The organism is Variovorax sp. UMC13 (genome assembly GCF_014170375.1).
GTDB lineage: Bacteria > Pseudomonadota > Gammaproteobacteria > Burkholderiales > Burkholderiaceae_C > Variovorax.
The window spans coordinates 55,618-168,310 of the sequence record NZ_LZZW01000003.1 but is presented as its reverse complement, the minus strand read 5'-3'; the positions used below and the strand labels follow the sequence as shown (position 1 = coordinate 168,310).

General features: G+C 69.9%; 102 protein-coding genes (2 of these 102 running past the window's edge). 53 read left to right on the top strand and 49 right to left on the bottom strand.

Going from position 1 to position 112,693, the window contains the following annotated elements; translation table 11 throughout:
• The 9 genes from A9977_RS01560 to A9977_RS01520 form a co-directional block, all read left to right on the top strand.
• Nucleotides 1-589: the 3' portion of a DUF3829 domain-containing protein gene (locus A9977_RS01560; protein ID WP_183023103.1), read on the top strand. The gene continues 398 nt to the left of window position 1, outside the view; only the last 589 of its 987 coding nucleotides appear in the window; its start codon lies off the left edge, out of view; its stop codon occupies nt 587-589.
• Nucleotides 590-771: 182 nt separating this feature from the next.
• Complete coding sequence (glgB, locus tag A9977_RS01555; protein ID WP_183023102.1) at nt 772-2,664, top strand: 1,4-alpha-glucan branching protein GlgB; 1,893 nt, start codon at nt 772-774, stop codon at nt 2,662-2,664.
• 97 nt (nt 2,665-2,761) lie between these two features.
• The gene (locus tag A9977_RS01550; RefSeq protein ID WP_183023351.1) at nt 2,762-4,807 is read left to right on the top strand and encodes an alpha-1,4-glucan--maltose-1-phosphate maltosyltransferase; all 2,046 of its coding nucleotides are present in this window, start codon (nt 2,762-2,764) and stop codon (nt 4,805-4,807) included.
• Between the two features lie 31 nt (nt 4,808-4,838).
• Entirely contained in the window at nt 4,839-8,183 is a 3,345-nt protein-coding gene (treS, locus tag A9977_RS01545; RefSeq protein WP_259651756.1) for a maltose alpha-D-glucosyltransferase, read from the top strand.
• A gap of 40 nt (nt 8,184-8,223) precedes the next feature.
• Entirely contained in the window at nt 8,224-8,946 is a 723-nt protein-coding gene (locus A9977_RS01540; protein WP_183023101.1) for a mechanosensitive ion channel family protein, read from the top strand.
• Between the two features lie 58 nt (nt 8,947-9,004).
• The gene (gene glgX / locus A9977_RS01535; RefSeq protein WP_183023100.1) at nt 9,005-11,143 is read left to right on the top strand and encodes a glycogen debranching protein GlgX; all 2,139 of its coding nucleotides are present in this window, start codon (nt 9,005-9,007) and stop codon (nt 11,141-11,143) included.
• Nucleotides 11,140-12,963 carry a malto-oligosyltrehalose trehalohydrolase gene (gene treZ, locus A9977_RS01530; protein ID WP_183023099.1) on the top strand — a complete coding sequence of 608 codons (1,824 nt, stop codon included), beginning with the start codon at nt 11,140-11,142 and terminating at the stop codon, nt 12,961-12,963. The genes glgX and treZ overlap by 4 nt, the downstream gene beginning before the upstream one ends.
• Nucleotides 12,956-18,085, top strand: coding sequence for a malto-oligosyltrehalose synthase (locus tag A9977_RS01525; protein ID WP_183023098.1), 5,130 nt, complete (start codon nt 12,956-12,958; stop codon nt 18,083-18,085). Before treZ ends, A9977_RS01525 begins: the two co-directional genes overlap by 8 nt.
• Before the next feature lie 119 nt (nt 18,086-18,204).
• Nucleotides 18,205-19,083, top strand: a complete 879-nt coding sequence (locus tag A9977_RS01520) for an MBL fold metallo-hydrolase (protein WP_183023097.1) — start codon at nt 18,205-18,207, stop codon at nt 19,081-19,083.
• A gap of 15 nt (nt 19,084-19,098) precedes the next feature.
• Here A9977_RS01520 and A9977_RS01515 read toward each other — a convergent pair whose 3' ends face one another.
• Complete coding sequence (locus A9977_RS01515) at nt 19,099-20,304, bottom strand: GAF domain-containing sensor histidine kinase (RefSeq protein WP_183023096.1); 1,206 nt, start codon at nt 20,302-20,304, stop codon at nt 19,099-19,101.
• A 7-nt stretch (nt 20,305-20,311) separates the two neighbouring features.
• Nucleotides 20,312-20,767, bottom strand: coding sequence for a CBS domain-containing protein (locus tag A9977_RS01510; protein ID WP_183023095.1), 456 nt, complete (start codon nt 20,765-20,767; stop codon nt 20,312-20,314).
• A 166-nt stretch (nt 20,768-20,933) separates the two neighbouring features.
• Here A9977_RS01510 and A9977_RS01505 point away from each other — a divergent pair, with 166 nt between their 5' ends.
• Together A9977_RS01505 and A9977_RS01500 are read left to right on the top strand one after the other, a co-directional pair.
• A complete protein-coding gene (locus tag A9977_RS01505; RefSeq protein WP_183023094.1) occupies nt 20,934-22,244 on the top strand; it encodes an O-acetylhomoserine aminocarboxypropyltransferase in 1,311 nt (436 codons plus the stop codon).
• Nucleotide 22,245: 1 nt separating this feature from the next.
• The gene (locus A9977_RS01500; protein ID WP_183023093.1) at nt 22,246-23,049 is read left to right on the top strand and encodes an alpha/beta fold hydrolase; all 804 of its coding nucleotides are present in this window, start codon (nt 22,246-22,248) and stop codon (nt 23,047-23,049) included.
• A 15-nt stretch (nt 23,050-23,064) separates the two neighbouring features.
• On the opposite strand, the gene A9977_RS01495 is transcribed toward A9977_RS01500, so the two are convergent.
• Both A9977_RS01495 and A9977_RS01490 read right to left on the bottom strand, forming a co-directional pair.
• A complete protein-coding gene (locus A9977_RS01495) occupies nt 23,065-24,051 on the bottom strand; it encodes a tripartite tricarboxylate transporter substrate binding protein (RefSeq protein ID WP_183023092.1) in 987 nt (328 codons plus the stop codon).
• A gap of 26 nt (nt 24,052-24,077) precedes the next feature.
• Nucleotides 24,078-25,496, bottom strand: a complete 1,419-nt coding sequence (locus A9977_RS01490; RefSeq protein WP_183023091.1) for a M20 family metallopeptidase — start codon at nt 25,494-25,496, stop codon at nt 24,078-24,080.
• A 110-nt stretch (nt 25,497-25,606) separates the two neighbouring features.
• Here A9977_RS01490 and A9977_RS01485 point away from each other — a divergent pair, with 110 nt between their 5' ends.
• Nucleotides 25,607-26,539, top strand: coding sequence for a LysR family transcriptional regulator (locus A9977_RS01485; protein WP_183023090.1), 933 nt, complete (start codon nt 25,607-25,609; stop codon nt 26,537-26,539).
• Nucleotides 26,540-26,542: 3 nt separating this feature from the next.
• On the opposite strand, the gene A9977_RS01480 is transcribed toward A9977_RS01485, so the two are convergent.
• Nucleotides 26,543-27,205, bottom strand: a complete 663-nt coding sequence (locus A9977_RS01480) for an NAD-dependent epimerase/dehydratase family protein (protein ID WP_183023089.1) — start codon at nt 27,203-27,205, stop codon at nt 26,543-26,545.
• A gap of 13 nt (nt 27,206-27,218) precedes the next feature.
• Nucleotides 27,219-27,611, bottom strand: a complete 393-nt coding sequence (locus A9977_RS01475; protein WP_183023088.1) for a co-chaperone YbbN — start codon at nt 27,609-27,611, stop codon at nt 27,219-27,221.
• A gap of 108 nt (nt 27,612-27,719) precedes the next feature.
• On the opposite strand from A9977_RS01475, the gene A9977_RS01470 reads away from it, so the two are divergent.
• Complete coding sequence (locus A9977_RS01470) at nt 27,720-28,058, top strand: DUF962 domain-containing protein (RefSeq protein WP_183023087.1); 339 nt, start codon at nt 27,720-27,722, stop codon at nt 28,056-28,058.
• Here A9977_RS01470 and A9977_RS01465 read toward each other — a convergent pair.
• Nucleotides 28,048-29,265 (bottom strand): YihY family inner membrane protein, encoded by a 1,218-nt coding sequence (locus tag A9977_RS01465; protein WP_183023086.1) that lies wholly within the window; start codon nt 29,263-29,265, stop codon nt 28,048-28,050. The genes A9977_RS01470 and A9977_RS01465 overlap by 11 nt on opposite strands.
• Before the next feature lie 101 nt (nt 29,266-29,366).
• On the opposite strand from A9977_RS01465, the gene A9977_RS01460 reads away from it, so the two are divergent.
• Genes A9977_RS01460 through A9977_RS01450 form a run of 3 tightly spaced genes read left to right on the top strand, consistent with a single transcriptional unit; the run spans nt 29,367 to nt 32,232 of the window.
• On the top strand, nt 29,367-29,795 hold the full coding sequence (locus A9977_RS01460; RefSeq protein ID WP_183023085.1) for a DUF2069 domain-containing protein: 429 nt from the start codon (nt 29,367-29,369) through the stop codon (nt 29,793-29,795).
• Nucleotides 29,792-31,213: an FAD-binding oxidoreductase gene (locus A9977_RS01455; protein ID WP_183023084.1), complete on the top strand. Its 1,422-nt coding sequence runs from the start codon at nt 29,792-29,794 to the stop codon at nt 31,211-31,213. The genes A9977_RS01460 and A9977_RS01455 overlap by 4 nt, the downstream gene beginning before the upstream one ends.
• 44 nt (nt 31,214-31,257) lie before the next feature.
• Nucleotides 31,258-32,232 carry a thymidylate synthase gene (locus A9977_RS01450; RefSeq protein ID WP_183023083.1) on the top strand — a complete coding sequence of 325 codons (975 nt, stop codon included), beginning with the start codon at nt 31,258-31,260 and terminating at the stop codon, nt 32,230-32,232.
• 33 nt (nt 32,233-32,265) lie between these two features.
• Here the strand turns inward: A9977_RS01450 and A9977_RS01445 are convergent, their stop codons facing one another.
• Complete coding sequence (locus tag A9977_RS01445; RefSeq protein WP_183023082.1) at nt 32,266-33,264, bottom strand: AraC family transcriptional regulator; 999 nt, start codon at nt 33,262-33,264, stop codon at nt 32,266-32,268.
• Between the two features lie 252 nt (nt 33,265-33,516).
• Nucleotides 33,517-34,548: an AraC family transcriptional regulator gene (locus A9977_RS01440; protein ID WP_183023081.1), complete on the bottom strand. Its 1,032-nt coding sequence runs from the start codon at nt 34,546-34,548 to the stop codon at nt 33,517-33,519.
• A gap of 541 nt (nt 34,549-35,089) precedes the next feature.
• On the opposite strand from A9977_RS01440, the gene A9977_RS01435 reads away from it, so the two are divergent.
• The gene (locus A9977_RS01435; protein ID WP_183023080.1) at nt 35,090-35,677 is read left to right on the top strand and encodes a hypothetical protein; all 588 of its coding nucleotides are present in this window, start codon (nt 35,090-35,092) and stop codon (nt 35,675-35,677) included.
• Between the two features lie 6 nt (nt 35,678-35,683).
• Here A9977_RS01435 and A9977_RS01430 read toward each other — a convergent pair whose 3' ends face one another.
• From A9977_RS01430 to A9977_RS01420, 3 genes are read right to left on the bottom strand one after another with little or no spacing between them, the layout of a single operon-like run.
• A complete protein-coding gene (locus A9977_RS01430; protein WP_183023079.1) occupies nt 35,684-37,309 on the bottom strand; it encodes a hypothetical protein in 1,626 nt (541 codons plus the stop codon).
• Nucleotides 37,310-37,337: 28 nt separating this feature from the next.
• The gene (locus A9977_RS01425) at nt 37,338-38,594 is read right to left on the bottom strand and encodes a type II secretion system F family protein (protein ID WP_183023078.1); all 1,257 of its coding nucleotides are present in this window, start codon (nt 38,592-38,594) and stop codon (nt 37,338-37,340) included.
• Nucleotides 38,591-39,469 (bottom strand): GspE/PulE family protein, encoded by an 879-nt coding sequence (locus A9977_RS01420; RefSeq protein WP_183023077.1) that lies wholly within the window; start codon nt 39,467-39,469, stop codon nt 38,591-38,593. The genes A9977_RS01425 and A9977_RS01420 overlap by 4 nt, the downstream gene beginning before the upstream one ends.
• 279 nt (nt 39,470-39,748) lie before the next feature.
• Between A9977_RS01420 and A9977_RS01415 the strand changes: the two genes are divergently transcribed.
• Together A9977_RS01415 and A9977_RS01410 are read left to right on the top strand one after the other, a co-directional pair.
• Nucleotides 39,749-40,240 carry a dihydrofolate reductase gene (locus tag A9977_RS01415; RefSeq protein WP_183023076.1) on the top strand — a complete coding sequence of 164 codons (492 nt, stop codon included), beginning with the start codon at nt 39,749-39,751 and terminating at the stop codon, nt 40,238-40,240.
• Nucleotides 40,237-41,271 (top strand): nitronate monooxygenase family protein, encoded by a 1,035-nt coding sequence (locus A9977_RS01410; protein WP_183023075.1) that lies wholly within the window; start codon nt 40,237-40,239, stop codon nt 41,269-41,271. The genes A9977_RS01415 and A9977_RS01410 overlap by 4 nt, the downstream gene beginning before the upstream one ends.
• 22 nt (nt 41,272-41,293) lie before the next feature.
• On the opposite strand, the gene A9977_RS01405 is transcribed toward A9977_RS01410, so the two are convergent.
• The 3 genes from A9977_RS01405 to A9977_RS01395 form a co-directional block, all read right to left on the bottom strand.
• Nucleotides 41,294-41,908: a hemolysin III family protein gene (locus A9977_RS01405; RefSeq protein WP_183023074.1), complete on the bottom strand. Its 615-nt coding sequence runs from the start codon at nt 41,906-41,908 to the stop codon at nt 41,294-41,296.
• A 210-nt stretch (nt 41,909-42,118) separates the two neighbouring features.
• Nucleotides 42,119-42,517, bottom strand: a complete 399-nt coding sequence (locus A9977_RS01400) for a hypothetical protein (RefSeq protein WP_183023073.1) — start codon at nt 42,515-42,517, stop codon at nt 42,119-42,121.
• A gap of 523 nt (nt 42,518-43,040) precedes the next feature.
• Complete coding sequence (locus A9977_RS01395; protein ID WP_183023072.1) at nt 43,041-45,065, bottom strand: bifunctional diguanylate cyclase/phosphodiesterase; 2,025 nt, start codon at nt 45,063-45,065, stop codon at nt 43,041-43,043.
• A gap of 271 nt (nt 45,066-45,336) precedes the next feature.
• Here A9977_RS01395 and A9977_RS01390 point away from each other — a divergent pair, with 271 nt between their 5' ends.
• The 6 genes from A9977_RS01390 to A9977_RS01365 all read left to right on the top strand — a co-directional run bounded on the left by A9977_RS01390 (nt 45,337) and on the right by A9977_RS01365 (nt 50,217).
• Nucleotides 45,337-46,164 carry an ABC transporter substrate-binding protein gene (locus A9977_RS01390; protein ID WP_183023071.1) on the top strand — a complete coding sequence of 276 codons (828 nt, stop codon included), beginning with the start codon at nt 45,337-45,339 and terminating at the stop codon, nt 46,162-46,164.
• Nucleotides 46,165-46,166: 2 nt separating this feature from the next.
• Complete coding sequence (locus A9977_RS01385; protein ID WP_183023070.1) at nt 46,167-46,994, top strand: ABC transporter substrate-binding protein; 828 nt, start codon at nt 46,167-46,169, stop codon at nt 46,992-46,994.
• Nucleotides 46,995-47,082: 88 nt separating this feature from the next.
• Nucleotides 47,083-47,778, top strand: coding sequence for an amino acid ABC transporter permease (locus tag A9977_RS01380; RefSeq protein WP_183023069.1), 696 nt, complete (start codon nt 47,083-47,085; stop codon nt 47,776-47,778).
• On the top strand, nt 47,775-48,494 hold the full coding sequence (locus A9977_RS01375; protein WP_183023068.1) for an amino acid ABC transporter permease: 720 nt from the start codon (nt 47,775-47,777) through the stop codon (nt 48,492-48,494). Before A9977_RS01380 ends, A9977_RS01375 begins: the two co-directional genes overlap by 4 nt.
• Nucleotides 48,491-49,225 (top strand): amino acid ABC transporter ATP-binding protein, encoded by a 735-nt coding sequence (locus A9977_RS01370; protein WP_183023067.1) that lies wholly within the window; start codon nt 48,491-48,493, stop codon nt 49,223-49,225. The genes A9977_RS01375 and A9977_RS01370 overlap by 4 nt, the downstream gene beginning before the upstream one ends.
• Nucleotides 49,222-50,217, top strand: a complete 996-nt coding sequence (locus A9977_RS01365) for an isopenicillin N synthase family oxygenase (protein ID WP_183023066.1) — start codon at nt 49,222-49,224, stop codon at nt 50,215-50,217. Before A9977_RS01370 ends, A9977_RS01365 begins: the two co-directional genes overlap by 4 nt.
• Before the next feature lie 13 nt (nt 50,218-50,230).
• On the opposite strand, the gene A9977_RS01360 is transcribed toward A9977_RS01365, so the two are convergent.
• The 4 genes from A9977_RS01360 to A9977_RS01345 all read right to left on the bottom strand — a co-directional run bounded on the left by A9977_RS01360 (nt 50,231) and on the right by A9977_RS01345 (nt 53,128).
• On the bottom strand, nt 50,231-50,923 hold the full coding sequence (locus tag A9977_RS01360; protein ID WP_183023065.1) for an amino acid ABC transporter permease: 693 nt from the start codon (nt 50,921-50,923) through the stop codon (nt 50,231-50,233).
• Nucleotides 50,920-51,582 (bottom strand): amino acid ABC transporter permease, encoded by a 663-nt coding sequence (locus tag A9977_RS01355; protein WP_405054664.1) that lies wholly within the window; start codon nt 51,580-51,582, stop codon nt 50,920-50,922. Before A9977_RS01355 ends, A9977_RS01360 begins: the two co-directional genes overlap by 4 nt.
• A gap of 71 nt (nt 51,583-51,653) precedes the next feature.
• Nucleotides 51,654-52,292 (bottom strand): hypothetical protein, encoded by a 639-nt coding sequence (locus A9977_RS01350; protein ID WP_183023063.1) that lies wholly within the window; start codon nt 52,290-52,292, stop codon nt 51,654-51,656.
• Between the two features lie 5 nt (nt 52,293-52,297).
• Nucleotides 52,298-53,128 carry a transporter substrate-binding domain-containing protein gene (locus tag A9977_RS01345; protein WP_183023062.1) on the bottom strand — a complete coding sequence of 277 codons (831 nt, stop codon included), beginning with the start codon at nt 53,126-53,128 and terminating at the stop codon, nt 52,298-52,300.
• Between the two features lie 200 nt (nt 53,129-53,328).
• On the opposite strand from A9977_RS01345, the gene A9977_RS01340 reads away from it, so the two are divergent.
• The 5 genes from A9977_RS01340 (at nt 53,329) to A9977_RS01320 (ending at nt 58,324) form a co-directional block, all read left to right on the top strand.
• Nucleotides 53,329-54,300: an aliphatic sulfonate ABC transporter substrate-binding protein gene (locus tag A9977_RS01340; protein WP_183023061.1), complete on the top strand. Its 972-nt coding sequence runs from the start codon at nt 53,329-53,331 to the stop codon at nt 54,298-54,300.
• Nucleotides 54,297-55,514 carry an N-methyl-L-tryptophan oxidase gene (gene solA, locus A9977_RS01335; RefSeq protein WP_183023060.1) on the top strand — a complete coding sequence of 406 codons (1,218 nt, stop codon included), beginning with the start codon at nt 54,297-54,299 and terminating at the stop codon, nt 55,512-55,514. The genes A9977_RS01340 and solA overlap by 4 nt, the downstream gene beginning before the upstream one ends.
• Before the next feature lie 69 nt (nt 55,515-55,583).
• Complete coding sequence (gene panE, locus A9977_RS01330) at nt 55,584-56,507, top strand: 2-dehydropantoate 2-reductase (protein WP_183023059.1); 924 nt, start codon at nt 55,584-55,586, stop codon at nt 56,505-56,507.
• A 24-nt stretch (nt 56,508-56,531) separates the two neighbouring features.
• Nucleotides 56,532-56,861, top strand: coding sequence for a cupin domain-containing protein (locus A9977_RS01325; protein ID WP_183023058.1), 330 nt, complete (start codon nt 56,532-56,534; stop codon nt 56,859-56,861).
• A 260-nt stretch (nt 56,862-57,121) separates the two neighbouring features.
• Nucleotides 57,122-58,324, top strand: coding sequence for an MFS transporter (locus A9977_RS01320; protein ID WP_183023057.1), 1,203 nt, complete (start codon nt 57,122-57,124; stop codon nt 58,322-58,324).
• On the opposite strand, the gene A9977_RS01315 is transcribed toward A9977_RS01320, so the two are convergent.
• Together A9977_RS01315 and A9977_RS01310 are read right to left on the bottom strand one after the other, a co-directional pair.
• A complete protein-coding gene (locus A9977_RS01315; protein ID WP_183023056.1) occupies nt 58,321-59,007 on the bottom strand; it encodes a TetR/AcrR family transcriptional regulator in 687 nt (228 codons plus the stop codon). The two genes, A9977_RS01320 and A9977_RS01315, sit on opposite strands and share 4 nt — an antisense overlap.
• An 11-nt stretch (nt 59,008-59,018) precedes the next feature.
• Nucleotides 59,019-60,254, bottom strand: a complete 1,236-nt coding sequence (locus A9977_RS01310) for a CaiB/BaiF CoA-transferase family protein (RefSeq protein WP_183023055.1) — start codon at nt 60,252-60,254, stop codon at nt 59,019-59,021.
• A gap of 103 nt (nt 60,255-60,357) precedes the next feature.
• Between A9977_RS01310 and A9977_RS01305 the strand changes: the two genes are divergently transcribed.
• From A9977_RS01305 to A9977_RS01295, 3 genes are read left to right on the top strand one after another with little or no spacing between them, the layout of a single operon-like run.
• The gene (locus A9977_RS01305; protein WP_183023054.1) at nt 60,358-61,359 is read left to right on the top strand and encodes a tripartite tricarboxylate transporter substrate binding protein; all 1,002 of its coding nucleotides are present in this window, start codon (nt 60,358-60,360) and stop codon (nt 61,357-61,359) included.
• Complete coding sequence (locus A9977_RS01300; RefSeq protein ID WP_183023053.1) at nt 61,356-62,132, top strand: enoyl-CoA hydratase/isomerase family protein; 777 nt, start codon at nt 61,356-61,358, stop codon at nt 62,130-62,132. Before A9977_RS01305 ends, A9977_RS01300 begins: the two co-directional genes overlap by 4 nt.
• Nucleotides 62,133-62,171: 39 nt before the next feature.
• A complete protein-coding gene (locus tag A9977_RS01295) occupies nt 62,172-63,338 on the top strand; it encodes an acyl-CoA dehydrogenase family protein (protein WP_183023052.1) in 1,167 nt (388 codons plus the stop codon).
• 51 nt (nt 63,339-63,389) lie between these two features.
• Here A9977_RS01295 and A9977_RS01290 read toward each other — a convergent pair whose 3' ends face one another.
• The 9 genes from A9977_RS01290 to A9977_RS01250 form a co-directional block, all read right to left on the bottom strand.
• Complete coding sequence (locus A9977_RS01290; RefSeq protein ID WP_183023051.1) at nt 63,390-63,602, bottom strand: hypothetical protein; 213 nt, start codon at nt 63,600-63,602, stop codon at nt 63,390-63,392.
• A gap of 116 nt (nt 63,603-63,718) precedes the next feature.
• On the bottom strand, nt 63,719-64,936 hold the full coding sequence (locus A9977_RS01285; RefSeq protein WP_183023050.1) for a YeeE/YedE family protein: 1,218 nt from the start codon (nt 64,934-64,936) through the stop codon (nt 63,719-63,721).
• Between the two features lie 109 nt (nt 64,937-65,045).
• Nucleotides 65,046-65,996: a sulfurtransferase gene (locus A9977_RS01280; protein WP_183023049.1), complete on the bottom strand. Its 951-nt coding sequence runs from the start codon at nt 65,994-65,996 to the stop codon at nt 65,046-65,048.
• A gap of 131 nt (nt 65,997-66,127) precedes the next feature.
• Complete coding sequence (locus A9977_RS01275) at nt 66,128-68,035, bottom strand: family 2A encapsulin nanocompartment cargo protein cysteine desulfurase (RefSeq protein WP_183023349.1); 1,908 nt, start codon at nt 68,033-68,035, stop codon at nt 66,128-66,130.
• Nucleotides 68,036-68,136: 101 nt separating this feature from the next.
• Nucleotides 68,137-69,069: a family 2A encapsulin nanocompartment shell protein gene (locus A9977_RS01270; RefSeq protein WP_183023048.1), complete on the bottom strand. Its 933-nt coding sequence runs from the start codon at nt 69,067-69,069 to the stop codon at nt 68,137-68,139.
• Nucleotides 69,070-69,136: 67 nt separating this feature from the next.
• Nucleotides 69,137-69,433 carry a helix-turn-helix domain-containing protein gene (locus A9977_RS01265; protein WP_183023047.1) on the bottom strand — a complete coding sequence of 99 codons (297 nt, stop codon included), beginning with the start codon at nt 69,431-69,433 and terminating at the stop codon, nt 69,137-69,139.
• A complete protein-coding gene (gene epsC / locus A9977_RS01260; protein WP_183023046.1) occupies nt 69,430-70,338 on the bottom strand; it encodes a serine O-acetyltransferase EpsC in 909 nt (302 codons plus the stop codon). The genes A9977_RS01265 and epsC overlap by 4 nt, the downstream gene beginning before the upstream one ends.
• Before the next feature lie 30 nt (nt 70,339-70,368).
• Nucleotides 70,369-70,851: a rhodanese-like domain-containing protein gene (locus A9977_RS01255; protein WP_183023045.1), complete on the bottom strand. Its 483-nt coding sequence runs from the start codon at nt 70,849-70,851 to the stop codon at nt 70,369-70,371.
• A gap of 128 nt (nt 70,852-70,979) precedes the next feature.
• Nucleotides 70,980-72,329, bottom strand: coding sequence for an LLM class flavin-dependent oxidoreductase (locus A9977_RS01250; protein WP_183023044.1), 1,350 nt, complete (start codon nt 72,327-72,329; stop codon nt 70,980-70,982).
• Nucleotides 72,330-72,553: 224 nt separating this feature from the next.
• Here A9977_RS01250 and A9977_RS01245 point away from each other — a divergent pair, with 224 nt between their 5' ends.
• Nucleotides 72,554-73,423 (top strand): hypothetical protein, encoded by an 870-nt coding sequence (locus A9977_RS01245; protein WP_183023043.1) that lies wholly within the window; start codon nt 72,554-72,556, stop codon nt 73,421-73,423.
• 22 nt (nt 73,424-73,445) lie between these two features.
• Here A9977_RS01245 and A9977_RS01240 read toward each other — a convergent pair whose 3' ends face one another.
• The 5 genes from A9977_RS01240 to A9977_RS01220 form a co-directional block, all read right to left on the bottom strand.
• Nucleotides 73,446-74,330: a LysR substrate-binding domain-containing protein gene (locus tag A9977_RS01240; RefSeq protein WP_183023042.1), complete on the bottom strand. Its 885-nt coding sequence runs from the start codon at nt 74,328-74,330 to the stop codon at nt 73,446-73,448.
• Between the two features lie 89 nt (nt 74,331-74,419).
• Nucleotides 74,420-76,564 carry a phosphocholine-specific phospholipase C gene (locus tag A9977_RS01235; protein WP_405054661.1) on the bottom strand — a complete coding sequence of 715 codons (2,145 nt, stop codon included), beginning with the start codon at nt 76,562-76,564 and terminating at the stop codon, nt 74,420-74,422.
• A 46-nt stretch (nt 76,565-76,610) separates the two neighbouring features.
• A complete protein-coding gene (locus A9977_RS01230; protein ID WP_183023040.1) occupies nt 76,611-76,871 on the bottom strand; it encodes a hypothetical protein in 261 nt (86 codons plus the stop codon).
• Between the two features lie 9 nt (nt 76,872-76,880).
• Nucleotides 76,881-79,115, bottom strand: coding sequence for an alkaline phosphatase family protein (locus tag A9977_RS01225; RefSeq protein WP_183023039.1), 2,235 nt, complete (start codon nt 79,113-79,115; stop codon nt 76,881-76,883).
• Between the two features lie 135 nt (nt 79,116-79,250).
• Nucleotides 79,251-80,141: a LysR substrate-binding domain-containing protein gene (locus tag A9977_RS01220; RefSeq protein WP_183023038.1), complete on the bottom strand. Its 891-nt coding sequence runs from the start codon at nt 80,139-80,141 to the stop codon at nt 79,251-79,253.
• A gap of 126 nt (nt 80,142-80,267) precedes the next feature.
• Between A9977_RS01220 and phnD the strand changes: the two genes are divergently transcribed.
• Genes phnD through phnX form a run of 5 tightly spaced genes read left to right on the top strand, consistent with a single transcriptional unit; the run spans nt 80,268 to nt 84,758 of the window.
• Nucleotides 80,268-81,137, top strand: coding sequence for a phosphonate ABC transporter substrate-binding protein (phnD, locus tag A9977_RS01215; RefSeq protein ID WP_183023037.1), 870 nt, complete (start codon nt 80,268-80,270; stop codon nt 81,135-81,137).
• Entirely contained in the window at nt 81,134-81,934 is an 801-nt protein-coding gene (phnC, locus tag A9977_RS01210) for a phosphonate ABC transporter ATP-binding protein (RefSeq protein ID WP_183023036.1), read from the top strand. Before phnD ends, phnC begins: the two co-directional genes overlap by 4 nt.
• Nucleotides 81,935-81,936: 2 nt before the next feature.
• Nucleotides 81,937-82,767, top strand: coding sequence for a phosphonate ABC transporter, permease protein PhnE (phnE, locus tag A9977_RS01205; RefSeq protein ID WP_259651755.1), 831 nt, complete (start codon nt 81,937-81,939; stop codon nt 82,765-82,767).
• A gap of 26 nt (nt 82,768-82,793) precedes the next feature.
• Nucleotides 82,794-83,885, top strand: a complete 1,092-nt coding sequence (psrA, locus tag A9977_RS01200; RefSeq protein WP_183023035.1) for an iron-containing alcohol dehydrogenase PsrA — start codon at nt 82,794-82,796, stop codon at nt 83,883-83,885.
• A gap of 33 nt (nt 83,886-83,918) precedes the next feature.
• Entirely contained in the window at nt 83,919-84,758 is an 840-nt protein-coding gene (phnX, locus tag A9977_RS01195) for a phosphonoacetaldehyde hydrolase (protein WP_183023034.1), read from the top strand.
• Between the two features lies 1 nt (nt 84,759).
• Here phnX and A9977_RS01190 read toward each other — a convergent pair whose 3' ends face one another.
• The 3 genes from A9977_RS01190 to A9977_RS01180 are packed head-to-tail and all read right to left on the bottom strand — an operon-like array spanning nt 84,760 to nt 87,820.
• Nucleotides 84,760-85,578 carry a hypothetical protein gene (locus A9977_RS01190; protein WP_183023033.1) on the bottom strand — a complete coding sequence of 273 codons (819 nt, stop codon included), beginning with the start codon at nt 85,576-85,578 and terminating at the stop codon, nt 84,760-84,762.
• Complete coding sequence (locus A9977_RS01185; RefSeq protein ID WP_183023347.1) at nt 85,575-86,933, bottom strand: LLM class flavin-dependent oxidoreductase; 1,359 nt, start codon at nt 86,931-86,933, stop codon at nt 85,575-85,577. The genes A9977_RS01190 and A9977_RS01185 overlap by 4 nt, the downstream gene beginning before the upstream one ends.
• Nucleotides 86,934-86,989: 56 nt before the next feature.
• On the bottom strand, nt 86,990-87,820 hold the full coding sequence (locus A9977_RS01180) for a MetQ/NlpA family ABC transporter substrate-binding protein (RefSeq protein ID WP_183023032.1): 831 nt from the start codon (nt 87,818-87,820) through the stop codon (nt 86,990-86,992).
• Between the two features lie 184 nt (nt 87,821-88,004).
• Here A9977_RS01180 and A9977_RS01175 point away from each other — a divergent pair, with 184 nt between their 5' ends.
• On the top strand, nt 88,005-88,574 hold the full coding sequence (locus tag A9977_RS01175) for a GNAT family N-acetyltransferase (protein WP_183023031.1): 570 nt from the start codon (nt 88,005-88,007) through the stop codon (nt 88,572-88,574).
• A 13-nt stretch (nt 88,575-88,587) separates the two neighbouring features.
• On the opposite strand, the gene A9977_RS01170 is transcribed toward A9977_RS01175, so the two are convergent.
• From A9977_RS01170 to A9977_RS01160, 3 genes are all read right to left on the bottom strand, one after another.
• Nucleotides 88,588-89,004 (bottom strand): GNAT family N-acetyltransferase, encoded by a 417-nt coding sequence (locus tag A9977_RS01170; RefSeq protein ID WP_183023030.1) that lies wholly within the window; start codon nt 89,002-89,004, stop codon nt 88,588-88,590.
• Between the two features lie 102 nt (nt 89,005-89,106).
• A complete protein-coding gene (locus tag A9977_RS01165; protein WP_405054660.1) occupies nt 89,107-90,609 on the bottom strand; it encodes an amino acid permease in 1,503 nt (500 codons plus the stop codon).
• Nucleotides 90,610-90,680: 71 nt separating this feature from the next.
• Nucleotides 90,681-91,625 carry a LysR family transcriptional regulator gene (locus A9977_RS01160; RefSeq protein WP_183023029.1) on the bottom strand — a complete coding sequence of 315 codons (945 nt, stop codon included), beginning with the start codon at nt 91,623-91,625 and terminating at the stop codon, nt 90,681-90,683.
• Nucleotides 91,626-91,705: 80 nt separating this feature from the next.
• Here A9977_RS01160 and add point away from each other — a divergent pair, with 80 nt between their 5' ends.
• The 5 genes from add to A9977_RS01135 all read left to right on the top strand — a co-directional run bounded on the left by add (nt 91,706) and on the right by A9977_RS01135 (nt 96,776).
• Nucleotides 91,706-92,785 (top strand): adenosine deaminase, encoded by a 1,080-nt coding sequence (add, locus tag A9977_RS01155; protein WP_183023028.1) that lies wholly within the window; start codon nt 91,706-91,708, stop codon nt 92,783-92,785.
• 2 nt (nt 92,786-92,787) lie between these two features.
• Nucleotides 92,788-93,771 (top strand): tripartite tricarboxylate transporter substrate binding protein, encoded by a 984-nt coding sequence (locus A9977_RS01150; protein ID WP_183023027.1) that lies wholly within the window; start codon nt 92,788-92,790, stop codon nt 93,769-93,771.
• 4 nt (nt 93,772-93,775) lie between these two features.
• On the top strand, nt 93,776-94,852 hold the full coding sequence (locus A9977_RS01145) for a nucleoside hydrolase (protein WP_183023026.1): 1,077 nt from the start codon (nt 93,776-93,778) through the stop codon (nt 94,850-94,852).
• Nucleotides 94,853-94,941: 89 nt separating this feature from the next.
• Nucleotides 94,942-95,802, top strand: coding sequence for a hypothetical protein (locus A9977_RS01140; protein WP_183023025.1), 861 nt, complete (start codon nt 94,942-94,944; stop codon nt 95,800-95,802).
• 32 nt (nt 95,803-95,834) lie between these two features.
• The gene (locus tag A9977_RS01135) at nt 95,835-96,776 is read left to right on the top strand and encodes a RibD family protein (protein WP_183023024.1); all 942 of its coding nucleotides are present in this window, start codon (nt 95,835-95,837) and stop codon (nt 96,774-96,776) included.
• Here the strand turns inward: A9977_RS01135 and A9977_RS01130 are convergent.
• The 4 genes from A9977_RS01130 to A9977_RS01115 are packed head-to-tail and all read right to left on the bottom strand — an operon-like array spanning nt 96,773 to nt 100,181.
• Complete coding sequence (locus tag A9977_RS01130; RefSeq protein ID WP_183023023.1) at nt 96,773-97,663, bottom strand: class I SAM-dependent methyltransferase; 891 nt, start codon at nt 97,661-97,663, stop codon at nt 96,773-96,775. The genes A9977_RS01135 and A9977_RS01130 overlap by 4 nt on opposite strands.
• Entirely contained in the window at nt 97,660-98,727 is a 1,068-nt protein-coding gene (locus tag A9977_RS01125; protein WP_183023022.1) for a glycosyltransferase family 4 protein, read from the bottom strand. The genes A9977_RS01130 and A9977_RS01125 overlap by 4 nt, the downstream gene beginning before the upstream one ends.
• Nucleotides 98,727-99,146: a 6-carboxytetrahydropterin synthase gene (locus tag A9977_RS01120; RefSeq protein WP_183023021.1), complete on the bottom strand. Its 420-nt coding sequence runs from the start codon at nt 99,144-99,146 to the stop codon at nt 98,727-98,729. The genes A9977_RS01125 and A9977_RS01120 overlap by 1 nt, the downstream gene beginning before the upstream one ends.
• A gap of 27 nt (nt 99,147-99,173) precedes the next feature.
• Entirely contained in the window at nt 99,174-100,181 is a 1,008-nt protein-coding gene (locus A9977_RS01115; protein WP_183023020.1) for a zinc-binding alcohol dehydrogenase, read from the bottom strand.
• A 99-nt stretch (nt 100,182-100,280) separates the two neighbouring features.
• On the opposite strand from A9977_RS01115, the gene A9977_RS01110 reads away from it, so the two are divergent.
• From A9977_RS01110 to A9977_RS01095, 4 genes are all read left to right on the top strand, one after another.
• On the top strand, nt 100,281-101,039 hold the full coding sequence (locus A9977_RS01110) for a CDP-alcohol phosphatidyltransferase family protein (RefSeq protein WP_183023019.1): 759 nt from the start codon (nt 100,281-100,283) through the stop codon (nt 101,037-101,039).
• A complete protein-coding gene (locus A9977_RS01105; RefSeq protein ID WP_183023018.1) occupies nt 101,036-101,647 on the top strand; it encodes a YceI family protein in 612 nt (203 codons plus the stop codon). Before A9977_RS01110 ends, A9977_RS01105 begins: the two co-directional genes overlap by 4 nt.
• Nucleotides 101,644-103,239 carry a sulfatase-like hydrolase/transferase gene (locus A9977_RS01100; RefSeq protein WP_183023017.1) on the top strand — a complete coding sequence of 532 codons (1,596 nt, stop codon included), beginning with the start codon at nt 101,644-101,646 and terminating at the stop codon, nt 103,237-103,239. Before A9977_RS01105 ends, A9977_RS01100 begins: the two co-directional genes overlap by 4 nt.
• Before the next feature lie 111 nt (nt 103,240-103,350).
• A complete protein-coding gene (locus A9977_RS01095) occupies nt 103,351-104,697 on the top strand; it encodes an LLM class flavin-dependent oxidoreductase (RefSeq protein ID WP_183023016.1) in 1,347 nt (448 codons plus the stop codon).
• Here A9977_RS01095 and A9977_RS01090 read toward each other — a convergent pair.
• A complete protein-coding gene (locus A9977_RS01090; protein ID WP_310936072.1) occupies nt 104,685-105,941 on the bottom strand; it encodes a TonB-dependent receptor domain-containing protein in 1,257 nt (418 codons plus the stop codon). The two genes, A9977_RS01095 and A9977_RS01090, sit on opposite strands and share 13 nt — an antisense overlap.
• 210 nt (nt 105,942-106,151) lie before the next feature.
• On the opposite strand from A9977_RS01090, the gene lepB reads away from it, so the two are divergent.
• Entirely contained in the window at nt 106,152-106,817 is a 666-nt protein-coding gene (lepB, locus tag A9977_RS01085; RefSeq protein WP_183023015.1) for a signal peptidase I, read from the top strand.
• 36 nt (nt 106,818-106,853) lie between these two features.
• Here lepB and A9977_RS01080 read toward each other — a convergent pair whose 3' ends face one another.
• From A9977_RS01080 to A9977_RS01070, 3 genes are all read right to left on the bottom strand, one after another.
• Entirely contained in the window at nt 106,854-107,276 is a 423-nt protein-coding gene (locus tag A9977_RS01080; RefSeq protein ID WP_183023014.1) for a hypothetical protein, read from the bottom strand.
• A gap of 65 nt (nt 107,277-107,341) precedes the next feature.
• Nucleotides 107,342-108,940, bottom strand: a complete 1,599-nt coding sequence (locus A9977_RS01075; RefSeq protein ID WP_183023013.1) for a rhodanese-like domain-containing protein — start codon at nt 108,938-108,940, stop codon at nt 107,342-107,344.
• Between the two features lie 7 nt (nt 108,941-108,947).
• Nucleotides 108,948-109,946, bottom strand: a complete 999-nt coding sequence (locus A9977_RS01070; protein ID WP_183023012.1) for a tripartite tricarboxylate transporter substrate binding protein — start codon at nt 109,944-109,946, stop codon at nt 108,948-108,950.
• A gap of 157 nt (nt 109,947-110,103) precedes the next feature.
• Between A9977_RS01070 and A9977_RS01065 the strand changes: the two genes are divergently transcribed.
• The 3 genes from A9977_RS01065 to A9977_RS01055 all read left to right on the top strand — a co-directional run.
• Nucleotides 110,104-111,054: a fatty acid desaturase gene (locus tag A9977_RS01065; protein ID WP_183023011.1), complete on the top strand. Its 951-nt coding sequence runs from the start codon at nt 110,104-110,106 to the stop codon at nt 111,052-111,054.
• 304 nt (nt 111,055-111,358) lie between these two features.
• Nucleotides 111,359-112,357, top strand: a complete 999-nt coding sequence (locus tag A9977_RS01060) for an ABC transporter substrate-binding protein (RefSeq protein ID WP_183023010.1) — start codon at nt 111,359-111,361, stop codon at nt 112,355-112,357.
• Nucleotide 112,358: 1 nt separating this feature from the next.
• A protein-coding gene (locus tag A9977_RS01055; protein ID WP_183023009.1) for an ABC transporter permease crosses the window boundary here: on the top strand, nt 112,359-112,693 show its 5' end (the start). 442 nt of this gene lie beyond the right edge of the window; the window shows 335 of its 777 coding nt (coding positions 1-335); it begins with the start codon at nt 112,359-112,361; its stop codon lies off the right edge, out of view.

Genomic DNA, 112,693 nt, shown 5'->3' with positions numbered 1-112,693 from the left:
GGACCAGAGCGCCGACGCGCTGATCGGCGATCTCGGCAAGCTCGTGACCCAGCTCAAGGCGCTCGAGGTCTACTACAGTTCCAAGGCCTACCAGGAGGACGACCTGGCCAAGGGCAAGGCGCAGGATGCCGAGGTGCGCACCGCCTTCGACAAGAGCACCGCCAGCATGAAGAGCTTCAGCGCCGTGCTGGGCACCGAGGAGAAGAAGCGCAGCGCCGCCATGCTGGCCAAGCTCAAATCGTCGGGCGACATGCTGGGCTACAACACCAAGCTGGGCCTGCAGCAGGCCGAGGAGGTGGTGTCGCTGTTCGACAGCGAATCCGACATCCGCGACCCGGCCAAGTACCAGGCCGCCGATGCGATCGTGGCCTCGCTCGACAAGACCCTGGCCGAACAGCGCGAGCTCTATGCCGCGGCCAAGGACAAGGAGCCCCGCCCCGATTCGGCGCACGAGAGCACCGGCTCGTCGCTGGTGTCCTTCATCGGCACCTACCGCACGATGAAGCAGGCCAAGACCGCCAAGTCCTTCAACGACATGGTCAAGAAGTACAACGACGCGGTGACCAGCGCCAACCGACTGCGCGGCTGAGGCCCAGCGCGGGTCCGCGCCCGCGGTTTTGACAATGGCATGAAAGGTGCAACATAGCTCCTGTCCGACAAGGCAAAGGGCGCTCGGCGGCCCAATCCGGGTCGGGCATACGGTTCAATGAACGTTGTCGCAAGGGCGCCGCCGGAATTCGCCGGACCCGCCCGCGCAGGAGGATTCCACCCGTGCACACCCCATCCCCACGCCTGAGCGAGCAGGACGTCTGGCTATTCCGTGAAGGCACGCATGCAGAGATGCACCGTGCCATGGGTTGCCAGCTGCAGCCCGAGGGCGGCGCGACCTTCGCGGTCTGGGCGCCCAACGCGCGCGGCGTGTCCGTGGTGGCCGACTGGAACGGCTGGAACGACACCGCGCTGCGGCTCGCGCCACGCCCCGACGGCAGCGGCATCTGGGAAGGCTTCTCGCCCGACGCGGTGCAAGGCGCGGTCTACAAGTACCGCGTGTTCGACCGCCACGGCCATTCGGTCGACAAGGCCGACCCCTTCGCCTTCTATGCCGAGCATCCGCCGGCCACCGGCTCGCGCGTCTGGTCGCTCGACGACTACGCATGGAACGACGCCGACTGGATGCAGCAGCGCGGCACGAAAAATGCGCTCGATGCACCGATGTCGGTCTACGAACTGCACCCCGGCTCCTGGCAGCGCCAGGGCGGCGAGATGCTGGGCTGGCGCGAGCTCGCCGAGCGCCTGGCGGCCTATGTGGTGGACATGGGCTTCACCCACGTCGAGCTGATGCCCGTGACCGAGCACCCCTTCTACGGATCCTGGGGCTACCAGACCACCGGCTACTTCGCGCCCACGGCGCGCTACGGCACGCCGCAGGACTTCATGGCCTTCGTCGATCACCTGCACAGCCGCGGCATCGGCGTGCTGCTCGATTGGGTGCCCTCGCACTTCCCGACCGATGCGCACGGGCTCTCGGTGTTCGACGGCACCCACCTGTTCGAACACGAAGACCCGCGCCAGGGCTTCCACCCCGAGTGGAACTCGAGCATCTTCAACTACGGCCGCAACGAGGTGCGCAGCTTCCTGATCTCCTCGGCGCTGTTCTGGCTCGATCGCTACCACCTCGACGGCCTGCGCGTCGACGCCGTGGCCTCGATGCTCTACCTCGACTACGCTCGCCAGCCCGGCGAGTGGATACCCAACAAGGATGGCGGCCGCGAGAACCTCGAGGCGGTCGCGTTCCTGCGCGACCTCAACCGCGCCGTCTACCGCGCGCATCCCGACACCGTCTCGGTGGCCGAGGAATCGACCGCCTGGCCCAACGTCTCGCGGCCCACCGACATGGGCGGCCTGGGCTTCGGCATGAAGTGGAACATGGGCTGGATGCACGACACCCTGGCCTACTTCGCCAAGGACCCGGTGCACCGCCGGCACCACCATCACCAGCTGACCTTCTCGCTGGTCTATGCCTTCAACGAGAATTTCGTGCTGCCGCTCTCGCACGACGAGGTGGTGCACGGCAAGGGCTCGCTGATCAACAAGATGCCCGGCGACAGCTGGCAGCAGTTCGCCAACCTGCGCGCGCTGTTCGGCCTGATGTGGGCGCACCCGGGCAAGAAGCTGCTGTTCATGGGCGGCGAGTTCGGCCAGCGCCGCGAGTGGACGCACGACGGCGAACTCGAATGGTGGGTCGCGGGCACCGAAGGCCACGGCGGCCTGCAGCATTTCGTGCGCGAGCTCAACCGCGTCTACAAGGCCGAGCCCGCGCTCTACGAGCTCGACTTCTCGCCCGAGGGCTTCGAGTGGGTCGAGGCCGACGATGCACAGCGCAGCGTGTTCGCCTTCCTGCGCAAGTCCAGGGACGGCGCGCCGGTGCTGGTGCTGTGCAACCTCACGCCGCTGCCGCGCACCAACTACACGGTGGGCGTGCCGCTGGCCGGCGAATGGCAGGAGCTGCTCAACAGCGACGCCCGCGACTACGGCGGCGCAGGCTGGGGCAACCTGGGCGGTGCCCGGACCTCGCCCCTGCCCGCGCACGGCCGCCACCAGTCGCTCAACCTCACGCTGCCGCCCCTGTCCACCCTGATCCTCAAGCACGTGCCCCATGCCTAAGAGTTCCCAGCCCCCCAAGACCCCGAAGTCCCTCCAACCCGCCGCCGCACCGGCCGCGCCCACCGCGGCCGACACCGCCATCCCGGCCGCGCCGCCGATGCCGCAGACCCAGGTCGCGGCTCTGCTGTCGTTGCCGCACGGCATGCCCAAGGAGGGCCGGGTGCGCGCCGTGGTCGACGCGGTGCTGCCGTCCGTCGATGGTGGCCGCTTCGCCGTCAAGCGCATCGCGGGCGAGGCCTTCGAGGTCACGGCCCACTGCTTCACCGACGGCCACGACGTGCTGCGGGTGCTGCTGCAGTGGTGGCGCGAAGGCGAGACCACGGTGCACGAGACGCCGATGACGCTGAGCAACAACGACGTCTGGCATGGCGGCTTCGTGCCGCCGGTGCCGGGGCGCTACGTCTACACGGTGCTGGCCTGGGTCGACGGCTTCGCATCCTGGCACCATGAACTGACGCGGCGCGTGGACGAGGCCGACATCCGCATCGCGGCGCAGGTCGGCGCGTTAGAGATCGCGGCGGCGGGCGCACGCGCGACCGGCGAGGACGCGCAGGCGCTGGCCCGCGCCGCTGCCGAACTGGCCAAGGCCGCGACCGACCGCGCCATCGACGGCCCGCGCCTCAAGGCGCTCGCGCTCGACCCGGCGCTCGAGACGCTGGCCGGCAAATACCCCGACCGCCGCTTCGAGGCCCGCTACGGCGCCGAGCTGTCGCTGGTGGTGGACCGCGAGCGGGCCCGCTTTAGCAGCTGGTACGAACTGTTCCCGCGCTCGGCCGGTACCGAACTGGGCCAGCACGGCACCTTCGCCGATGTCGAGGCCCGGCTGCCCGCGATCGCGCGCATGGGCTTCGACGTGCTGTATTTCCCGCCGATCCATCCGATCGGCCGGATCGATCGCAAGGGCAAGAACAACGCGCTGGTGACCGAGCCCGACGACGTCGGCAGCCCCTGGGCCATCGGCTCGGAGGAAGGCGGCCACAAGCACATCCTGCCCGCACTCGGCACGCCCGAGGACTTCCGCCACCTGGTGGCCGAGGCCGGCAAGCACGGCCTGGAGATCGCGCTCGACATCGCCTTCCAGTGCGCGCCCGACCATCCCTACGTCAAGCAGCACCCGGGCTGGTTCCGCTGGCGGCCCGACGGTACGGTGCAGTACGCCGAGAACCCGCCGAAGAAGTACCAGGATATCTACCCCTTCAACTTCGAGTGCGACGACTGGCAGGGGCTGTGGACCGAGCTCAAGAGCGTGATCGACCACTGGATCGGCGAAGGCGTTTCGATCTTCCGCGTCGACAACCCGCACACCAAGGCCTTCCCCTTCTGGGAATGGGCGATCTCAGAGATCAAGCGCGAGCACCCCGAGGTGCTGTTCCTGGCCGAGGCCTTCACCCGGCCCAAGGTGATGCACCGGCTGGCCAAGCTGGGCTTCTCGCAGTCCTACACCTACTTCACCTGGCGCAACAGCAAGGAAGAACTCACTGCCTACTTCACCGAACTGTCGAGTTCGCCGGGCCACGAGTACTTCCGGCCCAACGCCTGGCCCAACACGCCCGACATCCTGCACGAGCAGCTGCAGAGCGGCGAGGCGCCGATGTTCCGGCTGCGGCTCACATTGGCCGCCACGCTGGCCGCCAACTACGGCATCTACGGCCCGGCCTACGAGCTGCTGGAGCACCTGCCGCGCAACCCGGGCAGCGAGGAGTACCTCGATTCCGAGAAGTACCAGCTGCGCCACTGGCGCACCGAGATGCCGCACAGCCTGGCGCCCTTCATCGGGCGGCTCAACCGCATCCGGCGCGACAACCCGGCGCTGCAGACCAACGCCACGCTGCGCTTCCTGCCGGTGGAGAACAACCAGCTGCTGGCCTATGCCAAGTCCTCGGACGACGGCAGCAACGTGGTGGTCACGGTGGTCAACCTCGACCCGCATCAGACGCAGTCGGGCTGGATCGGCCTCACGCCCGAATCGATCGGCGTGCCGGCCGGCCAGTCCTTCCAGGTGCACGACCTGCTGAGCGACCAGCGCTTCCTCTGGCAGGGCGAGTGGCACTACGTGCAGCTCGACCCGCAGCACACGCCGGCCCACGTGCTGCGCGTGCGGCGCCGCACCCGCGACGAGAACGATTTCGAGTACTTCCTTTGATCTTCCCGAAGAAGAAGCAGAAAGACGCGCCATGGCACTGAACGCACCCTCGCCCACCCTGCCCGCCCTCACGCTGGAAACGCCGGAGATCGACACCAGCCATGACCCGCAGTGGTACCGCGATGCGGTCATCTACCAGCTCAACGTCAAGGCCTTCTTCGACAGCAACAACGACGGCATGGGCGACTTCAAGGGCGTGACCGCGAAGCTCGACTATGTCAAGGAGCTGGGCGTCAACACCATCTGGCTGATGCCCTTCTATCCCTCGCCGCTGCGCGACGACGGCTACGACATCTCCGAGTACGAGAACGTGCACCCGCAGTACGGCACGATCGAGGATTTCAAGGAGATGCTCGACGCCGCCCATGCGCGCGGCCTGCGCGTGATCACCGAGCTGGTGATCAACCACACCTCGAACGAGCACCCGTGGTTCAAGGCCGCGCGGCTCGCGCCGCCCGGATCGCCCGAGCGCAACTTCTACGTCTGGAGCGACACCGACCAGATCTACCAGGGCACGCGGATCATCTTCACCGACACCGAGACCTCGAACTGGACCTGGGACCCGGTGGCCAAGCAGTATTTCTGGCACCGCTTCTTCAGCCACCAGCCCGACCTCAACTTCGACAACCCGGCGGTGATGGAGGCCATCCTCAAGACGATGCGCTTCTGGCTCGACATGGGTGTCGACGGCTTCCGGCTCGATGCCATTCCCTACCTGGTCGAGCGCGACGGCACCAGCAACGAGAACCTGCCCGAGACGCACGCGGTGATCAAGCAGCTGCGCGCCGCGATCGATGCCGAGTACACCAACCGCTTCCTGCTGGCCGAGGCCAACATGTGGCCCGAGGACGTGCGCGAGTACTTCGGCAACGGCGACGAATGCCACATGGCCTACCACTTCCCGCTGATGCCGCGCATGTACATGGCGATCGCGCAGGAAGACCGCGACCCGATCATCGAGATCCTGCAGCAGACGCCCGACATCCCGGACGGCTGCCAGTGGGCCATCTTCCTGCGCAACCACGACGAGCTCACCCTCGAGATGGTGACCAGCAAGGAGCGCGACTACATGTACCGCATGTACGCCGCCGATCCGCGCGCGCGCATCAACCTGGGCATCCGCCGACGCCTCGCGCCGCTGATGGAGAACGACAACGACCGCATCAAGCTGATGAACAGCATGCTGCTGTCGATGCCGGGCTCGCCCATCATCTACTACGGCGACGAGATCGGCATGGGCGACAACGTGTTCGTGGGCGACCGCAACGGCGTGCGCACGCCCATGCAGTGGAGCCCCGACCGCAACGCCGGCTTCTCGCGCGCCGACCCGCAGAGCCTGTACCTGCAGCCCATCATGGACGCGATGTACGGCTACGAGGCGCTCAACGTCGAGACGCAGTCGCGCGAAGCCAGCTCGCTGCTCAACTGGACCAAGCGCATGCTGGCCGTGCGCAAGACCAGCCGCGCCTTCGGCCGCGGCCAGCGCCGCTTCCTCAAGCCGGGCAACCGCAAGATCCTGGCCTACCTCAGCGAGCACGAGGACGACACCATCCTCACGGTGTTCAACCTGTCGCGCACCGCGCAGCCGGTCGAGCTCGACCTGTCGGCCTTCAAGGGCCGGGTGCCAGTCGAGATGCTGGGCAAGACGCCCTTCCCGCCGATCGGCGAGCTGCCCTACCTGCTCACGCTGCCCTCGCACGGCTTCTACTGGTTCCGGCTCTCGGCCGAGGCGCCGATGCCCAGCTGGCACCAGGAAGGCACGCCGCTGCAGGACCGCGCGGTGCTGGTGCTGTTCGACGGCTGGACCAGCTTCTTCCGCGACCGCGTGATGCCCTGGCGCATCGGCATGGCCGAGCGCATGCGGCTGCAGCTCGAGACCGAGACGCTGCCGCGCCATGTCGAGACGCAGCGCTGGTACGCCTCCAAGGGCACGGCCATCCTGCGCGCGCGGATGCGCGATCAGGCGGTGTGGGAGGTCGACGGCCGCAGCTGGATGCTGCCGCTGCTCGAGCTCGACGGCCCGGCCGAGGCCGCCACCTACTTCATGCCGCTGGCGCTGGCCTGGGAGGACAGCGAGGAGGAACGGCTCAAGGCCCTGATGGCCTGCCCGGTCGCCAAGGTGCGCCAGCAGGCCAACGTGGGCGTGATGGCCGATGCCTTCTTCGACGAGAGCTTCTGCCGTTCGCTGGTCGAGGCCATGGGCCGCGGCACCGAGCTGGCGACCGCCGGCGGCAAGCTGCGCTTCAGCCACACCGCGGCCTTCGCGAGCCTGGCCGGCGACGACGTGGCGTCGCTGCCCGTCACCGCGCCGACCGCGCAGAGCAGCAACACCGTGGTCACGCTGGGCGAGAGCCTGTTCCTCAAGGGCTACCGCCGGCTGCGCGCGGGCATCAACCCCGAGCTCGAGATGGGCCGCTTCCTGACCGAGGTGGCGAAGTACCCGAACTGCGTGCCGGTGGCCGGCGCGCTGGAATACATGGCCGACGACGGCAGCACCATGACGCTGGCGATGGTCCAGGCCTTCGTGCCCAACCAGGGCGACGGCTGGGACTACACGCTGAGCTACCTCGAGCGCTACCTCGAAGCCCTGCGCACCATGGACGCGCCGCAACCGGCCGACGTGCACGGCGGCTTCCTGTCGCTGATGCACACGCTGGGCGAGCGCACCGCCGAGCTGCACCTGGCGCTGTCGAAGCGCACCGGCAACCCGGCCTTTGACCCCGAGCCGATGAGCACCGAAGACGTGATCGGCTGGCGAGAACGCGCCGCCGAAGGCGCGGGCCGCACGCTCGACCGCCTGGCCGAGCGCCTGGCCGACCTGCCGCCCGAACTGCAGGACGAGGCCAAGCGCCTGCTGGCGCGCGCCTCGGAAGTGCGGGCCCGCGTGGCCGACTTCCCGCTCGACGGCCAGACCGGCCTCAAGACCCGCTACCACGGCGACTACCACCTGGGCCAGGTGCTGGTCTCGCGCAACGACTTCCTGATCATCGACTTCGAGGGCGAGCCCGCCCGCAGCTTCGAGGAGCGCCGCCAGCGCAGCTCGGCGCTGCGCGACGTGGCCGGCATGGTGCGTTCCTTCAACTATGCGCGCTGGTCGGCGCTGCGCCGGGTGGCGCAGAGCGCCGACGAGCTGGCGCGGCTGGAGCCCGCGGCGCGCGACTGGGAGGCCGAGACGCGCGCGGCCTTCCTCGCGGCCTACACCGCCCGCATGGCGCAGGGCGGGTCCACACAGACCGCCGAGTCGGCGGCCCGCCTGCTCGCGCTGTTCGAATTCGAGAAGGCGATGTACGAACTGCGCTACGAACTCGACAACCGCCTCGACTGGGTGCAGGTGCCGTTGCAGGGCATCCTGGCACTGGTCGAACGCAAGCATTGAACTGAAGAACATCCACGCCACGGCACCGGAGAGACACACCATGGACAATTTCGGCATTCACCTGGAGCCCGTGCGGGCCATCCTGTTCCAGATCGGCGCCTTCCTGCCCCGACTCCTGATCGCCGTGGTGGTGGTGATCGGCGGCTGGCTGCTGGCCAAGGTGGCGCGCTTCGCGGTCGTCAAGGCGCTGCGCGCGATCAACTTCAACGTGCTGACCGAACGCTCGGGCCTCGACGGCTTCCTGCGCCAGGGCGGCATGGCCGGCGACACCACCACCGTCTTCGGCGTGCTGGTCTACTGGCTGGTGATCCTGGCCGCGCTGCTGATCGCCTTCAACGGCCTGGGCCTGACCTACATCACCGACCTGCTGGGCCGCGTGGTCTGGTTCGTGCCCAACGTGTTCGTGGCGCTGCTGGTGCTGGCCTTCGGCTCCTACTTCGCGCGCTTCATCGGCGACACCGTGACCACCTACTGCCGCAACGTGAAGATGCAGGACGCGCTGCTGCTGGGCAAGCTCGCGCAGTACGCGGTGCTGGCCTTCGTGGTGCTGATCGCGCTCGACCAGATCAAGGTCGGCGGTGACATCATCCGCGAGAGCTTCCTGATCCTGCTGGGCGGCGTGGTGTTCGCCATCGCGCTGGCCTTCGGCCTGGGCGGCAAGGACTGGGCGGCCGAGCGCATCGAGGAGTGGTGGCCGCGCCGCGGCCAGTCGCTCAAGGACCGCGCCGACCGCCTGGGCGACAAGCGCGACAAGCTGCCTTGAGCCGCGCACGCGGCGCCCGCGTTTCCATCGTCTTTCTCTTCCGCCAGGCACCGCTTCCATGAAATCCGTCAATCCGATCCACGTCGTGTGGCCCGGCACCGCCTACCCGCGCGGCGCCACCTGGGACGGCGAGGGCGTGAACTTCGCCCTCTTCTCCCAGCATGCGCAGAAGGTCGAGCTTTGCCTGTTCGACGACACCGGCCGCCACGAGCTGCAGCGCATCGTGATGCGCGAGCGCACCGACGACGTCTGGCACTGCTACCTGCCCGAGGCACGCCCCGGCATGGCCTACGGCTACCGCGTGCACGGCCCCTACAAGCCGGAGGAAGGCCACCGCTTTAACCCGAACAAGCTGCTGATCGACCCGTATGCCAAGGACCTGGTCGGCAAGCTGCGCTGGGGCGATGCGCTCTACGGCTACACCATCGGCAGCAAGCGCGAGGACCTGTCCTTCGACCGCCGCGACAGCGCCGCGCTGATGCCCAAGGGCCGCGTGCTCGAGACCGCCTTCACCTGGGGCGAGGACCGGCGCCCGAAGATCGCGCGCCAGGACATGGTGATCTACGAGATGCACGTGCGCGGCTTCACCATGCAGCATCCCGCGGTGCCGCCCGAGCTGCGCGGCACCTACGCGGCGCTGGCCACCGCCCCCGTGATCGACTACCTGCAGCGACTGGGCGTGACGACGGTCGAGCTGCTGCCGGTGCACAGCTACCTCAACGACCGCCACCTGGTCGAGAACGGCCTGCAGAACTACTGGGGCTACAACACGCTGGGTTTCTTCGCCCCCGAGATGCGCTACAGCGCCTCGCGCAAGGTCAAGGAATTCAAGACCATGGTGAAGACGCTGCACTCCGCGGGCATCGAGGTGATCCTCGACGTGGTCTACAACCACAGCTGCGAAGGCAACCAGCTGGGCCCCACGCTGTCGCTGCGCGGCGTGGACAACGCGTCCTACTACATCGTCAATGCGGAGAACCGGCGCTACTACGACGACTTCACCGGCTGCGGCAACACCGTCAACCTCGAGCATCCGCGCGCGCTGCAGCTGGTGATGGACTCGCTGCGCTACTGGGTCGAGGAGATGCACGTCGACGGCTTCCGCTTCGACCTGGCCTCGGCACTGGCGCGCGAGGCGGGCAAGGTCGAGAACCTGGGCGGCTTCTTCGATGCGATCCGCCAAGACCCGGTGCTCAACCGCGTCAAGCTGATCGCCGAGCCCTGGGACCTGGGCCACGGCGGCTACCAGGTCGGCAACTTCCCGTTGGGCTGGGCCGAATGGAACGACCAGTACCGCGACAGCATGCGCGGCTACTGGAAGGGCGACGGCGGCCTGCTGGGCGAGGTGGCCAAGCGCCTGACCGGCTCGCAGGACCTGTACGGCTGGTCGGGCAAGCAGCCGCACGCGAGCATCAACTTCATCACCGCACACGACGGCTTCACGCTGCACGACCTGGTGTCGTACAACGACAAGCACAACCAGGCCAACGGCGAAGGCAACCGCGACGGCAACAGCAACAACGTGTCATGGAACTGCGGCGTCGAAGGCCCCACCGACGACCCGGAAGTGCGCAGCCTGCGCGCGCGCCAGAAGCGCAACATGCTGGCCACGCTGCTGCTGTCGCAGGGCGTGCCGATGCTGCTGGCCGGCGACGAGTCGGGCCACACGCAGGACGGCAACAACAACGTCTACTGCCAGGACAACGCGCTGGGCTGGATCGACTGGGAGCTCGACGCCGAACGCGAGGCGCTGCGCGACTTCACCCGCCACCTGGTGCATTTCCGCCGCCGCCATCCGTCCTTCGGCCGGCGCAGCTTCTTCCGCGGCGCGCCGCTCGACGGCGCCGAGGCCAAGGACCTGGTCTGGTACCGGCCCGACGGCCAGGAGATGAAGCCCGACGACTGGAACGACGGCAACGCGCGCTGCATCGGCATGTTCATGTCGGGCCGCGGCATCGCCGACGTGGGCACGCGCGGCGAGGCGCTGGAAGACGACGACTTCTTCCTGCTGTTCAACGCCCACCACGAGCACCTCGACTTCGTGCTGCGGGTCGACGACGGCGGAACCTGGCGGGTGGTGCTCGACACCACCCACGACGCGCTCGCCGACACGCCCCCTGTGCTCGCCACCCCGAGCCTGACCCTGCATTGCCGATCGCTGGTGCTGCTGAGCCGGCCCCTGAGGAAGACCCCATGAAATACCGCCATGCCATGCCCTTCGGCGCCGCCCTGCTCGACGGCGGCGGCGTGCGCTTCCGCTACTGGGCCCCCGGCCACGAGCGCATCGCCCTCGAACGCGGCGACGCGCTGCTGCCCATGGCGCGCGAGGAAGGCGGCTGGCACGCGCTCGTCGTCCCCGACGCGCAGGCCGGCGAGCGCTACCGCTTCCGTTTGCCCGACGGCACGGCCGTGCCCGATCCGGCCTCGCGCCGCAACCCCGACGACGTGCACGAGGCCAGCGAGGTGGTGGACCCTTCCACCTATGCGTGGCAGGACGACGCCTGGCGTGGCCGGCCCTGGACCGAGGCCGCGATCTACGAACTGCACATCGGCACCTTCACGCCCGAAGGCACCTTCGCCGCGGCGCGCGCGCGCCTGCCCGAACTCGCGGCCCTGGGCTTCACCGTGATCGAACTGATGCCGGTGGCCGACTTCCCGGGCCAGCGCGGCTGGGGCTACGACGGCGTGCTGCTGTTCGCGCCCGATGCGGCCTACGGCACGCCCGACGAGCTCAAGGCCTTGGTCGACGCGGCCCATGCGCTGGAGCTGATGGTGCTGATCGACGTGGTCTACAACCACTTCGGCCCCGAGGGCAACTACCTGCACGCGGGCAGCCCGGCCTTCTTCAACCCCGCGCACCAGACGCCCTGGGGCGCGGCCATCAACTACGACGGCGAGCAGGCGCGCACCGTGCGCGACTTCTTCGTGCACAACGCGCTCTACTGGGTCGAGGAGTTCCGCTTCGACGGCCTGCGCATGGACGCGGTGCATGCGATCCGCGACGACTCCACGCCCGACATCGTCACCGAGATCTGCGCCGCGCTGCGCGACGGACCCGGCCGCGAGCGCCAGGTCCACGTCGTGCTGGAGAACGACGCCAACGGCGCCCACTACCTCGAGCGCGGTGCCGACCATGCGCCGCGGTGCGCCACCGCGCAGTGGAACGACGACCTGCACCATGCGGCCCATGTGCTGACCACCGGCGAGCGCGACGGCTACTACGCCGACTATGCGGACGACGCGGTCGGAAGCTTCGGCCTCGCGCTGGCGCAGGGCTTCGTCTACCAGGGGCAGCCCTCGCCCTTCCGCCACGGCGAACGCCGCGGCGAACCGAGCGACCAGCTGCCGCTGGCGGCCTTCGTGTCCTTCCTGCAGACGCACGACCAGGTGGGCAACCGCGCCTTCGGTGACCGCATCGCGATGCTGGCCGACCCCGTGCTGCTGCGCGCGGCCTACGCCTGCCTGCTGCTGTCGCCGCACACGCCGATGCTCTTCATGGGCGAGGAATACGCGGCGTCGACGCCCTTCCTCTACTTCTGCGACTTCGGCCCCGAGCTCGCGGCCGCGGTGTCCGAAGGCCGGCGCGCCGAGTTCGGCGGCTTCGCGGCCTTCAAGGACGAGGCCGCGCGGGCGCGCATTCCCGATCCGAACGCGGAAGCCAGCTTCCTCGCCTCGAAACTGAAATGGGAAGAGCGCGAGACCGGCACCCACGCCGCCATGCTCGCCCACGTGCGCGAACTGCTGGCACTGCGCCGCGACCGCCTGGTGCCGCGGCTGGCCGGCCAGCACCAGGGCGGGCGCTTCTGGCGCGACGGCGCGGCGCTGCGCGTCGAGTGGACCGTCGGCGGTGCCGCGCCCGGCACCATCGCCCGGCTCCAGCTGCTGGCCCATTTCGGCACGCAGCCCACCGAAGCCGCGCCGCTGGCCGGAGACTTGCTATATGCCTGGGGCCTCGATGCCGGCCGACTGCGGCCCGGTGCCGTGTGCGTGACCCTCGAGGAGAAGCCGATTGTCTGACGCCCACCCCCACGCCACGCACGCCCCGCATGGCGAGCACGATGCACTGCAACGGCTGTGCGCCCATTTCGGCATCGCGACCGATTACCACGACATCTTCGGCCACCGTCATGTCATCGCGCCGGCCAACCTGGTCGCGCTGCTCGGCAGCTTCGGCATCGATGCGGCGGCGCTGCCGCACGAGAGCCTGCAGCAGGTCGAGGCGCAGGCCTGGCGCGAGGCGATGCCGCCGGCGGTGGCCATCGATGCCGACCGCGCCGGCTGGTCGGTCACGGTGCGCGTGCCCACCGCGTGGCCCGAGGCCACCTGGGCGGTGCGCGCCGAAGACGGCACGCCGCACCACGGGCGCATCGACCTGCATGCGCTGCCCGAAGGCCGGCGCACGGAGATCGACGGCGTGGCGATCTGCGAGCGGCAACTGACGATCCACGCCGCGCTGCCCGCGGGCTATCACCGCCTGGCCATCGCGGGCCTGGCCGGCGAGACGCTGCTGCTGGCCGCTCCGCCCCACTGCTACCGCCCGCCCGCGCTGGAAGGCGACGGCCGCGTCTGGGGCCCGGCCGTGCAGCTCTATGCGCTGCGCTCGCCGCGCAACTGGGGCATCGGCGATTTCAGCGACCTGGCGCAACTCGCGCAGCAGGTCGCGCCGCGCGGCGCCGGCATCATCGGCCTGAACCCGCTGCATGCGCTGTTCCCGCACAACCCGGCGCACGCCAGCCCCTACAGCCCCTCGTCGCGGCTGATGCTGGACGTGCTCTACATCGACGTCGAGGCGGTGGAGGAATTCCGCGACTGCGAACCCGCGCAGCGGCTGGTGCAATCGCCCGATTTCCAGGCCCGGCTGGCCGCGCTGCGCGAAGCGCCGCTGGTCGACTACACCGGTGTGGCGGCCGCCAAGTTCGAAGTGCTCGAACTGCTGCACGCGCATTTCCGCGCCCAGCAGCGCAGCGGCCGCAGCGCCACCGCGGCGGCCTTCGAGGCCTTCCGCGCCGAACGCGGCGAGGCCCTGCACCGCCATGCGCTGTTCGAAGCGCTGCAGGCGCATTTCCACGAGACCGATGCGTCGGTCTGGGGCTGGCCCGTGTGGCCCGAGGCCTACCGCGACCCGACCTCGTCCGAGGTCGCACGCTTCGCCGAGACGCAGCCGGGCCGCATCGGCTTCTTCGAGTACCTGCAATGGCAGGCGGCCCGCCAGCTCCAGCGTGCCAGCGACCAGTGCGCGGCGCTGGGCATGGCGGTCGGCCTCTACCTGGACCTCGCGGTGTCGGTCGACCGCGCCGGCTCCGACGCCTGGTGCCAGGGCGACACTTTCGCCCATGGCGCGAGCGTGGGCGCGCCGCCCGACGAGTTCAACCCCAACGGCCAGGGCTGGGGCCTGCCGCCGTTGCGGCCGGACAAGCTGCGCGCCGACGGCTACCGTTTCTTCATCGAGACGCTGCGCGCCAACATGCAGGGTGCCGGCGCGCTGCGCATCGACCATGTGATGGGCCTGATGCGGCTGTTCTGGATCCCGCCAGGCAAGACGCCGCACGACGGCGCCTACGTGCACTACGCGCTGCACGAGATGCTGGCGGTGGTGGCCATCGAAAGCCAACGCGCGCGCTGCATGGTGATCGGCGAGGACCTGGGCACGGTGGCCGAGGAGATGCGCGGCGCGCTGGCCCGCTTCGAGGTGCTGTCGTACCGGCTGATGTATTTCGAGCGCGACCATGACGGCGAATTCAAGGCACCCGCCGCCTACCCGCGCCATGCGCTGGTGGCGATCAGCACCCACGACCTGGCCACGCTCACCGGCTGGTGGGCCGGCCACGACCTGCGGCTGCGGCTCGCGCTGGGCCTGTTCCCGAACCAGGCGCTGTTCGAGCAGCAGCTGTTCGACCGCGCCCAGGAGCGCGTGCGCCTGCTGCTGGCGGTGCAGCGCGCGGGCCTGCTGACGCCCGATGCGGTGGCCGAAGCCACCGGCGCGCAGGCGCTGGCGCCCGAGACCGTGGCGGCGCTGCACGCCTTCCTGGCCGGCACGCCTTCGCAGGTGATGATGGTGCAGCTGGAGGACGTGATCGGCCAGCTCGATCAGGCCAACATGCCCGGTACCACCGACGCCCACCCCAACTGGCAGCGCAAGCTCACGCTCGACCTGCAGCAGATCGCCGCCGACGAGACCGCGCTGCGGCTGTTCAGGACGCTCGAGACCGTGCGCCCGCACCCGGCCCGCGCGCCGGCGGCGCGCCGCGGCGTCGAGACGCTGGTGCCGCGCGCCACCTACCGCCTGCAGTTCCACAAGGACTTCACTTTCGACCACGCGATCGCGGTGCTGCCCTACCTGGCGCGGCTGGGCGTGAGCCATGTCTACTGCTCGCCCATCCAGCGCGCGCGGCCGGGCAGCATGCACGGCTACGACGTGGTGGCGCACGACCAGATCAACCCCGAGCTCGGCGGCCCCGAGGGCTTCGAGCGCTTCACCGCCGCACTGCGCGCGCAGGGCATGGGCCAGCTGCTCGACCTGGTGCCCAACCACATGGGCGTGCTGGGCGCCGACAACGCCTGGTGGATGGACGTGCTCGAGAACGGCCCCGCCTCGCTCTACGCGCAGCACTTCGACATCGACTGGCAGCCGCTCAATGCCGAGCTGCACGACAAGGTGCTGGTGCCGGTGCTGGGCGACCACTACGGCGACGTGCTGGCGCGCGGCGAACTGGCGCTGGCCTTCGATGCCGACAGCGGCAGCCTGGCGCTGCGCTACCACGAACACCGGCTGCCGCTCGCGCCCGAGACCTACCCGCGCGTGCTGGCGCGCGCCCAGGCCCGGCTGGCCGACCCCGACCTGGCCGACAGCCTGGCGAGCATCGCCACCTCCTTCGGCCACCTGCCGGCCCGCGAGGCGCCCGAGCCCGAGGCGGTGGCCGAACGCGCGCGCGACAAGGAACGGCTCAAGGGCCGCCTGGCCCGGCTGGTGACTCGCCAGCTCGACGTGGCGCAGGCCATCGCCGCCGCGGTGGCCGACCTCAACGCGCCGGCCGAACGCGATGCGCTGCACGACCTGCTCGATGCCCAGGCCTACCGCGTCGCCTACTGGCGCGTGGCGGCCGACGAGATCAACTACCGGCGCTTCTTCGACATCAACGAACTGGCCGCGCTGCGCATCGAGCGCGAGCCGGTGTTCGAGGCCACGCAGGGCATGGCGCTGGACCTGGCGGCCGCGGGCGCGGTCGACGGCCTGCGCATCGACCACCCCGACGGCCTCTACGATCCGGCCCAGTACTTCGACCGGCTGCAGCAGGGCTACGCGCGCCGCGCCGGCCTGGTGCTGCCGGGGCCCGATGCCCAGGGCCGGCCCGCGCGGCCGCTCTACGTGGTGGCCGAGAAGATCGCGGCCTCGCAGGAAGAAGTACCGGTGCAGTGGGCGATCCACGGCACCACGGGCTACCGCTTCGCGACAGTGGTCAACGGCGTGCTGGTCGACACCGCGGCCGCCGAACGCTTCGCGCGCATCTGGCGCAGCTTCACCGGCGTGCTCCAGCCCTTCGAGGAGCTGGCCTACGAAGGCAAGCGCGCCATCATGCGCAACGCGCTGTCGTCGGAACTCAACGTGCTGTCGAGCGAGCTGCTTCGCATCGCGCGCGGCGACCGTCGCACCCGCGACTACACGCTCAACACGCTGCGCCGCGCGCTGTCGGAGGTGGCGGCCTGCCTGCCGGTCTACCGCAGCTACATCCTGGAGGCGCCCTCCGAGCAGGACCGCCACTACATCGACCGCGCGGTCGACGAGGCGCGCCGCCGCAGCCGCGACGCCGACGGTTCGGTCTTCGACTTCCTGCGGCTCACGCTGCTGGGCGAGACCGTGCCCGATGCGCACGAATCGCTGCGCGCCCGCGCGCTGCGGCTGGCGATCCGCTTCCAGCAGTTCAGCGCGCCGGTCACGGCCAAGGGCGTGGAGGACACGGCCTTCTACCGCTACTTCCCGCTGAGCTCGCTCAACGAGGTGGGTGGCGAGCCCGCGCACTTCGGCATGACGGTGGCCGATTTCCACGCCGCCAGCGCCGACCGCGCGGCACGCTGGCCGCACACCATGCTGGCCACCTCCACGCACGACAACAAGCGCTCGGAGGACGTGCGCACGCGCATCGACGTGCTGTCGGAACTGCCGGCCACCTGGCGGCTCGCGCTGCGGCGCTGGCGGGCGATGAACCGGCAGGACGAAGCCGCACCCGCGCCATCGGCCGCCGACGAGTACCTGCTCTACCAGGCGCTGCTGGGCACGCTGCCCGCAGGCGGGCTCACGGCCGAGGCGCGCGCCGGCTACGTCGAGCGCATCGAAACCTACATGCTCAAGGCCGCGCGCGAGTCCAAGGTCCACACCAGCTGGGTCTTCACCGACCAGCCCTACGAAGATGCGCTGACCGGCTTCGTGCAGCGCATCCTCGCGCGCACCGACGGCAACCCCTTCCTCGACGACCTGCAGGCGCTGGGCCGCACGCTGGCCTGGTTCGGCGCGCTCAACAGCCTGTCGATGACGCTCGTCAAGTACGGCTCGCCGGGCGTGCCCGACCTCTACCAGGGCAACGAACTCACCGACCTGAGCCTGGTCGACCCCGACAACCGGCGTCCGGTCGACTACCCGGCGCGCGTGGGCTGGCTGGACCGGCTGACGGCGCTGACCCAGTCGCCGCAAAAGGCCGAGGGCGCGCAGGCGCTGGCGGCCGCGCCGCACGACGGCGGCGCCAAGCTCTGGGTGCTGTGGCGCCTGCTGGCACTGCGCCGCGCCGATCCGGCCCTGTTCCGCGACGGCGACTACACCGCGCTCGCGGCCGAGGGCCAGCGCGCCGACCATGTGCTGGCCTTCACCCGCCGGCACGAGGGCCGGGCGCTGGTGGTGGTGGCGGGCCGGCTGTTCGCCAGGCTGTCGAGCGACGTCGAATGGGCCGCGCCCGAACACGCGGCGGCGCAGTGGCTGCCGCTGGGCGAGGCGGTCTGGGGCGACACGGTATTGCGGCTGCCGGGCTGGCCCGAGGGCACGCGCCTGCGCAATGTGCTCACCGGCGAGGTGCTGACCGTGCGCGACGGCGCGTTGCCGATGGGCGCCCTCTTCGCGCACTTCCCGGGGGCGGCGCTGGTCGCGGTCTGATCGATACATTCGGCCGCCATTCGACCGATTTCCGAAACAGACCGGACGCGAATCCGCCATTTTTCATTCGATCCCGGACAACTACGCTCGGATTTCCCTGTCACTCGTCGGAAATCCAGATGCTCCGTGTTCCATTCGCCCGCCCGCTGTTCGCGCTCCTCACCGCGCTGAGCCTCGCCGCCCCCGCGCTCGCGGCCGACCTCCATCTCGAGGTCTACAACCCCGGCGAAGAAGCCCTCTTCCCGGTCTCCTCGGTGCTGGTCACGGGCGCCACCGAGGCCGTGCTGGTCGATGCGCAGTTCGGCGCCGCCCAGGCACGCGAGGTGGTCGAGAAGATCCGCGCCAGCGGCAAGAAGCTCACGACCATCTACATCAGCCACGGCGACCCCGACTACTACTTCGGCCTCGAGACGGTCAAGGCCGCCTTCCCCGACGCCCGCGTGCTGGCCACGCCGCAGACCGTGGCCCACATCCGCGAGACCGCCGCCGGCAAGCTCGCCTTCTGGGGCCCGAAGCTGGGCCCCGATGCGCCCAAGGCCACGCTGGTGCCCGAGGTACTCGAAGGCGACCGCCTGACGCTCGAAGGCCACACCTTGCAGGTCATGGGCCTGAAGGGACCGCAACCGGAGCGCAGCTTCGTCTGGATTCCCTCGCTCAAGGCGGTGGTCGGCGGCGTCGTGCTGGCCAACAACCTGCATGTGTGGATGGCCGACACGCAGACCCCGAAGTCGCATGCCGACTGGCTGGCCACGCTGAAGACCATCGATGGCCTGAAGCCGAAGACCGTGGTGCCGGGCCACTTCCTGGCCGGCGCGTCGACGCCGCTGCAGGCGGCGCGCTTCACGGCCGGCTACATCCGCGACTTCGATGCCGAGACCGCGAAGGCCAATGATTCGGGCGCGCTTGTCGCCGCCATGAAGAAACGCTACCCCTCGCTCGGCGAGACCTCGTCGCTGGAACTGGGCGCCAAGGTCGCCAAGGGCGAGATGAAGTGGTGAGGGCCCGCCGGGCGCTCAGGCGCTCGCGGCCGGCCCGGCCACCGGCAGCCGCGCGGTGAAGCAGGTGCCGTGCTCGGCCGAGGACTGGACCTGCAGCTCGCCGCCATGCGCCAGCACGATCTGCGTGCAGATGTAGAGGCCCAGCCCGAGGCCGCCGCCCGGCACGCTGCTGCGCGGACGCCAGTAGGGCTCGAACACCCGCGACAGGTCCTCGGCCCGGATCGGCTCGCCATGGTTCGACACCGCCAGCACCAGCACGTCCTGCTCGATGTCGACACGCACGTTCACCGGCCGGTCGACCGCGCCATAGGTCAGCGCATTGCCCAGCAGGTTCGACAGCAGCTGCTGCAACCGGCCGCGGTCGCAGCGCACCGCGATGTCGACCGCGATCTGGTCGGTGACGGTGCGGTGCGGATTGGCCTCGCGCAGTTCGGCCACCACGTCCTTCAACGCGGTGCCGAGGTCGTGCACCGGCTCGAAGTTCAGGCCCAGGCCCGCGCCGAGCCGGCCGCGCGCGAAGTCCAGCACGTCGTCGATCAGCCGCGACATGCGCCGCGTGGTCGCCCGCAGGCGCTCGCCGATGCGCACCACGTCGGTCTCGGGTCGGGCGCGCACCAGCACCTCGGCCGCGGCACCGACCGCGGCCAGCGGGTTGCGCAGGTCGTGCCCCAGCACCGCGATGAACTGCTCGCGCAGTTCGGCCGTGGCGCGGGCATCGACCAGGGCCGATTCGGTCGCCTCCTGCCGATCCTCGTTCTCCAGCTGCAGCGCGATCAGGTCGGCGAACACCGTGAACATGGTGACCGTGCGCGGGTCCGACACCACGGCCGGACGCGGATCGATGGCGCAGAGGTTGCCGAAGTAGGTGCCGTCGGGCCGGACGATGGGCACCGAGATGTAGCTCTCGATGTGGTAGATGCGCGGCGTGTGGTGGTCGCGGTAGACCGGGTCGAGGCTGGCATGGTCGATCACCACCGGCCGCCGGGCCGCGCGCGATTCGCTGCACAGCGTGGTCTTGACGTCGAGCTGGCCGCCGGGCAGCAGCCCGAACTGGATGTCGTCCTGCACCGCGCAGGCGGTCCAGGTGCCATCGGTCACGCGGGCGACCGCGGCGAAGCCCATGCCGGTGTTCTGGCAGATCAGGCGCAGCAACGACGGCACGGCGCTGATGCGCGCCACGGCGGCGACGTCGCGGGCGATGGCTTCCGCGCTGTCGCTCATGGTCGGGTCAGCTGCCGCTGCCTTCGTCCTCGGCGGGCCAATCGCGGATGTAGGCCTTGAGCATCTTGTTCTCGAAGTTCTGGCTGTCGACCACGGCCTTGGCCACGTCGTAGAAACTGATCACGCCCATCAGCATGCGTTGGTCCATGACCGGCATGTAGCGCGCATGGCGGTCCAGCATGATGCGGCGGATCTCGTCGAGGTCGGTCTCGGCGGTGCAGGTGACGGGGGCATCGTCCATGGCCTTGCGCACCAGCGAGCCGCCGATCTGGCCACCGTTGCGCACGATGGCGGCGATGACCTCGCGGAAGGTGAGCATGCCCACCAGGTCGCCATGTTCCATGACGACCAGCGAACCGATGTCCTTCTCGGCCATCGTGGTCACGGCGTCGGCCAGGGGCTCGTCGGGGGTCACGGTATAGAGCGTGTTGCCCTTCACACGCAGGATGTCGCTGACTTTCATCGTATTTACCTCGGAATCATCCTCTTCTGACAGGGGCCGGTTGCGTTTTGAATATAGCCCATCTGGCTCACAATAGCCGCCCATCGCACCACACGGTGCGCGCCCTTCCGCCCTGCAGGCGTGACCGGGCGTTACAGGCTTCCAAGACCGACTTCCCAGGAGACCCATGCCAGGCTATTCCGACCCCGGATTCGACACGCTCGCGCTGCACGCCGGCGCCTCGCCCGACCCGACCACCGGCGCGCGCGCCGTGCCGATCCACCTCACGACCTCCTTCGTCTTCGAGTCGAGCGACCACGCGGCCGCCTTGTTCAACCTCGAGCGCGCCGGCCACGTCTACAGCCGGATCAGCAACCCGACCAACGCGGTGCTCGAGCAGCGCGTGTCGGCGCTCGAGGGCGGCATCGGCGCCATCGCCACCGCCAGCGGCCAGGCCGCGCTGCACCTGAGCGTGGCCACGCTGATGGGCGCGGGCTCGCACATCGTGGCCAGCACCGCGCTGTACGGCGGCTCGCAGAACCTGCTGCACTACACGATGCGCCGCTTCGGCATCGAAACCACCTTCGTCAAGCCCAACGACCTCGACGCCTGGCGCGCCGCGATCCGCCCCGAGACCAAGCTGCTGTTCGGCGAGACCGTGGGCAACCCGGGCCTGGACGTGCTCGACATCCCGGCCGTGAGCGACATCGCCCATGCGGCCGGCGTGCCGCTCTTGGTCGACTCGACGCTGACCTCGCCCTACCTGATCAAGCCCTTCGACCACGGCGCCGACCTGGTCTACCACTCGGCGACCAAGTTCCTGTCGGGCCACGGCACCGTGATCGGCGGCGTGGTGGTCGACGGCGGCAGCTTCGACTGGGAGAAGTCGGGCAAGTTCGCCGAGCTGAGCCAGGCCTACGACGGCTTCCACAACATGGTGTTCAGCGAGGAAAGCACGGTCGGCGCCTTCCTGCTGCGCGCGCGCCGCGAGGGCCTGCGCGACTTCGGCGCTTCGATGAGCCCGCACACCGCCTGGCTGATCCTGCAGGGCATCGAAACGCTGCCGCTGCGCATGGAGCGCCACATCGACAACACGCAGAAGGTGGTCGAGTTCCTGGCCGAGCACCCCTTCGTCTCGCGCGTGGGCCATCCGCTGATCCCCTCGCACCCGAGCCACGAGCTCGCCAAGAAGTTGCTGCGCCATGGCGCGCGCGGCGCCGGCGCGGTGTTCAGCTTCGACATCAAGGGCAGCCGCGCGCAGGGCAAGGCCTTCATCGAGGCGCTGAAGCTGTTCAGCCACCTGGCCAACGTGGGCGACTGCCGCAGCCTGGTGATCCACCCGGCCAGCACCACGCACTTCCGCATGAGCGACGAAGCGCTGGCCGGCGCCGGCATCGGCCAGGGCACGATCCGGCTGTCGATCGGCCTGGAAGACCCGGCCGACCTGATCGACGACCTGAAACGCGCGCTCAAGGCCGCGGAAAAGGCGGGGGCCTGAGATGGAACTCCTCGTCAACGGCCACCGCACCTACGCCTACACCGGCGGCAAGTCCCTCGACGCCGCCAAGCCCACGGTCGTGTTCATCCACGGCGTGCTCAACGACCACAGCGTCTGGATCCTGCAGAGCCGCTGGTTCGCCAACCACGGCTGGAACGTGCTAGCGGTCGACCTGCCCGGCCACTGCAAGAGCGAAGGCCCGCCGCCCGCCAGCGTGGAAGACGCGGCGCGGTTCGTGATCGCGCTGCTCGATGCCGCCGGCGTCGACAAGGCGGCGCTGATCGGCCACAGCTTCGGCTCGCTGATCGCGCTCGAGACCGCGGCCCGCGCGCCCGAGCGCGTGACGCACCTGGCGATGGTCGGCACGGCCTATCCGATGGTGGTGTCGCCCGCGCTGCTCGACGGTGCGCTCAACGACCCGCAGCGCGCGATCGCCATGGTCAACACCTTCTCGCACTCGATGATGGCGCCGCCGCCCTCCTCGCTGGGCCCCGGCACCTGGCTGCACGGCAGCTCGCGCGCGCTGATGCGCCGCGTGCTGGCGAGCAACCGCGACGCCAACGTGTTCCACATCGGCTTCAAGGCCTGCAACGACTACGCCAACGGCGAAGCCGCGATCGCGAAGGTGCAGTGCCCGGCGCTGTTCCTGCTCGGCGAAGCCGACCAGATGACGCCGCCGCGCGCCGCCAAGGCGCTGATCGGCAAGGCGCCCCAGGCCCGGGTGGTGACGGTGCAGGCCGGCCACGCGCTGATGAGCGAGGCGCCCGACGCGGTGCTGTTCGCGCTGCGCGACTTCGTGGCCTGATCCCCGGCCGCGGCCCTACTCCGCCGCGATGCCCGCGCGGTGGGCCAGCGCGCGGTAGCGCGCGATCTCGCCTTCCATCTGCTGGCGGAAGGCGGCCGCGCCGATGAACACCGGCTCCATGCCCTGCGCGCGCAGCTGCGCCTGCAGGGCCGGGCTGGTCATGGTCGCGCCGACGGCCTGCGCCAGCCTGTCGATCACCGGGGCCGGCGTGCGGGCCGGCGCGGCGAAGCCGTACCAGGCGTCGAAGGTGGCTTCGGGCAGGCCCTGCTCGGCCAGCGTGCGCACCTCCGGCAGCAGGCTCGCGCGCGTCGCGCCCACGATGCCCAGCGCGCGCAGCTTGCCCGAGCGCACATGCGGCGCCACCGAGGCCACGGTGTCGATGCCGATCTCGATCTCGCCGCCGATCACCGCCATCGCACCCTGCGCGCTGCCCTTGTACGGGATGTCCTGCAGCTGGATGCCGGCCGCCAGCGCCAGCAGTTCGCCCGCCAGGTGCGGGCCCGAGCCGGCGCCGAAGGTGGCGTAGCGCAGGCCCTTCGGCTTGGCCTTGGCCGCGGCGATCAGCTCGTGGAGCGAGCGGTACGGCGTGCCCTGCCCCACCACCAGCACCAGCGGCGTGCGCGCCACGATCGCGATCGGTGCCAGGTCGCGCACCGGGTCGTAGGGCAACCTCGCCCGCAGGGCCGGGTTCACGCTGTAGCTGGTTGAACCGGAAAGCAGCAGCGTGTAGCCGTCGGGCGCGGCCTTGGCGACCGCATCGGTGCCGATGATGGTGGAGGCGCCGGGCCGGTTGTCGATCACGACCGGCTGGCCCAGCCGCTCCGCCAGCGCCTGCCCCATGCCGCGCGCCACGATGTCGGTGCCGCCGCCCGGCGGGAAGGGGACGACCAGCTTGATCGAGCGTTCGGGCCAGGCGTTGGGCTGCGCCAGCGCGGGCATGGCGGCGAGCCACAGGGAAGAGGCGCCGAGCAGCAGGCGGCGACGGGTGCGGAGGTGGGTCATGGTGTGCGTACGAAGAAAGGAAACGATCAGGCGGTGTGCGAAGAAAGCCGGCCCGCGGCCCAGGGCGCGTGGCCGGGCTCGCCCAGGTCCCAGTAGAGGCCGGCCATGATCTGCAGCCCCTCGCGCGCCAGCGGCGCCAGCAGGTGTTCGTTGGGCGCGTGCTGCGCGCAGGCCGGGTAGGAATGCGGCACCCACAGCGTGGGCAGCCCGAGTTCGCTGGCGAACACGTCGTTGGGCAGCGAGCCGGCCAGGTTTGGCAGCAGGTCGACCTCGCGGCCGCTGCTGCGGGCGATCGACGCGCGGGCCCAGTCGACCCAGGGGTTGGCCAGGTCCAGCCGCGTGGCCGCTCCGCTCAGCGTGACCTGCACCTCGACCTGCGCGAAACCGTGGGCATCGAGGTGCGCGCGCACGATCTGCGCCAGGTCCTGCCAGGGCGTGCCGACCACGAAGCGCAGCTGGCAGTGCGCCACCGCCTCGGCCGGGATCGCGTTGACCGGCCGCTGGGCCGAGCCCGCGCCCAGCGCCAGCACCTCGATCGTGTTCCAGCCCACCAGCCGCTCGGCGGGCGTGAGGCCGGGTTCGCCCCAGCTATCGTCGACCGCCGGATCGTCGGCGCCGCCGCCGATCGCGATGCCGGCCAGCGCCGCGCGCAGCGCCGGCGTGAGCGGCGGCGGGCGCAGCGCCTCGACCCGGATGCGGCCGTGCGCGTCGACCAGCGAGGCCACGGCGTGGCTCAGCACCGTGGCCGGATTGACCAGCACACCGCCCCAGTTGCCCGAGTGGTAGCCGCGGGGCCGCGCGCGCAGCCGCAGGCTGAAGTTGACCGCCCCGCGCGAGCCCAGGAACAGCGTGGGCCGCTCGGCGCTGACGCGCGGGCCGTCGCTGGCCAGGAACAGGTCGGCGCGCAGCTTATCGCGCTGCTGCACGCACACCGCGTGCAGGCCGGGCGAGGCAGCCTCCTCGCCCATCTCGATGAGCCAGGTCAGGTTGTAGCCCAGGCGGCCGCCGCGCGCCTGCAGCACGGCCGCCAGCGCGCCGAGCGCGATGCTGTGCTGGCCCTTGTTGTCGGCCGTGCCGCGGCCGTACCAGCGCTCGCCGCGCACGGTCAGCGCCCAGGGGCCCAGGCCCTCTTCCCACTGCGCGTCCTGGCCGCTGACCACGTCGCCGTGGCCGTAGCTCAGCACGGTGGGCAGCGACGGGTCCTCGATGCGCCGCGCGATCAGGAAGGGGCCGCCGCCGGGCACCGGGTTGGCGACGACCTCGGCCTCGAAGCCCAGTGCGGCCAGCGGCGGCATCAGCGCCTCGCGCAGGTAGGCCTCGAGCGCGGGGGTGGCGGCGCCGGTGTCGCTCTCGGTGCGGAAGGCGATGCGGCGCTGCAGGTCGGCGAAGAAGCGGCCGTCGTCGAAATAGGCCGCGGCGGCGGCGAGGCTGTCGGTGCGTTGCATGGGCGGATTCCTGTGGATGCGTGGGATGCAGCAAGTACAAGGCCTGGACGCCGATGCTTCCAGCACCGTTTTCGCAAGCTACCATTGCCTTGAAGGCAACACGTACCGCCATGTCCCTCCCCCTGCTCAGCATCCCGATGCGCCATTTCCTCGAAGTGGCGCGCAGCGGCTCGGTCAACCAGGCCGCGGCGCGGCTGTTCGTCGCCTCCTCGGCCGTGAGCCGCCAGATCGCGAAGCTGGAGGACAGCCTGGGCACGCCGCTGTTCGAGCGCCATGCGCGCGGCATGGCGCTGACCTCCGCCGGCGAGCGGCTGGCCGCCCACCTGCGCAATGCGCAGCGCGACATCGAGCAGGTGGTGGACGAGGTGCGCGACCTCGGCGGCCAGGACGCGCGCCGCATCCGCATGGCCTGCACCGAGGGCTTCGCGGGCCACTTCATGCCGCTGGTGATGCGCGGCTTCGAGGCCGCGCACCCGGGCTGCCAGCTCGAGCTGCACGTGGGTTCGCCCGACGGCGTGAGCGCGCTGCTGGCGCGCGGCGAGACCGACATCGCGCTCAAGTACGTGGTCGCGCCCGAACCCGGCCTGCGCATCGCGCATGCAGCCAACGCGCCGGTGTTCGCGGTGCTGCGGCCCGACCATCCGCTGGCGCGCCAGCGCGTGGTGTCGGTGGCCGATGCGGTGCGCTACCCGCTGGCCGTGGGCGACAAGGGCGTCACGGCACGCCAGCTCTTCGACCAGGCCTGCAGCCTGCAGGGCCTGCAGTACCGCGCGCTGTTCGTGAGCAATTTCTCGTCGGGGCTGCTGCCGCTGCTGCGCACGCCCGACGTGATGCTGTCGGGGCACCTGACGGTGGTGCACCTGATAGAGGCCGGCGAGGTGGTGGCGCGGCCCTTCGCCGAGGCACCGCTGCAGCAGCGCCAGCTGCAGGTGCTGGCGCTCGAGGGCCGCACGCTGCCGCCGCTGGTCGAGGCCTTCGTGCAGCACCTGGTGCACGCGATCACCAGCGCCGGGCGGCGCAAGCGTGGCCGCGCACGGCGCTGAAGCTCAGGCCAGCGCGTTGATGTCCTTCGGCTCGAGCCAGACCTTGGGCGCACCGTGGCGCGCCACGGCCAGCATCGCCCGGCCCACGCGTTCGGTGGTCGTGAGCTGGTCGGGCCAGATCCGGCCGGCCAGGCTCAACAAGGGCGAGAGCACGACATAGACCGCGTGGTACAGCGGCGTCTTGGAACGCGCGCCATGCAGCGGCTGGATGATGCCGGGGCGGAACATGTAGGCCGCCTTGAAGGGCAGGCGCAACAGCGCGTTCTCGGTCGCGCCCTTCACCCGCGCCCACATGCTGCTGCCGCGCTCGCTGCTGTCGGTGCCAGTGCCGGACACGTAGGTGAAGGTCATGCCCGGGTTGAGCCGTGCGAGCACCGTGGCCGCGGCCACCGTGAGGTCGTAGGTGATGCGGCGGTAGGCGTCTTCTTTCATGCCGGCCGACGACACGCCCAGGCAGAAGAAGCAGGCGTCGAAGCCCTGCAGTTGCGATTCGATGGCGCCGTAGTCGTACAGGTCCGTGTGCACCAGCTCGCGCAGCTTTGGATGCTGCTGGCCGGTGGCGCCGCGGCCGATCGTGACCACGCTGTCGACGTCGGGCGCCAGCAGGCACTCGCGCAGCACGCCCTGCCCCACCATGCCGGTGGCGCCGAAGATCAGGATGTTCATGGGGAGGTTCCGATCAGACGGTGAAGGCGGAGGGCTTCCGGTCGAGCGCAGCGAGCAGCTGCTCGACGTCGGCGCTCGAAGGCTTGGGCGACTGCAGCGCATCGAGCATGCGCGAGAGCGTCTCGGCGTGCGGCAGCAAGGGGCCGAGGAAACGCGTGCCGTCGGCCCCAGCCACCAGCAGGGTCGGGAAGGTCTCGACGTCGAAGACGTCGGCGATCTCCGAATGGTCCTCGATGTCGACCCAGGCGAAGCGGAACTGCGGATGGGCGCGCGCCACCTGTTCGAGCAGCGGCCGGTAGTCGCGGCAGGTGCCGCACCATTCGGCGCACAGGCACACGACCCAGGGCGCGTCGCTGGCGGGCGCGGCGGCGGCAGATGTGGTGGCGGTGGCGGGACGGACGCTCAAGACGGATGCATCGAAGAGTGATCGGAAGGCCGGATGGTGCGGCCGGGAGGTCGTGGCTATTATGGACAAGGCCTTCGCGCCCTGCGCGGCGGCCTCCAGGAGACGCACATGAGCACCACGACTGGCACGGCATCTGCCGCCGATCCCCGCCGTTTCAAGAGCTTCGCCGAGTTCTATCCCTTCTACCTGAGCGAGCACGCCGACCGCAACTGTCGGCGGCTGCATTTCGCGGGCTCGACGATCTCCCTGCTCTGCGTCGCCGCCGCCGTGGCCACGCTGAACCCCTGGTGGCTGCTGGCCGCGCTGCTCGCGGGCTACGCGTTCGCCTGGGTGGGCCACTTCGGCTTCGAGAAGAACGAGCCGGCCTCCTTCAAGCGGCCGCTCTATTCCTTCATGGGCGACTGGGCGATGTACCGCGACATCTGGCGCGGCAAGGTCAGCCTCTGAGCACCAGTACCTCGCCCAGCCGCAGGCCGTGCAAGGGACCTTCCCGCCAGAGCCCCTCGAGCGGCTCCGCCCTGGGCATCAGCAGGGCCTCGAGCAGCGGCGCCATGGGCGTGGCCGGATCGGCCAGCAGGACGTAGCGCGGGTTCTCGTCGGCCGTCTGTTCGTCCAGCGGCGCGATCCAGTCGAGCGCCACCAGCGTCTCGAGCACCGGCGCGAGCTGCAGCGCATCGACGCGCATGCGCGCCACCAGATCGACCGCGCCCACGCCCCGGGCCGGCTCGGCCTGGGCGTGCGCCAGATGCTGCAAGACCTCCATCGCCAGCTGCATCGGCCAGCCGGCCGTGCCGCCGCGGCGCGCCACGCCGGTCAGCAGGCTGGGCAGGTAGGCCGCAATGACCGCGCCCAACAGCACGATGACCCAGGCCACGTAGATCCAGACCAGCAGGATCGGGAAGGTGGCGAAGGCGCCGTAGAGCACCGAGTAGGTCGGCACCAGGCTCAGGTAGTAGGCCAGCACGCGCTTGGCGATCTCGATGGCCGCGGCCACGAACAGGCCGCCGGCCCAGGCATGCGCCCAGCGCACGTGGGTGTTGGGCACGTAGTGGTAGAGCGAAGCCATGCCGGCCGCGAGCAGCAGGAACTCGAAGCCGTCGAACACCAGCTTGACCATCGCGCCGCCCACCACCTCGCGCGAGGCCGAGAACACATAGGAGGTGGTGGACAGGCTGACCGCCAGGATCAGCGGCCCGAGCGTGATCGCGGCCCAGTAGATCAGCACCCGCTGTGCGAAGGGCCGGGGCGTGCGCACGCGCCAGATGTTGTTAAGGGTCTTGTCGATGGTGAGGATCAGTGCGATGGCGGTGATCAGCAGCACGATCAGGCCCGCGATGCCCAGCCCGCTGGCCTTGCTGGCGAACTGGTTGAGGTAGCCCAGCACCTGGCGCGCGATGTTGTCGGGGATCAGGCTCTCGATCAGCCAGCGCTGCAGCCGACCCTGCATCTTGGCGAACATCGGGAACACCGTGAACAGCGCCAGCGCCACCGTGAAGAAGGGCACCATCGCGATGGTGGTGGTGAAGGTCAGGCTGCTGGCCGTGAGCCCGAGCCGGTCTTCACGGAAACGCTCGCCCAGCACGGCCGCGGTGTTGCGCCACGGGAAATGCGAAAGATCCCTCCACCATTGCCGACGATTCATGGCCGGTATCATAGGGACCTCCCCATGTCTTCGCGCACTTCGAGTCGCGTGCGCCCGCCCCGCGAGGGGCGCCGCCAGCGGCCCGGCCCAGCCGGTTCCGCGGCGCCTACCCAATGAAATCCATTCCGCCGCCCGTCTCTTCTTCTTCCGTCGCCGCCACCCGCTGGCTGGCCGTGGGCAGCCTCGTCGGCCTGATCGTGCTGGGCCTGGCCTGGGAGATGTGGCTCGCGCCGCTGCGCCCGGGCGGCTCGTGGCTCGCGCTCAAGGTGCTGCCGCTGGTGGTGCCGCTCGCGGGGCTGATGAAGAACCGCATGTACACCTACCGCTGGGTCAGCCTGATGATCTGGCTGTACTTCACCGAGGGCGTGGTGCGCGCCTGGAGCGACGCCCTGCCCACCGGCCGCGTACTGGCCGGCATCGAGATCCTGTTGTGCCTGGCGCTGTTCGTCGCATGCGCCTTGCACGTGCGGCTGCGGCTGCGCAACGCCCATGCGACCCAGGCAGCGCAAGCAGCCGCCCTGCCGGAGACTTCCATCCCATGACCACTGCCCTGATCGACCAACTGCGCGCCATCCTCGGTGCCCCCCATGTGCTCACCGACGGCGACCTGTCCGCCTACGAACAGGACTGGCGCAAGCGCGCGCGCGGCAAGGCGCTGGCCGTGGTGCGGCCTGCCAACGTGCAGCAGGTGGCCGAGGTGGTCAAGGCCTGCGCGGCGGCCGGCAGCTCGCTGGTGCCGCAAGGCGGCAACACCGGCCTGGCCGTGGGCGGCATTCCCGATGCCAGCGGCACGCAGGTCGTGCTGAGCCTGCAGCGCATGAACGCCATCCGCGGCATCGACGAAGCCAACCTCACGATGACGGTCGAGGCCGGATGCATCCTGCAGACCCTGCAGGAGACGGCCGAGAAGGCCGGCCTCCTGTTCCCGCTGAGCCTGGCGGCCGAGGGCAGCTGCACCATCGGCGGCAACCTCGCGACCAACGCCGGCGGCACGCAGGTGGTGCGCTACGGCAACACGCGCGACCTGTGCCTGGGCCTGGAAATCGTCACCGCGCAGGGCGAGATCTGGGACGGCACCAGCGGCCTGCGCAAGGACAACACCGGCTACGACCTGCGCGACCTGCTGATCGGCAGCGAAGGCACGCTGGGCATCATCACCGCCGCCAGCATGAAGCTCTACCCGCTGCCCGCGGCCCAGCTCACGGCCTGGGCCGCCGTGCCCTCGCTCGACCACGCGGTCACGCTGCTGGGCCTGGCGCACAAGCAGCTCGGCGCCGGCCTGACCGGCTTCGAGGTGATGGGCAAGTTCGCGCTGAGCCTGGTCGACAAGCACATGCCGCAGCTGCGCGTGCCCTTCGTCGACGACGAAGCCGTGCCCTACTGCGTGCTGCTGGAGAACTCCGACAGCGAATCGGAGGACCATGCACGCGCACGCTTCGAGGCCCTGCTCGAGACGGCTTTCGAAGACGGCTGCGTGACCGACGCGGTGGTGGCCGAGAACCTCTCGCAGGCGCACCAGCTCTGGCACATCCGCGAGAGCATTCCCTTGGCGCAGGCCGAGGAAGGCCTGAACATCAAGCACGACATCTCGATCGCGGTGTCGCGCATCCCGGCCTTCGTGCAGGAGACCGACGCGCTGCTGCAGCGCGAGATCCCCGGCGTGCGGCTGGTCAACTTCGGCCACCTGGGCGACGGCAACCTGCACTACAACGTGCAGGCGCCGGCCGAGGGCGATGCCCGTGCCTTCCTGCGCGACGAGGAAGAACGCGTCAACACGCTGGTCTACGACGCGGTCGAGAAATTCGGCGGCTCCTTCTCGGCCGAGCACGGCATCGGCGAACTCAAGGTGCACAAGCTCGAGAAGCACAAGTCGCCGGTGGCACTGGGCATGATGCGCGCCATCAAGAAGGGGCTCGACCCGCAGAACCTCCTGAACCCGGGGCGGGTGCTGCGCGCCTGAGCGCCTGAGCGCAAAAGCCGCCTTCGCTGCAGAATAGCCAAGCCATGAAACAGTACCTCGACCTCGTCCAAGACATCTTCGACAACGGCAGCTGGCAGGAGAACCGCACCGGCATCCGCACGCTGAGCCTGCCGGGCGCGATGATGCGCTTCGATCTCACGCAAGGCTTCCCGGCCGTCACGACCAAGAAGCTGGCCTTCAAGACGGCCATCGGCGAACTCGTGGGCTTTCTGCGCGCGTCCCGCAACGCGGCCGAGTTCCGCGAACTGGGCTGCAAGGTCTGGGACCAGAACGCCAACGAGAACGCCCGCTGGTTGGAGAACCCCTACCGCCTGGGCACCGACGACCTGGGGCCGGTCTACGGCGTGCAGTGGCGCGACTGGCCGGCCTACAAGGCGCTGTCCGCGAACCAGACCTGCCAGATCGACGATGCCAAATCCCGCGGCTACCGCCAGCTCGCCACCTTCGACGATGGCGACGAGGGCACCAAGGTGCTGCTGTACAAGGCCGTCGACCAGCTGCGACTGTGCCTGGACACGATCATCGAGAACCCCTCCGACCGCCGGATCCTGTTCCACGGCTGGAACTGGGCGCAGATCGAGGAGATGGCGCTGCCGCCCTGCCACCTGCTCTACCAGTTCCTGCCGAACAAGGCCAAGGGCGAGATCTCGCTGTGCCTCTATATCCGCAGCAACGACGTAGGCCTGGGCACGCCCTTCAACCTGACCGAGGGCGCGGCGCTGCTGCACCTGGTGGGCCGGCTCACGGGCTACACGCCCAAGTGGTTCACCTACTTCATTGGCGACGTGCACATCTACGAGAACCACGTCGACATGCTGCAGGAGCAGCTCAAGCGCGAACCCTTCCCCGCGCCCCAGCTGAAGCTTTCGTCGCGCGTGCCGGCCTACAAGGACACCGGCGTCTACGAGCCCGAGTGGCTGGAGAAGGTCCTGCCCAGCGACTTCACGCTCGAAGGCTACGAGCACCATGCGCCGCTGACGGCGGCCATGGCCGTCTGAACACGGCTGCCGCCTTTCGACGGCGGCGCCCGATCAGAGCGGCCCACTGAATTTTTTCGAGAACTCTGTTGGCGAGTGTCCGTACTTCTTGCGGAACACACGACCGAAGTAGCCAGGGTCGGAGAAGCCGCAACGCACCGCGATCTCGGCCACCGACACCGGCCCTGAGGCACCGGTCTTGGCGGCCTGCAACATCCGCGCCGCGGTATCGAGGCGGTCATGCCGGACGGCGTCGAGAAACGACTCGCCGCCCCCCGCCTTCGAGAACACCCGGTGCACATGACGCGTGGACGCGCCGAACTGCACAGCCACCGCGGTCACGTCGATCTCGGGATCGGTGTGGTGGTCGCGCACCCACTGGCGCATCTGAAGGTACACGCTTCGGTCCCGCGTGGAAATGACCGGCGCATCGTCCGGCACGCCGCCTTGTACCTGTGCCAATGCCAGCGTGAGCAGCGACATCACATGCTCGCCGATGAGCTCCTTCTCAAAGCGACTGGTCAGCGCGTTCAGGGAATCGAGTTCCCAGGTGCGCAGATAGGTGGACAACAACTTGGCCCAACCGCTGTCGCCCCGAAGTCGACACGTGGCAGCCGGTGCCTGTCGCAACCAACGCGCGATCACGGGCTCCGACAGGTCGATGACCCAGGCATCCATCGCTTGCAATGACAGCAGGTTCAGCCCCTCGCTCGCGTCGAGAAGCGCCATGTCGCCGGCCTCCAGCGTGAGGCTGCGCCCCGAAGTTTGGATGGCGGTGAGTTCGCCATGCTGGACGGCAAGCACCTGGAGCGAGAAGCTCCGCCTTTCCCTGAGCTCGATCAGCGCATGCTGGCAGGCCTCTACGCTGCCGCCGCGAATGCGCAGGAAGGACATGCCCCCCAAATCGACGGTGGGGCACGCGGCTCGCGCCTCATGCTCCTCGAACGCCTCCCGCGTTGGAAGGCCGGTGCTTGCCGGAACGACGCGCCCTCGCGGAACAACGCCATACGGTGCCGAAAAGGTATCGGCGTCTGCTTCTCCTGCGATGGTCATCGCTTCTCCCTGAGTGACTGATCTCGTCTACCGACACTTCAATGGCATCGGCTTTTTCTGGCGTGCGCTGTCTTGCCCGAGCAGCGACGAACGCGAGATGATGAACGAAAACAGCCAGACTGGGAATGCGGCGTTCGCTCCCGGGGGCATTTCTCAGCGGCGCCAAGACGCCTGAAAGCCATCGCAGAACGACGATTGCCGGGCGACGCGACGTCACGCGCACCGGCACCATCGCCACGACCGAGCTGTCGCTCAGGAGACCTCTGCCGCGGACATCTCGTCGTCCTCCGGCCCCACCCCCAAGAGTCTCCGACCGTAGGCGCGGGGCGTGCAGCCGAAGACTTTGCGAAACACCAGTCCGAAGTAGGCGGCGTCGGAGAATCCGCAGCGATAGGCGATCTGTGCCATGTAGGTGTTCGAATTGGCGGCCGTGCGCAACATGCGCAATGCGGCGTCGAGACGCTCGCACTGCAGCGCATCCCTGAACGTCACGCCGCGGCCTGCGATGGAAAACACCTTGTGCACATAGCGCACGGAGACATTGAAATCGTTCGCCAACATCGACGCACTGACGGCCGGATTGCTGTAGTTGTCTCGAATCCAGCTGCGCATCCGGCCATGCAGAAGGTGATCGCGAGAAGAGACTGTCTCCCCACCGCTCATCAGGCCACGTTGCTCCAGCGTGAAAGACAGCATCGACAGGATGTGTTCGCCGATCAACGCCCGCTCCAGAGGCCGCTCGATGCCCTCCATCTGGTGGATGTCGAGCGATCTCAGATAGGCCGACAGCACACCGGCCCAACCCTTGGCGCCATCGAGGCGCAGGGCCACCGAGTCGTGGGCGCCGGGAAGCCAACGCTGCACAAGCGGCGCCGACAGACCGATCACCAGCGAGTTCACCGCCTCGTGCGCCAGCATCCGCATGCCCCTGCTCGCGTCAAGCAGCACCATGTCCCCCGTCTCGATCAGCGCCTCGCGCCCCTGTGCAACCGTCGTGGCGCCATTGCCCAGCTTGAGCATCAGATAGAAGGGATAGGTCTCCACGCCCTGCACCTGTCCAGGCTCCGAGCGCACCGCGATCACACTGCCCTGCTGTCGCTGAAAACGAGCCACGCCCGGCACCTCGAGGATCGAAAGATGCTGATGAAAGTCGTCTCGATTGGGACTCTCGAGCCCCGCGTAGCCGACGCTTCGCGAAAACCTGTCAGCCCAGTAGCGGAACCTGTCCTTCTGTTCCAGCGAATCCGTATCGAAGTGATGCACATGCAAAGGCGTGTCGGACATGGGGATGGGAACCTGAAAATCCGTGGAAAGAGCGCCGCCTCGGTGGGCCTCGCGCAAGAGGCATTGAAGGGTCGGCTCTGTAGCAGCCTCGGATATCTCGACTGCCGCCTGGCGAAAAAAGCAATGCTCCTTTGTCATCAGATGCCACTCTGGAGCGAAGCGCTGAGGGACATTAGCGGGAAGCAGGTTCTCAAGAACGGAAAAAACGGAACCATTCCTATGAGGATCACGCACACCTTTGCGGCGGCATGCAGCGATGTGAATTTGTTCTCAACGCCGCGGCAACCGTCCGCAGCCGGAACGAAGAGAGGTTGCCGAAACGTTCCGCCGTTCCCTGAAAAGACGTTACGACGGAACGGAACAAGGCACGTTCATCCGCTTCCACTGCGCTTCTTTTCGTGATCGCGAGGCACGCCCCCCGCTTTGCATTGCCAGCAGAATCAATGACCTACCGCGATCGCATCGCCCATTTCCTCCGCTCGAATTCGAGCCGGCACGCAGATTGCCTCTTGATGAAGAACTGTCACACAGGGGCGAAACGGTGAAACTCATCCACGAAGTCGATGCGAGCATTTGCTCGCTCACCTTCAGCGTCGGTCCATCCGCCGACGCCGTGCAAGACCTCCTCGATCTCCACGACTTCGATGATCTGGACGCTGAGGAGGTTCGCCTGCCTTGCCCGAGCGTCTCACTCGGCGGCCTGCGCTTCATGTGGCTGCGGCATCACGCTGCCATCACAGGCAATCATGTCCCGCTCCCAGGAGACGAAGACCCGGCGTACCCGCTTCAACTGCTGGTGACAAGCGATGGCGAATGCGTGACGTATGCGGCTTCGGGACACAGCATGGACGCGGCGGCCAGCACGAAGCACTGCGCGGTCGCGTCCTCGGCGACAGCCGCCTGGCTCATCGGCCTGCCAGCGCCGTTGATCACGCGCTGGCTGCGCGTCACCCCGGCTGCCGCTGCGTACCGGCTCGATGCGCAGAGTGACGGGGGCAAGGCACTGTGCACCTACTTGCGCGCATGGCACTTCGATGAGCTCGAGGCGCTGGCCAGTCCTTTCGAGAAAGAACTGATCGCAGAGCATGTGATGGGTCTGCTCGCGATGGCGGTCGCGCCACCCCGCTGAGCCGCCTCAATTCAAGAGCAGATAGGCCTCCACTTCAGGGACCGCGTCGTCGCCCACCGCCGTCCGAACCGGAGGCCACTCCACGCCAGCGGCGGACGTCGAACTGGCCTGGGTCGTCTGGCGGAAGTCGCCAAAGCGCGCGTCCGCGCTGCCGTCGACCATGGCGTCCATCTGCAAGGCCAATTCCACGGTCATGCCGGTGAGATGCATCACGTGCCGCTGGACCGGTACAAAACTGGCCGAGGAGGTGCCGGCCACCGACCATTGCACGGTCTGGAAACACACTTGCAACTCATGGGGGGCGCCATTGCTGTCCTGGTAGACATAGCGGTCCTCCATGCCCGCGCCCCGCCCCGTCGGCACGGAAATGCCTTGGGCGAGCATGGTGTTGGTGAGCGCGGGGGCTCCCGCCAGCGCTTCTCCATGAGCGCCTAATGTGGCGTCTTCCGACAATTGATCTATGGTCGTCAGTGCCAATGAGACGAGCGCGATGACCTGTGTTGCAGTGGACTTCGTCGCTGCGGTAGTTGCGTTCGTAAGCATCTCCGTCCAAGCCGGATTCCCAGGTTGAAGGACAAGGAGAGCCGATGCAATGGCCTTGAGTAACGCCGCCTGCATCGATATGGCAATCGCATCGCCCAATGTTGCGGTGTCCTCCAGTACAGCGACACCGGACGAAGCGACAAACAGCGATTGAACGGCAATCAGAACTTCGTTGTCTGCAATGCGCGTCGCCCTCGCGGCCACCGCCGCTGCGGGCCAGCCTGCAGCCATGGCCATCACATCCACCGACGCCTGCGCGGGAGCACAGCCCAGCGTCCTGGACAAGGCACCGGCATCCTCGATCAAGACCTGGTCTCGATAGTTCGCATCCGGTCGCCGCCCAGGTATTTCCATCTGTGCACTGGTGACGTTGGCGTTCTCGCCCGATGAAGCGGTGCTCGCACCGGCCGGAGGTGCCGCCAACCCGAAAGCCACATTCACTGTCTCCGTGCCGAGCATCACGTAAGGCTGCCTGGTATCGGCGGCGGTGCCCTTCAAGCCGTAGGCCATGCTCCACCTCGAAGGCGTGTCTGCAATGGCCGCAGCAGACACCGGCACCTGCCCTGGCAAAGCCGCACCCTCGGCTTGGGGCGGGGATTCCATGAGGTACAGCTTGCGACACGTGTCTAGGGTGCTGTTCACGACAGGGTAATCCGCGAGTGGTGCGCCACTGGCATCCGAGGGGATGTACTCATTCGTGGTCGCACTCGTCAAATCCGCGCCCGCGCCTCGGTAGACCATGTACCTCACGGGCAGACGGCCCTGCGTGTTCGGCGCAGCGGCCACCGGATCCAAGGTGCCCGTGGGCAGCCAGCCCTTGGGGTTGGTGGCCGCACAATCCTCCTTGCCATGGGGTGCCTGCGCCACGCAGGGGAGCCGCCCTTCGCGCATCACGAAGCCGACCAGCAGATTGCGGGAATATTCAAGGCTGGCCGACTGCTCCCGCGTGACACGGTCTTGCGCGCCCTGCCCGCGTTTGAGGAACATTGAAATAGCCAACAGCCCCGTGAAGACCAACACCATCAGTGCCAACAGGATCGCGGCCACACCGCGTTGGGCTCTCCTGCGTGAAACGGGTTCTCGAATCATCTTTATTGCCTCCCATTGAAATGCCTCATCAGTGCGCGACCGCCATCGTCTGCTTCACCAGGTCATAGACCGGCAACAGCAGGGCGATGATCAAGAAGAGAAAGACACCGCCCGCCAGGATCACGATCAGGGGCTTGATCAGCTCGGCCAGCATCCCGACCGCCCGTTTCAAGCGATTTGAATACTCGTCGGCGAGATAGGACAGCTGGCGGTCCAGCGTGCCCGAGTCCTCGCCAACCGCGACCATGCGGACCATCATCGAAGGGAAGCCGCCGACCTGTCGCATCGCCTGGGAGATCCGGTCGCCGCGCTCCACGAAGGCCTGGATCGCGAGCACGCGCTCGCGGTAATAGACGCTCTTCAGTGCCCCCTGCAGGATCGTGAGGCTGTTGACCACGTCCAGCCCCGAGCGGATCAACAGCGACAGGTATTCAGAAAAGAAAGCCAGCCCCGATGAGCTCAGGATGACCTTGACCACCGGCGTCCGGTGCAGCAGCTCGAAAACGCGCCGCCGCACTGCGGGGCTGTACTTCCAGATCGCCACCAGGCTCGCCACCGCGGCGAAGATGCCGAACAGCAGCAGCATCCAGTTCTCGTTGAGCCAATCGCTCATCTGGATGACCGCGACGGTGATCGGGGGCAGCTTGGCGTTCATCTGCTTGAACAGGCCCACCAGCTTGGGCAGCACATAGACGACCCAGAAGCCGCCGGCGCCGAAGATCGAGAGAAAGGAGACGATGGGATAGACCATGGCCTGCTTGGCATCGGCCTTGAGCGAGATCACGCGATCGATGTGGCGCGCCGACTCCATCAGCATGTCGTCCATCTTGCCGGTCTCGTCGCCGATGCGCGCGAGGCTGCGCACTGTTTCGGGAAACACCTCGGGCTGGCGCCCGAAGGCCGTGCCCAGCGAGGCGCCCGCGTTGAGGTCCTCCTGCAACTGCAGGCAGACATGTGCGATCCGCTTGCCGGGCCCGCCCGCCTCGTCTTCGGCGATCGCGCGCACCGCCTCGATGATCGGGATGCCGCTGCCGTTCATCACCGCCAGATCGCGCAGCAGGCTCGCAAGCTCCACCGGCTTGAGCGCCGAGCGGAACAGCCGCGACAGGACCAGCGCGATCCGGGCGGCCCAGGGCGGCAGGCGATAGATCTTCAGCACGATGCCGTCGTGCCGCTTCTCCAGCCAGGCGACCGCCGAGACGGTGAGCTCGGCCGAAATGGCAGCGACGCCGCTCTGCGTGCGCCCATGAGGCAGCAGGATCGAGTAGTAGAAGTAGTTGCTCATATGCCGGCCTCGTCGCCGATCACACGCCGCACTTCTTCCACCGTGGTCTGTCCGTGCCGCACGCGCCGCTTGGCCAGCAGGCTGATGTGCTGGAAGCCCTGCTTCTGCGCCAGCGTGCGGATTGACTCACGCCCCGCGCCGTCGGCAATGGCGTTGGCCATGCGTTCGTCGACGGCCAGCAGCTCGTAGAGCGGCAGCCGGCCATGGAACCCGGTATTGCGGCAGCGCGCACAGCCCAGCCGGCGCCGACCCAGCGTGCCCTGTGCCACGCCGAGCCAGGTGCATTCGGTATCCGAGAAGGGATCGGCGATGCTGCAATGGCTGCAGAGCTTGCGGACCAGCCGCTGGTTGATGACCAGCTTGAGGTTCTCCGCGATCACCTGTGGCACGAGCCCGAACGGTGCCAGCCGCGGCACCACGCCGAAGACCGTGGTCACGTGCAGCGTCGAGAGCACCAGGTGGCCGGTCGCCGCAGCATCGACCGCGGCCTGGGCGGTTTCGGCGTCGCGCATTTCCCCCACCAGGATCACGTCGGGGTCGTGGCGCAGGAAATGCCGCAGCGCGACGCCGAAGTCGTAGCCCGCGCGGCGGTTCACCTCGGTCTGCCCCGCCAACGGCACGCGGTACTCGAGCGGGTCCTCCACCGTCAGCACGTTGCGCTCGATCAGGTGCTGCATGCGCAGTCCTGCGTGCAAGGTGCTGCTCTTGCCGGAGCCTGTAGGCCCGGTGATCAGGATCAGTCCGGCCGGGCAGGCCATCGCGCGCGCCACCACTTCGAGGTCGTCGTCGAAGAAGCCAAGCGCTTTCAGGTCCTTGATCTCGTGCGCCTCGGGCAGCAGAGGGGCGGCCTCTCCCGTCATTGGCGCAACAGGCATAAGTGTGAAAAAGAACGGCAACGCAGGCTTTCACCAATCCAAACACCAATAGCCTCATTTCAATTTAATTAAATCGAAAGGATTTAATTCATTGAAAACACGCCCTCCCGGAGCCCAGGCCATGGCATCGGGCAGGGGCCGCGCTCCGGCGCGCTGACGCCCCCTCACGCCGGCCGACGGGGATAATCCAGGCGCACACCCGTCCTCCCACGTTCGCGGACCGCCCTGCCGATGCAGCGCCGCGGGCCTCCCCAACGCCCCACCTTCAGACCTCCGCCCATGCGCCTCAACCTGATCTATGCACGCGCCGCCAACGGCGTGATCGGCAAGAACAACGCCCTGCCCTGGCACCTGCCCGAGGACATGGCGCACTTCAAGCGCATGACGGCCGGTTGCCCAGTGCTGATGGGCCGCAAGACCTGGGATTCGCTGCCGCCGAAGTTCCGTCCCCTGCCGGGTCGGCGCAACATCGTGCTGACGCGCCAGGCCGGCTGGCAGGCCGCGGGGGCCGAGCGAGCGACCGACCTGGGCCATGCGATCGCGCTGTGCGCGGACGTGGCCGAGGTGTGGGTGATCGGCGGCGCGCAGATCTATGCCGAGGCCGCGGCGTTGGCGCAGCGCGCCGTGGTGACCGAGATCGCACGCGACTTCGAGGGCGATGCGCACGCGCCCTCGCTGGGCGATGGCTGGCGCGAGAGCGCACGCGAAAGCCATGTGTCGAGCACCGGCCTGCCCTTCAGCTTCGTGACGCTCGAAAGGAGCGACGCATGAACATCCGCGAGCTCTTCGGCATCGACCTGCCGATCGTCCAGGCCCCGATGGCGGGCGTGCAGGGCAGCGCCATGGCGGTGGCGGTGTCGAACGCCGGGGGACTGGGTTCGCTGCCCTGCGCCATGCTCACGCCAGAGACGTTGCGCAGCGAACTACAGGCGATCACGGCGCAGACCACGCGCCCCTGGAACCTCAACTTCTTCTGCCACACGCCGCCCGTGCCCGATGCCGCGCGCGAAGCCCGGTGGCGCGCGGCGCTCGCGCCCTTCTACGCCGAGTACGGCATCGACCCCGCCACCATCCCCGAGGGCGGCGGGCGCGCGCCCTTCAGCGAGGCCATCGCCGAGCTGATCGCGCCCTTCCGCCCGCCGGTCGTGAGCTTCCATTTCGGCCTGCCCTCGGCCGCGCTGATGGCGCGCGTCAAGGGCTGGGGCGCCAAGATGCTGTCGTCGGCGACCACGGTGGAAGAAGCGCGCTGGCTCGAGGCGCACGGTGCGGACGCAGTGATCGCGCAGGGCCTGGAGGCCGGCGGCCATCGCGGCATCTTCCTTGGCGACGACCTCTCCACGCAGATCGGCACCTTCGCGCTGCTGCCGCAGGTCGTGCAGGCGGTGAAGCTGCCGGTGATCGCGGCCGGCGGCATCGCCGACGCGCAGGGCGTGGACGCGGCCATGGCGCTGGGCGCGGCCGGCGCACAGGTCGGCACCAGCTACCTGCTGTGCCCCGAAGCCACGACCACGGCCTTGCACCGCGCGGCCCTGCAGAGCCCGCGGGCCGAGCACACGGTGCTGACCAACCTGATCACCGGCCGGCCGGCGCGCGGCATGCGCAACCGCCTGCTCGATGCGCTGGGGCCGCTCAGCGATGCGCCGCCCGCCTTCCCGCTGGCCACGGCCGCGCTCGCGCCGCTCAAGGCCGCGGCCGAGAAGCTGGGCCGCGACGACTTCTCCACGCTGTGGTCGGGCCAGAACGCGAGCGGCTGCCGCGCGATCCCGGCCGCCGAGATGACGCGCCGCCTGGCCGGCCTCTGAGCGCCGGGCCGCAGCCCAGACCTCAGACCAGCAGCGAGCGCAGCGCGATGCAGTGGCTCGCGCTGCCGCCCAGCACGAACAGGTGCCAGACCCCATGCGCATGGCGCCAGCGGCCGTCGCGCGCATAGAAGACCACGCCACCGGTGTAGAGCAAGGCGCCGGCCAGCAGCCACGGCAGGCCGGCGGAGGGAAAGCGCTCGACGATGGGCAGCACGGCCGCGAGGCCGACCCAGCCCATCAGCACATAGAGCGCGACCGCCGGCGGCCGCTCGCGCGCCGGCAGCAGCTCGCGCGCCACGCCGTACAGCGCCGCGGCCCAGACCACGGCGAACAGGCCCCAGCCCCAGATGCCGCGCAGCGCCACCAGCGCCAGCGGCGTGTAGGTGCCGGCGATCATGAGGTAGATCGCGCAGTGGTCGGCGCGCGCCCAGGCCGCCTTCGCGCGGCCGCGCGTGCCGTGGAACAGCGTCGAGGCGGCATAGAGCGCCACCATCGCGGCGGCGAACACGCTGAAGCTCGCCACCCGCCAGGCGTCCTTCGATGCGGCGGCCTCGCCGATCAGCACCACCGCCGCGGCCAGCGCCAGCAGCAGGCCGAGCCCGTGGGTGCAGGTGTTGAGTCGCTCGCCTTCGTGCATGCGCCTGTCCTTTCAAGCCGTGTCGCCGGCGGACGTGCGGCGACGGCCCGAGTCTGGCGCGCGCGAATGTCCGGCGCATGACGCGGGCCGTGCACGGCCGAGGGGAAAACCGCCGCTGCCGACGGCGTGCCCTCGAGGGGAAACTGCCATCGGCGCCCGCGACGCGACCTTCGAAGCAGGCGTCCGTGCCTCGACGACGCACCCGCCGGCCTAGCGGTACGCGGCTTCGGCGAGAGTCGACGCCGCCGTCGCGGGCGGCTGCTGCGCCAGCCCGGCGGCGGGCCCGCAGCGCGCGAGGCGCAGCCGGAACTCCTCGTCGTCGAAGGGCGCCAGGATGAAGTCGCGTGGCAGCACCCAACGCACCTGGTGCACCGCGTCGATCTGCCGCTCCTCCAGGATCAGCAGGCCCCCCACGGAGTTCGAGATCATCCGGCAGACCCGTTCCAGGCCCAGCACCACCCGCGACACGTCGCCGGGGAAGGCCATGACCAGCAGGTCGAAGCGCTTGGCGCTGGCCAGGCAGGCCGAGACGAGCTCGTCGACGGCGGCGAAGGGCTGCACCTCGTATCCCGCGTCCTCCACCATCGCGCAGTAGCGGCGACGTAGCATCTCGTCGCGTGCAAGCACGCCGGCGCAGGCAGGCTTCGGGAATTCGGGGCGGGCGGACATCGGCTTCACGCGCCCACGCCACCCGGACCGGAGACATGCCGGTTCGCCTCGCAGTGAGCGGGCGCGCTGGCGGTATCGCCGGTCGTCTGTGGAAAGCGGTTGGAGGTCATGCGTGCAGTCAACAATCGGGGAGTAAAGCCCATCGCACCGGCGGCGCAGACCGATGCGCGGCGGGCTGGATGGCTCACGAAGCACACGGGACTGCCTGCGTCCAGGACGATTCGGCCAGTCATTCTTATGAGCGGCCTCGCAGGCGTCATGGGTCATTCGTGACCATTCATGACCATTCGTGACGCCCACCCCATGCCGGCGGCTCGCCTCCCCTCTGGTGGATGGACTCGGCGCTGCGCACGCCTCTTCAGGCAGCGAAATAGAAAACGCCGGCAAGCGTGACATCCGTCACACGCGTGTCATGGCCCCGGAAACGGTTTCGGTGCTCGCCCTTGCCGGGCTGCGCCGCGCGTCAGGGCAGCGACTGTCGCTGCAGCGCCCAGGCGGCGATCTCGGGCAGCGGCGCAGGGCGGGCGAAGTGGTAGCCCTGCGCGAGCGTGCAGCCCAACGCGCGCAGCGCGTCGAGCTCGTCATGCGTCTCCACACCCTCGGCGACGACCTGGATGTTCAGCGAATGCCCGAGCTGCACGATCGAATTGACCAGCACGGTGTTGCCCGGCGAGGCCGACAGGCCCGAGACGAAGCTGCGGTCGATCTTCACCTGGCCGACGTACTCGCTGCGCAGCGAGGCCAGCGACGAGTAGCCGACGCCGAAATCGTCGACCACGATCGTCACGCCGGCCGCCGAGAGCGCCGCCAGCCGGGCGCGGGTCGCATGGCTGTCGAGCGCGACCTCCTCGGTGATCTCGATGTGCAGGCGGCTCGGCGCGATCTCGTGCGCCGCCAGCATGCCCAGCACGATCTCGTCGACCGCCAACTGCCCCATCTCGCGCGGCGACACGTTCATCGCGATCGGCACCCGGGCCAGCGCCGAACCCTCGGCCTCCAGCTGGTGCATCGCCAGGCAGACTTCGTTGAGGATGTGGCGCAGCAGCTGCTCGGCGACGCCGGTGCTGGCGGCCGCGAAGACCACGCGCTCGGGCGCGACGCGGCCGTGCCGCGGGTGGTTCCAGCGCAGCAGCGCCTCCAGGCTGTGGATCTGGCCGCCTTCGCTGGTCACGATCGGCTGGTACCAGACGCCGATGGCGCGCGTCTCGATCGCGTGCAGCAGGTCGCGCTCGACATCGCGGCGCGTGGCCAGGCGCAGGTTCAGCGCCTCGTCGACGATCTGGTAGCGGTTGCGTCCGGCGCGCTTGGCCTCGTAGAGCGCTTCGTCCGCCAGGTCGAGGGTCTCGGCCATGTCCACGGCGCCCGAGCCATCGGAGACCGCGATGCCGATGCTCACGCCCAGGTGGCCGCCGTAGTGCGCGGTGGCGAAGGGGATCGCGGCGATCAGCGCCTCGGCCACGGCGGCGGGCGTCTCGGCATCGCCGCGCGGGCAATAGAGCACCGCGAATTCGTCGCCGCCCCAGCGACTGAGGATCGCGTTCAGCGACCACAGCTCGCGCTGCAGCCAGTCGGCCACGTCCCGCAGCACGCGGTCGCCGGCCTTGTGGCCGAAGGCATCGTTGACCGCCTTGAAGCCGTCGAGATCGAGCAGCAGCAGGCAATGCGCACGGCCGGGCCGGGCCGCGATGAAGGAGGCCGTGGCCTGCATGAAGCCCTCGCGGTTGAGCAGCCCCGTGAGCGCGTCATACGACGCACGGCGGGTCAGCTCCTGCGCCGAAGCCTGAAGCTCCCGATGCGCCTCGCGCAACTGCGACGCCATGGCCGTGGCTTCGTTCTTCAGGCGGCTGCCGGCCCGAAACGCCTTCTGGCTCTGCAGCGAACCGCGCGCCAGCGCGCCCAGGTACAGCAGCACCATGGCCGCCAGGCTCAGCCGGTCGAAGCCGCCCGCGTAGACCAGGCAGCCCATGACCGACAGCAGCGCCGGGATCACGAAGCTGATCGGCACCGCCGCATAGGCGATGCCGTAGGTGGCCGCGCCGGCGCAGATGCCGCAGACCACCGTCAGATAGAACAGGGTCTGCGGCGAGGTATAGCCCGCGCACAGCAGCGGGATCAACGCCCAGACCCCGCCCGACACCGCGGCGCAGAGGGCCGCCAGCCGCAGGTGCCACTCGACCGGTCGCGCGTCCGCCGAGACCGCGACGCCGCGTTCGGGTGCGACGCCGGGCGATGGCGCGAAGGGCATCCGGCAGATGAAGATGCGCGCCGCGTTAACCCCCAGCGAGAGCATCAGCCACAGCATGCCGCCCATCGCACGCCCGGAGTTGAGGGCCACCAGCATCACCGCCAGGCTCAACGCGATGTTGATCGGGATGGCCGCCAGCACGCTGCGTCGCACCATGACCAGCTGGTCGGTGCGCACCATGCGTGAGAGGACCTCGGCATCGACGGGCGCGACGGGCGCTGGAGGGGACACGCGGAGGTTCATGGCGAGGGAATACGGGGCGCGCCCCGCGGAGGGCGCCCCGCAGGCGCGTCCGGTGGCGTCGGAATAGGCGAGCAGTTTACATAATGGTACAAATCGGCGCCGAACGCGCCCGCTCCCCCGGGGGCATGCGGAATTTGGATATGCCGAAACGGTTGTTCCCAAATTCGCCCACCCTGTTTAGTCTCTCGGCCGGGAGAGAGGCCGGCACATCGCCGGTCGGACCCAGAAACGGCAACCGCCGAACGCCAAACGCTTCCCGGAGAACAAGAACATGCGCATCCGCCTCATCGCCTCCCTCGTCGTCGCCACCTTCGGGCTGGCCGGCCTGGCCCATGCCGACCAGCTGGCCGACATCCAGAAGAAGGGCGAGCTCGTCGTCGGCGTGCTCGGCACCGATGAACCGGCCACCTTCATCGACCCCAAGACCCGGCAGATCGTCGGCTACGAGGTCGACTTGGCCAATGCGATCGCCAAGAAGATCGGCGTGAAGACGGTGCTCAAGCAGATCGCCGTGGCCGCGCGCATTCCCGAACTGCAGCAGGGCCACGTCGACCTGGTCGCCGCCGGCCTCACGCACAACAAGGAACGCGAAGCGCAGATCGACTTCTCGCTCACCACCTTCGTGACCGGCCAGAAGGCCATCGTCAAGAAGAGCAGCGGCATCACCGAGGTGACGCAACTCGCGGGCAAGAAGGTGCTGACCATCCGCGGCGGCACGCAGGAACCCAACATCCGCAAGGCCGTGCCCAATGTCGAGGTCGTGACCTTCGACACCAGCCAGCAGGCCTTCCAGGCGCTGCAGCAGGGCAAGGGCGTGGGCTATGTCGACGACGAGGCCGCGCTGCTGCGCAGCTACGCCAAGCTCGGCACGCAGAAGGCGCAGTACGTGGTGCTCAAGCAGAACCTGAGCACCGAGGCGCTGGCCATCGGCATCAAGAAGGGCGAGACCGGCCTCAAGGCCGTGGTCGACGCAGCGCTGCGCGAACTCGAGACCTCGGGCGAAGCCCAGAAGATCTTCTTCAAGTGGTACGGCCCGAACACGGCCTCGGGCTTCCAGACCCGCGACTTCAAGCTCGACAGCGACAAGATCGCGGAATGAACATGAGGCTGTCCCGTTTCCTGCCGCTCGCCGCGGCAGCCGCCGTCTCGTTGGCCGCGCTGGCGGCCCAGGCCGACCAGCTCGCCGACATCCAGAAGAAGGGCGAACTCGTGGTGGGCGTGCTCGGCACGGCCGAGCCCTACAGCTTCATCGACCCCAAGACCCGTGAACTGGTCGGCTACGAGGTCGACCTGGGCCGCGAACTCGCGCGCAAGCTCGGCGTCAAGCCGGTCTTCAAGCAGCTCGCGGTCGCCGCGCGCATCCCCGAACTGCAGCAGGGCCATGTCGACGTGCTGGCCGCCGCGCTGGCGCGCACGCCCGAGCGCGAGACGCAGATCGACTTCTCGCTGCCGACCTTCATCACCGGCCAGAAGGTGCTGGTCAAGAAGGGCAGCGAGGTCAAGACGCTGCCGCAGCTCGCGGGCCAGCGCGTGGTCACCGTCAAGGGCGGCACCCAGGAAGCCAACATCCGCAAGGCGGTGCCGACCGTCGAGGTCGTGACCTTCGAGAACGCGCCGCAGGCCTTCCAGGCGCTGCAGCAAGGCAAGGGCGCCGGCTATGTCGACGACGAGGCCGCGCTGATCGATGCCATCGCCAAGCTCGGCCCTGCGGGCAAGAACTACGAGCTGCTGGCGCAGAACGTGAGCACCACCACCGTCGCGGTCGGCCTCAAGAAGGGCGAGCCCGCGCTCAAGACCGCGGTCGACGACACGCTGCGCGAACTCGAGAAGAGCGGCCAAGCCGAGAAGATCTTCTTCAAGTGGTACGGCCCGGGCACGCGCCATCAGTTCGAGACGCGCCCCTTCAAGTTCACCCAAGACGCAAGCTGAACACACCGCCCGCGGGCGGTGGGTACGATGGCGCCCGCGCTCACCCGCGGGCGCTTTCGCGTTCGCCCTCGCCTTTTTGCTTCCTTCCATGCCCACCTTCGACTACGCCCTGCTGCTGACGGGCAAGTACCACGAGATGCTGCTGGCCGGCCTGCTGCTGTCGCTGCAGCTGATGGCGGCAGCGTTGCTGTGCGCGCTGCCCATCGCGCTCTTGGTCGCGCTGCTGCGGCTGTCGCCGCTCGCGTGGCTGCGCGCCATCGGCTTCGCCTACGTCGAGGCGATCCGCAATGTGCCGCTGATCGCCCACATGCTGTTCTGGTATTTCGGCGCACCCGAGCTGCTGCCCGACGGCATCCGCGAGACGCTCTATGCCGGGCCGATCGAGGCCGTCAGCGCGGTGATCGCGCTGTCGCTCTACACCGCGGCCTTCATGGCCGAGGACATCCGCAGCGGCATCCGCGCGATCCCGACGGTGCAGATGGAAGCCGGCCGTGCGCTCGGCTTCGGCTTCCTCGCGACCATGCGCCGCGTGATCCTGCCGCAGGCGCTGCGCGTGACCGTGCCGCCGCTGATCTCGCAGACCCTGAACCTCTGGAAGAACACCTCGATCGCCACCGTGATCGGCGCGGCCGAACTCATGTACCAGGCCGGCCAGGTCGAGAGCGAGACCTTCCGCAGCTCCGAGTCCTTCGCCTTCGCCACCCTCGCCTACCTCTCCGTCTCGCTGGGCATCACCGGGCTGGCGGCCTGGTACCACCATCGCTTCCCGGTGCGCACCACATGATCGAACTCATCGATACGTACTGGCTCTACTTCCTGGTCGGCCAGTACCCGAACGGGCCGCTGGGCGGGCTCGCGCTCACCGTGATCCTCGCGGCGCTGGGCCTGGTGCTGGCGCTGCCGCTGGGCATCGTCCTGGGGCTGGCGCGCGTGAGCCCCTACCGCTGGCTGCGCTGGCCTGTCACGGCGCTGGTCTTCGTGGTGCGCGGCATCCCGCTGCTGATGGTGATCTTCTGGGCCTACTTCTTCCTGCCCAGCGTTACCGGCGTCAAGACCGACCAGTTCACCACCATGCTGATCGCACTCGTCGTGTTCGATGCGGTCTACCTGGCCGAGATCGTGCGTGCCGGCATCCAGAGCCTGCCCAAGGGCCAGATGGAATGCGCGCGCGCACTCGGCCTGGGCTATGGCCGCGCGATGCGGCTGGTGGTGCTGCCGCAGGCGCTGCGCAGCATGCTGCCCTCGCTGGTGAACCAGTTCGTCTCGACCATCAAGGAGACCTCGCTGGGCTACATCATCGGGCTGGCCGAGGTGTCTTTCATCGCCACGCAGATCAACACCCAGGTCTTCACCCGGCCGGCCGAGGTCTACGGCATCCTGGGCCTGACCTACTTCATCCTGTGCTTCGGCCTCTCGCGCTTCGCCTACTGGCTGGAACGGCGCCAGACCCGCCGCACCCCCGCGCTCGCCGCGAAGAAGACAAGGAAAATCTCCGCATGATCGAGTTGCAGCAGGTGAACAAGTGGTACGGCAACTACCACGCGCTGGTCGACGTCACCGAGACCATCCCGCACGGCGAGGTGGTGGTGGTCTGCGGCCCCTCGGGCTCGGGCAAGTCGACGCTGATCCGCACGCTCAACCGGCTCGAGCCGATCCAGTCGGGCCGCATCGTGATCGACGGCCAGGACATCCACGCGAGCGGCACCGACGTCAACGCCTTCCGTTCGCGCATCGGCTTCGTGTTCCAGCAGTTCAACCTGTTCCCGCACCTCACGGTGCTGCAGAACTGCACCCTCGCACCCTCGCACCTGCTGGGCCTGAGCGCGGCCGCGGCACAGGAGCGCGCGCTCGCGCTGCTCGAGAAGGTCGGGCTGGCGAACAAGGCCCAGGCCTGGCCCAGCGAACTCTCGGGCGGCCAGCAGCAGCGCGTGGCGATCGCGCGCGCGCTGGCCATGGAGCCGCCGCTGATGCTGTTCGACGAACCCACCAGCGCGCTCGACCCCGAGATGGTCGGCGAGGTGCTGATCGTGATGCGCGACCTGGCGCGCGAGGGCATGACCATGGTCTGCGTCACGCACGAGATGGGCTTCGCGCGCGAGGTGGCCGACCGCGTGCTGTTCATGGACGAAGGCCGCGTGCTCGAACGCGCCACGCCCGACGACTTCTTCAACCGCCCGCAGCATCCGCGCGCCGCGCAGTTCCTGTCGGACATCCGTTCGCCGTTCAAATGACCACCCTTCCCCTCATCGATGTCTCCGCCCTGGTGGCCGGCACACCGGACCGCGGCACCGCCGCCGCGCAGATCGGCGAGGCCTGCCGCGCGCACGGCTTCTTCTACGCGGTCGGCCACGGCATCGCCCCCGCTCTCACGCAGCGCCTCGAAACCCTGAGCCACGCCTTCTTCGCGCTCGACGAGCCGACCAAGCTGCGCTGGCGCATGGAACTCGGCGGGGCTGCATGGCGCGGCTACTTCCCGCTGGGCGGCGAGCTGACCTCGGGCCGGCCCGACTGGAAGGAAGGGCTGTACCTGGGCAGCGAACTGGGCGAGGACGATCCGCGCGTGCAGGCCCGCCTGCCGGTGCACGGGCACAACCTGTTCCCCGAGCTCGAGGGCTTCAGGCAGACCCTGCTCGATTACATGGCCGCGGTCACGCAGCTGGGCCACCGGCTCATGGAAGGTATCGCGCTGAGCCTGGGACTGGAGGCCGACTACTTCCAGGCGCGCTACACAGCCGACCCGCTGATCCTGTTCCGCCTCTTCAACTACCCCACGCAACCGATCCCCGAGGGCTCGAATGTCGAATGGGGCGTGGGCGAGCACACCGACTACGGCCTGCTCACCGTGCTGCGCCAAGACGACATCGGCGGCCTGCAGGTGCGCACCGCCCAGGGCTGGATCGATGCGACGCCCGTGCCCGACGCCTTCGTGATCAACATCGGCGACATGCTCGACCACATGACCGGCGGTCTCTACCGCTCGACCCCGCACCGCGTGGTGCGCAACACCTCGGGGCGCGACCGCTTGTCCTTCCCGCTGTTCTTCGACCCGAACTTCGAGGCCCGCGTGCAGAAGATCGAGGGCCTGCCCGTGCCCGCAGTCGTCGACGACAGCGCCACGCGCTGGGACCAGGCCAACGTGCATGCCTTCCACGGCCGCTACGGCGACTACCTGCTGCAGAAGGTCTCGAAGGTGTTCCCGCAGCTGGTGCAGCAGGTGCTCTGACGCCGCAAGGGCGTCAGGTGCCGCGCTGCGGATCGCGCGGCACCAGCGCCCACACGCCGCGCTCGAGCGCGGTGCACAGCAGCCAGTAGATCGCGCCCACCAGCATGAACAGCTCGGCCGGGTAGACCATGGTGCGTGCGTTGACCTGCGTCGCCACGAAGGACAGTTCGCCCACGCCCACGATGTAGGCCAGCGAACTGTCCTTGACCAGCGTGACCCACTGGTTGATGAACGAGGGCAGCATCATGCGCAACGCCTGCGGCAGCACGATGTGGCGCAGCGCGCGCCAGCGCCCCATGCCCAGCGACAGCGCCGCGTTCCACTGCCCCGCGGGCACGCCCCGGATGCCCGCATGCACCGCATGCGACAGGTAGGCGCCGCCGACCAGCGAGAGCGCGCACATCACCGACAGCACGCCCGGCACGTCGATGTCCAGCGCGATCGGCAGCAGGAAATAGGTCCAGAAGATCAGCATCAGCACCGGGATCGCGCGGAAGAAACCCAGCACCGTGACCAGCAGGCGGTGCGCGGCACCGCGGCTCATCGCCAGGGCCACGCCGAAGAGCAGGCCCAGCACGGCCGAGGCGATCGCCGAGCCCGCGCTCAGCAGCACCGTCAGCGCCGCGCCGCCCAGCGGCCCGTTCGGCCAGGCGCCCCAGAGCAGGTAAGGCAGGTTGTCGAGCAGGACTGCGATCGCACCGCTCATGTCTTCACCCTCGTGCGCCGCACCGCCCAAGCGCTCGTCCATTCGAGCAGGGCGATGGTCGCGATGTAGAACAGCGTCGCGAAGCCGAAGGCCTGGAAGGTCTTGAAGGTGTCGGCCTCGACCTGGCGCGAGGTGTACGAGAGTTCGACCAGCCCGACCGCCATGGCCAGCGAGGTGTTCTTCACGATGTTCATGTACTGGCCGAACAGCGGCGCGAGCGCGATGCGCACCGCCTGCGGCAGCACGACGTGGCGCTGCACCTGCGCCGCGCTGAAGCCCATGGCCATGCCCGCATGCAGCTGCGCGGCCGGCACGCCGCGGATGCCGGCGCGGATCTCCTCGCCCACATAGGCCGTGGCGTAGAGCACCAGCCCGACGATGGCGGTGAGGAACTCGAAGGACGGCCAGTGCAGGCGCAGGCCCGCCACGCTCACATGGTGGCCGGCGTTGAGCCATTCGCGCGCGGCTTCGGGCAGCAGCGCGGGCGCGCCGAAATACCAGAAGAAGAGCTGGACCAGCAGCGGCGTGTTGCGGAACAGCGAGACATAGACCGCGGTGGCCCGGCGCAGGCCGGCCCGCGGGCTGCCGCGCGCGGCCGCGAAGACCAGGCCCAGCGCGGTCGAGGCGACGATCACCAGCAGCGACGAGGCGATGGTCATGAGCCAGCCGTCGAGCAGCCAGCCGAGGTACTTCGGCGCGAGCAGCTGCTCGCGCGCGCTCTCGAATGCGTTCACGCGAAGGCGGCGTCGGACGGGACGGGCGACAGCACCTGCGGCTGCGCCGGCTGCGTGACGCAACGTCCCGCGGCGGTGTCGAAGTCCAGCCGCTCGGGCAGGTCCGTCAGGCTGCGGCCGTAGAGGTGCAGGTGCTTGATCGCATGCTCGCCCTCGATCGCCACGCTGTGGATGTCGCGCGGCCCGAAGGCGATGTGCGCGCCCGGCCCGATGCGCCTCGCGCCCGTGCGTTCGAGCGTGGCGCTGCCGGGGCCTTCGCCGCCATCGGTGCGGCGCCAGAGCACGTTGGGCTCTTCGCCCTCGATGCCCGCCACCACCGCCCAGGTCGAATGGTCGTGCGGCACCGTGCGAAAGCCCGGGGCCGGCCGCCACAGGTAGAGCGCATGCGTGCGGTCGGCCGATTCGGCCAGCAGGTAGAGCGTCTCGCCCGCGGCCTCGACGGGCGCGGGGAAATGCGCATCGGGGAACAGCGCGGGCTCCGCCGCCAGCTGGGCCAGCAGGGCGCCGACGCGCGCCAGCACCGCGGACGGCGGATCGGCTTCGGTGCCGACCCAGGCCCGCACCACGGCCATCGTGCGTGCGACCGCGCGCGTCCTGACTTCGGCGATGTCGCCCTCGATGGCCGCTGCCCTCATCCGCTTCAGCGCGACGCGACGCGTGGCTCGCCGATCTTCAGCAGGCGCGGCAGCGGTGCCTTGCTGTCGGGACCGAACCAGGCGTTGTAGATCGCCACGGCACGGCCGTTCTTCTCGATCTCGGTGAGCCAGCTGTTGAGCGATTCGAGCAGGCGCGTCTCGCCCTTGGGCACGGCCGCGCCCAGGTATTCCTTCGACACGGTGATCGCCGGGATCTCGTACTTCTCCTTGTCGGACAGCTGGCCCCACTGCGCCGTGAGCTTCACGCCGTCGTTGGTGATGGCCTGCACGTTGCCGTTGCGCAGCGCGGCCAGCGCGAAGGGTGAATCGTCGTAGAGCACGACCTTGGCATCGGGGTAGTTGGTGCGCAGGTTGGTCTCCATCGTCGTACCCTTCTCGGTGCCGATGCGCAGGTCCTTGAGCTGGGCCGCGTCGGTGAGCACGCCCTTCTTGGCGAGGAACTGCTGGCCGACCAGGAAGTACGGCGTGGTGAAGTCCACCACCTTGGCGCGTTCGTCGGTGATGGTGAAGCTGGCGAACACCACGTCGACCTTGCCCGAAGTCAGCAGCGGGATGCGGTTGGCCGGATTGGTCGGCACCAGTTCGATCTTGACGCCCAGGCTCCTGGCGAATTCGTTGGCCAGGTCGATGTCGTGGCCGACCTGCTTCTTGCTCGTGGCATCGATGTAGCCGAAGGGCGGGTTGCCGTCGAAGGCCGCCACGCGGAGCACGCCGGCCTTGCGGATGTCGTCGAGCTTGTCGGCCCAGGCGCCGGCCGGGAAGGCCAGCGTGCCCAGCAGCGCGAGGCCGCCGAGGATGAATTGTTGGCGCTTCATGCGTCCTCCGTCCTTGTTGGAAAGACGCGACTCTAGGCAGCCCCCCGTAGCGCGGCAACGAAGCGTTTTTTGCTTGCTTATGTGCCCACACTTCAGGCATGAGCAAATGAGAAATGCGTCGTGGCGCGGCGGCGAGGGGCCGCCTACGCTTGTCCCCCTTTTCGCCAACGAGCGCCCTCGCGGTGCACCAGGACCCTCTCATGCATTCGATTCCCTCGCTGCGCCGCCGCGCCCTCCTGCAAGCCGGCGCCGGTGCCGCCGCCGCCATCGCGGCCGGCCCGCTGTTCGCCCAGGCACCCGCCAAGGTGATCCGCATCGGCTACCAGAAGTTCAACACGCTCAACATCCTCAAGGGCACGGGCCAGCTCGAGACGGCGCTGGCGCCCGCGGGCATCCAGGTCGAGTGGCGCGAGTTCCTGGGCGGCAGCCAGCTGGCGGAGGCGCTGTCGGCCAACGCCATCGACTTCGGCCATGCCTCCGACGGCATCGGCGTGTTCCAGCAGGCCAGCGGCAAGGGCTTGGCCTACCTCGCGGCCGAGAGCCCCTACCCCGGCGGCGTGGGCTTCCTGGTGCCAAAGGATTCGCCGATCCGCACGGTGCGCGACCTCAAGGGCAAGAAGGTGGTGACGGGCCGCGGCTACAACACGCAGTACGTGCTGATCAAGGCGCTGCAGGGCGCGGGCCTGAGCTACGAGGACATCGAGCCGGTCTACATCCTCACCGCCTCCGACACCGTCGCCGCCTACCAGTCGGGCAGCGTGGCGGCCATCGGCCTGTGGGACCCCTTCCTGGCCGGCGCGCAGATCGCCACCGATTCGCGCCTGCTGTTCGACGGCACCGGCCTGAGCGGCAACCGCACCTACCATTTCGCGCAGCCCGGCTACGCACGCGCCAACCAGGAGACGCTCAAGACCGTGTTCGCCGAACTGCGCAAGGCCAACACCTGGGCCCAGGCCAACCCCAAGCAGGTGGTGGACACGCTCGCGCCGCAGCTCAAGGTCGAGCCCAAGGTGCTGGCCCTGGCGACCGAGCGCCGGCAGTACGGCGTGGTCGCGCTCACGCCCGAGATCGCGCGCGAGCAGCAGGGCCTGGCCGACGTGTTCGCGCAGCTCAAGCTGATCCCCAAGCCGATCGAGGTGAAGGACGCCTTCCTGAACCTGCCGATCCTGTGAGCACACAGCACAGCCACTACGACGTCATCGTCGTCGGCCTTGGCGCCATCGGCGCGGCCACGCTCTACCAGTTGGCGCTGCGCGGCGCGCGCGTGCTGGGCATCGACCAGCACGCGCCGCCGCACGACCAGGGCTCCTCGCACGGCGAGTCGCGCATCACGCGGCTTGCCATCGGCGAAGGCGATGCCTATGTGCCGCTGGTGCGGCGCTCGCACGCCATCTGGCGCGAGCTCGAGGCCAGCACCGGCCGCTCGATCTTCGAGCAGACCGGCGGCCTGATCCTCGCGCCGCGCGACCGCATCGCCGCGCACCACGGCAAGCCCGACTTCGTGCGCCGCACCATCGCCTGCGCCGAGCGTTTCGACATCCGTCACGAAGTGCTCGACGCCGCGGGCATCCGCGCGCGCTACCCGCAGTTCGCGCTGCAGGGCGACGAACTCGGCTACTTCGAACCCGAGGCCGGCTTCGTGCGGCCCGAGCAGGCCATCGCGGCGCAGCTCGAGGCCGCGCGCGGGCTGGGCGCCACGCTGCGCACCGGCGAGCGCGTGCAGGCCGTCGAGCCGCTGGGCAACGGCGACACCACCGCCGTGCAGATCGAAGGCACGCGCTTCACCGCCGACCGCGTGGTGATCGCCGCCGGCCCCTGGCTGCCGGAGTTCCTGGGCCGGCAGGCGCGCGCCGACTGGCAGGCCGACTTCGCCGTCTACCGGCAGGTGATGTACTGGTTCGACACCGGCACCGCCGCGCCCGACTTCGCGCCGGGCAGGCTGCCGATCTTCATCTGGATGTTCGGCGACGCGCAGGAGGACTACATGTACGGCTTCCCGTCGTCCGACCCTTCGCAGCCCGCGCTCAAGGTCGCGACCGAGCAGTACGCGGCCACCACCTCGCCCGACGCCCTGCAGCGCGAGGTCAGCGCCGAGGAAGGCGCCGCGATGTACGCGAGCCGCGTGGCCGGCCGCTTCCCGCAGATCGCCGGCCGCCTGCTCAAGGCCCGCGCCTGCATGTACACCGTGACACCCGACCGCCACTTCGTGATCGATGCGCTCGACGGCGCGCCCGGCGTGCTGATCGCCTCGGCCTGCTCGGGCCACGGCTTCAAGCACTCGGCCGGCGTGGGCGATGCGATCGCCGACCGGCTGCTGGGCCGCACGGGCGGCATCGACCTCGCGCCCTTTTCGCGCCAGCCTGCAAAGGAGCGAGGCTCGGCGTAGAGTACGCCCCCGGGTGATCGCGGCCGCATCGCCGTCGATCTTTTTCTGTCTGACTCGGGAGTGATAAAGATGAGATTTCTCATAGTGGGTGCGGGTGCACTCGGTGGTTATTTCGGCGGTCGTTTGCTCGAAGCGGGGCGCGACGTCACCTTCCTGCTGCGGCCTCGGCGCGTGGCACAGCTCGCCAAGACCGGGCTGGTGATCCAGAGCCCGCAGGGCAACCTGCAGCTGCCGGCACCCAGGCACGTGCTGGCCGACGGCATCGACGGGCCCTACGACGTGATCCTGGTCGGCAGCAAGGCCTACGACCTCGCCTCGACCATGGACTCCTTCGCGCCCGCGGTCGGGCCAAACACCGTGATCCTGCCGCTGCTCAACGGCATGCAGCACATCGACGCCCTGGCCGCGCGCTTCGGCGAGGAGCGCGTGCTCGGCGGCCTGTGCCTGATCTCGGCCACGCTCGACGACGAGGGCCGCGTGCTGCACCTCAACGACACGCACGACCTCAACTACGGCGAACGCGCGGGCGGCCGCTCGGCCCGCGTCGACGCGATCGCGGCCCAGTTCGCGGGCGCGAACTTCGGCAGCAACGCCAGCGAGAACATCCTGCAGGAGATGTGGGAGAAGTGGGTCTTCATCGCCTCGGCCGCGGGCGTCACGACGCTGTTGCGCTCGTCCTTCGGCGAGATCGTGGCCGCGGGCGGCGAAGCCGTGTCGCTGTCGATCTTCGACGAGTGCAGCGCCATCGCCGCCCACAACGGCTTCGCGCCCCGCGCCGCGGCCGTGCAGCGCGGCCGTGCCTTCCTCACCATGCCCGGCTCGCCGATCACGGCCTCGATGTACAAGGACATGGCGCGCGGCGCGGCAGTGGAAGCCGACCACATCATCGGCGACCTGCTGCGACGCAAGGCGCCGGGCCAGGCCGCCACGCCGTCGGTGCTGCAGATCGCCTACGTCAACCTCAAGGCCTACGAAGCGCGGCGCGCCGCCTGACCCGAGACACGGCAAGCGCCACCCATGACCGCTCCACACGCCGCGCCGACACACCGGGACCTGGTCGGCCACGCACGGCTGCTGGGTCCGGCGTGGTCCGGCAAGCTGGTGGGGCGACCCGGCGGCGTGGGCCTGAAGCTGTTCAAGGTCGATGCAGCGGGGCTGGCCAGGGAGATGCATCCGGGCTACGACGAAGCCTTGCTGATGCTCGAAGGCGCCATCGACCTGGTCCTCGATGGCGTACAGGTGCCCCTTCGCGCCGGCGACCTGCAGATCATCCCGGCGGGCCGCTGGCACGAGATCCTGCCGGGTGGCCACGGCAGCTTCTTGCTTGTCGACCCCGAGCCTTGCTGAGGCCAGTCGTTCGACGCGGCCCGAGGTCGATCCTCGGGCAGGCACGCCCCTGCGTCGAAGCCGTTGCCGCTAGAATCGCCGCTGCAAAATCGACGCTGAGGCCTTCAGCGCGCGACACGCCGTAAGCGTTTACGTCAACCAACGCATCACCAGTGGCACCCGCGGCCGGCTGGCGGTGTGCGTTGGTCGCTTCGGCACCCATCTCTCCCCGCCGCTTCGTCCTGCAGGTGCCCCTTTGAAAATTCAAGGAGCGGCGCTCGATGACGAACGTCCAGGCAAATTCTTCCTTGCGCGAACTGGTCTGGATGACCTTCGCGCTTTTCCTCGGCTACCTGTCGGTCGCGATGTCGATGCCAGCGGTGGCGGTCCATGTGTCGCAGACGCTGGGCATGGGCAATGTCGCGTCCGGCCTGGCCGTGGGCATCGCCTTTCTCTCCACCCTCCTGAGCCGTGGCTGGGCGGGTCGGCTGGCCGACGAACGTGGCGGCAAGGTCGCGATGTTCAGGGGCCTGTTCCTCTACGCGGCCGCGTCGCTCCTGTGCTGGGCCTCCGCGCTGCCCGCCCTCGGCCATGGCGCCGGTGCGTACCTGGTGCTGCTGGCGGGCCGCCTGGTGCTGGGCCTGGGCGAAAGCTTCGCGCTGGTCGGCATGCTGGGCTGGGCCATGGCGGCCATGGGTCCGGCGCGATCGGGCCAGGTCATGGCGCTCGTCGGCACCGGCCTGTATGGCGCCTTCGCGCTGGGCGGACCGCTCGGGCTCTGGCTGCTGCAGAAGCTCGGCTTCGCCGGCCTGATGGCGGGCAGCATGGTGCTGCCGCTGCTCAGCGGCGCGATGCTGTGGTCCATCGCGCCGGCCCGGTCCGCGCCGGGACGCCGCGCCCCCTTCTCCGATGTGCTGCGGCTGATCTGGAAGCAGGGTGCGGTCGTGGGCTTGCAAGGCGTCGGTTTCGCGGCCCTGGGCGCCTTCTTTCCGCTGTACTTCCTGGCCCACGGCTGGCACGGCGCGGGCTATGGGCTGACCTGCTTCGGCCTCGGCTTCGTCGCGCTGCGACTGGTGGCGGGCCGCCTGCCCGACCGCATCGGCGGCAACCGGGTCGCGCTGGTGTCGCTGACGGTCGAGGCGCTGGGCCAGGCGCTGCTGTGGCTGGCGCCCCATCCTGCCGTGGCCATGGTGGGCGCGCTGCTGACCGGCATGGGGTGCTCGATGGTGTTTCCCGCCATGGGGCTCGAGGCGGTCAAGCGCGTGCCGGCGCACCTGCGCGGCACGGCCATCGGGGGCTTCGCGGCCTTCCAGGACCTGGCGTATGGCGCGACCGGTCCGCTGGCCGGCCTGATGGCCGACCGCTTCGGCCATTCCAGCGTGTTCCTGGGGGGTTTCGTCGCGGCGGTCGTCGGGACCGCGATGACCTGGCGGCTCGGGAAGGACTCTCGCGTCCAGCCCGCCGAGACGCCCGCCGGAGGCTAGGCGGAATGCGCGCCGCGGCGCTCTGCAAGGCCCCAGGCCTCCGGATCCCGGGCGAAGCTCCGCACGATCATCGCCGACAGCGTCTCGCTCACGGCCGCGAGGTCCACCGTCGCGTTCTTCAGCAGCGACTGCAGCATCACGCCGCGCAAGGCGCCGATGACGATGGCCGCGCAGGTCCCCGGATCGAGGCCCTGGCGCATCTCGCCGGCCGCGATGGCCGCGTGAAAGTGCAGCGCGAGGAAGTCGATCACGCTCTGGTTGTAGCGCGCGAGGCTCTCGCCCGTCTCGGAATCGTCGGTGGTGGCCTCGGCCATGAGCACCAGCAGCGCGCGCGTGTTGGTCCAGCGGCCGTCGGTGCGACCGAGGTACACGCTGACGAAGGAAAGCAAGGAGGCCATGCCCTCCGCGACCGGCGGGTTGAGCTCGAGCTCGCGCATGAAGTTGTCGTTGATGTGCGATGCCAGCGCGCGCAGCAGCGCGGGCTTGCTGCCGAAATGGTGCGCGGCCAGGCCCCGGCTGTAGCCCGCGGCCTCGCCCACCTCGGCCAGCGTCATCCCGACCCAGCCCTTGCGCGCCACGATCTCGCGCGCGGCGGCCAGCAGCCGCGCTTCCGCGGACGCGCGGCGCTCGACCTGCGTGCGGCGGGTCGGGCTCGGTTCGGGCGGCTTCGCGGCTGTTTTCATGGACGCGAAGTCTAACGAGGCGGCACCGGCTCCTTCACGATGCCGGCGCTGCGCAGACGCTCGATCCGGCCTGCGTCGTAACCGAGTTCGGCCAGGATCTCGCCCGAGTGCTGCCCCAGCAGCGGCGCACCGCTGCGGATCTGGGCGGGGGTGGCCCCGAACAGGGTCGCGGGCCGCGTGGCCAGCAGCGCGCCCTCCGAGGGATGGTCCATGGCCTGGAACATGCCGACCGCCTTGAGGTGCGGGTGTTCGGGCAGTTCGTCGATCTGCCAGATCTGCGTGGCCGGGATGTCGAGCTCGTCGCAGATCGCGACCCACTCGGCGCTGGAGCGCGTGGGCGTCAGGCCGTTGAGCTCGCGGTAGAGATCGCGCACCGCCGCGTTGAGCTTGTGCCGGTCGGACAGGTCGTAGGCGCGCGCCAGGTCTTCGCGCCCCACGCGCCGGAACAGCGCGAGCCACTGCTGGGGGCTGTAGGGCAGCATCGCGATGTAGCCGTCCGAGGTCGGCGCCGGCTTGCGACCGCCGCTGACCACGCGGCCGTAGCCCGCCGGCGCGGTCGGGGGCTCGAAGGCCAGGCCGCCCATGTGCTCGGTCATGGTGAACTCGACCATGGTCTCCAGCATCGGCACCTCGACGTACTGGCCGGCGCCCGAGCGCTCGCGATGGAACAGCGCCGCGAGGATTGCGTTGACGGTCACGATCCCCGTGGTCTTGTCGGCCATCAAGGTCGGCACGTAGTCGGCCGTGCCTGTCGATTGCCACATCAGGCCGGCGATGCCGCTGGCCGCCTGGATGATGTCGTCGAAGGCCGGCTTGGCACGGTGCGGACCCGACTGGCCGAAGCCGGTGGCCGCGCAGTAGACGATGTCGGGACGCACCGCCCGCAGTGCCTCGTAGCCCAGCCCCAGGCGCTCGATCGCCGGAACGCGCATGTTGTGCACGAAGACGTCGGTCTCGGCCGCAAGCTCGAGCAGGATCTGCCGCCCCTCGGCCGTCTTGAGGTCGACCGCGAGCGAGCGCTTGTTGCGGTTGATCGCGAGGAAGATCGAGCTCATGCCGGCATGGCGCGACACGCCGTTGGCCCGCATCAGGTCGCCCTCGATCGGCTCGACCTTGATCACGTCCGCGCCGTAGTCGCCGAGGATCTGCGTGGCCACCGGCCCGAGCACGACCGAGGTCAGGTCCAGCACGCGGATGCCCTGGAGCGGCCCGGTGGCCGCGGATGAAGTGCTTGTCTGTGTCTCCATGGAATGTTCTCTGCTGATGCGATGGAAGCCATCGTAACTACTTACTTGCTAGTCAACAAGCAAGTTTATAGAATCCGCGGCACACCTACAGGAGACATCCCTCATGAACCCCTTGTCGAGGACGCTGAGCGCCGCCGCGCTGACCGCCACCCTGGCCCTCGCTGCAGCGCCATTCGCCCAGGCGCAGCAGCCGGCGGCGGCGGCGGCCACGGACTATCCGAGCAAGCCGATCCGTTTCGTCGTGCCCTTCCCGCCCGGCTCGGGCACCGATGTCGGCGCGCGCTTCTTCGCGCGCAAGCTGGGCGAACTGACGGGCCAGCCCGTGATCGTCGACAACCGCGCGGGCGCCAACGGCTTCATCGCGGTCAAGGCCGTGACCTCCGCCCCCGCCGACGGCTACACGCTGCTCATGGGCAGCAACTCGACGCTGGCCACCAACGTGGCGCTGTTCAAGCAGCTGCCCTACGACCCGGTGAAGGACCTGGCGCCGGTCTCGACGCTGATGCGATCGCCCATCGTGCTCATCGTGCCGGCCCAATCGCCCTACAAGACGCTGAAGGACCTGATCGACGCGGCCCGCGCCAAGCCCGGCCAGACCACCTTCGCCTCGGGCTCGGCCGCCTACCAGTTGATGGGCGAACTGTTCTCCGAGAAGGCCGGCATCAAGCTGCTCAACGTGCCCTACAAGGGCGCGCCCGAGGCGGTGAATGCCACCATCTCTGCGCAGACCGACCTGGGCTTCGCCGACATCACGGCCACCATGGAGCTGCTGCGCGGCGGCAAGCTTCGTGCGCTGGCCATCGCGGCCGATCAGCGCCTGGCCGGACTGGCCGACGTGCCCACCGCGCGGGAACAGGGCATCGCAGGCTTCAGCGGCGACACCTGGACTGGCGTCGCGGCGCCCGCGAACACCCCGAAGCCGGTGGTCGACAAGCTGTCGGAGCTGTTCGTGAAGATCCTCGCCATGCCCGAGACCATCGAGTTCTACGCCAAGCAGAACGTGGTCGTGATGAAGGGCGGCCAGGACGAACTGCGCAGTTTCCAGCGCGAGCAGATCGAGGTCTGGAAACGCATCGCAAGCTCCGCAAAGATCGAACTCCAATGAACGCATCCTCCCCCTCCTCCCTCGCACAGAGCCGCGACGGCCACGTCGTCACGCTGACGCTGTGCCGTCCGCCCCACAACTTCGTCGACGCGCAGGCCATGCGCGAGCTCGCCGACACCCTGGCCACGCTCGACGGCGATGCCGGCTGCCGCGCCATCGTGCTTGCGGCCGAGGGCAAGTCCTTCTGCGCCGGCGCCGACTTCTCCGGCGTGCCGGGCGGCGGCGAGGCCATGGACCCGGCCGACTTCTATGCGCACGCGCTGCGGCTGTTCGACAACCGCAAGCCGGTCGTCGCGGCGGTCCACGGGGCGGCCGTGGGCGCCGGCGTCGGGCTGGCGCTGACGGCCGACTTCCGCGTGACCTGCGAGGCGGCGCGCTTCAGCGTCAACTTCAACCGGCTGGGTTTCCATCCGGGCTTCGGGCTGAGCCACACCTTGCCGCGCCTGATCGGCGCCCAGCGGGCATCGATGCTGTTCTACACCGGCCGCCGCATCGACGGCCGCGAGGCGCTCGCCATCGGCCTCGCCGACGAACTGGTGGCGGCCGACGAGGTGCTGGCACGGGCCCAGGCGCTGGCGGCGCAGATCGCCGAGTCGGCGCCGCTCGCGGTGCAGAGCACCCGCGCCACCTTGCGGGCCAACTTGGCGCAGGAGGTGCGCGACATCAACCGGCGCGAACTGGCCGAGCAGCAGCTGCAGTTCCGCAGCGAGGACTTTCGCGAAGGCGTGCAGGCGATGGCCGAGCGCCGCACGCCGCGCTTCAACGGCCGCTGAGCCTGGCGGCCGTTTCCCTGGAAATTTTGGAGTGATGGAATGATTTTCGAACTCGATCCCGAGCATCAGACGCTCAAGGACCTGGTGGCCAGCTTCGTGCGCGAAGACCTGCTGCCACTGGAGGCGGCGCTGTTGAAGCGCGAGGCGGCCGGTGCGCCGTGGGAGCTGTCGCCGCAGGAGCACGCCACGCTCGATGCCGTGTCCAAGGCGCGCGGGCTGTGGGGCCTCGACGCACCGGCCGAGATGGAGGGCCTCGACCTGCCGGTGGTCGCGATGGTCGGGGTGAACGAGGAGTTCGGCAAGACCATCACCCCCTACGAGCTGCCGCCGGACTCGCCCAACCTGCGCATGCTGCTCACGGCCGCCAACGACGAACAGCGCGCCGCCTACCTCGCGCCCTACGCTCGCGGCGAGACGGTCTCGGCCATCGCGATCTCCGAACCCGGCGCGGGCGCCGATCCCTCGGCCATGTCGACCCGCGCGGTGCGCGACGGCGACGACTGGGTCCTCAACGGCCGCAAGATCTGGATCAGCCGCGCCATGCGCGCGGACTGGACCATCGTGATGGCCGTGACGGACCGGGACAAAGGCGGGCGCGGTGGCATCTCGGCCTTCATCGTCGACAAGGACACGCCGGGCTTCAAGGTCGAGCGCCGCATTCCCATGATCGGCGGCGTCTCGACCTACGAGGTGCTGTTCGAGGACTGCCGGGTGCCGCATTCACGGCTGCTCGGCCCGGAAGGCCAGGGCTTCGCGCCCATGCAGGCGCGGCTGTCGAGCCGCCGGCTGCAGATGGCGGCCTGGTGCATCGGCCGCGCCCAGCGCGCGCTCGACATGATGTGCGAGTACGCGCCGCAGCGCCGCACCTTCGGCGCGTCGCTCGCGGAACGCCAGACCGTGCAATGGTGGGTCGCCGACGCGGCGACGCGCATCCATGCCTGCCGGCTCATGACCTACGAAGCCGCCGCACGCATCGACCGTGGCGACGAGGCACGCACGCAGGTGTCGATGGTCAAGGTGTTCGCCACAGAGATGGCTTGGGAGGTGATCGACCACGCCATGCAGATGTTCGGCGCGATGGGCATGACCAAGGAAATGCCGCTGCAGCAGATGGCCAACGAGGCGCGCCTGATGCGCATCTACGAGGGGCCGACCGAGGTGCACCGCTGGGTGGTGGCGCGCGAGCTGCTGGGCCTGCGGCGCTGAGTCTCGCCTTGCCGGCGCGCCCACGGCGCCCGCACGAGGGGGCTGTGGGCCCTACCAGGAATGCGCCAGCGCCACCCCCACGGGCAGCCTGCGTTGCGCCGCGACCTGCACGCGCCTCAAGGCACGCAGGGGCACGTAGCCGTGCGGTGCACGCCGGGCCTCGGCATGCTCGGACAGCGGCGCCACGCGCCAGGCCTGGCGCGTCACGCCGATCACGCGTCGCGCCTGGTCGACCGGGGAAACGGGGGGGTGCTGTGTGGTCATCGGTTTCTCTCTTCAATGGCTTGCGCCGTGCTCGATTCTGCGAGGCGCGGCGAGCAAACCAAAGACCGATTGCGCATGAGGTATCTCGCTGCGCGCAGACCCTCTCCCTGCCTTTTTCAAAGGCTCCAGCGCAGGCGCAAGCCGGCCCACACCGCGCACAGCACCGCGGCACCGAAGACCCAGCCCGAGAGCGCGCCGGCCATGGTGCCCGAGAGCAGGTTGCCCACGGTGCAGCCCAGACCCGTCATCGCGCCCCAGCCCAGCAGCACGCCGCCGCCCAGGCCGCGCACGGCCTGGCGCAGGCTGGGAACACGTGGCTTGAACTGGCCGCTGGCCAGGGCTGACGCCAGCGCGCCGGCCACGATGCCCGCGATAAGCAGGGCGTTGGGTGTCTGCCAGAAATACTCGAGCACGGCCGTCACGCAGCCGCCGAAGGTGTCGAGGCCTTCGAGTCGCTGCGGCACCAGGCCTTGATGCTCGCCGACCGTGCGCGCCGCACTGCCCAGCGCCGCGGTCACGCCCAGGGGCCGCAGGCGCAGTACCACGATCACCGCGATGGCGCCGACCGCGACACCGCCCCACACCGCCGGCCAGCGGCCGACGAAGGCCCGGCGCAGGGCCGCGCCGAAGCTGGCGGCGCGCGGCAAGGGCGCACCCTCGGCCGGCAGGCGTCGCCACAGCAGCGCAGCGATCACGGCCAGCAGGCCCAGTTGCACCGCGGCCGATCCGGCATAGCCCAGGTGGTGCGGTAACCAGATGACAGGAGCCGTCGCGATGGTCGCGCTGTAGAGCGTGTTCCAGCTGTTGAAGCCCAGCACGAAGCCGGCTGCGGAGCCGATGAGTGCGAAGGGCGCGGTGGGCGATCCCTCACCCAGCCGGTACCAGTGGGCGCTGATGCACGAACCCGACACCACCATGCCCAGGCCGAAGGCCAGGCCGGCCAGGACCAGCGCCCAGCTCACCGGGCCGATGTGGGAATCGGGCGGCAGCCGCCCCGGCATGGGCACGGGCAGCCAGCCGGTCATGACCACGTGCATGCCCAGTGTGCCGACCGCCAGCGCCGCGACGATCGCCAGCAGGCCGCGCGCATCGCCGCGCTCGAAGTAGTCGCGCGCATGGCAGTAGAAGCAGAAGCGCGAGCGCTGCAGCACCACGCCCAGCAGCGCGCCCAGTCCGGCCGCGAAGGCCAGCGCGCGGCCGCCGCTGCGCTCGCCCAGCGCCTGCACGCCGGCCACGGTCAGCAGCACGACCAGGGCGGCGGCGATCCATGCCACGCGGCCGGGCCCGGTGGGCGCATCGGCCGCCGGAATCTGCGCTGTCGTCGTTGTCGTCATCTTCGAACCCGCTCCTCACGAAAAAAGGGCGGACCCAAGGTCCGCCCGAACGTCGTTACCACACGACGAGGAGACAACGAGTTGTCCCCACCCAAAGAAAGAACGCTGCCTACTTCGACGCCCAGACCGTGCCGCTGGGGTTGCTCACCGGCACGCCCACGGCATTGCCGTATTCGGTCCACGAGCCGTCGTAGTTGCGCACGTTCTGGTAGCCCAGGATCTTGGTCAGCGCGAACCAGGTGTGGCTCGAGCGCTCGCCGATGCGGCAGTAGGTGATGACCGGCTTGCTGCCGTCGATGCCGACCGAGGCATAGAGCGCCTTGAGTTCGGCGGCCGACTTGAAGGTGCCGTCTTCGTTGACCGCGCGGCCCCAGGGCACGTTGGCCGCGCCCGGGATGTGGCCGGCACGCACCGCGAGCTCGGCCGCGCCCGGCGGCGCGAAGATCTTGCCCGTGTATTCGTCGGCCGAGCGGATGTCGACCAGCCTGGCGTCGGTCTTGCCCTCGGCCACGCCCAGCACGTCGGCCAGGCGCGCGCGCAGTTCGGGCTGCGGGCGCGTGACCTTGTAGCGCGTGGCCACGACTTCCGGTGCGCGGTTCTCGAGCACGCGGCCTTCGGCTTCCCACTTCTTGCGGCCGCCGTCGAGCAGCTTGACGTTGCGCACGCCGTACTGCTCGAACACCCAGGCGCCCCAGGCCGCGAACCAGTTGTTGTTGTCGCCGTAGAGCACCACGGTGCTGTCGTTGTCGACGCCCGCGGCCGACAGCAGCTTCTCGAAATCGGCCTGGCTCACGATGTCGCGGCGCACGCGGTCGTTGAGGTCGGCATGCCACGAGAAGTTGACCGCGCCCGGCACATGGCCGCGCTCGTAGAGACCCGGGTTCACGCTGACCTCGATCACGCGCAGCTTGGGGTTCTTGAGGTTCCTGTCGAGCCACTCGGTGGACACCAGCGGGCCGCTGCCGTCGGCCGAGGCCTGCGCGAAGGCGGCCGGGGCCGCCGCGGTGAAGGTCAGGGTGGCGAGCGTGGCGGCATGCCACCATTTGCGAAGGATCGACATTCGGTCTCCTGTGTTGAAACTGAAACCGACTGTACGAAGACGAGCCCCAAAACCCAACGACGCAAATCCGATATGCGCATGCCGAAAACGTCTACCCGCATGGCGCCGCACGACGCCATGCGGGCCGGCGTTCAGCCCGCGCGGCGCTGCCCCGCGAGCTTGCGCACCACCGCCACCAGGCGATCGATCTCGTCGAAGGTGTTGTAGAAGGCCAGCGAGGGCCGCACCGTGGTCTCGACGCCGAAACGCCGCAGGATCGGCTGCGCGCAGTGGTGGCCGGTGCGCACCGCGATGCCCTCGTCGTTGAGCGCATGGCCCACTTCCTCGGTGCTGTAGCCGTCGAGCACGAAGGACATCACGCTGGCCTTGTCGGCCGCCGTGCCGATCAGCCGCACGCCGGGGATGGTGCGCAGCTGCGCCATGCCGTAGACCAGCAGCTCGTGCTCGTAGCGCGCGATGTTCTCGATGCCGACCTGGTTCACGTAGTCGATCGCCGCGCCCAGGCCCACCGCGTCGGCGATGTTGCCGGTGCCGGCCTCGAACTTGTTCGGGATCGGCTGGAACACCGTCTTCTCGAAGGTCACGTCGGCGATCATGTTGCCGCCGCCCTGCCACGGGGGCATGTCCTCGAGCACCTCGCGCTTGCCCCAGACCACGCCGATGCCGGTGGGCCCGAAGACCTTGTGGCCGGAGAAGACGAAGAAGTCGGCGTCGAGGTCCTGCACGTCCACCCGCATGTGCGAGACCGACTGCGCGCCGTCCACCAGCGCCTTCGCGCCCGCGCGGTGCGCCAGCGCGACGATCTCCTTCACCGGCACCACCGTGCCCAGCGCGTTCGAGACCTGCGTGACGGCCACGATCTTGGTACGGTCGTTGAGCAGCTTGCGGTACTCGTCGAGCAGCACCTGGCCCGAGTCGTCGACCGGGATCACGCGCAGCTTCGCGCCCTTGGCCGAAGCCAGCTGCTGCCAGGGCACGATGTTGGCGTGGTGCTCGAGGTTCGAGACGATGATCTCGTCGCCCTCGCCCACGTGCTGCGCACCCCAGCTCTTGGCGACCAGGTTGATCGCCTCGGTGGTGCCGCGCACGAAGATCACCTCGTTCACGTCGGGCGCGTTGAGGAACTTGCGCACCCGCTCGCGCGCGCCTTCGTAGGCATCGGTCGCGCGCGCCGCGAGCTCGTGCGCCGCGCGGTGGATGTTCGAGTTCTCGTGCGCGTAGAAATACGCGATGCGATCGATCACCGATTGCGGCTTGTGCGTGGTGGCGGCGTTGTCGAACCACACCAGTGGCCGGCCGTTCACGCGCTCCTGCAGCACCGGGAAGTCGCGCCGCACCGCATGCACGTCGAAGGGCTGGTGCTGGCCCTGCGCGACCGAGGGCACGTCGCCGTGCGGCGCGGGCTTGGCCGGCGTGACGTAGCCGCTGGTCAGGCGCACCGAATCGACGAAGTAGTACTGCGGTTGGCCGCTGCCCGCTTTCCCTTCCGGGGAGAGGGCCGGGAGCGAGCCTGCATCGCGGTTCTTCGGAAAGCCCTCACCCCCGCCCTCTCCCGCGAGCGGGAGAGGGGGCAGGACCTGCAGGGGCGGTGACGCAGCGGGCACTGCACCGGCCGACGGATGGCCGTGGCTGCCGTTCAGGAAATAGAACGGCGATGCACCCGCGGACGGCTGTGCACTGCCCAGCGCCGGCGCCGGCGCATGCGCCGCATGGCCTTCGGGCACACCCAGCACCGCGCTGCCCAGCCGCGGTTCGTAGGCCGGCAAGGCACTGTGGAAGGCGTCCGGCGCGCCGTTGCCAGCCACCGCGTGCGGCAGCAGCGAGGGCGCGCGATGCGCCAGCGAAGGCAGTTGCGTGGGCGAGCCCGGCAGCAGGTTGGTGCCCGGCACCTGCCCCTGCGGGATCGGCGTGCCCGGCACGCTGGGGCCGAAGCCGGCCGGGCTCACCAGCGGCGAGCCCGCGGGGGCGAGCTGCGACGGCGCCTGCACGCCCAGCGGTGTCGCCTGGCCCGGCAGGGCCGCGAACAGCTGGCTCGCCATGCGCGCCAGCACGGCCGGATCGAAGGGCGCCTCGGGCTGCTGCGGAAGCTGCAGCAGCGGCGACAGGCCCGGTGGAGAAAGTGACGTGCTCACGGCGCGCCTTACTTGTAGGTGTCGGGATAGTCGTGGTACTTGCCGATCTCGACGTCGTCGAGCACGGCCAGCGCGTCGGTGGTCAGCACCGCGACCGAGCAGTACAGCGAGATCAGGTACGACGCGATCGCGTGGTTGTTGATGCCCATGAAGCGCACCGACAGGCCCGGGCTCTGTTCGCCGGTCAGGCCCGGCTGGAACAGGCCGACCACGCCCTGGCGCTTGTCGCCCACGCGCAGCAGCAGGATCTTGCTCTTGCCGTCGGCCACCGGCACCTTGTTCGACGGGATCAGCGGGATGCCGCGCCAGGTGATGAACTGCGAGCCGAACAGGCTCACGGTCGGCGGCGGCGTGCCGCGGCGCGTGGCTTCGCGGCCAAAGGCGGCGATGGCCAGCGGGTGGGTGAGGAAGAAGGCCGGCTCCTTCCAGACCTTGGTCAGCAGCTCGTCGAGGTCGTCGGGCGTGGGCGCGCCGGTCAGCGGGAAGATGCGCTGCTCGTCGGTCACCTGCGACAGCAGGCCGTAGTCGGGGTTGTTGATCAGCTCGCTTTCCTGGTTCTCCTTGATCGTCTCGATCGTCAGGCGCAGCTGTTCCTTGATCTGGTCGTGCGGGCTGCTGTACAGGTCGGAGATGCGGGTGTGCACGTCCAGCACGGTGCTCACGGCGTTGAGGTTGTACTCGCGCGGATGCTCTTCGTAGTCGACCCAGGTGCGCGGCAGCTGGTTCTCGTCTTCGCGCGAGGTGCAGACGACCTTGATCGACTCGGGGTTCTTGACCTTGTTGAGGCGGTAGGTGCCGGCCTCGACGGGGACCCACTGCAACAGGTGGGTGAGCCAGCGCGGGCTGATGGTCTCGAGCTGGGGAACGCTCTTGGTGGCATTGGCGAGCTGGCGTGCGGCATTGTCGCCAAGGGCGGTGGTTCCACCCACTGTTGCGGTCATAAGGACTCCGTTGATCGATGAAAGAAAGGAAATCGAGGCGGAGTTTCAGGGCGACCGGGTGGTCCGCTCAACAGGCTATAGCCGCCAAGTTGATGCGGCGCACGGTGCGCTGCTGCTCCAGTTGTTCGCAGCGCGAGAGCAGGCTCGCGATGTTGATGTCGAGCGCGCAGGCCAGTTTCTGCGCGGTCAGGATCGAGGCGATCACGCGGCCGCGCTCGACCTCGCCCACGTAGGAGCGGTTGAGGTTGGAACGCTCGGCCAGCTGCTCCTGCGACCAGCCGCGCACCTCGCGCAGCTGGCGCACCGCGATGCCGAAGGTCTCGACCAGGTCGTAGAGCGGGAGGGCCTCGGGCAGCGCGCTCATTTCACCGGCCTGGCGTTGAGCAGGCCGGCCTGCGTCACGCTCGCGCCCGCGGGCACGTCGTCGGTGATCCAGACGTTGCCGCCGATGGTCGCGCCCTTGCCCAGCGTCACGCGCCCGAGGATGGTCGCGCCGGCATAGATCACCACGTCGTCCTCCACCAGCGGATGGCGCGGCAGGCCCTTCTGCAGCTTGCCCTCGGCATCGGTGGGGAAGCGCTTGGCGCCCAGCGTGACGGCCTGGTAGACCCGCACGCGCTGGCCGATCACGGCCGTCTCGCCGATCACGACGCCGGTGCCGTGGTCGATGAAGAAGCTAGGGCCGATCCGCGCGCCCGGGTGGATGTCGATGCCGGTCTGCGCATGCGCGAGCTCGGCCACGATGCGCGCGAGCAGCGGCAGGTCGAGCGTGTAGAGCCGGTGCGCGAGCCGGTGGTGGACCATCGCCAGCACGCCCGGATAGCACAGCAGCACCTCGTCGACGCTGTGCGCCGCCGGGTCGCCCTGGTAGGCCGCGAGCACGTCGGTGTCGAGCAGCCGGCGGATGTCGGGCAGCGCGGCGCCGAAGGCCCGCACGGCGGCGGTGGCGCGTTCGTCCACGTCGGCCGTCGATTGCCCGGCGCGCCGGGCCCGGTCGTTGAGTTCGAGCAGCGCCTGGCCGTGCAGCGCATGCAGCGCCGCGTCGAGCGTGTAGGCGACGTAGATGTCCTCGCTGTCCTGGCGCAGGTCGACCGGCCCCAGCCGCATCGGGAACAGCACGCCCTGCAGCGAGCGCAGGATCTGCGTGAGCGCATCGCGCGAGGGGAACTCGCGCCCGCCGGGCTCGCGTGAGCGCTTCTGCGCCGCGCGCCATTCGTCGCGTGCCGCATGCAGCGCGCCGGCGATGCCGCCGATGTCGAACCGGGCCATTCGTTTCCTTCTTTCGTGGGTCGGTGGATGTCAGCCCTGGGTCCAGGGCAATCGATGAAAGCGCCAGCCGTCGGCCGTGCCGCGATGCTGCTGCGCATCGATCTCGCCCTCGAAGCCTTCGCGCACGTTGAACACGCGTGCGAAGCCGGCCTTGGCCGCCGCTTCGGCCGCGAGCGCCGAGCGCTTGCCGCTGCGGCACAGCAGCAGCACCGTCGCCTCCTTGCCGCCCTGCTTGGCGAGCTTGGCCTCGAGTTCGCGCACGAAGCGCGGGTTGCGCGTGAGCGCGGTGCCGGTGGCCCATGGCACGTGCAGGCTGTCGGGCACCTGGCCGACGAAGGTGCGTTCCTCGTTGGAACGCACGTCGACCAGCACGGCCGCGCCGTCCTGCACGAGCTGCCAGGCCTCGGCGGGCGCGACGCCGCCCGCATAGGGCAGGTTCTGCGCAGCGGCCTCGGCCTGGGCGCGTTCGAGGGCTTCGGGCAAGGCGACGATCTCGCTGGTATCTGCGGACATGAAATGAAAACTCCTGATCGGGTGGGCGGCCTTCTGGGTGGCCATGGCCATCAATCTAGGGTTCGGGGCCGCTTTCACCAACGAATAAAAAGTGGAATCCAAACAACCGCTTCGTCTGTGCACGCGCGTCATGCCACGCGGGCCTTCGGATGGGCGGGCCGCGCCAGGCCCAGGTGATCGCGCAGGGTGCGGCCCGTGTACTCGGTGCGGAACAGGCCGCGCCGCTGCAGTTCGGGGATCACCAGCGCCGCGAAATCCTTGAGCCCGTGCGGCAGCGTGGGCGCCAGCACGTTGAAGCCGTCGGCCGCGCCGGTGCTGAACCAATGCTCCAGCTGATCGGCGATGTCCGCCGCCGTGCCCACCATCGTCCAGTGGCCGCGCGCGCCCGCGACCTTCTCGTAGAGCTGGCGGATGCTCAGGCCATCGCGCTGCGCGAGCCGGCTGAACAGTTCCTGCCGGCTCTTCCAGCCTTCGGTCACGGGCAGGTCCTGCGGGAACGGGTCGTCGATGGCATAGCCCGACAGGTCGACGTTGCCCAGGAAGGTCGAGAGCAGGCCCACGCCCAGCACCGGATCGATCAGCCCCTGCAGCTGCTCGAACTTGTCCTGCGCCTCCTGCCGCGTGCGGCCCACGAAGGGCGAGATGCCGGGCAGGATCTTGAGCTGGTCGGCGGTGCGCCCGTAGGCCGGCAGCCGGGCCTTGAGGCCGCTGTAGAAGGCGCGCGCATCCTCGGCCGTCTGCTGCGCGGTGAACACCACCTCGGCCGACGCGGCGGCCAGGTCCTGCCCGTCGCCCGAGGAGCCGGCCTGCACCAGCACCGGGTAGCCCTGCGGCGCGCGCGGCGTCTGCAGGCCGCCGTGCACCTTGTAGTACGCGCCCTCGTGCGCCACGCGGTGCAGCCCGGCCGGGTCGAAGAAGCGGTTGGCCTCTTTGTCGTGCACGAAGGCATCGTCCTCCCAGGTGTCCCACAGGCCCTTGACCACCTGCACGTATTCGCGCGCCCGGGTGTAGCGGTCGGCATGGGCGATCTGCTGGTCGAGCCCGAAGCTGCGCGCCTCGAAGTCGCTGCCCGAGGTCACGAGGTTCCAGCCGCTGCGGCCTTCGCTCAGCTGGTCGAGCGTGGCGTACTTGCGCGCCAGGTGATAGGGCGGCAGGTAGGTCGAGGAGACCGTGGCCACCAGCCCGATGCGCTCGGTGGCCTGCGACAGCGCGGCCAGCGTGAGCAGGGGATCGAGCGGATACCAGAGCGCGTTCTTCGCCACCACCGCATCGGGCGGACCGGGCAGGCCGACGTTGTCGGCGAAGAAGATGGCATCGAACTTCGCGGCCTCGGCCACGCGGGCCCATTCGCGCAACGCGCCGATGCGGCTGGCCGCGCCGGGGTCGACCTCAGGATGGCGCCAGGCGGCGAGGTGGTGGCCCACGCCGAAGAAGAAGGCGCCCAGGTGCATCTGGCGCGGGAGATCGGGAACGGACATGGCGTGGGGCGGGGAAAACGGAAAGGCGGGAGTGCCCGGCCATTCTTCCGCCGCGCCCGGCGATCGCCAAGGAACAAGAAGTCACTTGCATATGCATTGCACCGCCGTCTTCCGAGCTTCCTGCGCGTAGAGGCGGCTTAGCCCGGAGCGGCCCGATCGAATCGCAGGACCGTCCGGCCCCCACCCTAAGATGCGGCCTGCCCATCCCCCATGGAGCGCCGCGCATGTCCCATCCCGTTTATCTGTCCAGCACCACCCTGCCCCGGATGCCCGAAGGCAGCCGCAACGAATGGCGCGGCTTTTTCGGCGATGGCGCCGAGCTGGAAGCCAACGCCTTCTTCCCGCTGTTCTGGCGTGCGCTGTTCAGTGCCGACGATATCCGGCACGCACGCTTCATCGACGAATACGACATCGACGACGAGGCCTCGGCGGTCGATCGCGAGGAGTGCCTCGACGACTTCGGCGCCGAGGCCACCTACCCTTACCTGGTCGCCGACCAGGCCACGGCCCTGGCACGCCTCGCGACCCGGCGCGAGGCGCTGCTCACGGCGATCGGGGAACGCTATCGCCCGATGTATGAAGCCTTCGAGACCCTGATGGTCCAGCATTTCCCGGATCACATCCTGCTGCGCACCCAAGGACTGCCCGACGCCGCCGACGCCGAACCGTGGCTGCGCAGCACCCTGGCCGAGCTCGACGACCTGCAGCACGGCCAGGCACTGTCGAGCCTGCTGAGCGACCTCGCGCAGCAAGATGCCGACCCGGTCTGGACCTTGGCGGGCGTCAGTTCATCACCTGGCGGCCCATGGCCCACCGCGGCACTGAGAGAACACTTTCCCGATCCGCGGCAAAGGCGGGCCCGAAAGACGCCGCAGCCGACCGGCAAGCACGACCCCGAGCGCGCCGCGCCAACGCCGCAGCCCAAGCGCGGGTTCGATCCCGCACTGGAATGGATGGCGGCCATCGTGGCCGCAGGCGCCGGCTTGGGTGTCTATGCGCTCACCTGCTCGGCGTGGCTGGGGGTGCTGGCTTTCCTGTGCGCGGCCGGCGCATCGGGCTTCGGCATCGCGCGTTGGCGCGGTCCGCGCGCCTGACGCATCGCCGCGGGCCCATGGTTCAGAGCGGCGCAGGCAAGGCCACCGGGCACGCAGCGATGGCGTCGAAGAAAGACGCGATCAGCCGGCTCTCGCGCCGCTCGCGCAGGCAGCACACATGGATGTGCGTAGAGACCAAATCGCCCTCGATGGGCACGGGCTTGAGGCGCGGGTCGGCCACGTACTCCGACTGCGAGACCGTGCCGATGCCCAGGCCCCGCGCCACCGCCTCGCGCAGCGCTTCGCGGCTGCCGATCTCCATCGCGACCTGCACGCGCACGCCCTGCGCCTTCAGCGCATCCTCGAGCGCCTTGCGGGTGGTCGAGCCGGGTTCGCGCATCAGCAGCGGCTGCCCGGCAAGCTCATGCAAAGCGATGGACTCCCGCTTCGCGAAGGGATGCGCCACGTGGACGAAGGCGATCACCGGGTAGCGCGCATAGAGCTGCATGTGATAGCGCGCGTCGGGAAAGCGGCTGGCCACCACGCCGACATCGCTCACGTACTTGTCGAGCGCGTCCAGCACGACTTCGGAGTTGCCCAACGTGACCGACAGCTTGATGCGCGGATGGACCGCGTGATAGGCCTCGATCATCTCGGTGACGTGGAAGGGCCCGACCGCGCCGATGCGCAGCGAGCCGCGGCGCAGCTTGCCGCTGTCGTCCAGCAGCGAGGCCATGTCGCCCTCGAGCGCGGCCATGCGGCGCGCCATGGGCAGCATCTCCAGGCCCAGGGCCGAAAGCTCCACGCGCCGGCCGCGGCGGTGGAACAGCTCGGCGCCGTACTCCCGCTCGAGCATCTGGATCTGCGAGTTGAGCGTGCTGTGGCTCATGCCCAGCGCACGCGCGGCGGCGGTGAAGCCGCCGTCGTGCGCGACCGCGATGAAGGCGCGGATCTGGTTGAGCGTCATCGCGGGGGGTCTCGTCTCGGGTGGCTGCGCATGCAAGGCACGCGATCATGCCCACCGATCATGAAGGGAATATGCAAGGCTGCATCGCCTCAGGCCACGCCCATCGCCGGATCACTGACGCCGTCCTTGCCGGTCTCCAGCCGCCCCGCGAAGCGCCGGCCGAAACCGCCGTCCATGGTCAGCGTGAAGTCATACCAGCTCTGCGTCTCGGCCAGCGACCACGAGGGTTCGAGCTGCATGCCCGGCGCCACCGTGTAGGTCCACGGGCCGTCGTGGCGGTAGGCGTTGGCCTGGACGCTCACGGTAGCGGGCGCGTCGCCCATGTTCATGATCGTCAGGCGGACGGCGTTGCCCTCCGGGTCGTAGCAGACGCGCACTTCCGGATTCGGCCCGCTGCGCAGCGCATTGAGGTCGCCCGCGAAGTGCCGGTGGTAGCCGTTGGGCCCGAGCACCCAGAGCCGGTACCTGCCCGCGTTGTCGGCCATGGCCTTCCAGGCGTCGGAGATCAACTTGCCGGGCTCGACCGTGTAGCGCTGCGGGCGGCGCGACAGGTTGAGTTCGTCGTAGACGTGGAACACCGCACCCTGCGTGCCGGTGTTGCTGAAGCTGAGCCAGACCTGGCCGCTGGACAGGTCGACGTTGGCGCTGGTGTGCAGGCGGTAGGGCAAGGCGCGCGAAGGCCGCACCACCAGGGCCTGCGTCGGCAACGGCACCGTGCCCACCGCGGGCACCGGCACGCCCGGCGAGGCCACCTGCTGCGAATAGGTGGCGTCGGCCTGCGCCTTGGTCGGCGCGGTCGTCAGCGCGGGCTTGGCGCGGTTCGGGTTCTTGAAGTCGAAGCAGGACATCAGGTCGCCGAACACCGCGCGCCGCCACGGGCTGATGTTGGTCTCGCGCACGCCGAAGCGCTGCTCGAGGAAGCGCAGCGTCGAAGTGTGGTCGAACACCTGGGAGTTGACCCAGCCGCCCACGCTCCACGGCGAGATCACCAGCATCGGCAGGCGCGAGCTGGCGCCGAAGGAGCGGCCGTCGGGCGTGCGCTGGCTGGTGTCGCCCGGCGGGGCCCGCATCGTGTAGTACTCGCTCGCGATGTCCACAGTCGACTTTCCCTGGTAGGTGCCGTCGTCGTTGCGCCACGGCGGCGAGGGCGGCGGCACGTGGTCGAAGAAGCAGTCGTTCTCGTCGAAGTTGATGATCAGCACGGTCTTGCTCCAGACCTCGGGGTTGGCCGTGAGCATGTCCAGCAGCGTCTGGATGTACCAGGCGCCCTGCTGCGGCACCGACATGCTCGGATGCTCGCTGTAGGCGCCAGGCGCGACGATCCAGCTCACCTGCGGCAAGGTGCCCGCGGCGATGTCGTCGGCCACGGCCTGCAGGAAGCCGCCGTCGGGCATGGTGTTGCCGAAGCCCTTGTAGAGCGGCGACAGGGCTTCGATCGCCGGCGAGTAGGCCACGTTGGGCGAGCCGACGGACTGCAACTGCTCGTTGACCGCGCGGTACGAGGCGAAGGCCACCAGCTGGTTGTTGTTGCTGTTGTTGCCCGGCCGGTTGTAGACCTTCCAGCGCACGCCGGCGGCCTGCAGGCGCTCGGGGTAGGTGGTCCAGCTCAGGCCGTCGGACGACGGGCCCAGGCCCCCCCAGTTGGCGTTGGTCACGCAGGCCTGGCCGACCACGTTGGCGCCATTGGTCCCGCTCCACAGGAACATGCGGTTGGTGAAGGTGCCGGTGTGGATCGAGGTGTGGTACGCGTCGCAGACCGTGAAGGCGTTGGCCAGCGCCCAGTGGAAGGGCAGGTCGGACTCGCGCAGGTGGCCCATCGAGATCTTGGTGTTCTTGGCCTTGGGCCAGGCCGCCATGCGGCCGCCGTCCCAGGCGGCCTGCTGGTCGCCCCAGTCGTGGGCGCCGCCCACGCGCAGCGCGTTGCCCTTGGTGGCGTCGAGGTAGAAGGGCTGCACGGTGTCGGCGCTGCCCTGCTGGATCCACACCGGCTGGCCCGAGGCCATCGGGATGGTCAAGCGGTCGCTGAAGCCGCGCACGCCGGGCAAGGTGCCGAAGTAGTGGTCGAAGGAACGGTTCTCCTGCATCAGGATGATCACGTGCTCCACGTCGTTGAGGGTGCCCGTGGCGTTGTTCGCCGGGATGGCGAGCGCGCGCTGGATGGCCGGCGGAAAGGGGCCGAGCGCGGCGCTGGCTGCGGCGGCGCGCAACAGGGTGCGGCGGTTCATGGTGGTCATGTTCTTGAACTTCGACGAGAAGGGTTGTCGGACGGTGTGCGCGTTCTCAGGGCGCGCAGTCGAGTTTCGAATTCGGGCGCGGCGCATCGGCACCGGCTTCCGCGCCCGGGCCCGGCGTGGGCGCGGTGACGATCGGCACCGCGGGGGGCGCGGCGCCGTCGCCGCCAGCCGCTGCGGGCGGCGGCGCCGACGGCGCCGCGCTGCCGCCTCCTCCGCCGCAACCCGCCATCAGCACACAGGCCATGCCCGCCACGGCGACCGCCTTGGCGCAGGTGCGCCAGCCACAGGAAAGGATCTGGGATGTCATCGTGGGTCCTCAGGGAGCGGGCGTCGCGGGCAGCGTCGACAGCGGCTTGTTCGACAGGAAGATGGATTGCAGCTCGGCGTCGCTCAGCACGCGGTTCCACATCGCCAGGTCGCCGAAGTGCTGCTGGTAGGTGGGTGCGGTCGCGCACTTGCCCGCGAAGTACGGCGGCGTGACCGTGCCGTTGCACTTGTTCATCAGGAAGGTGCCGGTGCCGTCGTCGCCGATGCCCCACTGCGGATACGGCGAGAGCTTCGACAGGTCCACGCTGCCGGTCGACTTGCCCGTGGCCACGCGGTTGGTGGTGCCGGTGACCGGATCGAACACGACCATGTTCATGGTCTTGGCCACGCCGTCGACCGAGAAGGCGATGTACACCCAGCGGTTGACCGTGATCTGGGTGTAGGGGCCGGTCGGCCCGTCGGCGCGCACGCCGCCGCCCGAGCCGATGTTGAAAGCCACGCCGCACTGGTTGCCCGAGCTCGCGAACAGGCCGACTGCGACGCCGGCATTGCCGCCGCTCACATAGCTCTTGTTCGAAAGGATGGTGACGTTGTTGCGGTCCACGCACGCGGGCGTCTTGAACCAGAAGCCCAGCGTGAACTGCGGTGCGCTGCCCTTGCTGATGTCGAAGCCTTCGGCCGGCGTGAGCCGGTAGCCTTCGAGGCCGCTGGCGGTCACGAAGTTGGTGTCGACCAGCAGGCCCTGCGTGCCCGCGAGCGGGCCGGGCACGACCAGGCCGGCGCCGGCGGGCAGCTCACTGGAGGCCGGGCCCATCGTGCTGTGCGCCATCGCGTCGACGGGCGGCAGCGTGGCGCTGAAGGGGTAGTACGACACCAGGCCGTTGCGCAGCGTGGGCGCCAGCGGCACCGGCGGCACGTACGACACGGACGGCGTGAGCACTGCACGCGTGGCGGCCTCGGCGCCGTCGCCGGCCTGCACCGTGTAGTCGAGCTGGTAGGTGCCCTTGGCCACCAGCACCTGCGACAACTGGGTGTCGACGTACGACGTGGTGCCCGCGGGCAGTTGCGAGGCGATCACCTCGCCGCCGCGCAGCACCGTGATCGCGCCCTTGGCCGGCGCGGCCCAGCCCAGCGCCACGCGCACGTCGGCCGAGTTGTTGTCGAGCACCGTGGCGTCCAGCTGCGACACCGGCTGCGCGCCGAGCAGGCGCGCGCCGTCCATCACATAGCGCCTGGTGTCGGGCAGCGCATCGAGGTAGCCCAGCAGCGTGGGCGTGACGTCGGCGATGCTGGCGTGCGCATAGAGCTCGGCCAGTGTCTGCGGCAGCGGTGCGCCGACGCCGTCGGCACCCATGTTGGCCGGTTGGTTCAGGCCGATGAAGGTCGCGGATTCGGGCAGCAGCGGCAGGCCGTCGTCCTGGCTGTTGGCGCTCAGGCCGTGGTTGCCGGTGACCACGATCAGCCAGCGTTCGCCGCCCCGTTTGGCGGTCTCGGCCACCAGTGTGCCGACGGCCTGGTCGAGCCGGGCCAGCGTGCCTGCGTACTGCGGCGCGTTCTGGCCGAAGTCCAGCGCCGCGTCCTTGGCCGCGCGGTATTGCGCCAGCACCGTGGCGTAGCTGCCGCCGATCATCTGCGCGGCCTGCGTGGTCACGCAGTCGGTCGCCATGGCGTCCTTCGAGCAGTCGCCCAGCGTGTCGAGGTTGCCGCTGTCGTGTTCCGACGCCAGCAGCTGGGCCAGGCCCTGCGATGCCACGGCCGCGCCATGCTGGCGCGTGCCGTCGTTCTGCTTGAGGCGCTGGTACAGCGTGGGGCCTCGCATGACCTGCTTCGGCGCCTGCGACAGCACCTGGTGCCGGCTGGCCCAGGCGCCGGTCAGCAGCGTGGCCCAGCCCGGCGTGTCGAGCGTAGGTTGCTGCGAGGGCGTGCCGACCCTGCCGCCGCTGTAGGCCAGCCGCGGCTCGAGCTTCGCGAGGTGGGGCAGGCTGCCGTTGGCGATGCCGGCCTGCACCGCGGCGTAGGTGGCGCCATCGATGTCGATGAGCAGCGTGCGGCGTACCGTCGGCGCGCCAGGCAACTCGGGTTGCGCGGGGTCGGTGGGCGGGGTCGGCGTGGGCGATCCGTTGCCACTGCCGCCGCTGCCGCCGCCGCAGGCGCTAAGCACCGCGCCCAGGGTGGCGGCGAGCGCCAGGGTGCGCCAGCGCGCGAAGGATGGCCATGCCGGCCGATGCCCGCGACCGACGGTGGCGCGCGGGAAGGTGAGTGTGCGAGTTGACGCGACGGACATGTTTCGACTGCCTTTGTGGAGGGGGTGGTCGAATTACAGAAGAGCGCGGTGACGTGCCAGAGACGAAAGCCCATGGGTATTTCGATCCTGCTGTCGGCTTTCTCGTCAGGTCGGGCCAGGCCGGGTCATGGCGAATCAGGGCGTCGCGTGGTCGTTCACCCCTCTGCGCAGCGCGAGCGCCACGTCGAAGAAGGAAGCCAGCACCCGGCTCTCGCGCCGGACCTGCAGGCAATAGAGGTAGGTCTGCGTGACGGCCGGATCGCCCTCGATGCGCACGGTGCGCAGCCGTGTGTCTGGAATGAACTCGGCCTCCGACACCGCGCCGATGCCGATGCCGCGCGCCGCCGCCTCGCGGATCGCCTCGCGGCTGCCGATCTCCATCGCGAGCTTGGGCCGCACGCCCGCGCGTGCCAGCGCCTCGTCGAGCGCGCGCCGCGTGCTGGAGCCGCTCTCGCGCTGCAGCAGCGGCTGGCCGTGCAGCTCTTCCAAGCGGATCTGGCCGCGGTTGGCGAAGGGGTGCTCGCGGTGCACGAACAGGATCAGCGCATGGCGCGCATAGGGCGTGGCGCAGAAGCCCGGCGTCTCGTGGAAGCGCGCCAGCACGCCGATGTCGATGGCGTAGTCCTCGAGGTCCTTGAACACCGACGACGAGTTGCCCATGCGGATCGACACGTCGAGCCGCGGATAGCGCTGGCGGTAGGCGTCGACCATCTCGATCACATGGAAGGGCCCGACCGCGCCCAGCCGCAACTCGCCCGACTGCAGGTCGCCGCTGTCGTGCAGCAGGTTCCATGCATCGAGCTCGAGCGATGCGATCTGGCGCGCGACGGGCAGCAGCCGCTCGCCCACGCTGGTGAGCTCGATGCGATGGCCCTGGCGGTGGAACAGCACGACCTTGTGCTGGCGCTCCAGCCCCTGGACCTGGGTGGTCAGCGTGGGCTGGCTCAGGCCCACGGCACGCGCGGCGGCGCTGAAGCTTCCGTGCTGGGCGACGGCGAGGAAGGCACGGAGTTTGGCGGCTGACATCCATAGATTGTGTGAATCGAACGATGACAAATTCGTGATCGAGTTGATATGAGGCTGTCACACGGCGTTCTTAACCTCGTGCCAGTTCCCACCCGTCAGCCCCTCCACACTCCACCGCCCACCCCCATGAACACCCTCTTCCGCCTGCGCCGCAGCCTGCTCGCCCTGACCCTGTCCACCCTGGCCGCCGTGCCCGCCCTGGCGCAGCAGCCGCTGACCATCGGCCTGATCCCCGCCGAGGATTCGCAAGCCATGATCGAGAGCAGCCGCCAGGTGCTCGACAGCCTGCAGCAGCAGCTCGGCATGCCGGTCAAGCCCTTCGTCGCCACCGACTACAACGGCGTGATCGAGGCGCTGCGCTCGAAGAAGCTCGACGTGGCCTACCTGGGCCCGTTCTCGTACGTGCTCGCGAACCAGGTCGCCGACGTGGAAGCCTTCGCGGTGGCCGTCACCAAGAAGACCGGCCAGAGCGCCTACAAGAGCGTGATCATCGCGCGCAAGGACAGCGGCCTGGCCAAGACCGCCGACCTCAAGGGCCGCACCTTCGCCTTCGTCGACCCGACCTCGGCCTCGGGCCACCTGTTCCCCAAGGCCGGCCTGCTGCAGGCCGGCCACGACCCCGAGAGCTTCTTCGGCCGCGTGATCTTCTCCGGCTCGCACGACGCCAGCATCCTGGCCGTGGCCAACAAGAAGGTCGACGCCGCCGCCGTGGCCGACCGCATCCTCGCGAGCGCCATCGCCAAGGGCCAGGTCAAGGCCGACGAGCTCGAGATCGTCTGGTCCTCGAACCCGATCCCCGAGTCGCCGATGGTCTGGCGCAAGGACCTCGACCCGGCGCTCAAGGCGCGCATCGCCAAGGCCCTGGCCAACGTGAAGGACCTGCCCTGGGGCGACCAGGGCGTGCTCAACGGCTTCCAGCCCACCAGCGACGCGGCCTACAACGTGGTGCGCGACACCGCCAAGGTGCTCAAGCTCGACCTGCGGAGCATGAAGTGATCCGCATCCGCGCGCTCACCAAGCAGTACGGCGACAACACCGTGCTGCGCGGTGTGGACCTCGATGCCGCGCCGGGCGAGTTCGTCGTGGTGCTGGGCGAATCCGGCGCCGGCAAGTCGACGCTGCTGCGTTGCGTGAACCGGCTGGCCGTGGCCGACGGCGGCGCGCTCGAGGTCGACGGCATGGACGCGGTGCACTGCGCCGACACCCGCGCGCTGCGCCAGCGCGTGGCGATGATCTTCCAGCACCACAACGTGGTGCCGCGTTTGAGCGCCTTGAAGAACGTGCTCACCGGACGGCTCGGCGCGGTCTCGACGCTGGCCTCGGTGCTGCATTTCTTCAGCCGCGAGGACATCGCGCTGGCGCACGAATGCCTGGGCCGCGTGGGCCTGGCGCACAAGGCGCATGCGCGCACCGATTCGCTGTCGGGCGGCCAGATGCAGCGCGTGGGCATCGCACGCGCATTGGCGCAGCGCCCGCGCGTGATCCTGGCCGACGAGCCCGTGGCCAGCCTCGATCCGCAGACCTCGCGCAAGGTGCTGCAGTACCTGCACGACGCCTCGCGCGCGCTGGGCATCACCGTGCTGTGCAACCTGCACCAGGTCGACTACGCACGCGAGTTCGCCGACCGCATCGTCGGCCTGGCCCAGGGCCGCGTGGTGTTCGACGGCCCGCCCCAAGAGATGGGCCAGGTCGACATCGACCGCATCTACATGGCGCCGCCCTCGCCCGAGCGCGCGGAGGCCGCCCTCCAGCCCGCGCTGGCCCTGCCTTCGATGGCTAGCACCGGCGCATGAACATGACCAACGCTACATCCACAAGCAAGTACGCCTGGACCGGCCCGCTGCCCGAAAGCCGCCGCAGCTGGGTCCAGCTGATGATCGGCGCCTGCGTGATCGCCTGGGCGCTGCAATGGAGCGCCGCCGGCGCGCAGCTGAGCTGGGCCGAGCTGGCCGCGGGCCTGCCGCAGATCCTCGACTTCCTGGGCCGCACCTTGCCGCCCGACCTGCGCATCCTCGATCGCCTGCTCGCGCCCGCGCTCGAGACCGTGCAGATCGCCGTCTGGGGCACGCTGCTGGCGGTGCTGCCGGCGATTCCGCTGTCCTTCCTGGCCGCGCGCAACCTGCAGAGCCGACGCTGGGTCTACCAGGGCACGCGCCAGGTGCTCAACGTGGTGCGCAGCATCAACGAGCTGATCCTCGCGCTGGTCTTCGTCTCGGCCGTGGGCCTGGGCCCCTTCCCCGGCGTGCTGGCTCTCGCGCTGCACGGTGCCGGCATGCTGGGCAAGTTCTTCGCCGATGCCATCGAGGAGATCGACCAGGGCCCGCTCGAGGCGCTGCGCGCCACCGGTGCGCGGCCGCTGCAAGTGATCGTCTTCGGCGTGCTGCCGCAGGTGATCACGGCCTGGATCGCGGTCGTGCTCTACCGCTTCGAAGTCAACCTGCGCTCGGCCACGGTGCTGGGCATGGTCGGCGCGGGCGGGCTGGGCTTCGAGCTGGTGAGCAGCCTCAAGCTGTTCCGCTACCCCGAGACCGCCACCTGCATCATCGTGATCACCGTCATGGTGGTGGTGGCCGACACGCTGTCGAGCCAGCTGCGCCACCGCATCCAGCGCAACGGCCGGCACTGAGGCATTCCGCTTTCCCGAACGACACCATGTGGACCTTTTACAACCCCGTCGACGTGCACGCCGGCTGCGGCTCGCTCGCGGCCCTGCCGCGCCTGCTCGGCGCGCGCCGCGCGATCCTGATCGCCTTTCCCGAAGCACCCGGGCTCGGGCTCGTCGAGCGCATCCGCGACCTGCTGGGCGAGCGCCTCGCCGCGGTCGAGACCGAGGTGCGGCCCAACCCCGACGTGGCCTGGCTCGCGCCGATGTACGAGCGGCTGTGGCGCGACCACCCCGAGGTCGAGTGCATCGTCGCGCTGGGCGGCGGCAGCGTGATCGATTGCGCCAAGGTGATGCTCACCCGCCCCGCGACAGGCCGCTTCGACGAACTGCAGGCGCTGCTCGAAGGCGCGCCACCCGACCCGGCCTCGACGCTGCGGCATCGCCGGCTGCTGGCCATTCCGACGACCGCGGGCACCGGCAGCGAAGTCACGCCCTGGGCCACCGTGTGGGACCAGGCGCGCGCACGCAAGCTGTCGCTGCAGCTGCCCTGGACCTGGCCGCAGGCGGCCATCGTCGACGCCGAGCTGATGCTGAGCCTGCCGCACGCGGCCACGCTGGCCAGCGGGCTCGACGCGCTGTCGCATGCGCTCGAATCGCTGTGGAACGTGCACCGCAACCCCGTGTCTGCCAGCCTCGCGGTCAGCGCGGTGCGCAGCATCCTGGCCACGCTGCCCGCCCTGCTGGCGAAACCCCAAAGCCGCGACCTGCGCGAACGTCTGGCCACCGCGGCGCTGCAGGCGGGCCTGGCTTTTTCCAACACCCGCACCGCGCTCGCCCATTCGCTGTCCTACGACATCACGCTGCAGCACGGCACGCCGCACGGCATCGCCTGCTCGTTCAGCCTGCCGCGGATCATGCGGCTCGCGGCCGGCCGTGATGCCGAGCTCGATGCGCTGCTGCGCTCGGCCTTCGATGCCGGCCACATCGACGAGGCCATCGACACCCTGAACGCCTTCCTGCAGGACCTGGGCGTGAGCGTGGACCCCGCGAGCTACGGCATCGCCGAAGCCGACTGGAGCGCGCGCATCGCGCAGGCGCTGGCCGGTGCGCGCGGGCGCAACTTCATCGCCGCCGCCTGAACTTCTGTCTCACACCTCTCGAAGCAACCGACCATGAACACCTCACCCCTTCCCACCACCTGGCCCACCCGCCGCCTCGAGGCCGTGATCTTCGACTGGGCCGGCACGCTGGTCGACTTCGGCTCGCTGGCGCCCACGCAGATCTTCGTCGAGGCCTTCGCCACCTTCGGCATCACCCTCACGCTGGCGCAGGCGCGTGGCCCCATGGGGCTGTCGAAACGCGACCACATCCGCACGCTGCTGGAGGAGCCGAGCATCCGCGCGCAGTGGCAACAGCGCTTCGATGCAACGCCCGGCGAGCAGGACATCGACGCGCTGTACCAGCGCTTCATGCCGATGCAGATCCAGAAGGTCGGCGACTACTCACAGCCGATCCCGGGCGCGGTCGAGACGCTCGCCTGGCTGCGCGCGCAGGGGATGAAGATCGGCTCCTGCTCGGGCTACCCGCGCCAGGTGCTGGACGTGCTGCTGCCGCTGGCGGCCGCGCGCGGCATCGCGCCCGACCATGTGGTGGCCGGCGACGAACTGCCGGCGGGCGGCCGCCCCGGCCCCTACATGGCGCTGGCCAATGTGCTGGCCTTGAAGATCGGCGACGTGCGCGCTTGCGTCAAGGTCGACGACACCACGCCGGGCATCGAGGAAGGCCGCAACGCGGGCATGTGGTGCGTGGGCATCAGCCTGGCCGGCAACGAGGTCGGCCTGACCGAAGAGGCGCTGGGCCGGCTGCCGCCCGCGGAGGTCGATGCGCTGCGCGCGGCCGCGGCGCAGCGCCTGTACGCGGCGGGCGCGCATGTCGTGATCGACAGCATCGCGGACCTGCCGCGCGCGCTGCAGGAGATCGCGCAGCGCGGCGGCGAGCCGTCCGCGCAGTAGCTTAGTGCACGATGCTGGTGAGCGCGCCCAATGCCGAGGCATCGGTGTCCAGCAACTTCGCCAGCAGCGTGCGCCGCCAGTCGTCGTAGATCGCATGGGCCTCGGCCAGGTCGGCGCCATAGACCCGCGCCATGTCGGCCAGCTCCTCGCGCAGGAAGGGGTTGAGCCGCTGCTGCAGCGCCTCGTCCTGCGCCAGGATCTCGCGTGTGAAGCGCGCGCGTTCCTCCTGGGCCATGGCCTGCAGCTTGTCCAGCCACCAGCCCACGATCTGGCTGCGATGGAAGGCTTCGTCGGGCCGGATGCGCGACTCGGCGAAGTCCTTCATCGCGGTGTCGGCGATGCGCGCGGTGCGTCGCACGATCTGCATGCGCGCCAGGATGTAGAGCTCGTAGTGGAACTCGAAGGCCAGGAAGCCGGCCACGCCGCGAAACGGGATGTCGCCCGCGCGCGCCCAGTGCTCGGCCAGGTGGCGCTGGATCTCGGACAGCGGGTCGCTGCCGCGCAGCGCCCACAGGTGGCGACGCGCCTCCACCGCATGGTCACCGTCGTCGCCCAGCTGGCGCGACAGCAGCAGCTGCACATGCGGATCCTCGGCGAACACGGTGTGCATCGCGCGGGCCACGGCCTGCACGATGAACAGGTCGTGCGCGGCGGTGCGCACCCAGTCGTCGCACAGCGCCTGCACTTCCGCCGGCGTCTCGGGGCCGCGCGGCGGCGCAGCACGGCGCGCGGGCAGGCCGGGCACATGCCGGTGCGCGACGGTGAGGAACAGCGCGTCTTCCAGCGCCGGGCCCCAGTCGGTCGAAGCAGTGGTGCTCATGCCGTGGCCTCCTCGACGGTGGCCGCGTCGTGGCGCCGCGCCGCGCCCGCATGGCGCGTGGGCAGCTTCGCCCCCTCGCCGAAGAGCTTGTGGCGCAACGTGCCTTGGGCATAGTCGCGCTTGTAGACGCCGCGGTTCTGCAGCACCGGCACCACCAGATCCACGAAGTCGACATAGCTCTCGGGCGTCACGGTGCGCATCAGGTTGAAGCCGTCGATGCCGCTCTGTGCCACGCGCGCCTGCAGTTCGTCGGCCACCTGCTCGGGCGAGCCCACGATGGCGGCCGTGCGGCTGCCCAGTTCCATCAACGCGAGCAGCTTGCGCACGGTCCAGACCTTGTCCGGGCTGCGCTGCGTGATGGATTCCACCGCCGACACCATGGCCTGGGTCGGGGCGTAGCGGATCGGGTCGTCCAGGCCGTAGGTCGAGAGGTCGATGCCGGTCGAGGCGCTGAAGTGCGTCAGGCCGGCGGCGGGGCTGGCGTATTGCCGGTACTCCTCGTACTTCTCGCGCGCCTCGCGCTCGGTCGCGCCCACCACCACGATCGCGCCCGCGAACACCTTGATGTCGTCGGCCCGCCGGCCGCGGCGCACGGCACGCGCGCGGATGTCGGCCGAGATGAAGGCATTGAGCTCGGAAGTCGGGGCGTTGATGAACACGCACTCCGCATGGGTGGCCGCGAACTCCCGGCCGCGCTCGGAGCCGCCGGCCTGGAACAGCACCGGCGTGCGCTGCGGCGAGGGCTCGCTGAGGTGGATGGCGTCGAGCTTGTGGAAGGGCCCGTCGTGCACGATGCGGTGCACCTTGCCGGGCTGCGTGAACACGCGCCCTGCGCGGTCGCGCACCACGGCGTCGTCTTCCCAGCTGCCCTCCCAGAGCTTGTAGACCAGGTCCATGTAGTCGTCGGCCATGTCGTAGCGCTCGTCGTGCCGGACCTGCTCGGTCAGCCCGTGGGCGCGCGCGGCGCTGTCGAGGTAGCCGGTGACGATGTTCCAGCCCACGCGGCCCTCGGTCAGGTGGTCGAGCGTCGACATGCGGCGCGCGAACAGGTAGGGCCGTTCGTAGGTGACGTTCGAGGTCACGCCGAAGCCCAGGTGCTGCGTCACCGCGGCCATCGCGGGGATCAGCAGCAGCGGGTCGTTGATGGGCACCTGCACCGACTCCTGCAGCGCGGCTTCGGGCGACTGGCCGAAGACGTCGTTGACGCCGACGATGTCGGCCAGGAACAGGCCGTCGAACTTGCCGCGCTCCAGCGTGCGCGCGAGTTCGGTCCAGTAGCCCAGGCGCCGGTAGTCCTCGGAACGGTCGCGCGGATGCGTCCAGAGGCCGTGCGCGATGTGGCCCACGCTGTTCATGTTGAACGCGTTGAGCAGGATGTGCTTCTCGTCTGCCACAGGCGTACCGCCTCCGCTCACCAGCCGAAGGCGATCAGGTCGCCGTACTGCTTGCGCAGGATCTCCTTGACCTCGGGCGTGCTGTTGTAGAGCGCGATGAAGCGCTTGAGGCGCGGGTCGTTGGCGTCGGCCGTGCGCGTCACCCAGTGGATGGCGTAGAGCGTGGAAGGCTTCTGGTAGACGATCGCACTGTTCGGGTCCTTGCCCGCGAGCTTGATGAAGGACGGGAAGGTCACGCCCAGGTCCACGTCGCCCAGCGCGCGCGCCACGTGCTGCGCCTCCACCGGCACCAACTTGAGCTGCTTCGGGTTGCCGATCACGTCGGTCACGGTGGCGCGGAAATCGGAGCCGTCGCGCAGCTTGATCAGGCCCACGTCGTCGAGCATGCGCAGGGCCCGGCCGGTGTTGACCGGGTCGTTGGCGAAGGACACGGTGGCGCCCTGCTTGACGTCTTCCAGCCGCTTGACGCGGTCGGAGTAGATGCCGAGCCAGGTGATGTAGCCGGGCGCGACGGCCTTGAGGTCGTAGCCCTTGGCCGACTTGACGTTCTCCAGGAAGGGGATGTGCTGGAAGTAGTTGACGTCGATCGCGCCTTCGGCCAGCGCGGTGTTGGGCGTGACCCAGTCGTTGAACTCGATGATCTCGACCTTGATGCCTTCGGCCTCGGCCTTCTTCGCGATCAGCTTCACCGCATCGTTGGCCGGGCTGGCGGCCAGGCCGATGCGCAGCGGCTTGCTCGCCTGCGCCGAAGCGATGCCCGTGCCCGCGAGCCCGGCCGCCAGGGCCGCGGTGGAGAGGACGGTGTGGAGAAACAGCCGACGGCGGCTGGCCAGGAAAGGCGTCTGCATGGAAGGATCCGGGCGTTGTGAAGAGGGAGCGCACTGTTTCACCTCCGCGCCGGGATGCCAAAGAATCAAATCGACTTTCGATAGACGGAACTCACAGGCGGGGCAAGTGCTGCCGCTCATGGGCCGGCTTTCCGTGGGCCGAATGGCGGGCCCCGGGGCCTCGCTGCGGTAGCCTCGGGCGCCGATGAGATCCCCTGCCCCGCAAGACGACCCCTTCCTTCCGCGCATCGCCACCGAACGCCTCGTGCTGCGGCCGCTGACCGCGGCGGACGCCGATGCGCTGTTCGCCATCTTCTCCGACCCCGCGGTCATGAAGTACTGGAACACCCCGCCCTGGCCCTCGGTCGACACCGCGGCGTGCTTCATCGCGGAGCGCCGCGAGGAGATTGCACGCCAGGCCGCGATCACGCTGGGCATCTGCCTGCAGGCCGAAGAAGAAGGCCCGCCGATCGGCCAGTGCATGCTCTTCGCCATCGACCCGGCCTCCAGGCGGGCCGAGATCGGCTTCGGCCTCGGCCGCGGGCACTGGGGCCAGGGCTACATCGGCGAAGCGGGCCGCGCGCTGATCGCCCATGGCTTCGACCGGCTCGGCCTGCGCCGCATCGAGGCCGAGATCGACCCGGACAACAGCGCTTCAGCCCAGGCGCTGGAGCGACTCGGCTTCATCCGCGAAGGCCTGCTGCGCCAGCGCTGGGAGATCGATGGCGTGGTGTCCGATTCGGCGCTCTACGGGCTGCTGGCCAGCGACCGCTAGCCGGCGCCCCGGCTCAGGCGTTCGCGTCGCCCGAGCGCGTGAACGAGTAGCGGTGGATGTCGGTGCGGAACTTCCATCCCTTGCCGGCCCAGTACTGCTGGGCCAGCGCATTGGTCTGCAGCACGTCGATGTGCGTCTTGAGGATGCCCAGCGATTCGAGGCCGGCCAGGCAGCGCTCGACCAGCGCCGAGGCGATGCCGGCGCGGCGGTGGGCCGGCAGCACCAGCAGGTGCTGCAGGTAGCCGCGGCGCCCGTCGTGCCCGCACATCACGCAGCCGACCACGGCACCCGATGCCACGGCGACGAAGCTCAGGCCCGGGTTGCGCTGCAGGTAGCGCTCGGTGGCGGCGAGCGAGTCCGCATCGCGCAGGGAGATGCCGGGTGTGTTCTTCATCAGGGCCATCACATCGTCGTAGTCGTCGATGGTCATGGTGCGGATGAGGGGGGTGGAGGGGGCGTCAGGTCCGGTCACGGGAAGCATGGGCACGGTGGAGGGAAGGCGATTGTGCAGCGGCCGGCCGAGGCCCGCGTTTCAGAACTTCGGCGCCGGAAACTTCATGTCCCGGTAGCGCACGATGCCGCCGCCGCGCACCAGCCGGTAACCGAGCCAGATCGCGAAGAACAGCGGCAGGCCGATGTAGGTCGCGACCACGCCGGCCCAGTCGATGCGGTCGTTGAGGAAGGCCTGGTAGTTCTGGCCCAGCGTGATCACCAGGCACAGCAGGAAGGCGAACACCGGCCCGAGCGGGAACAGGCCCGCGCGGTAGGGCAACGCACCCAGGTCGCGGCCCTGCGCTGCGTAGCCCTTGCGGAAGCGGTAGTGGCTCAGCGCGATGCCCAGCCAGGCGATGAAGCCGGTCATGCCCGAGGCGTTGAGCAGCCAGATGTAGACCTTCTGCGGGCTGAACACGAAGCTGAAGAAGCACAGGCCCGCCACCACCGCCGTGGCCCACAGCGCCATGCGCGGCACGCCGTTGGCCGTGACGCGCGCGAAGATGCGCGGCGCCTTGCCTTCGACCGCCAGCGTGTAGAGCATGCGGGTGGAGGCGTACATGCCCGAGTTGCCGGCCGACAGCACCGAGGTCAGCACCACCGCGTTCATCAGCGCCGCCGCCGACAGCAGGCCGGCGCGCTCGAACACCAGCGTGAAGGGGCTCAGGCTGATGTCGCCCACCTCGTTCTTGAGCAGCTTCGGATCGGTGTAGGGGATCAGCAGGCTGATCACGCCGATGGCCAGCACGTAGAACAGCAGGATGCGCCAGAACACCTGCCGCACCGCGCGCGGGATGTTGCGCGCCGGGTCTTCCGATTCGCCGGCCGCGATGCCGATGAGCTCGGTGCCCTGGAAGGAGAAGCCGACGATCATGGCCACGCCGATCAGCGCCGCGAAGCCGCCCACGAAGGGCGCGTCGCCCAGCCCCCAGTTCGCGAGGTTGCCCATGAAGCCCTGGGGCGAGCCGCCGCGCAGGATGCCGAAGATCATCAGCGTGCCCAGGCCGATGAAGACGATCACGGTCAGCACCTTGATCGCCGCGAACCAGTACTCGGCCTCGGCGAAGCCGCGCACCGAGATCGCGTTGAGCCCGAACATCAGCGCCAGGAACAGCGCGCTCCAGAGCACGCCCGGCACGTCGGGAAACCAGTAGGCCATCACCAGCTGCGCGGCCACCAGGTCGACCGCGATGGTCACGGCCCAGTTGTACCAGTAGTTCCAGCCGATCGCGAAGCCGAAGCCCTCGTCGACATAGCGCGCGCCATAGGTGGCGAAGGAGCCCGAGACCGGCATGAAGGCAGCCAGCTCGCCCAGGCTGGTCATGAGGAAATAGACCATCAGGCCGACCACCGCATAGGCCAGCAGCGCGCCGCCCGGGCCGGCCTGCGAGATGGTCGCGCCCGAGGCGACGAAGAGCCCGGTGCCGATCGATCCGCCCACGGCGATCATCGACAAATGCCGGGCCTTGAGCACGCGATGCAGCCCCCTGTTCCCGGGCGGTGTGTCTTGCCCGGCGGCGGTCATCCCTGCCTGCAGTTCCATGGTTCTCTCTTTGTTGTCTTGACGAAGGGACGCCACTGTAGCCGGGTGGACCGCCCTCCTTTGGCCCGCCGCTAGCGGCGCGCGCGCGAGACCCGGCGCCTGGGCGCCTTGCCCGGCACCGGCAGGCGCTGCGCGAGGCAGGCGATCAGTTCCTGCGCCACCACGTTGCGCGTGGGTCCCGGCTGGTAGACCAGCACCACGCGCCGCTCGATGCGCGGCTTCGCCAGCGACAGCACCACCAGCTCGGGGTCGCGCAGCGAGGAGGTGTAGAGCTGCGGCATCAGGCCCAGCGCGAGCCCGCCACGCACCAGCGCATAGAGCGTCTCGGAATAGCTGACGCGGTAGGGCTCTGCGCCCTGCGCGAACTGGGCGCGCGCCGGGTCGCCCAGGGCCGGCATGCTGCCGCTCTCGAACAGCACCAGCCGCTCGCGACCGATGGCCTCCCAGTTCACCTCGCCCGCCTGCGCGAGCGGATGGTCGTGCCGCACCACCAGCACCAGCGGGTCGCGAAAGAGATCGACGCAGGCCAGGCCGCCCGGCGGCTCGGTGATGGCCACCACTGCCATGTCGAGCCGGCCGCCGCGCACCTCGGCCACCAGCGTGGTCGACGGCGCATCGCGCCAGGCGAACTCGACCGCCTGCGGCGCGTCGTGCACGAAATCCGCCACGGCCGCCGCGACCCTGGCACTGGCCGAGGGGATGACGCCCACGCGCACATAGGCCCGGCCGCGCTGCACCGTGCTCTCGATGTCGTGCAGCACCACCTCCAGCGTGTTGACCAGGAAGTCGGTGCGCGCCAGCACCTCGGCGCCGACCGGCGTGAGTTCCAGCCGGTGGGTGGAGCGGGTCAGCAGCGCGGCGCCGAGCAGCTTCTCCATCTGCTTGATGGCATTGCTCAGCGCGGGCTGGGTGATCGACAGCCGGCGCGCGGCGCGCCCGAACTGGCCCTCCTGGACCAGCACCGAGAAGAACTGGAGCTGACGCAGGGTCAGCGCGCGCAGGGCCGAGGTGGTCATGGCTGGTTATTCATTGGCTGAATCAAATTATAGATATTTGAAATTTTTCTTATCCCCCCTTCTTCCCTAGACTGCGCCGCATGCCCCCCACGCCTGCGCTCGAATCCTTCCTGCACGCGATCCCGAAGGTCGAGCTGCACTGCCATCTGTTCGGCACGGTGCGGCACGCCACCTTCGCGGCGCTCAACCGCCAGGCCGGCATGCCGCTGGCCGAGGACGAGGTCGAAGCCTTCTACACGCGCGGCGAAAAGCCGGTGGGTGTGCTGCGCGTGCTGCGCGCGCTCGACGCCCAGCTGATCCGCAGCGCCGACGACCTGTACCGGATCACGCACGAGTACCTCGAGGACGCGGCCGCCCACAACGTTCGCTACAGCGAGTTCTGCTGGAACCCCACCGGCACCGTGCATGCCTCGGGCATCGGCTATGCCGCGGCCCAGCAGGCGATCGTGCGCGCCATCCACGATGCAGAGCGCCAGTTCGGCATCGTCGGGCGCCTGATCGCGGCCATCGACCGCGAGGCCAGCCCCGAGGCGGCCGTCGAGATGGTGGACTGGGTCACGGCGCAGCGCTGCGAGGAGGTGATCGGCATCGGCATCGACTACCGCGAGAACGACCGGCCGCCCGAGCTCTTCGTGCAGGCGTATCGCAACGCGCGCAGCGCCGGCCTGCGGACCACCGCCCACGCGGGCGAGTTCGGCATGCCCTGGACCAACGTGCGCACCGCGCTGGACCTGCTCCAGGTGGACCGCATCGACCACGGCTACACGGTGGTCGACCAGCCGGACTTCGCCCGCGAATGCGCCGAGCGCGGCGTGCTGTTCACCGTGGTGCCGACCAACTCCTACTACCTGCGCACGCTGCCGCCCGAGCGCTGGGCGCTCGACCACCCGATCCGGCGCATGCCCGGCCTGGGCCTGCGCATCCACCCGAACACCGACGACCCGACGCTGCACCAGGTCACGCCCACCCAGGCCTGGGCCATGATGGTCCGCGACTTCGGCTTCGGCCTGGACGACCTGCGCGGCTTCATGCACAACGGCCTCGACGGCGCCTGGATCGACGACACGACGCGGCGCGCCTGGCGCACCCGCTGGAGCGCCGAGTTCGACGCGCTGCGCGCGCGGCTGCCGCAGGACACCCCCACCCTCTCCGGAAACTGAACATGCCCACGCTCAAGCCCCTCCTCTTCGCGTCGATGGCCCTGGCGGCCATCGGCGGCAACGCGTTCGCCCAGTCGCCCGCCTGGCCGGGCGGCCGGCCGATCACGCTGATCGTTCCCTATTCGGCCGGCGGCAGCGTGGACTTCAACACCCGCCTGGTCGCCACCAGGCTGGGCGAACGGCTCAAGCAGTCGGTGGTGATCGAGAACGTGAGCGGTGCCGGCGGCGCCATCGGCGTGGCCAAGGCGGTGAACGCGGCGCCCGACGGCTACACGCTGGTCGCCGGACCCGACAGCGCGATCGCCATCGGCAGGCTGATCAACCCCGCGGCCTTCAAGTTCGACCCGCTCAAAGACCTGGCGCCGGTGGGCATGCTCAACACCGCGCCCATGGTGCTGGTCGCGCGGCCGGGCCTGCCGGTGCAGAGCTACGCCGACTTCGTCAAGCTGGCCAAGGCCGCGCCCGGCCAGTACAGCTACGCGACCTCGGGCGTGGGCACGGTGCTGCAGCTGGCGATGGAACTGCTCAAGCAGACCGGCGGCATCTTCGTGACCCATGTGCCCTACCGCGGCGGCGCGCAGATCGCCACCGACGTGATCGGCAACCAGGTCGACCTGGCCATGCTGGTCAGCACCAGCGCCATCCCGCACGTGAACGGCCACCGCCTGAAGGCCCTGGGCGTGACCGGCAGCCAGCGGCTCGACGCGCTGCCCAACGTGCCGACCTTCGCCGAGATGCCGGGCCTGAAGGGCTACTCGATGGTCAGCTGGACCGGCATCTTCGCGCCGGCCGCCACACCGCCGGCGATCGTCGCGCGCATCAACCAGGAACTCAACGCGGTGCTCCAGGAGCCCGAGGTGCGCGCCAAGCTGCAGGAACAGGGCGCGCTGCCCGGCGGCGGCTCGGCCGCGGAACTCGGCGCCTTCGTCAAGGCCGAGTACGCGCGCAACCAGAAGATCGTGCAGGCCGCCAACATCAAGGAGTGACCGGATGACCGCCTCCCTGTCCCGGCGTGCACTGCTGGCCGCGGGCGCCCAGCTCGCGGCCGGCGCCGCCTTCGCCCAGGCCAACCCCGGCCAGGTCCTGATCGGCGTCGCTGCCACGCCGCTGCCGCCTGCGGCGCCGGGCCGGCAGCGGGTCGTGATCGACACCGACCCCGGCCAGGACGACGCGATCGCCCTGCTGATGGCGCTGGCCGCGCCCGACCGGCTGGACATCGAGGCGCTCACCGTGTCGGTCGGCAACATGCCGCTTGCGGTGACGGAGAAGAACACCCGCATCGTGCGCGACTGGGCCGGCCGGCCCGAGGTGCCGGTGTATGCCGGCTACCCGCGGCCGTTGGTGCGCGAACCGATCTTCGCCGACGACGTGCACGGCAAGACCGGCATGGACGGTCCCGCACTGCACGCGCCGCGCGCGCCGCTGATGCCCCAGCATGCGGTGCAGTACCTGATCGACACGCTGCGCGCCGCGCCGCCGGCGAGCGTCGTGATCGCCGCCCTGGGGCCGCTCACCAACATCGCCGCCGCCCTCGGCATGGCGCCCGAGATCAAGCCCGCGATCCGCGAGATCGTGGTGCTCGGCGGCGCCTGGGGCGTCGGCGGCAACATCACGCCGGCCGCGACCTTCAACTTCTATGCCGACCCGGAAGCCGCCTCGGTGGTGTTCCGCAGCGGCGTGCCGCTGACTGTGGTCTCGCACGACGCGGCGCGCCGCGTGCTGGTGACGCCCGAGCGCATCGCGCCGTTGCGCCGTCTGGGCAACAACGGCGGCCGGGTGGTGGCCGACATCCTCGATTCCGCGATGGCCTACGCGCTGCGCCGCCGCGGCGTGGCGGTCGGGCCGATGTACGACCCTTGCGTGATCGCCTACCTGCTGCGCCCCGAGCTGTTCAAGGGCGCACGCGTGAGCGTCGACATCGAGACGCGCGGCGAGTTCACCACCGGCGCCACGGTGGTCGACTTCCGCGGCTACACGCGCCGCGCGCCGAACGCGCTGTGGATCAACGAGGTGGACATCGACGGTTTCTACACGCTGCTGAACGCGCAGATCGCACGGCTGCCTTGAAGCGGCCGGTGCCGCCGCACCGTTCGGTCGCCCAGCTTTACCGCGGCCCCCGGGCGTGCTGGAATGCGAAAGCATCCCGCCCATGCCCCATGGACCTCCTGCACCACCCTCTCTTCCGCAGCGTGCTCGTGCCCGCGCTGCTGGCGCTCGTACTGTGCGGCCTGCTGCGCCGGGTGGCCGGCGCGCGCTGGGCCGCCGCGGGCACCGCCCTCGCGCTGGTGGTGGCCTGCGCCTGGGTGGTCGGCTGGCCGTCGAATCCCGGCAGCCTGATCGGCAAGCTGCCATGGGCGCTGCTGGGCGCGGCGGGGCTGGGCGTCGCGCTGGAAGCCCTGCGCGCGGGCCTGCGCACCCAGTGGCTGGCCGCCGCCGCGGCCTGGGCGCTGATGCTCTTCGTGCTGGGCGTGACCACGCCGCTCGCGGGCGTGGGGGCCTGGGCGGTCGGCACCGCGGTGCTGGGCGCCGTATTGCAGCCGCCTGACGACACGGCCGATGCCCCGGCGCTGCTGGCGGTGGCCGGGCTCGGGCTGGCAGGCGTGGCGATGCTGTCGGCGTCGCTGCTGCTGTTCGAACTGGCGCTGGGCGCGGCGGTGGCGGTCACCGCCACGGCGCTGTGGCTCTGGCCCCGCGCGCGGATCGCCTTCGGGCCGGCCGGCCGCATCGCGGCGGCGCTGGGCTGGCTGGCGCTGGCCCATGCCACCCTGCGCCTCACGCAGGCCCCGGCGGCCGCGCTGGGGCTGCTGGCGCTCGGCTTCGCGGCCGGGCCACTGCTGGAACGCTGGCCGCGCGCCGCCCGGCCGCCCTGGGCGCGGCCCCTGTGGCGCGCCGCCGGCGCGGCCGTCTGCGCGGCGGCGGCGATCGCGGTCGTGCTGCTGGCGGGCACGGGCGCCGCGCCCGGCGCCGTGCCGCCGGGCGAAGGGGACGGGTATCCGTACTACACGCCGCGCTGGTAGCGCTGCTAGCATGCCTTCGACCGACCGCATCCGTGGGTGCCGCCGCTGGCGGCCGGGGCGGCAAGACCATCACAGGAGTCCGTCTTCTGAGCGCCCTGCCCGCCCCTTCTCTTCCTTCCGCTGCGCCCGGCGACGTCGCCGCGCTGTGGCCGCTGTGCCTGGCCATCGCCGAGCGCCGGCGCCGGGGTGAGGCCGCGCCCGACGGGCCCGCGCCGCTGGCCTGGTCCGACGGCCACGGCTACGCGCTGCAGGGCGATTGGGATGCGCCCGCGCAGGCGCTGTTCGCGCTGCTCAAGCCACTGCTCGACCGCCGCGGTGCCCATGCCCGATGGGTCATCGGCCAGCTGGGCCAGAGCCTGGACGGCTGCATCGCCACCCACAACGGCGACTCCTGCTTCGTCAACGGCCCCGAGGGCCTGGTGCATGTGCACCGCCTGCGCGCGCTGTGCGATGCGGTGATCGTGGGCGCCGGCACCGCCTGCCTGGACAACCCGCAGCTCACCACCCGCCGCGTCGAGGGGCCGCACCCCACGCGGGTGGTGATCGACCCCGGCCTGCGCGTGCCGGCCGATGCGCGCGTGTTCACCGATGGGCAGTCGCCCACGCTGCTGGTGTGCGCGCCCGAGCACCGGGCCCGCGCCGAGGCCCGGCTGGGCACGCGGCAGGTGATCGCGGTGCCGCGCAGCGCCGCGCTGGACGGCCAGCTGCCGCTGGCCAGCGTGGTCGACGCCCTGCGCGCGCGCGGCCTGGACCTGCTGTTCGTCGAAGGCGGCGGCGTGACGCTGTCGCAGTTCGTGCGCCAGGACTGCCTCGACCGGCTGCACCTGATCGTCGCGCCCGTGATGATCGGCGCCGGCCATCCCGGCCTGCAGGTGCGGCGCTCGAACGCGATGTGCGAGGCGCTGCGCCCGCCGGCCCGCACCTTCGCGCTGGGCGGCGACCTGCTCTGGGACCTGGACCTGCGCGCGGCCTAAAGCCAGGCCAGCAGGTCGGTGTGGCCGACCTGCAATCGCGTAGCCGCCCGCTGCGCCTGGCGGCGCTGCCGCCAGGCCTGCACCGCCAATGCCGCCTCGGGCGCCTGCTCGAGCGCCGCGGCGGCCATGCCGTCCACCATCTCGCGCAGCATCGCGAGATCGCTCGGCGAACGCTCGCCATCGACCTGCCAGTCGCTCGGTGCGGTGGCGACCCGATAGCCCGCGCGCTGCAGCAGCCGGGCGGCTTCCGCGACGGCGCCGCCGCCCAGGGCCGGGCCGAAGCCCTTGTCGCGCCGCTGGTGGGCGCGGAAATGCGCGTGCACGAGCGCGTCCGCGCCGTCGGCCGGTTGCCATTGCAGCCGGTCGTCCACGCTGAGCGCCCAGCCCACGGCCGCGCCGGCCGCGCGGCAGCGCGCGATCAGCTCCCCAAGCCATGTGGCCGACACCAGGTCCAGCAGGGCCGAGGCCGTGACGAGCTGCGCGCCGTCGAGCGCCGTGACACCGGCCAGGTCCGCCAGGTCGGCGCGCTGCCACGCGACCGTGAGCTGCAGATGCTCGCCCTCGATCGCCAATCCATCCCCCTCGACCACGCGACAGCCCTGCGCCACCGCCCAGGTCGAGAGCACCTGCGGCAGCGCGGCCAGCAGCGCCGGGTCATGGTCCAGCAGCCGCCAGTGCTGGCGCCCGCCCAGCCGGGGCGCGAGCGCGCGCAGGCTGGCGCCGGTGCCGCAGCCCAGGTCCACCACCTGCAGCGCGGCGTCGGCATCGCGGCCGCTGCGCAGGCGCGCGGCCAGCGCGGGCCAGTCCAGCCGGAGCGCCGACGCCTCGCGCGCCGCACGGTCGAAGGGCTCGCGCAGCGCCAGCCAGCGGGCGTCGAAGCCGCTCATGGCCGCGCGGGTCCGATCGACTGCAGCGCGGCCGCGAAGCGCTGCCCGGCATCGGACCAGCGCGGCAGCCTTGCGGCGGCGGCCCGCGCGCCCGCGGCCAGTGCGCGGCGCGCCTCGGGCGCGTCCATCAGGCGTCGCAGCGCTTCACGCAGCGCGCCGACATCGCCCGGCGGCACCAGGATGCCGGCGTCGGCGGGCACGGTGTCCACGATCGCGCCGGCCGCGCAGCTCACGACCGGCAGGCCGCGCGCCAGCGCCTCGGCCAGCGCCATGCCATAGCCTTCGTGCCAGGACGGCAACACGAACAGCTCGGCCTGCGCATAGAGCGCGGCGAGCGGATCGGCATCGACCTCGCCGTGCCAGCTCACCCGTTCGGCCAGCCCGAGGCGCTCGGCCAGCGCCAGGGCTTTGCGCCCCTCCTGCGCATCGCGCGCCAGGCTGCCGGCGCAGTGCAGGTGCCAGTGCCGGTCGCGCAGGCCGGCCAGCGCCTCGAGCAGCACGACATGGCCCTTGCGCGGCGTGACGGTGGCCACGCACAGCAGCGACAGCGCCTGCGGGCCAGCACCGCCGCCCACAGCCAGCGGGGCAGGATCGGTGCCGGGCTCGACCACGTGGATGCGATCGGGCGGCACCTCGTAGGGCGCCAGGGCGCGCGCGGTCGACGGGCTGGTCACGATCACCCGCCGTGCATGCGCGAGCGCGCGGCGTTCGCTGTCGAACAGCTGCATCTGCTGCAGCTCGCTCAGGCCCGACTCGAGTGCCAGCGGGTGATGCACCAGCGCGACCCAGCGCAGCCTTTCCGCGTGCGCCGCGGCCAGTTCCGGCAGCACGCCGAAACCCAGGCCGTCGGCCACCACCAGCGCGCCGTCGGGCAGGGCCGCCACCACCTGGCGTGCGCGCTGCGCCGCTGCGGCGTCGGGCCAGGGGAAGCCGTCGCCGGGGGAGAGCACGTCCACCTGCCAGCCCGCGGCGCGCAGCTGGTCGACGATCCGGCGGTCGTAGAGGTAGCCGCCGGTGCGGCTGTCCCAGTCGCCGGGGACCAGGAAGGTGCAGGACCTTTGCATCAGGCGCCGGTCGCCGGCCGCGGCAGCGCGGCCTCATAGGCCGCCCAGGCCACGTGCGATTCGTTGAGGCGCACGCCCAGGTGCTCGATGCCACTGGCATGCGGGCCGAGCTCGCCGGTCACGATGCGGTCGGCGATGCGCTCGAAGATCACGCGCGCCAGGAACTCGGTGGTGGTGTTCTGGCCGGTGAAGGCGCCGTCGTCGTCGAGGTTGCGCAGGTTGAGTTCGCCCAGCACCTCGCGCAGCACCGTGGTGGCGCGCGCGATGTCGACCACCATGCCGTCGGCGTCGAGCGCGCGGCGGTGGAAGGTCGCATCCACCACGTAGGTGGCGCCGTGCAGCCGCTGCGCGGGGCCGAAGGCCTCGCCGCGGAAGCTGTGGGCAATCATGAAATGGTCGCGGACGTTGACGCTGTACATGGTGGAGCTCCCTTCGAAAGAACAGGTTCAGGAATAGTCGATGCGCTGGCACAGCGTATCGGGCGCGCCGGCCGCCAGGCGCGCCAGCACGGCGGGCAGTTCCTGCAGCGGGGCGCTGTCGGTGATCAGCGCGTCCAGCACGGCGGCGGCCGGTTGCGCCAGCAGCGCCAGCGCCAGCCCCATGCGCCGGCCATGGCTCCAGCGGCCGCGCTGGGCCGTGGCCACCTGGCCGACCTGGGAGCTGCGCAGCGTCAGGCGCTGCGCATGGAAGGCCTCGCCCAGCGGCAGCGTCACGGCGCGTTGGCCGTACCAGCTGAGTTCGAGCACCGTGGCCTCGAAGCCCGCGAGGCCCAGCGCGCTCGCCAGGCCGGCGGGCTGGCCGCTGGCATGCACCACCAGATCGGCCGCGCGCGCCGCCGCCTCCGGCAGCGCGAAGTCCAGGCCCAGGTGCGCCGCCACCGCGGCCCGTTCGGCGCGCACGTCGACCAGCTGCACCGCGCAACCCGGGATGCGCGAGGCGAGCCAGGCCACCAGCAGCCCGACCACGCCGCCGCCCACCACCGCCACGCGATCGCCCAGGCGCGGTGCCGCATCCCACAGCGCGTTGACGGCCGTCTCCATGTTCGCCGCCAGCACCGCGCGCGCGGCCGGCAGGCCCTCGGGCAAGGGGTGGATGGCCGCGGCGGGCACGTCGTAGCGCGACTGGTGCGGGTGCAGGCAGAACACCGCGCGGCCCTGGAGCGCGGGCGGGCCGGCCTCGACGAGGCCGACGCTCGCATAGCCGTACTTCACCGGCCCGGGGAACTCGCCTTCCTGGAAGGGGGCGCGCATGCGCGCGAACTCGCTGGGCGGCACCTCGCCGCGGAGCACCAGCAGCTCGGTGCCGCGGCTGACGGCGCTGTGCAGGGCCCGCACGCGCACATGGTCGTCGGCCCGCGCGCCGAGTGTGCCCGCGCGCAGCACGGCCCGTCCCGGCGCCTCGGTCCAGAGGGCTTGATACGCATCGCTGACCACAGGCGTCCGAATTGCTGGCATGCTCTTTGGTGTCCCACCGCCGCCGCCCGCCGTGTGGTGGGCCCTCCGGCGCAGAAGGATCTTAAGACGATGCTTTCGACCCCAGGCTCCCATCACCCCATGACCGCACCGGCCCCCGCGGGCTTGCGCCGCGATGCCGCGCGGGCGGTGGCGCGCGTGGCGCTGCTGCTGGCGGCCGGCTTGGCGGTGGTCGCGGTCGTGGCGCCGCTGGACGGCATGAGCCTGTGGCTGGTGCCCAAGGCGCTGGCGGTCTTCGGCATCGGCGCGCTGCTGATGTGGGCCGGCCTGGCCACCCACGCGCCCCATGCGCGCTTCGGCGCGGCCAACGGCATCACGCTCGGCCGGCTGGCGCTGATCGCGCTGCTGGCCGCGGCCATCGGCGAGGCACCCGCCGACCCGGCCGCCTTCGGCTGGGCGCTGGTGGCGCTGGCCACGGTGGCGGCGCTGCTCGACGCGGTGGACGGCCCCGTCGCACGGCGCCGCCAGGAGGCCAGCCCCTTCGGCGCCCGCTTCGACATGGAGACCGATGCGCTGCTGATCCTCGTGCTCTGCGTGCTGGTGCTGCAGCAGGGCAAGGCCGGCGCCTGGATCCTGGCCTCCGGCGCGATGCGCTATGCCTTCGTGGCCGCCGCCTGGCGCTGGCCCTGGCTCGCGCGCCCGCTGCCGCCCAGCCGGCGGCGCAAGACGGTGTGCGTGGCGCAGATCACCACCCTGATCGTGTGCCTGGCCCCGGTCGTCGAGGCCCCCTGGGCCGGCCTCGTCGCCGGCGCGGGCCTGCTCGCGCTGGTCGGCTCCTTCGCGGCCGACGTGCGCTGGCTCGCACGCCATCGGCCCCGCACCCTGGAGACCGGCCCATGACACCCCCCCTCCCCTCGCCCACCCGCCGCGCCTTCGGCGCCGGCCTGCTCGGCTGGATCGCGCTGGGCCCCGGCACGGCCTTCGCGGCGCCCGCGCGCTACGAGATCGACCCCGAGCACATCAGCGTCGGCTTCCTGGTCGAGCACATCGGCTACGCCAGGGTGCTGGGCATGTTCCGCGCCGCGCGCGGCAGCTTCCGCTTCGACGAGGCCAGCGGCGAACTGGGCGAGGTGCGCATCGAGGTCGACACCCGCAGCGTGTTCAGCAACCACGTCAAGCGCGACCAGCACCTCCAGAGCGCGGACTTCCTCAACGCGGCCGAGTTTCCGCGCATGGTGTTCACCGCGGTCCGTGCCACGCGCATCGCCGAGCGCCACTTCGCCATCGCCGGCGCGCTCGAGCTGCTGGGGCGCTCGCAACCGCTCGTGCTGCAGGCCACCTGGAACAAGAGCGGCCTCTCGCCGATCGCCAAGTCCTCCTACGTGATGGGCGTGTCGGCGCGCGGCAGCTTCCTGCGCAGCGCCTACGGCATGAACTACGGGGTGGGCAACGGCTGGGTCGGCGACGAGGTGCAACTGATCATCGAGTTCGAGGCGATCCGGCAGTGAGCCGCCTCGCGCCCTGGCTGCGCCTCGCGCTGGCGCTGGCGCTGCTCAATGCATTGCTGACCCTGGGCGCACCCGCCGCCTCCTTCTGGCCGCAGCCCGGCGCGCGTGTGTCGCTCGAACTGTGCGCCGGCGTGGCCGGGCTGGCCGGCTGGATCGCCTGGCGCGGCGGCACTGCCGTCCGGGCCACGCGCTGGCTGGCGGCGGCGAGCGCCGCGCTGATCGCGGTGCACCTGCTGGATGTGACGGCCACCGCGCTCTTCGGCCGTCCGCTCAACCTGTATTGGGACGGCCGGCACCTGGGCAGCGTGCTGGCGCAGCACGAGGTGCCGGCCTGGCAGCTCGCCGCGGCCGGCGGCCTGCTGCTGCTCGCGCTGGCCGCGGTGGCGGGGCTGGCCTGGGCCTGCTGGCGCGCGGTGGCACACGGGCTGGCCGCGCGCCCGGTGCGCTTCGCGCTGCTCGCGCTGTGCAGCCTGCTGGTGCTGGCGCGGGCCGCCGACGGCCTGGGCGGATTCGAAAGCTGGCGCGCCTTTTCCGAACCGGTCTCGAAACTGGTGCTGCGCCAGGCGCAGTTCCTGGTCGCGCAATCGCGCGCCGACGGCGCGGCCTCGCGGCTGTCGCCGAGCCCGGCCTTCGGTGCCGACCTCGATGCGCTCCACGGCGCGGACGTGCTGGTGCTGTTCTCCGAGTCGTATGGCGTGTGCACCGTCGACGATCCCGTGCAGGCCCAGGCGCTCGCCGGACCGCGCGACGCGCTGGCGCAGGCCATCGCGGCCAGCGGGCGCGCGGTGGTGTCGGCGCGCGTGCGCTCGCCCACCTTCGGCGGCGGCTCCTGGCTCGCGCACGGCGCGCTGCTGACCGGCGTCGACACGCGCGACCCGCTCGACTACGACCTGCTGCTGACCACCCGACGGCCCACGCTGGCGCAGCACTTCGCCGCCCACGGCTATGAGACCGTGAGCTGGATGCCGGGGCTGCAGCGGCCTTGGCCCGAAGGCCGCTTCTTCGGCTTCGACCGCTACGTGGACGCCAGCACCATGGGCTACACCGGCCTGCCCTTCGGCGCATGGCGAATTCCCGACCAGGCCGCGATGGCGCTGCTGCATGCGCAGGAGCTGGCGGCGCCGGCCGCGGCGCGCAAGCCGCGCTTCGTCGTCTTTCCCACGCTCAACAGCCACGCGCCCTTCCACCCGTTGCCGCCCTTCGTTGGCGACTGGGGGCGGCTCACCGGTCCCACGGCCTACACCCCGCCGCAGCAGATGCATGCGATGGAGGAGCCGACGTCCTGGCGCGACCCGGTGCCCGCCTACCTGCAGTCGATCGCCCTGACCTGGCAGTGGCTGGGCGCCTACCTGCGCGAACAGGCGCCGCCCCGGCTGGTCGTGGTGCTGATCGGCGACCACCAGCCCTGGGCCCGCGTGAGCGGCAGCGGCAACGACTGGGACGTGCCGGTGCACATCATCGGCGCCGATCCCGCGCTGCTGCGCCGCTTCGAGCGCGAAGGCTTCCAGCCCGGCCTGCTGCCGGGCCCGAACACGTTGGGTGCCATGCAGGACCTGGCGCCGCTGTTGTCGAAGGTGTTCGCGCGGCCCTGATGCACGGCGCCGCTTAGACCACGATCGCCATAACCTAGTGAGCAATGGTTCGTTGTCCGGGCAAAGGGCCGGGCTTATGGTGGCCGCCACCCCGCTCTCTCCCCGCGCACCATGACCTCCCCACGGCAGCTCAAGCTCGGCGCCTTCATGCGCCCCGTCAGCATCCACACCGGCGCCTGGCGCTACCCGGGTGCCTTCCCCGACGCCAACTTCAACTTCGCGCACCTCAAGCGCTTCGCCCAGACGTTGGAGCGCGCGCGCTTCGACGCCTTCTTCATGGCCGACCACCTGGCCGTGCTCAACATGCCGATCGCTGCGCTGCAGCGCAGCCACACGGTGAGCTCCTTCGAGCCCTTCACGCTGCTGTCGGCGCTGGCCCAGCACACGCAGCACATCGGCCTGGTCGCGACCGCCTCGACCACCTTCGACGAGCCCTTCCACATCGCGCGCCGCTTCGCCTCGCTCGACCACCTGAGCGAGGGCCGCGCGGGCTGGAACATCGTGACCACCAGCAACCCCGACGCGGCGAAGAACTTCGGCCGCGACGAGCACATGGAACACGACGAGCGCTATGCCCGCGCGCGCGAGTTCTACGACGTGGTCACCGGGCTGTGGGACAGCTGGGCCGACGACGCCTTCGTGCGCGACGTCGACAGCGGCCGCTTCTTCGACCCCGAGCGCCTGCACACACTGGCCCACAAGGGGAAGTACCTGTCGGTGCGCGGCCCGCTGCACATCGCGCGGCCGGTGCAGGGCTGGCCGGTGATCGTGCAGGCCGGTGCCTCGGAGCCCGGCCGGCAGCTCGCGGCGGAGACCGCCGAAGTGATCTTCGCCGCGCCCGGCACGCTGGACGAGGGCCGGCGCTTCTACGCCGACGTCAAGGGCCGGCTGGCCGCGCAGGGCCGCGAGCGCGAGCACCTGAAGATCCTGCCCGGCGCCTTCGTGGTGGTGGGCGACACGGTGGCCGAGGCGCGCGCCATCCGCGCGAAGCTCGACAGCCTGGTGCACTACGAAAGCGCGATCGCCTCGCTGTCGATCATGCTGGGCCACGACGCCTCAGGCTTCGATCCCGACCAGCCCCTGCCCGAGATCCCGCCGACCAACGCGAGCCAGAGCGGCCGCGAGCGCGTGATCGCGCTGGCGCGGCGCGAAGGCTTCACCGTGCGCCAGCTCGCGCAGCGCATCGGCGGCTACGGCGGCCTGGCCTTCGTGGGCACGGCGCAGACCATCGCCGACGAGATGCAGGAATGGCTCGAGACCGAGGGCTCCGACGGCTTCAACATCATGTTCCCGTGGCTGCCCGGCGGCCTCGACGCCTTCGCCGACAAAGTGGTGCCGGAGCTGCAGCGGCGCGGCATCTTCCGCCGCGAGTACGAGGGCAAGACCTTGCGCGAAAACCTCGGGCTGCCGCGGCCCGCGAACCGCTTCTTCCCCGAGGCGCCGCCCTACCAGCGATAGGTGGCGGTGGCGACCAGGCTGCGCCGCTGGCCGTAGCCGCAGCTGTAGGCATCGCAGTTGCGGCCGACGTAGATGCGGTCCGTGCGGTTGCGCGCGTTGAGCGCCAGGCTCCAGCGTTCGAAGTCGCAGCCCAGCATCGCAACGAACAGGGTGTACGACGGGATCTTGGCCGGCGCCGAGCCGTTCGCACCGTAGGTCGATCCCACGAAGCGCACGCCCAGGCCGACCTTCAGGCCGTTGCCGGTCCGGTAGTCGCCCCACAGCGAGACCTGGTTGCGCGGCGTCCCCACGAGCTGCTTGCCGATCTGGTCGGGGTTGCTGCTGGCGGTGACGTCGGCATCGGGCGTCCAGGTGTAGGCGGCTACCACGTTCATGCGCTGGATGGGCTGGAAGCTCGCTTCGAGTTCGAGCCCGCGCACCCGCACCTCGCCGGTCTGCATCGGTGTGAAGTTCTGGCCAAAGGTGATCACGTTCTGGCGCCGCAGGTCGAACACCGCGGCGCTGTAGGTGTCGCGGGTGCCGGGCGGCTGGTAGCGCAGGCCGGCCTCGTACTGCTTGCCGGTCTCGGGCTTGAAGGGGCTGTGGGTCTCGGGGTTGATCGTGGTCGTGGGCGAGAACGATTCGGAGTAGCTGACGTAGGGCGCCCAGCCGCTCGGCGCCAGGTACACCAGGCCCGCGCGCCCGCTGAACTTGTTGTCGGTCTGGTTGGCGCTGCTGCCGTCGAGCGCGCTGTGCGAGCGCACCTTGGCCGTGTCATGGCGGCCGCCCAGCGTCGCGACCCAGTGCTCGTTCCACTTGATCTGGTCCTGCAGGGAAAGGCCGGTCTGCGTGAGCCGCGTGCGGGCGTCGATGTAGGGATCGGGCACGGTGACCGGCTGGTCGTACACGGGGTTGTAGATGTCGATCGAGGGCGCGCTGCCGAAGTAGGTGAGCTGCTTGTAGTCGCCGCGCTGGTAGTCCAGGCCGACCAGCAGCGTGTGCTGCCAGTCGCCCGCGCGCAGCCTGGCCTGCGCCTGGTTGTCCACCGTCAGCACCTTGCCGCTCTCCGGGCTGCCGAACACATAGCGGTTCACGTCGCGGAAGTTGGCGGGGTTGCCGGGGTTGGCCGGGTCGACGCTGATGAAGCCGCCCTGCACCCCGAGCACGCGCGCATACGTCTCCTGCACGATGTCGGCCGCGCCATCGCGGTCCTTCACCTGGCGGGTGAAGTAGTTCAGCAGTTCTCGGTAGTAGCGGTCGAGCACGGACGGGCCAGAAAACCATGGAGTGGCGGAATCCCGTCGACAGACCGGCGTCAGCGGCTGGTTCGATGCGCGCTTTACAGATGGGAATTGTTCGCATTATCGTCCAGACGGGCTCTGCGCTGCGCTGCCAGCGCGCCGCAGCGGCGCCGGCATCCGGAACTATTCATGCGGCCGCCGCACCAACCGACGCGACCAACCAAGGAGAAAAACATGGGACGCTGGGTCCGTACGAACAAGGGATTCCTGGTTCTTCTGCTGTGCTTCGGCCTCTTCCGCACGGCCATCGCCGACTGGAACCCCATCCCCTCCGGCTCGATGCGGCCCAACCTGCTCGAAGGCGACGTGGTGTTCGTCAACCGCTTGGCCTACAACCTCAAGGTACCGCTGACCGACGTGGTGCTGGCCCGCACGGGCGAGCCGAAACGGGGTGACGTCGTGACCTTCTCCTCACCCGACGACGGCACGCGCCTGATCAAGCGGCTGGTGGCGTTGCCGGGCGACGTGGTGGAGATGCGCCACGAGGTGCTCTTCATCAACGGCGAGGCAGCGCGCTACGACGCGGCCCAGACGCTGCGGGAAAAGGTGGCGACGGGCCTCACCGTCGACGCCACGCGCCTGACCGAGCGGGTGCAGGGCAGCGAGCGCCGCGTGCAGTGGCTGCCCGGCATCGCGGCACGCAACAGCTTCGCGCCCATCGTGGTGCCCGAAGGCGAGTACCTGATGCTGGGCGACAACCGGGACGACAGTGCCGATTCGCGCTACTTCGGCTTCGTGCCGCGCCAGCTGCTGATCGGGCGGGCGCTGGGCGTGATGGTCTCCGCCGACATCCAGGGCCACTGGATGCCGCGCTTCGAGCGCTTCGGGCAGAAGCTCTAGCTTCGGCCTTCGTCCACGCTCGATCGGCGCGCGCGCTCAGCGTTTCTTCCAGTTCCGCCCGTCGACCGAGGTGTAGGTGCCGCCGGTGGCGCAGCAGCCGCCGGCGCCAACGGCCTGGCGGCCCAGCGTGACCGTCAGCAGCTTCGGCTGGATCGTCAGCGACTGGCGCTGGCAGACGGTCCAGAAGGGGTAGAACTCGGGCGCCAGCACGCTGGTCCACTGCACGCCGCCACCCTCGCGGCGGTCGACGCGGTACACCTCGCAGTCGTGCACCAGCAGGAACATCGATTCGCCGCCGAGCTGGCCCTCGAAGATCAGTTCCTGGGGGGCCGCGCGCGTGGCGACGGCCTCCTTGCTGAGCAGCGGGTCGGAGGGCTTCGACTCGAACAGCAGGTCGCAGCCCGACAGGCTGCCCGTCGCGAGCAGCGCGCACAGGGTCCAGTGATGCGGCAGTTTCATGCCGCAAGCATGCCATTCAAATGCACCGAGGGCGACCGCGCGTCGGCGGCCTCCTCGGCGCACGCTCAGTCGAAGAAGCGGAAGCGCACCGTCGGGTCCTGCGCCACGCGTGCGCTCAGGCCCCGCTCCCACGCCAGGTAGTCGGCCCAGGCGGCGTCGCGCGCGGGGCCGAAGACACGCATCACCGAACCCCAGTCGTCGTCGAAGGGCGTGAGCAGCCGGTCGTGGCGCACGCCGCTCTCGAGCGCGCCGCCACCGGCCTGCCAGGCCTGCGTGCCGCCGCGCAGCCAGGCCACGCGGGCCTGCGGCCGGCGCTGCAAGGCATCGCGTGCCGCGAGCCGGGCCGCGGCGCCGTCGGGCGAGGTGAAGACCACGGTGCGGCCGGGCACGGCCAGCAAGGCGTCGATCTTTTCCGGCGACGAAGGCAGCAGAAAGAAGGCGTCGGGCAGGTGCTGGCGTTCGTAGTCGAGGCTGGGCCCCACATCGACCACGTCCGTCGATCCCGTTTTGCGCAAGCTGGTCAGTGCATCGGCATCCAAGGCGTCCGAATCGATGGCCTCGGCGGGCTTCGCGTCTTCGGTCGGCGCCTCCGGCAACGGCCCGTCGAGCACATGGACCTCGGCCTGGTTGAGCTGCGTGAGCCAGAACGCGGTGATGGCCGCGCGCAGGCCGTGCGGATCGTCGACCAGCACGATGCGCGCGCCGCGCGTGCCTACCAGGTTCTCGAAATGCATGAAGACCTGGCCGCCCGCGACATGGCGCAGGTCGCCCGCGGGCGCAGCGCCGGGCGACGGTGGCCGCACATCGAACAGGTAGAGCGTGCGCTCGGTATCGGCGCGCAGCCTTTGCAGGCCCTCGACATCGATGCGCCGCAGGCCATGGCGCGCCACCAGCGCGTCGGCCAGGCCGCGCAGCACGGCGGGCGACTCGGCCGGCAGCTCGTCGCCGGACTCCTCGGGCCGGGCGTTCTGCACCACGGGTGCGCCGCGCAGGCCCCAGGCCATCACGCCGTCCTCGACGAACACCGCGCGGTCGGTCAGGCCCAGGTGGCGCAGGGTGGTGGTGCCGATGATGCCGCGCGTGCGGCTGAAGCAGTTGATGGCCCACAGGTGATGAGGGTCGGCCTGGTCGTCGAAGCGGCGCAGCGAGAGCTCGGTGCCCGGATGGTTGCGCGCGCCGGCGATCGACAGGAAGGCGTATTCGTTGCGCGGCCGCGCATCGATCAGGGTGGTCGGCACGCCGTCGCGCCGGCGCGCCTCGAGCTCGGCCAAGGGCAGCACCGGCGTGCCGTAGTGCTGCCGCACCCGATCGCCGAAGGCCTTGACCAGCGTGTTGTTGCCGTCGATCAGCGGCAGGCCCCGCGCGACCCAGGCCCGCAGGCCGCCGTCGAGCCGGCGCACGTCGGTGTAGCCGAGCCGCGCCAGCAGCGCCGCGGCGCGCGCGGCCGGGCCGTCGGCGGCATCGTCTTCGTCGTAGAGCACGACCGGCACCGCGCGGCGCGGCACGAAGGCGCCGATCTGCAGCTCCAAGGTGCTCAGCGGCGCGTGCCGCGCGAGGTTCAGGTGCGCGCGGTTGGCCTGGCGCGCCTCGCGCACGTCGAGCAGCGCCAGTTCCTGGTCGCCCAGCAGCAGCTGCTGCAATGCGTCGGGGGTCAGCAGGCTCATCGCGTGCTCAGTTGGCCTCGATGCCGGCCTGCTTGACGACGGCGGTCCACTTCACCGTCTCCGACTGGATGAAGCGGCCGAACTCCTCGGGCGAGTTGCCCACGGTGAAGGCGCCGATGTCGTCGTAGCGCTTCTTGAAGGCCGGCGCCTGCACGATGTCGTGCAGCTCGCGCGAGAGGCGGTCGACCACCGGCCGCGGCGTGCCGCTGCGCACCACCACGCCGTACCAGGAGGTGACCTCGAAGCCGGGGAAGCCCGCTTCGGCCGTGGTCGGCACGTTGGGCAGCCAGGGCGCGCGCGTCTTGTAGGCGACCGCGAGCGGCTTGAGCTTGCCGCCCTGGATGTGCGGGATCGCGGTGATGACCTCGTTGAAGATGAATTGCGTCTGGCCGGCCAGCAGGTCGGTGATGGCCGGGGCGCTGCCCTGGTAGGGAATGGCGGTGAAGTCGGCGCCGGTCTGGCTGCGCAGCAGCTCGCCGGCCAGGTGCGAGTAGGCGCCGATGCTCACGCCGTAGTTGACCTTGCCCGGATGGCTCTTCGAATAGGCGATCAGGTCCTTGACGCTGTCGACCGGCAGCGCCGGGTTCACCAGCAGCACCTGCGGCGTCTGCACCAGCAGCGACACCGGCGCGAAGTCGCGCGCCAGGTCGTAGCTCAGCTGCTTGAACAGCGCGGGCTGCACCGTGAGGTTGGAGGCCGGTGCCAGCAGCAATGTGTAGCCGTCGGCCGGCTGGCGCGCGACGTAGTCGAAGCCGATGTTGCCGGCCGCGCCGCTGCGGTTCTCGACCACCACCGGCTGCTTCAGGCGCAGCTGCAATTGCTCGGCGACCTCGCGTGCGATCTTGTCGGCGATGCCACCCGCCGGGTAGGGCACGACCACGCGCAGCGGCTTGGAAGGGAACTCGTCGGCGGCCGCGGCCGTGGTCGCGATAAAGGGGAAGGCGGCGGCCAGTGCGAGCAGCAGCGCGCGCTTGGCGGCATGGCGGCGGGAAGGAATGGAAGACATGGAAAGAGAACCCTGTGCCGAGTCGGCGCAAAGCGGAGGAATCTAGGGATTTCGCACGCCTGCAGGAACGATGTCTTTCGCATATCGACATGCGCAAAGGGCGCATGCAAGGCACCCGCGCGCACCTAGCATCGGCGGCTTTCTTTGGCCCTCCGCCATGTCTTCCGATTCCTCTCTTTCCGCCCCGGTGTCGCCGACCGCCCGCAGTGCCGCGCGCGCCGTCTGGTGGCGCCGCTGCGAAGCACCGACCGTGGCGCTGTGCCTGCTGTTCTACCCGGCCTGGGCCGCGCTGGTGTGGTGGCATGCGGTGCTGCCGGGATGGCTGCTGTTCGTCGTCGGCGGCTATCTGGCGCAGCTGCATTTCTCGCTGCAGCACGAGAGCATCCATGCGATGCGCGGCCTGCCGCGCTGGGTGCGCACCGCGCTGGTGTGGCCGCCGGTCAACCTCTGGCTGCCCTACCCGCTCTACCACCGCAGCCACAGCACGCATCACGTGAATTTCCACCTCACGCATCCGCAGAAGGACACCGAGAGCGCCTACCACTCGGCGCCCGCCTGGGCCGCCTACAGCCCGTTCTGGCAACGCGTCTACAGCGTCAACCAGACGCTGGCCTTCCGCGTGCTGCTGGGCCCGGTGCTGCGGCTCTACAAGCTGGTGCGCAACGAGGGCGGCAAGCTGCTGGCGGGCGACTTCTCGCACCTGCGGATCTGGGCCGTGCACGCGTTGAGCGTGGCACCGGTGCTCTACTTCGTGATCGGCGTCTGCGGCATGGGCTTCGGCGAGTACGTGCTGTACTTCGTCTACCCGGGCATGATGCTGGGCGCCTTGCGCACCTTCACCGAACATCGCTGGAGCGAGGCGCCGCATGCGCGCGTGGCCATCGTCGAATCGAACGCGGTGATGGGCCTGCTCTACCTCTACAACAACCTGCACCATGTCCACCACCGCGCGCCGACCATGCCCTGGTACGAGATCCCGGTGCACTTCCGCCGCCACCGCGCCGAGGTGCTGGAAGCCAACGGCAACTTCTACTACCGCGGCTATGGCGAGATCGCGCGACGCTACCTGTGGCGGCCGGTGTTCCGGCCGGTGCATCCGAAGTGGTGAGGCGCTGACCCTCTGACGACGCAACGCCTGGAAGGCCGCCGAGGGTTTTCAGGCATTGATCGTGCATGTGCCAACCCGCAGACTGGCGGGCTGGCGTTCAGCACGCCCGGATGCGTGCATGGCCGCACCCGCATGGGGCACATCGGAGCGATCGCGCATCGTTCCCAGGCGCCGAGGCCTTTCCCGCACCGCACGCGGGTCTGAGCCTGAAGGACAGCATTAACTTTGCTTATGCTGTCGGCCCCGAAAATGCGGCTCATAAGATCATGGAATTTAACCCTTCCCTCTAAGGTGTTGCACTTCCATGCCAATGAACCGACGCGCCCTCCTTCGCAGTACCGCCGCAGCCATCGTGCCGGCCATTGGCGGATTTCCCTTGATCGGCCGGGCCGCCAACCGACCCTACACCTACGGCGGCTCCGCCTGGCTGGGCCACTACTCGGCCTACATCGCGATCAAGACCGGCATCTTCAGCAAGAAGGGCCTGGAGATCAAATGGCAGAGCTTCCCCACCTCGTCCGACCGCATGGGCGCAGTGATGGCGGGCAGCATCGACCTGGCCGGCACGGGCGTGGTCTCGTCGCTGGCGCTCATGGCGGCCGGCGCGAGCCAGTTCAAGGTCATCGCGACGCCGAACAACTTCGGCCGCGCCGAGGGCCTGCTGGTGCGCGCCAACGTGACGAACATCGCGCAGCTCAAGGGCAAGAAGATCGGCGTGACCTTCGCCTCGAGCACGCATGTGCTGGTGCTGGACCTGCTCAAGCAGGCCGGCCTGAACCCCGACAGCGACGTCTCGCTGATCAACCTGCCTGCACCCAACCTGCTGTCGGCCTACCAGGGCAACCAGATCGATGCGGCCGCGGCCTGGACGCCGTCCTTCGACCGCATCAAGGCGCTGCCCAACACGCGCGTGCTGGCCGACGACACCTCCTTCTCGCTCTACAAGGAATACAGCATCACGCCCGGCCCGGACGTGCTGCTGGCCACCACCAAGCTGGCCAAGGAAGATCCGGCCGCGATCAAGACCTTCCTGCAGGGCATCTTCGAGGCCAACGCGATGCTGACCAACGCGCCTGAAGAAGCGGCCAAGGTGCTGGTCGAGATCACCGGCCTGACGCTGGAGGAGCAGGTCAACACCATCAAGCAGACCGGCTGGTACAGCGCCGAGCAGCAGCGCAGCCTGCTGGTCGCGCCGGGCAGCTTCGTCACCGGCATGCAGAAGCTGGCCGAGATGCTGGTGTCGCTCAAGCAGATCGACAAGGCGCCCGTGGTCCGCAATTGGCTGGACGCAGGCTACCTCTGAGATGGCTGAAGTCGTGAAACCCCGCCGCAGCGCGGGCTCGCTGGCCTGGCTCAGCGTGCTGTCGCTGCTGGGCTTCCTCGCCGCATGGGAACTGATCTGCCGCTCCGGCGCGGTCGACCCGATCTTCCTGCCGCCGCCCTCGCAGGTCTGGGCGCGGGCCTCGACCATGTTCGGCCAGGGCACGCTGCTGGGCCACGTGCTGGCCTCGACGCGACGCGTGATGGTGGGCTTCCTCGCCGCCGCCGCGGTCGCGATCCCGCTGGGCATCTGGCTGGGCACCTCGCGCATCGCGCGCGCCATCTTCGACCCTGTGATCTCCTTCCTGCGGCCCCTGCC

Coding starts and splice junctions, on each gene's coding strand:
- A9977_RS01550 (WP_183023351.1), top strand. CDS start 2,762: ATGCCGCAGACCCAGGTCGCGGCTCTGCTGTCGTTGCCGCACGGCATG.
- treS (WP_259651756.1), top strand. CDS start 4,839: ATGGCACTGAACGCACCCTCGCCCACCCTGCCCGCCCTCACGCTGGAA.
- A9977_RS01540 (WP_183023101.1), top strand. CDS start 8,224: ATGGACAATTTCGGCATTCACCTGGAGCCCGTGCGGGCCATCCTGTTC.
- glgX (WP_183023100.1), top strand. CDS start 9,005: ATGAAATCCGTCAATCCGATCCACGTCGTGTGGCCCGGCACCGCCTAC.
- treZ (WP_183023099.1), top strand. CDS start 11,140: ATGAAATACCGCCATGCCATGCCCTTCGGCGCCGCCCTGCTCGACGGC.
- A9977_RS01520 (WP_183023097.1), top strand. CDS start 18,205: ATGCTCCGTGTTCCATTCGCCCGCCCGCTGTTCGCGCTCCTCACCGCG.
- A9977_RS01515 (WP_183023096.1), bottom strand. CDS start 20,304: ATGAGCGACAGCGCGGAAGCCATCGCCCGCGACGTCGCCGCCGTGGCG.
- A9977_RS01510 (WP_183023095.1), bottom strand. CDS start 20,767: ATGAAAGTCAGCGACATCCTGCGTGTGAAGGGCAACACGCTCTATACC.
- A9977_RS01505 (WP_183023094.1), top strand. CDS start 20,934: ATGCCAGGCTATTCCGACCCCGGATTCGACACGCTCGCGCTGCACGCC.
- A9977_RS01500 (WP_183023093.1), top strand. CDS start 22,246: ATGGAACTCCTCGTCAACGGCCACCGCACCTACGCCTACACCGGCGGC.
- A9977_RS01495 (WP_183023092.1), bottom strand. CDS start 24,051: ATGACCCACCTCCGCACCCGTCGCCGCCTGCTGCTCGGCGCCTCTTCC.
- A9977_RS01490 (WP_183023091.1), bottom strand. CDS start 25,496: ATGCAACGCACCGACAGCCTCGCCGCCGCCGCGGCCTATTTCGACGAC.
- A9977_RS01485 (WP_183023090.1), top strand. CDS start 25,607: ATGTCCCTCCCCCTGCTCAGCATCCCGATGCGCCATTTCCTCGAAGTG.
- A9977_RS01480 (WP_183023089.1), bottom strand. CDS start 27,205: ATGAACATCCTGATCTTCGGCGCCACCGGCATGGTGGGGCAGGGCGTG.
- A9977_RS01470 (WP_183023087.1), top strand. CDS start 27,720: ATGAGCACCACGACTGGCACGGCATCTGCCGCCGATCCCCGCCGTTTC.
- A9977_RS01465 (WP_183023086.1), bottom strand. CDS start 29,265: ATGATACCGGCCATGAATCGTCGGCAATGGTGGAGGGATCTTTCGCAT.
- A9977_RS01460 (WP_183023085.1), top strand. CDS start 29,367: ATGAAATCCATTCCGCCGCCCGTCTCTTCTTCTTCCGTCGCCGCCACC.
- A9977_RS01455 (WP_183023084.1), top strand. CDS start 29,792: ATGACCACTGCCCTGATCGACCAACTGCGCGCCATCCTCGGTGCCCCC.
- A9977_RS01450 (WP_183023083.1), top strand. CDS start 31,258: ATGAAACAGTACCTCGACCTCGTCCAAGACATCTTCGACAACGGCAGC.
- A9977_RS01445 (WP_183023082.1), bottom strand. CDS start 33,264: ATGACCATCGCAGGAGAAGCAGACGCCGATACCTTTTCGGCACCGTAT.
- A9977_RS01440 (WP_183023081.1), bottom strand. CDS start 34,548: ATGTCCGACACGCCTTTGCATGTGCATCACTTCGATACGGATTCGCTG.
- A9977_RS01430 (WP_183023079.1), bottom strand. CDS start 37,309: ATGATTCGAGAACCCGTTTCACGCAGGAGAGCCCAACGCGGTGTGGCC.
- A9977_RS01425 (WP_183023078.1), bottom strand. CDS start 38,594: ATGAGCAACTACTTCTACTACTCGATCCTGCTGCCTCATGGGCGCACG.
- A9977_RS01420 (WP_183023077.1), bottom strand. CDS start 39,469: ATGCCTGTTGCGCCAATGACGGGAGAGGCCGCCCCTCTGCTGCCCGAG.
- A9977_RS01415 (WP_183023076.1), top strand. CDS start 39,749: ATGCGCCTCAACCTGATCTATGCACGCGCCGCCAACGGCGTGATCGGC.
- A9977_RS01410 (WP_183023075.1), top strand. CDS start 40,237: ATGAACATCCGCGAGCTCTTCGGCATCGACCTGCCGATCGTCCAGGCC.
- A9977_RS01405 (WP_183023074.1), bottom strand. CDS start 41,908: ATGCACGAAGGCGAGCGACTCAACACCTGCACCCACGGGCTCGGCCTG.
- A9977_RS01400 (WP_183023073.1), bottom strand. CDS start 42,517: ATGCTACGTCGCCGCTACTGCGCGATGGTGGAGGACGCGGGATACGAG.
- A9977_RS01395 (WP_183023072.1), bottom strand. CDS start 45,065: ATGAACCTCCGCGTGTCCCCTCCAGCGCCCGTCGCGCCCGTCGATGCC.
- A9977_RS01390 (WP_183023071.1), top strand. CDS start 45,337: ATGCGCATCCGCCTCATCGCCTCCCTCGTCGTCGCCACCTTCGGGCTG.
- A9977_RS01385 (WP_183023070.1), top strand. CDS start 46,167: ATGAGGCTGTCCCGTTTCCTGCCGCTCGCCGCGGCAGCCGCCGTCTCG.
- A9977_RS01380 (WP_183023069.1), top strand. CDS start 47,083: ATGCCCACCTTCGACTACGCCCTGCTGCTGACGGGCAAGTACCACGAG.
- A9977_RS01375 (WP_183023068.1), top strand. CDS start 47,775: ATGATCGAACTCATCGATACGTACTGGCTCTACTTCCTGGTCGGCCAG.
- A9977_RS01370 (WP_183023067.1), top strand. CDS start 48,491: ATGATCGAGTTGCAGCAGGTGAACAAGTGGTACGGCAACTACCACGCG.
- A9977_RS01365 (WP_183023066.1), top strand. CDS start 49,222: ATGACCACCCTTCCCCTCATCGATGTCTCCGCCCTGGTGGCCGGCACA.
- A9977_RS01360 (WP_183023065.1), bottom strand. CDS start 50,923: ATGAGCGGTGCGATCGCAGTCCTGCTCGACAACCTGCCTTACCTGCTC.
- A9977_RS01355 (WP_405054664.1), bottom strand. CDS start 51,582: ATGACCATCGCCTCGTCGCTGCTGGTGATCGTCGCCTCGACCGCGCTG.
- A9977_RS01350 (WP_183023063.1), bottom strand. CDS start 52,292: ATGAGGGCAGCGGCCATCGAGGGCGACATCGCCGAAGTCAGGACGCGC.
- A9977_RS01345 (WP_183023062.1), bottom strand. CDS start 53,128: ATGAAGCGCCAACAATTCATCCTCGGCGGCCTCGCGCTGCTGGGCACG.
- A9977_RS01340 (WP_183023061.1), top strand. CDS start 53,329: ATGCATTCGATTCCCTCGCTGCGCCGCCGCGCCCTCCTGCAAGCCGGC.
- panE (WP_183023059.1), top strand. CDS start 55,584: ATGAGATTTCTCATAGTGGGTGCGGGTGCACTCGGTGGTTATTTCGGC.
- A9977_RS01325 (WP_183023058.1), top strand. CDS start 56,532: ATGACCGCTCCACACGCCGCGCCGACACACCGGGACCTGGTCGGCCAC.
- A9977_RS01320 (WP_183023057.1), top strand. CDS start 57,122: ATGACGAACGTCCAGGCAAATTCTTCCTTGCGCGAACTGGTCTGGATG.
- A9977_RS01315 (WP_183023056.1), bottom strand. CDS start 59,007: ATGAAAACAGCCGCGAAGCCGCCCGAACCGAGCCCGACCCGCCGCACG.
- A9977_RS01310 (WP_183023055.1), bottom strand. CDS start 60,254: ATGGAGACACAGACAAGCACTTCATCCGCGGCCACCGGGCCGCTCCAG.
- A9977_RS01305 (WP_183023054.1), top strand. CDS start 60,358: ATGAACCCCTTGTCGAGGACGCTGAGCGCCGCCGCGCTGACCGCCACC.
- A9977_RS01300 (WP_183023053.1), top strand. CDS start 61,356: ATGAACGCATCCTCCCCCTCCTCCCTCGCACAGAGCCGCGACGGCCAC.
- A9977_RS01295 (WP_183023052.1), top strand. CDS start 62,172: ATGATTTTCGAACTCGATCCCGAGCATCAGACGCTCAAGGACCTGGTG.
- A9977_RS01290 (WP_183023051.1), bottom strand. CDS start 63,602: ATGACCACACAGCACCCCCCCGTTTCCCCGGTCGACCAGGCGCGACGC.
- A9977_RS01285 (WP_183023050.1), bottom strand. CDS start 64,936: ATGACGACAACGACGACAGCGCAGATTCCGGCGGCCGATGCGCCCACC.
- A9977_RS01280 (WP_183023049.1), bottom strand. CDS start 65,996: ATGTCGATCCTTCGCAAATGGTGGCATGCCGCCACGCTCGCCACCCTG.
- A9977_RS01275 (WP_183023349.1), bottom strand. CDS start 68,035: ATGGCGAGCCAGCTGTTCGCGGCCCTGCCGGGCCAGGCGACACCGCTG.
- A9977_RS01270 (WP_183023048.1), bottom strand. CDS start 69,069: ATGACCGCAACAGTGGGTGGAACCACCGCCCTTGGCGACAATGCCGCA.
- A9977_RS01265 (WP_183023047.1), bottom strand. CDS start 69,433: ATGAGCGCGCTGCCCGAGGCCCTCCCGCTCTACGACCTGGTCGAGACC.
- epsC (WP_183023046.1), bottom strand. CDS start 70,338: ATGGCCCGGTTCGACATCGGCGGCATCGCCGGCGCGCTGCATGCGGCA.
- A9977_RS01255 (WP_183023045.1), bottom strand. CDS start 70,851: ATGTCCGCAGATACCAGCGAGATCGTCGCCTTGCCCGAAGCCCTCGAA.
- A9977_RS01250 (WP_183023044.1), bottom strand. CDS start 72,329: ATGTCCGTTCCCGATCTCCCGCGCCAGATGCACCTGGGCGCCTTCTTC.
- A9977_RS01245 (WP_183023043.1), top strand. CDS start 72,554: ATGTCCCATCCCGTTTATCTGTCCAGCACCACCCTGCCCCGGATGCCC.
- A9977_RS01240 (WP_183023042.1), bottom strand. CDS start 74,330: ATGACGCTCAACCAGATCCGCGCCTTCATCGCGGTCGCGCACGACGGC.
- A9977_RS01235 (WP_405054661.1), bottom strand. CDS start 76,564: ATGACCACCATGAACCGCCGCACCCTGTTGCGCGCCGCCGCAGCCAGC.
- A9977_RS01230 (WP_183023040.1), bottom strand. CDS start 76,871: ATGACATCCCAGATCCTTTCCTGTGGCTGGCGCACCTGCGCCAAGGCG.
- A9977_RS01225 (WP_183023039.1), bottom strand. CDS start 79,115: ATGTCCGTCGCGTCAACTCGCACACTCACCTTCCCGCGCGCCACCGTC.
- A9977_RS01220 (WP_183023038.1), bottom strand. CDS start 80,141: ATGTCAGCCGCCAAACTCCGTGCCTTCCTCGCCGTCGCCCAGCACGGA.
- phnD (WP_183023037.1), top strand. CDS start 80,268: ATGAACACCCTCTTCCGCCTGCGCCGCAGCCTGCTCGCCCTGACCCTG.
- phnE (WP_259651755.1), top strand. CDS start 81,937: ATGACCAACGCTACATCCACAAGCAAGTACGCCTGGACCGGCCCGCTG.
- psrA (WP_183023035.1), top strand. CDS start 82,794: ATGTGGACCTTTTACAACCCCGTCGACGTGCACGCCGGCTGCGGCTCG.
- phnX (WP_183023034.1), top strand. CDS start 83,919: ATGAACACCTCACCCCTTCCCACCACCTGGCCCACCCGCCGCCTCGAG.
- A9977_RS01190 (WP_183023033.1), bottom strand. CDS start 85,578: ATGAGCACCACTGCTTCGACCGACTGGGGCCCGGCGCTGGAAGACGCG.
- A9977_RS01185 (WP_183023347.1), bottom strand. CDS start 86,933: ATGAACAGCGTGGGCCACATCGCGCACGGCCTCTGGACGCATCCGCGC.
- A9977_RS01180 (WP_183023032.1), bottom strand. CDS start 87,820: ATGCAGACGCCTTTCCTGGCCAGCCGCCGTCGGCTGTTTCTCCACACC.
- A9977_RS01175 (WP_183023031.1), top strand. CDS start 88,005: ATGAGATCCCCTGCCCCGCAAGACGACCCCTTCCTTCCGCGCATCGCC.
- A9977_RS01170 (WP_183023030.1), bottom strand. CDS start 89,004: ATGACCATCGACGACTACGACGATGTGATGGCCCTGATGAAGAACACA.
- A9977_RS01165 (WP_405054660.1), bottom strand. CDS start 90,609: ATGGAACTGCAGGCAGGGATGACCGCCGCCGGGCAAGACACACCGCCC.
- A9977_RS01160 (WP_183023029.1), bottom strand. CDS start 91,625: ATGACCACCTCGGCCCTGCGCGCGCTGACCCTGCGTCAGCTCCAGTTC.
- add (WP_183023028.1), top strand. CDS start 91,706: ATGCCCCCCACGCCTGCGCTCGAATCCTTCCTGCACGCGATCCCGAAG.
- A9977_RS01150 (WP_183023027.1), top strand. CDS start 92,788: ATGCCCACGCTCAAGCCCCTCCTCTTCGCGTCGATGGCCCTGGCGGCC.
- A9977_RS01145 (WP_183023026.1), top strand. CDS start 93,776: ATGACCGCCTCCCTGTCCCGGCGTGCACTGCTGGCCGCGGGCGCCCAG.
- A9977_RS01140 (WP_183023025.1), top strand. CDS start 94,942: ATGGACCTCCTGCACCACCCTCTCTTCCGCAGCGTGCTCGTGCCCGCG.
- A9977_RS01130 (WP_183023023.1), bottom strand. CDS start 97,663: ATGAGCGGCTTCGACGCCCGCTGGCTGGCGCTGCGCGAGCCCTTCGAC.
- A9977_RS01125 (WP_183023022.1), bottom strand. CDS start 98,727: ATGCAAAGGTCCTGCACCTTCCTGGTCCCCGGCGACTGGGACAGCCGC.
- A9977_RS01120 (WP_183023021.1), bottom strand. CDS start 99,146: ATGTACAGCGTCAACGTCCGCGACCATTTCATGATTGCCCACAGCTTC.
- A9977_RS01115 (WP_183023020.1), bottom strand. CDS start 100,181: ATGCCAGCAATTCGGACGCCTGTGGTCAGCGATGCGTATCAAGCCCTC.
- A9977_RS01110 (WP_183023019.1), top strand. CDS start 100,281: ATGACCGCACCGGCCCCCGCGGGCTTGCGCCGCGATGCCGCGCGGGCG.
- A9977_RS01105 (WP_183023018.1), top strand. CDS start 101,036: ATGACACCCCCCCTCCCCTCGCCCACCCGCCGCGCCTTCGGCGCCGGC.
- A9977_RS01095 (WP_183023016.1), top strand. CDS start 103,351: ATGACCTCCCCACGGCAGCTCAAGCTCGGCGCCTTCATGCGCCCCGTC.
- lepB (WP_183023015.1), top strand. CDS start 106,152: ATGGGACGCTGGGTCCGTACGAACAAGGGATTCCTGGTTCTTCTGCTG.
- A9977_RS01080 (WP_183023014.1), bottom strand. CDS start 107,276: ATGAAACTGCCGCATCACTGGACCCTGTGCGCGCTGCTCGCGACGGGC.
- A9977_RS01075 (WP_183023013.1), bottom strand. CDS start 108,940: ATGAGCCTGCTGACCCCCGACGCATTGCAGCAGCTGCTGCTGGGCGAC.
- A9977_RS01070 (WP_183023012.1), bottom strand. CDS start 109,946: ATGTCTTCCATTCCTTCCCGCCGCCATGCCGCCAAGCGCGCGCTGCTG.
- A9977_RS01065 (WP_183023011.1), top strand. CDS start 110,104: ATGTCTTCCGATTCCTCTCTTTCCGCCCCGGTGTCGCCGACCGCCCGC.
- A9977_RS01060 (WP_183023010.1), top strand. CDS start 111,359: ATGCCAATGAACCGACGCGCCCTCCTTCGCAGTACCGCCGCAGCCATC.